Raw genomic sequence first — 86,127 nt, 5'->3', positions numbered from 1 at the left:
TCAATGCAAGCTTTTTTTATTTTTCTTTTTTTTTGCTTGCTTACATCTTGGTACTGCGTTGGCTTTCGAATGTGAACCGTTTTTAGCGGCGAGAGTTAATTTATCATAGAATCACAATCAAAGTCAAGCAATAAAATAAGAATAAAAAAAGAACCAGAATAATACCTGATTCTTCATGGGTTTTGTTCAATTATACACTCGTATATCTTAACTCGATTTCTGAATTGTCTTCATCAATAAGAAAGGCCACTTCTTTAATCAATCCTTTTTTGACAAGCTTATTTAACAGTAAGGGAAGCTCCGATCTAAGTTCAACTAACTGAGAATGCTGCTGCAGTTCATCCGTACTTAATGGTTGTTCATTTTCTCTTAGGATTTGAATAAACGCCTTACAACAACGCTCCATTTTCGACATAACCGAAAATTCACAGGCAAGCAGAACGAGCTGAACTCTCTGTTTCAACGTTTCCTTACTCATCGTCAGTTCCTCATATAGCTTATACACGCCAGGATTAATCGCACGGATCTGCCTCCATACGGTAATTTCCGGGTGATAGCCATCTTCGATAATAACAATGCGAGCCCAGTGATGAAGCGCTTCTAGAATGTTATTGTAAGCATCCAGCAAATGCTCATCTAAGATGTATTCCTTGCTTTGAAGATACTTACGCAGAAAGTGGGAGAATTCAACAAGTAGTTTGTGCTCACGTAAGTCCCCCGGAAACTCGAGTATTCGGTGACGCAAGCCTTCTAAATAAGTGTTCTGATCCAGAAGTATCTCCCCTTTTAGCAGCCAGTGAAGGATATTTCGGTTGATGCCTTGACGTATCCATTGCTCTATGGAAGACGGATCTACCCATCTTTCTTGTATCCTCGAATCGTCTCTTATATAATTAGTCGTATGATTGTTCAGGCTCAGGTCATTCGTTACTATAAGAAGTAGCGTATCAAAACCATCTGTCAGTGAAGGAAGTTGCTTAGGATTATCTACCGCCATGACACTAATGATTCTCGGGTCATTTCGGAACTTAAGCAAAAACTGCTCTTTATCGATTCCCATGGGTATCCGAAGCTCCTGTCTCCAAATTGTTTATATTTATTTCTACATCGTAGAAGGAGTTTCCTGCTGATTTCTGTGACAATTCATACAAATATGATAGCTATTGAATGGGGAGGAACAAAGCGTGCGTTTCGGATCAAGTAAAGTAAATGAATTCCGCTTATGGGGTCTTGCCATGACCATGGGCGGAATGCTGCTTATGATTATAGGACTTGCGGGCATCGTTTTTGACTGGGGGAAGGCTGGGCGAATCATTGCTGTGATCTTCATGATCATTGGTATGATAAGTATGATGGTTAGCATGGGGATATACTTCTGGGCAGGAATGCTTTCCACATCGGCGACTGTCATTGATTGCCCGGAGTGCGGAAGAAGAACGAAAATGCTGGGGAAAACGGATCGCTGTATGTTTTGTAAAACGATTTTAACCGTTGATCCACAATACGAACCAACGGCAGAGAACGAAACAGCGGTTGCGCAAACCGTTCAACTCGAAGTGGACAGAGCTCACGAACATAAGCCTCATTGATTGAAAAATAAAAGCCGCAACCCTCTTGGGTTCGGCTTTTTGTTTTGTTATGGCTTAGTTTGCTGCAAAGTATCCTGAATGACTTTCCACGTTGCCGGCTGTTCAAAGCCTCTTCTCCAAGAGGCCACTCCTGCCAAATCGTACTTTTTCACGAGTTCAAGCCTTGCTTTTATCGATGTTTCATCTTCTAACCAAATCCGGATAAGTTTTTCTCCCTCTTTGTACTCCACATAGTTCTGACCTGTTTCCTCTAAGAAAGTAGGGGTAAGTTTCTTATCTTTAATAATCGCCTGGGCGGCTTCCATCGTTAAGGTTTTGGAGGTAGTTGTCGTCTTACCATTTTTGGTCTCTTCGGTCCACTGACGCGTATAGAATGGCACTCCTAGGACAAGCTTAGATGGTGGCACCTTCTCGCTCCCCAGAAGCTGGGTAACAGAGCGCTCTGTCCATGGCAGCGATGAAACGGAGCCGGATTTTGGGCTAGACGCCCAGTATTCGTCATAAGCCATCAGCATCATGTAGTCAACAACTTCGGCAAGCGCAGGTCTGTCATAAAACATCGACCACATCTCATTCGTTGATTTCGGTGTAACATCGATGGAAACGGCAAGGCCTTGTTCATGCATAAAAGGCGTCAATTCGCGGACAAATTGGACCAGATTTTCTTTATCTTTGAGATTCACATTTTCAAAATCAATATTGATGCCCTGCAAATTGTACGTTTGTGCAAATCCGAGCAACTGTTTTATCATTTTCATACGACGATCATAAGTAGATAGCGCTTGAGACGTTCGGTCGGGTTCAAAGCCGTTGCTAAACAACGCCCAGACCTGATAATTACGCGTTTGCGCCCATTTCACATAGGAAGCGTCGGCTAAGTTCTTAATACGCCCCTCGCCGTCAGCCAGAGAGAACCAGGTAGGGCTAACAACATGTAAGCCAGGCATATCGCCAAGCTTGGAAGTGTCAGGATTCTTCGTAATAACGTGCTCCCAAGTCAGATTTAGTTTGCCGCTAAGCGGCTTCCAAGGTACATAGGCTGATGCCTGTTCCTGTAACGGAATTGTTTCCTCATGGTCCTCTAAGATATCAGCCTTACGAACGTATCCGATTGGACCACTTTGCTGCTGTACGCGATACCAGTCTCCCTCTACGGCTAGTATCATAACTTGCTCATTATTTGCGATCGTAGAAACTATCGGTGCTTTTATAGAAGCAAATGTCCGCAGCTGCGCATCTTCAGTAGCCATATGCTTCCCCCACTTGACGAGGTCACCTTTTTTGAATAAAAGAATGGCACCTGACTTTTCGGACTCTCTTATTTCAAAAGGATACAGCTGCCGAAGAGGCTCTATGGGCACGTAAATATCATTCCCTTTCTTTTCAACAGGAAAAGATAACGTGACTGGCTTCTCGTTCATTAACGCTGAAAGCTCCGTAGTCTTTAACCGCAATACTTTATCTTTCGTTGTGATAATAACGGAATCACTGCTTTTTTCATATATAATCGATGGGTCCATCCACTCCTGAATAAGCGTAAGCGGAAGCTTCAGTCCCTCTTTTTCCCCAATTGCGCTGGTCTTAAAAAAATTCCCTTGATAAAAAACCGGTTTACTTAACTCGTGATAATCTGGTTCTACTTGCGCTCGGTTTGGCGCTAACTGCTGCCATAAGAACGAAGCTGCACCCGCGGCAAACATTCCAATAAAAAGACCAAATAATAAGAGTATTCTTTTCGTTGATCTTCGGCGTTTCGGTTGCTGATCTGTAGGTGTTGAATGCAAGATTTCACTTCCTTTATGATATATATAAAGAAAAAAACGTGTTCTAACCTCTCTACTGCCGAAAGGTAGGATCACGTTTCATTATACATCATAGGTACAGCTAATGAGGAATTCTGCTTAAGTTAATGCTTGGTAATCCCTGTACAATCCGGGCAAACGCCATAAACCTCTAATCGATAACCGCCAACACGAAAGCCTGTTTGCTCAGCAGCGGTAGTCTCTATATCCGAAAGCGGCGGATACTCAAAATCCGAAATCTTCCCGCACAACTCACAAACAGCATGATAATGGTCCGTCATATCCGCATCAAAGCGACTCGAGCTGTCTCCATAAGTCAGTTCCCGAACGAGTCCCGATTCAATAAATACTTTGAGATTATTGTAAACAGTCGCAACGCTCATGTTAGGAAATTTCGATTCAAGAGACTTGTAAATGTCATCTGCTGTCGGATGAGTCATGGAGTCCAGCAAAAAGGATAGAATAGCATGCCGCTGCGGCGTCATCCGTACACCTGTTGTCTTCAACTTAGCTAAAGCCTGTTCTAATTGTGCTGCCATGGTACTCACCACCTGATGTTAGTCATTAAAACCTTACATTATATTGTACGTGTGTTAATTGACTTTTGTCAATGATGGTTGCGCATAAAGCACCATATGGGCTATTTATTTTTACGGGAATCTAGTACATACATAGCCAAACCAGCAAGGACAAGGATAACGGATCCAACATATGAGCCCATGAGATCAAAAAGCCCTGTAAACCATCGAGGTTTATTGCTGAGAAGAAAGAACAATACACCTGCAGCAATGAGAATAACACCAAGATTGGTACCTTTGATCAGCTTCTGTAAGGGATCTTCACTATCATAGAGACTTGCCGCAAACTCGCCAAGCTCATTGCGCCGATTCACATTGTCAGTGGTTTGTAGCGCGTCAAATAGATTGTAGAAGTAAATGACAGGAATAAACAATGCAAAAAGCGTTACCATGGGTACACTTGTGTCGGACCGAGTAGTGAAAGATGTGATAATAAAAATATCGAGAATAAGGAGCATCATAATAAATAGACCGCGCTGCATAAGGCCTAAGTAAAAGTGTCCAGTTCCCGGGACAATGAACGATAGTACGCCTGCGACCCATTTACGTTTTCTTGGCGCAGAATAATAAGGAGGATAGTGTTGAAAAGATGGATTAGGCGAATACTCCGGAATATGCGGATTGTCTTTCGGCAGATTCATGCGAATGCCTCCTGTCTATTTTTTATAAGTATTGAGATAATTGTTGGATGTACGCTGTGATCTGAGTGATCCCCGAATTAATATGCATAATTTTGTTGATAATCCCTGATTGCATGAGGAGCACAGTCGCTGCTATCGCCACAAAACTGTTCACCCATTGTTTTCTTCTGCCGACTTGAGGATTATTTGCAATCTCAGGAATTTCAGTAGATTGTACCCTGCGCATCACACGCTCCGTCAACATTGGACTTGGTTCGCTAAGCGGCATCTCGTCCAGCAGTTTATTTAGGTATTGCGTGAGCCGAGTGTCTTCCTGATGTTTGGGATTCATGTGCATTCACCTCCAACCATTTCTCTTTTAGCATCGCCTTTCCCCGATAGAGTCTAGTCTCCAGCGTTTTCATGGGCAGCCCGGTCACCTCAGACATTTCTTGGTACGATAGCTGCTTATAATGAAACAAATACATGATTAACCTATACTTGTCTGGAAGTTCGGAAAGAAGAGACTGCATACGCTCCTGATCATCCTTTAGCATAGCTATTTCCTCGGGCTGCTCACGGGCATCTGTAAACCAGCCCTTCATTTTATCGAGCAGTGCTTCATAGGGCTTACGCTTCTGAGAACGTCGAAAATCGGTCACGAGATTCATCGTCATGCGATACAGCCAAGTAGTGAACTTCGCATCGCCACGAAAATGAGTTAATGAACGAAACAGCTTAACGAACACTTCTTGGGTTAAGTCTTCAGCAGTTTCCTTATGCGGGACCATGCGGTATACCAATGTATAGATGTAGTTCTTATGCCTTTCTACCAATACACGGTAAGCATCGGAATGACCTTGACGGACCTGGTCGATCAGCTGCTCATCCGTCATTTTGTCCATACCTGACTTCCCCCCTTTCTGTTCGTCCAAAAGCTTAGACGCTTCTTACGGGCTGACCCCTTCAATTTTTACTTTTTTCGAGAGTAACAGCGGTAACCCCTTTCATTTGATTGATTTCTTCAAGAATCGTCCCGATAATGGACGGCTTAGGAATGGTGACGTGGAAGGTAATTTGAACATGATTCGGTTTATTCTCGTTTTCTTGTTCTTCCATTGCGATCTTACGGATGTCAACTTTCTGTTTACCAAGCAGTGTCGTAATAAGTCCTAGCGTCCCCGGTTGATCAACCGCCAGAATTTTGAGAATACGAATTTTCTTCCCATTAAAATATTTATGCTCCAATTTATTTAAAATCCATAAGGAAATGAGTACCATGAAACAAGCGAGCACTGCCGGATAGTAGAATCCAGCACCAATGGCAAGACCAATCCCTGCAACTACCCAAAGGGAAGCTGCTGTCGTGAGACCCGTAATGGATCTCCCGTTAAAAATAATCGTTCCAGCACCTAAGAATCCAATACCGCTAATCACTTGCGCAGCTAAACGCGAAGGATCAATACGGACATTTACTTCGTTCACAAAGGCACTAAACCCATACATAGAAAGCAACATCACAAGGGCAGAGCCCACACATACTAAAATATGTGTACGAAGGCCAGCTGCATGACTGCTAACTTCCCTCTCAAACCCGATTAAGCCGCCTAGAAAAAGCGCCAGAACTAACCGAATAGTAATATGGAGTTGATCAATAACCCAAGGATTGCTCATCGTGTAACCGCTCCCTTTTTTCAAACTGAAAGTGCCTTGTATCACACAAGATAGCGAGAACTACTGAAAAAATACTTAGGAGGTAATGGCAGGCCTTTCGAAAGTGGTTAAGCTTATTCCCGGTGGAACTGTGAATACTCGACGTACCGCGAAACCGAAACTCTCGTATAACTGAATAGCAGGGAGATTCTCTGTTCCGGTGGATACAATGAAGCGTGTCGCTCCATTCAACTGTTGATCCAATAGTATATGTTGTAAAAGTGACCTAGCAATCCCACGGCGAAAATAATTCGGATGCACCATCATGCGGCAAATCGTGACCATGCAGCCTTCTCGGGAGTAAGAGATGGCGCCAGCAAGTGTGCTCGCATTGTTCTCATCAACGAAAAAGCCATAAAATGTTTCCTCCGCTTCGCGTATAGATTGAATCCCATCCTTCAGCGGCGGGATGTCATCGAAGCCAATAAGATCAGCTTCCACACGATAGGAAGCGATTTGTAGAGATAGCAGGACCAAGATATCCTCGTTAGTTTCCAATAGAAGTCGTTGAATGGACAAGCAGAGTCCTCCCCTCTAAAACTTACATGCTAATTAACTGAAAAAAGTGGCTTCCATAACATCGGAACGCCACTTTAATCTTCATCATTTACTGTTCAGGCACTCCACAATTAATTTGTTGACGAGCCCTGGATTCGCTTTACCTTTGGTTTCTTTCATAACTTGCCCGACTAAGAAGCCCACGGCTTTTTCTTTGCCGGCTTTGAAATCCGCTACCGATTGCGGACTGTTCTCTACGACCTGCTCAACAATGGTCTTAATAGCACCTTCGTCGCTGATTTGTACAAGCCCTTGCTCTTCAACGATCTTTTGCGGCTCTTTGCCGGATTCGATCATTTCCTTGAACACTGTTTTGGCGATTTTGGTGGAGATTGTGCCTTTCTCAATCAGACCAATCATCTCGCCCAAGCCCTTACCCGTGATTTTCACATCGGCTAGTTCGAGGTTATTCGCGTTCAAATACCCAAGCAGATCACCCATGATCCAGTTCGAGACCGCTTTGGCATCTTTAGTATATTGCAAGCTCTCTTCGAAGAAATTTGCCAGCTTCATGGATGAAGTGATTACATCGGCATCATAGCTTGGCAGCCCATACTCACTGCTGTATCTCGCTTTACGCGCGTCAGGCAATTCAGGGATAGAGGCTTTGACACTAGCTTTCCAAGCATCGTCGATATGCAGGCTAACGAGATCCGGATCTGGGAAGTAGCGGTAATCATGAGCATCTTCTTTGCCGCGCATGGACAAAGTCTTGCCTTGCGCTTCATCCCAGCGGCGGGTTTCTTGCTCAACTTCGTCACCGCTGCGGAGAATTTCGGCTTGGCGATATTCCTCGTACTCGAGTCCTCTTTGGACACCGCGGAACGAGTTCATGTTCTTCAGCTCGGCTCTCGTGCCGAATTTCTCTTGCCCGAAAGGACGCAAGCTGATGTTGGCGTCACAGCGCAGCGAGCCTTCCTCCATTTTCACATCGGAAACGTCACAATAGATCATGATCGCTCTGAGCTTCTCCAGATAAGCCCGTGCCTCCTCTGGCGAACGCAGATCAGGCTCGGATACGATTTCAATCAGAGGCGTTCCCGCACGGTTCAAATCCACAAGTGAGGTGTAACCACCATCAACGTGTGTCAGCTTACCTGCATCTTCCTCTAGATGAACGCGAGTCACGCCAATACGCTTGCTTACTCCATTCACTTCAATATCGATCCAACCGTTCAAGCCGATCGGCTGATCATATTGCGAAGTTTGGTAGGCATCCGGTGAATCCGGGTAAAAGTAGTTTTTACGGTCAAATTTACTATGTGTGGAAATCGTACAATTGAGAGCCATAGCGGCTTTCATCGCATATTCAACTGCTTGACGGTTAAGTACCGGAAGTACACCTGGGTGACCTAAACAAACCGGACATGTATTCGTATTCGGAGGTGCTCCGAATGAGGTTGCACAACTACAAAATATTTTGGAAGCGGTATGAAGTTCTACGTGAACTTCAAGACCGACTACAGTTTCAAATTGGGTATCTGTTGCCGACAAAATGAATGCCTCCTTCGTTACTCATGAACTATTAACCTACAACTGCGGGCGCTGCTTATGATGATCTGTATGCTGCTCGAAAGCGTGGGCTACACGCAGAAGGGTAGCTTCATCCAACGCTTTGCCGATGACTTGCAGGCCAACGGGAAGTTCGTTCACGAATCCGCAAGGTACGCTAATCGCAGGAATGCCCGCCAAACTGACCGGAATGGTCATGATATCGTTCAAATACATCGTGAGTGGATCACTGCTTTGCTCACCGATTTTGAAAGCAGGTGTCGGAGCCGTTGGTCCGATGATGATGTCGTATTTCTCAAACACTTGATCGAAATCTTGCTTGATCAGGGTGCGGACTTGTTGTGCTTTCAAGTAGTAAGCATCATAGTAGCCTGAGCTTAATGCATAGGTTCCAAGCATAATGCGGCGTTTGACCTCGGGGCCAAAGCCTTCGCTGCGCGACATGTGGTACAAGTCCAGTAAGTTGCGAGCGTTGTCCGAACGTACACCGTAGCGCACGCCATCAAAGCGCGCAAGGTTCGAGGACGCTTCGGAAGAAGCGAGCAAGTAGTAAGTCGCTACGGCATACTCAGAATGAGGCAGCGTCACTTCTTCCCATACAGCGCCTAAGCCTTCAAGCACTTTGAGCGCTTCAAGCACTTTCTCTTTGACCGCAGGGTCGATACCATTGCCCATGTATTCTTTGGGTACACCGATGCGCAGGCCCTTGATATCACCGGTCAATGCGCTAAGGTAATCTGGGATATCCACTTTCGCAGATGTGGAATCCTTCGGGTCGTAGCCGGCGATGGCTTGCAGCAAGTAGGCGGAGTCTTCGACGTTCTTCGTCAGCGGCCCGATTTGGTCGAGTGAGGACGCGAACGCGACTAGACCATAGCGGGACACGAGACCGTACGTCGGCTTCAACCCGACGATACCGCAGTAAGCGGCAGGCTGGCGAATCGAGCCGCCTGTGTCTGAACCCAGCGCGAAGTACACTTCGCCTGCAGCTACTGCTGCAGCGGAGCCGCCGCTGGAGCCGCCCGGTACGTAATCCGTGTTCCACGGATTGTGGGACGGATGGAAAGCGGAGTTCTCATTGGAGCCGCCCATCGCGAATTCATCCATGTTGAGCTTGCCGATCGTAACAGTTTGAGCATCTTTGAGCTTGGTAACCACGGTTGCATCATAGATCGGCGTGAAATTGGATAAGATTTTGCTTGCACAGGTCGTTTTCAAACCCTCGGTGACCATGTTATCTTTGATCCCAATCGGAAGGCCGAATAAAGGGCCGCGTTCACTGATGCTCGCGAACTGCTCGTCCAACTTGGCGGCAGCTTGTCTGGCGTTCTCTTCATCTAATGTAAGAAAGGCGCGAACCTTGTTCTCCACTTGCTGAATTCTTGTATAGGATTGATCCACGAGATCGGCAACTTTAAGTTCTTTGCCTTGAAGCTTCGCGTGAATTTGTTGTAGGTTTAAATCAAACAAAGACAACGACAGGCACTTCCTTTCATAATGGTTCTTATTCTAAAACAGCTGGGACTTTGAATTGCCCGTCTTCGTGATCGGGTGCGTTCAGCATCACTTTCTCAATAGGCAGCGATGGCTTCGTGACATCTTCACGCATGACGTTGACTAACGGCATGGCATGACTTGTCGGAATAACACCTTCGGTATTCAGCTCATTCAGCTGCTCGGCATATTTTAAAATGGCATTTAGCTGTTCGGTAAATAGTTCTTTCTCGTTATCACTCAGGTCGAGTCTAGCCAACTTCGCAACGTGCTCGACATCTGTTTTCGTTATGCTCAAGTTTTCTACACCCCTTTAATTAATCAGCATTTAGTCATTCTTTTCATTATATCCCAGATATTTTACGAACTCAATCCAGAAAAAACCACAAATCAAAAACCACAGCTTTCTTCTCAGCTTGGCTTGAAGGCCGTTGCTAAAAAGAAGCTGCGGTTGAATTTATGGTCAAGAATTATTGGATAAATCCCGTATCCATCGCTTTCGCTTTTTCTTTTAACACGTAATATTTAAGCTTAGCAGCGGCTAAGGCTGTTTCATTCTGACGGACTTTGATCGCGAATTTATTCAGATCATGTTTGGAGATGACGCCAACGCTATATCGAAAATTCATTTTACTAAAATCGGCCTGCACATCATTCAAGTTCCGCTGTTCCGTGAGAACGGCTTGATACGCATTCTTGGCATCGTTGTACGTCGTTTGAATTTTCTTGGTCAGTTCAAGCTTGGTTTGCTCATTTTTCTGCCCGTTTATCGCCAGATTAACGCCTTGATACGTGTCACCATAGGTGTTTTGGGTAACCGTGTGACCCGTTTCCCATACGGCTTCGTCGATGTTATTACCGGCTGTTTTCATCTGATAGGAAGCCTTCAACAAGGTAGTCGTATCTGTCTCCGAAATGGGATCTACTGAAATAGACTCGATATCCTTGATTACTAGATTAGGGTCGTAGGAAATCCCAATGTCGGTCGAAAGCTGAACTAGCCCCAACCGGTAGTTATTAAGCAATGTTGCGATATCATCCTTTTGCTTATTGATGGCTTTTTGCACCGTCTCCACATCGTCAGGTGATGCTAACCCTTGCTGCGCGAAAAGCGTAGCTTTCAGCAGGTCTTTCTCTATCACACCTTCATATTCCTTCATGAAATCTAGCTGCTTCTTCTGTGCTAATAGCTGCACATATTGCGCAATGGTTTGCAGGCGGATGCCCGCCTTAGCTTCATCTGACTGCAGCAGCGAGTTCCGCTGGTCCGTCCCGAGCTGATGCGCTGCTGTGCTCATTTGCGCGCGTTGGGAGGATATGATTTTATTCATGCCGCCAGCCAGAGCCCCCATCCCCTGCATCATCTGGTTCATGGCATTATTTTGCATGACCGTCCAGGCGATATCGGTTGGGTTGGTTAGGTTAGGCAGCTGAGGATTTCCTGTATTGGTGACCTCCGCAGGCGTGCTCGGCAAATGACCAGGCGTCATCGAGGCCGAACCCATCTCGTTCATTTGCTGTTCCAGATCGCCCTTTTTACTGCCTTGAGCCGCGTATTTTAGCGTTAGCAGGGCAAGGTTATGGGAATCTTTCAGCGCTTTATCCAGCACGTATGTCAAATCCACGGAAGATACGGTTTCCAGAACGTCTACATTGACGTATACATTTTGATTTGGATCTTGGGCATTATCGGCGAATACGAGAGTTTGCGTTGTGCTTGAAAGGAGTAACAGGGCTGCTGATAAACTTATGAGCGTTTTTTTCAAAAAAATCGCTTCCTTTCTCATTGGTTATAGCGTGATATTCGAACCGGGTGGCAGCACAGTTCGCGTGCCCGCAGCGGCATCTTTTGACTTCTTTTTAGAGAAGATAACGAAACGAGTTAACAACATAGCAATGAAATAGGTCAGTGCACCGGTCAAAATCAATGAAACGCAATCATGCCAAATGACCGAAAAGTCATTCCCTTTCACAAATACGTTGCGCACGCCATCTAAAAAGTACGTAAGCGGAAGCATATGCCCGACCACCTGCAGTACTTTAGGCATGGCTTCGAATGGCCAAGTGAACCCCGATAGCATGAAGGAAGGCACCGCAATTAACATCGCAGTCTGCGTCGCTCCGAGCTGATTGCTCGAGAATAAGCTGATCAGATAACCGATACCGCTGACGGCAAAGGTAAAGCTGACAACGACGGCCAAGCCGACAAGCAAACTGCCGCTCATAGGTGCACCAAAGGCATACAAAGCGATAACGAAGGTAACCGATGTATTAAAGAAATTGATTAAGAAATATGGAGCTGTCTTCGCGTATGCGATGCGCCACGGATTTCTTCTCCATGCTTCGAACCGCTGCCATGTTCCTGCATCTTTCTCGCGAGTGATGGTTAAGGCAATGCCAAGAAACAGAACTTGCTGCAAAATCGCGCCAACTAGTCCGTAAAGCATAAAATCACTATAGTTGAAAGCTGAATTGTACATAATGCGATATCGAAAAGGAATTGGAGAGAGTGTATTCATTACTTCTTCATTCTGCAGTCCTTGTTTAAGTTGGAGCTTTTTTTGTGAGTAACCCATGCTGAAGGTTGTGATGACTTCGTTAGCCCCTTTAGTAGCGGAATTCGAAATCATCATGTTGCTGCCATCGATCAGTGTAAGCAGCGGCAGTGTCTCACCATGCTTCAGCTTCGCTTCGAAATTAGACGGAATAATAAGGCCAACCTTGGCCTCTCCCGTTGAAAGCGCCCGCTTCACATCTTCCTCCGAATGATATTCTTTCTTGATCTGGAACGTTTCACTTTGCTCGAAGGCTTGAATGATTTGACGACTGAGAGGACTTTGGTCTTCATCGATAACAACAGTGGCCATTTCGGTCACTTTATGGTGTAAGTAAATCGATCCGAACAGCACCGTATATAAAATCGGAACGAAGAACAAGATCAGAAAAAGACGTCGGTCCTTCAGAATGTGCTTCCATTCTTCTGTAATTAGCTTGCCAATCTGAAGATCCATCTCCTTCATCATCCTTCCGTTTTACCGTTCCATTGCAAGGTCATTCCCGTTGTTGCTGTGTCTGGCAATGTGTTCAGTTCAATTTTGATCCCAAACGAACGAATGTCCGTTTCGCCTGAGGTTTGTGTCGCTTTCTTGATTGCAAAATCCGGCGCAGCCGCTACGGTTTTTACTGTACCAACGACTTTCTCGCCCGTTGACAGCATGGTCATGCTGATGTTGTTGCCAACTTTCAGTCCAGCTATAGATGTCTCCGGCAAGTAAAACTTAGCCCAGCGTTTCTCCGTCGACTCGACCGAGAATACGGGGAATCCGGAGCCTACAAGCTCGCCCACCTGAGCAGATTGACTAAGAATGACCCCGTCGTTTGGTGCAACTAACTCTGTGTAGCTCAAGTAAGTCTCTGCTTCCAGCTGAGCCGCTTTCGCTTGCTGTTCACCAGATTGCGCCGATTGAATTGCACCTTGAGCTTGCTGTACAGCTGCTGTTGCTGCCGCTACATCGCCCTGTCTCACCTGCACGTTGCCGCGATTGGCTTCAGCTAGCTTCAAGGTCGCTTGCGCTTGGGCTAGCAAAGCTTCAGCTCCGCGAATTTCTTCCTCACGCGGTCCTTGATTCGCCATGTTTAACTGCTGCTGTGCCAGGTCGCGTTTCGTTTTCGCTTCTTCGAAGCTCACCTTCACTTTATCTACGTCAGCTTGTGCAACAAGCCCTTGCTCCAGCATCGCTTTCATCCGATTCAAGTTTTGCTCAGCAATGGTATATACTTCGGAAGCCGCTTGGAACTGAATCTCAGCTTGCTTCTTCTCTTCCGGACGCGCCCCATTATGCAGTCCATCCACTTTGGCTTGTGCAGCGCTAACAGCCGCTTTGGCCTGCTCCACTTGCTGCTCGGCTGTATCAGCCGTCACGTTGACACCGGCAATGCCCTGCTGCTTCTTCGCTTGAGCGGTCGCTGTTGCTCCTTGTGCCTCAGCGATCTTGCCTTGAGCGAGCGCGACGGCCGCTTTGGCCTGCTCGACTTTGGCTTCAATCTCGGTGCTTTGCAGACGTGCCAGCACTTGCCCTTTTTTCACGACATCCCCTTCTTTCACGAGGATTTCGGTGACTCTTCCGCCTACTTTGAAGCTGGCGCTTACTTCGTTCGTTTCAATATAAGCCGTAGGATGCAGTTGGTTAACGACATCTGTTTGGCTAGTTGCCTGTTTGGTTGTTAAAAGAAATGCACTCGTTCCGATGACAATCGCCATCGCGGAATAAACCATTGGTCTAATAAATCGCATAATTACCCCTCCATGAAATAAAAATAAAAAAAATAAAAATTACTTAATCAGAAAGTTATCAAAATACAACTGCAGCGTGTTCATAATCCGCTCGTCGGTTAATGGCACGTTCTGCTTTTGTTTCTCCCAATCAAAAACTAAAGCGACATACAGCTTGAATAAAATGAAAGCCGTCATTTTCGGGTCACAGCTCTTCATCGTGCCGTTATGTATCGCGCGTTCCATATGTTCACTCATGAACTGGATCACTTCTGTTTCGATACTGGCCATCGCTTCGATCGTTACCGGACTGCCAAATTGTTGAACCTCGTGAGCTAATTGGATGAGCAGCTCATGCTCTTTGCGAAAAACGAGAACCCCATAAATCGCACTATGAATTTTCTCGAAGGGTGTCGCTCCTTCTGCAATTGCTTTATCGGCGACTGCTTTCATTTCGGCAATTAACGATTGTACAATTTCATGCAAAAGATCTTCCTTATTGGCAAAAAACGTATAGATCGTCGCTTTGCCGACACCGGCTATTTTGGCGATTTGATCCATCGTTGTACCTTTGTACCCAAAAAGTGAAAATGATTTCTTCGCTGCTTCCATAATCAACAATTTTTTGGCATCCATATGCGCACCTCAGAACTAAAATACTAAAATAGTTTTGTGTTCGGTTATTAATGTACCATCATTTCATTATTTTAGCAACAAACAAAACCCGCACTAGTGAGCACTAGGCGGGTGTTTGATGAAACATGTATTAAATCCAGGCCTTCAGGCCGATCTGTTTAATGAAATCTTCGGTTGATTGAACATCTTTATCTCGTTCTGCTTCCTGTTGTCCACTTGGCTCACCGTTCATAATTTTGCGAAACAGCTCTTCGTTCTTCGTTGCAAGCGCGAAATCAATCAATGCTTCTCTCTCGACTTGGTCCGCCTGCTGATGGAGAAGAACTTCTTCAAGCTCGATATCTGACGCAGGTACGTAATAGTGTTTATTTTCCTTGGGGACGCGAACGACGTAGTCGAAAATGTTATCGTTATTCCGGTCGTAAGCAATAATATATCCATACCCGCCTATTGGCAGATTCTGTTCTAAACTATCGGCAATTACTATTATTTTCTCACCAAGACGAAGCATCTGAATTCCCCCCACCTATATAAACCCTCAATCTATAAGTCAACCAGACTTAACCTATACTCTACTAAAAAAAATAGATTGTGTCCAATTGATAGAGGGATCGTTGGTGAAATAACAAAAAATCAGAACAGCTGTTAATATGAGCTGATCTGATTTATTTAACCTTTAATCGGATAATTATCCTTTAACCGCCCCAGCAACCATACCTTTAATAATAAATTTCTGCATGAACAAGAAGAACAGGATCGGAGGAGTCGTTGTAAAGACTACCGCTGTCAACGCGTAGTTCCATTCACTTTTATATTGGCCAAAAAACTTATAGGAAGCTAGCTGCAATGTGGCTTCTTTGCCGTTTAACATGATGAGCGGCAGCAAGAAATCGTTCCAAATCCACATCACATTCAGTATCGCTACCGTGCTAATGACCGGCACCATGATCGGAAATACGATCTGATAGAATATCCGATATGATGAACAGCCATCTATGGCAGCGCACTCTTCAAGCTCCATTGGGATCTGTTTCACAAAGCCGTGAAACATGAAAATCGCAAGCGGACAACCAAGTCCCCAGTAAATGACATTCAGGCCACTTAAGCTGTTAATGAGATGCAGCTCCTTGGACAGCTTCGTCAGTGTAATCATGAACGATTGAAACGGCAGCATCATTGGTGAAATCGCAAGGAAGAAGAGGAATGCGCTTAGTCTAGTTTTGGTACGGGACAATTTGTAGCCGGCCATCGATCCGAAGACTAGAATACCGATGACACTGACTGCGGTAATAAACAAAGTATTCCAAAACAGTTTCGGATATTTCATCAAATCCCAGACTTGCACGTAATTCTCAAAGCTGAATGTACGCGGCAAGCTAACTACATTCGTAACGACTTCCTTATAATCCTTGAAGGTGTTGATTAAGACCAAGAAGAGCGGGTACATAAACGCACAAGTCAGCAAAATGACGACGATCTCCAATAGCAGTAAATTTCTTCGGCTTCGTCTTGTCATGCTTCCACTTCCTTACTCTTGAAAAATTTAACTTGAAGAATGGTAATAAGCAGGATTAGTACTACGAACAGCAGCGATTTTGCCGTTGCATATCCGAACCTGTTATTCACGAAAGCCTCGTTGTAAATATCCATCGTAATGCTTGTTGTAGCGCCACCGGGGCCACCGAAAGTTAACGTATAAATGATATCGAACACCTTAAGGGAGTTCGCAATTGTCAAAAAGAAGGCAACGGTCAGAGAAGGCATCAATAAAGGAAGCGTGATTTTGAAAAAGCGCTTCAATCCTTCCACACCATCAATAGATGCAGCTTCATTCAATTCCGAAGGGATCGATTGAAGACCCGTAATGTAAATCATCATGTAAAAGCCAACGGACTGCCATACACTTACCAGGACAATCGAGATAAAAGCCAGATGCTGATCTCCTAACCAGCTCCATTGAAACAAAGACCAATGTGTTGCTTCGTGCAAAGCTTCGAAAACCCGTGTAAAGACAAACTTCCAAATGAAACCGATAATGACCAAGCTAATAATGTTCGGGATGAAAAAAGCCGCTCTAAGCACAGCTTTCGATTTAAGCGCCTTCGTTAAAATAACAGCAAGCGTAATGGCAATCACGTTTGTCAGAATCACGTTCAAAATACCATATAACAACGTAAACAGAAGGGATTGCAACGATCCTGTATCGGTGGTGAAAAGCTCAATAAAATTATCGAGGCCGATAAATTTGATATTTTTCCCTACCCCATTCCATTTGGTTAGCGAGTAATATAGCGACATTAGGAAAGGAATGATGGCTGCAAGCAGAATGAAAATCATCGCCGGTGTAACAAAAACCAAAAATTCCGTGTAGCTTCTGGCTGTTTTATTATAAGCTTTCATTATTTTCACTCCGGTACTTATGAATTCGTAATAATCGAGCCAGAAGATCTATCCTTCCAGCTCGATTGGTGATTGTTTGAAAAAAGGTGGAGCTTACTGAGCGGCCTTGGCTAGTTTAGCCCACGTCTTATCTAGATCATCTTTGACTTGATCTCTTGTCGACGCACCGCCTACATATTTCTGTAAAATTTCACCTGCTTTTTGCTCGTAACCGTCAGGCCAGTAGCCTTTAACCCAAGGATACGTAACACCGTTTTTCACAAATTCTGATGTTGCTTTAGCCAGCTGCGCATCCGGGAACGGCGCATCTTTAATCGTAGAAATTTGTTTAGTTTCTACTGGAACGAATTTTTTACCGTAGTCGGAAGTGGTCAGCCAGTTAAAGAACTTCAACACTTCTTGAAGATTTTTGGAGTCTTTGTTAATGCGGTACACAATGTTGGAATCGACCATGAGTCCTGCTTTGGAAGCATCTTCACCTACAGGACCTGCCATGAAGCCGATGTCCAGATCTTTGCTGATTTTGCGAACCGAATCTTCAGACCAGGTTCCTTGGTGCATCATAGCGGCTTTGCCTTGTGCGAACAAGTTCACCTGCGCATTGAAATCTGTTTCAAGCGGCTTCGGATTCCCGTATTTGGTCGTAATATCAAGCAGATCGAAGATATTCATCGCTGCCGGAATATCGCTTAATTTTTTCTTGCCTGCACTGATGTCTGCAAACGTTGCCGCATAATCCCCACCCATAGCTGACATGACTTGCGTGAAGGTTTGCTCTAAAACCCACCATTCTTTGTAGCCGTTGGCAAAAGGAATAATGCCTTTGGCTTGTAGCTTTTTCGCTGCATCCTCTAGCTGGCTGAATGTTTTCGGCATTTCGGTAATCCCTGCATCAGCGAACAGCTTTTTATTGTAAATGAAGGAATGTGATTGAAGAATTAACGGATAGCCGAGAACTTTGCCGTCCAACGTTACGCCTGTTTTAGCGGAGTCGGCAATATTTTTCATAAAATCCTCTTTCGACAAGTCGTACGCAAAGTCTTTGTACGTTTTATTTTCGTTATAAGCGCCCGACATGAAAATATCTGGGATATCGCCGGAATTAATCCGTGTTTTCAACAATGTATTATAGTCGTCTTGATGAATGGTAATATCAATCGTGACATTCGGATTCTGTTTATGATACTCGTCCGCCAAATGATGCATAGCGTCTGTCATTTCTGGCGCATATTGAAGAATACTTAGCGTGACCGGTTTGGCGTTTGCAGGTGCAGCAGTTCCCACTGCTTTATCTGTGGAAGTTGCGTTCGTTGCTTCAGGCTTGGAGCCGCTTGCGCAGCCAGCCAGCAGCGACATTATAAGCACTGACGTGCTTAGTACGCTTAAGGATTTTTTATTCATGTAAGTGTGCCTCCCTTTTGTTTGTAAGCGTTTTGCTTATCTTCATTTAACTAAATTCCGAAGGTTGGGTCTATGTAAAATGGTGCCTTCATTAGGGTAAAAAAATGTCATGTGCGTATCTTTAGGTTTCCAACAAGTCAAACAAATAAACTTTACTGTCTGCCGACCAGCACTACGAACCTCGACCCGCAAATAGTACATCTTATTGATGATTTTGAAAACAAATAATTCCCTATACAGTGAAAAAGATTGCACAGGACCTTGGTCCAGATGCAATCTTTTTTCTAACGTTAGCGTTTAGCTGGCGCTGTACAGTCGGAACCAGCTGATCTGCACAGTTCCCTCGAAGCGCAGATAGACATCGCGGATTCCGGCAGCACCTGACAGTGCAGCCTTTACCGTCGTCCAAGCCTGCCAACCGCCCGTAGGCGGCACGGTACAAGTGCCCACAAGCAATCCATCCGGCTCGTCGAGAAGGATTTCGATCTTCGCGCCCGCTTCCGCTTGGGCAACGCGGGCTTCAAACGCTTCCACTCCGCTGCTCAAGTCGGCACCGTGAAAGGCAATCCAGCCTACCGCGCCTTGATTGCGCAAGCTCGTTCCTCCGCCTTCGCGACATGCGTCCAAGTAGACGGCTTCATAGTCGTCATAGTTCGCGGCACGAACAGGAGCATCCAGCTTACGCGGCGGAATCGTTTCTCCATACACGGAGAAAGTTGCTTCCGCGAGCAAACTGCCTGAAGATGAGCCGACCATGACCGTATAAACGCCGCTCTCTACGCAATACCGGTCACGCGTTACATCCCAGAAAGCAAGCTCCGCCGCTGGAAGCGTGAAAGTTACGCCTTCGCTTTGACCGGGCAGCAGATGTATGCGCTGGAATCCTTTCAATGTCTTAATCGGACGTTGAACACGAGACTCGTTTGCATGAACATATAGTTGGACGACTTCGTCTCCAGCAAGATTTCCGATGTTTTCAATACGGACAGAGACTTTCAGCTGTCCATCGGCATCGATCGCTGCATTACTAAGCTGCAGCTCGCTGTATTTAAATTCAGTGAAAGAACGTCCGTGGCCGAACGGGTAGAGAACTTCACCATCAAAGTACTGGTACGTTCGTTTCCCTTTGATAATGTCATAATCCATCAATTCCGGAAGCTGGTCCGTAGAGCGGTACCAGGTCATGTTGAGTCGACCCGCCGGATTATAATCGCCGAACAGCACATCTGCGACGGCGTGCCCTAGCTCTTGTCCGGCGTGAGAGCTGTAGAGCATAGCAGGGATATGCTCATCTTCCCAGACGACGGCAAACGGGTAGCTGCCGACGATGACCACGACCGTGTTCGGATTGGCTTCAAACACGGCGCGTATTAGCGCTTCCTGCGCAGGTGGAAGCGTCAGGTCTTGGCGATCAACACATTCCTTACCGTTGATGAATGGGTTGTTGCCGACGAAAACCACGGCGGCATCGGCGGATTTAGCGGCATCCACCGCTGCGCGGATGCCGTCCTTCACTACGTCGATCTCGAAGCGATCGACGTTTCTCGGCTGACCGGCTTCTCCGCTAACGGTCAGCAGCCCGCCCTCGCCGACCGTTATCGGATGGCCCGCCCACGACTTCATCTCGGCGTCGGCGCCATCCTGCGCCTCGAAGCCGAAGGCTTCTTTGACGAACCAGCCGCGGGCTTCGTCGGCAGTTGCCGCGAGACGGCCGTCGTCCGTCTCGGTAACGAACTTGCTGCTGTCAGCAGCGCGCAGCGTAGTACTTCCCCAGCCCCAGTCATCGCGGTCGAACAGCGTCGCGTCTGCTGCGTCTATGCGATCGGCAGTAAGCAGCTGCTGCGCTTCACTGCTAATCCCAACATAGGCGCCTGTAGCCTTGTTTCGGAGCCTTATTCGATCGCAGGCCTCTTCGAAGAGGACCATCTTCCCAGCCATTTTTTCCTGTATCCCTTGCAAAGGTGTGATTCGATACGCGGGCGTACCGCTGTACCAATCTGTATAAACGGTATTCGCCAACGGCCCTATAACAGCAATCCGCTCTAATCCGCTTTTCAAAGGAAGCACTCCGTCGTTCTTAAGCAAAACGATCGATTCGCGTGCAGCACGTAAAGATAACTCTGCATGCTCAGGTGCACACAGCTTGGACTCTGGTGTATTAGCATACGGGTTTCTTTCCTCCGGATCAAACTCCCCAAGTCTGAAACGGACACGGAACGTATTGCGCAGCGCCAGGTCCAAGTCCATTTCACTCAGTAATCCTTGTTCAAGCGCATCACGGATAGCGCGAATTGAAATCTCTTGATCGTCCGTAATGCTATCAATCCCGTTCTTGATCGATTCAGCAACCGCTTCGGCGTAAGAATGCATGTGCTTATGATCTCGTACAGTTCCTAGAACATCCCCGGCATCGCTGACGACAAACCCGTTCATCCCCCATTCACCCTTCACAATCTCGTTCACAGCGGGATTCAAATTGCAGAGCGTACCGTTGATCGCATTGTAAGCTGTCATCATGGATTTGGCGCCGCCCTCTGTGAAGGCTGCCTCATAAGCTTTCAGATAATATTCACGCATATTGCGCGGATCAATACTTACCGAACATTCGCCCCTATCGATTTCGTTATTATTACCTAGGAAATGTTTTAACGTTGCAACCGCCTTCAAATAGAACGGGTGCGGTCCCTGCATCCCTTTTACCAACTCCGTAGAAATCCGTCCTGTCAGATAAGGATCTTCTCCATAAGCCTCCTCGGTCCGTCCCCAACGAGGGTCACGCTCCATATCAACGGTCGGCGCCCAAATCGTAAGTCCATTTACTGCAGGATTCTTCTGAAAATATACCCTTGCTTCATCACCGATTACTGAGCCAATCTCACGAAGCAACTCTGGATTCCATGTGCACGCCAGTCCGATATTTTGCGGGAATACCGTCGCTTCGCCCAACCAAGCAATTCCATGTGCCCCTTCCGTCCCATGCTTATATGGCTTTACACCAAGACGAGGAATTTCCGCTTGATACTGGCACATTAAGTTTATTTTTTCTTCTAGAGTGAACCGGGAAACCAAATCAATAACACGCTCTTCGAGCGGTAATTCCGTATTTTGGAACAGAAAATCTGTATTTACGTTCATAGCTACCTTACCCCCTTTGTTTGTAATCGCTTACACTCAATATCTTGCCTACACCACTTATTGTATAAAGTGGGGGGCAAGAACCATACCCTGTAAATTGGTGCAGTTTTCATATCTTTTTTTCAATTACCGCTGCTGGAAGGATGTCTTCTGAATGCCAAAGGAGATATTCCGAAATGTTTTTTAAATGCTTTACTGAAATAATTGGTATCGTTATATCCTATCTTTTCGCTTACTGTCTGTATCTTGAGTTCTGGATCCATCAGCAGTTCTTTGGCCTTCTCCATACGTACCTGCAATGTATATTCATAAATGCCGCAGCTATATCTTTGCTTGAACAAGCGGAGCAAATGCTCTTTGGAAATAAAGTATTTTTCAGTAAATAAGGCAATCGATATGTCTTCAAAATAATGATGATCAATATATGACTTTATCAACTCGACATCCAACTTTTCCGTGGATTTATGACTTTGCAGCAGCGCGACGAACCATTCCTCCAGAAATGCGGTCATCGAAAGCGTGTAACGGTCGAAATCCATAACCTGTTTGTCAAAAAGAAGTTCAAAACGTTCGAGAAGCGAAGAGAGCTGCGATGACAAGGTACTTCCCTCACTAACAAGCCGCTGCGCAAGAATCTGAAATTCCGTACTGCATTGAAGCATCATCTCCACGCTGAAATAACCGGATCGTCTAACCTCTTCGAAGAAATCCCTGACGATATTTCCCGCATACATCACACTGCCCATTTCCAACGCATGAAGCAATACATCCTTCTTCGCTAAAATAGATGTTCGATTAGCGGTGCTCATGGTTCCGCTTGTATGAACGGCATGGGGGTCCAGCATGTTAGCCTGCTGCAAGAACGATTTGGCTGACTGATAGGAAGTGTCCAATTGATCCAGTCGATCTGTCCTCTCCCCCACAGATGCCATCAGTTCGATTCCAAAGGCTTCTCGCAAACGAAGCGCAGTTTCTACAACGGACATAGAAACCGAATGGGTTGCAGAGTCGGAGAGAGACAGCACAATAATGAATTCCTGCTCTTCTCTGCTGTTTTTAAAACTAAAAGGTCGCCCTGCCGTCGATAAAAGCTCATTCAGCGCATTCGTAATCGCATAATGGCTAGCATGAATGTCCCCGCGGAATTTCTGTTGACTGACAATGGCTAAATTCAATATGGTCATGATAATGACTTGAAATTGGTCATTAGGTTTGGCTTCGACAAGCTGCTCAAGCTCTTTGATTTTGTGAAATTTACCGTTCTGGTCAATAATCGACGCGAAAATTTTCTCTTTCACCAACGGCATTGAAATATTGTGTAAAATCGCCTCAGAAAGCTGGCTATTTCTCTTTGCCCACTCCTGATCAAGCTGCGAAACAGCCTTGGCAATCGCTTTATTCAGTTCTAACTTCTTGATTGGCTTCAACATATAATCCAGAGCTCCGGATGTGATCGCGCCGCGAGCAAACGCAAAGTCGTCATAGCCGCTCACAACAATAAATTTACCAGATGATATAGACTTCGCTTTTTGCAAAAATTCGACCCCGCCAATAAAGGGCATTCGCATATCTACAAATATCAAATCTGGTTGGATGTTGGCAAGCAGGTTTAACCCTTCCAATCCGTCTTTCGCTTCCACAATGGAAGTGATGCTATGCTCTTGCCATGCCCCAAGTGCTTGAATCGCACGTCTTGCAGGCTCTTCGTCATCGATGATCAGTGCTTTATACATGCGATCCTCCTAGGAATTTTTGACAGGCAGTCCGATTTCGATCTCGGTCCCTTGATTCTTTTGACTTCTTATCGTCATATGGGCTTCACTGCCGAACATCAGCTTGATGCGGGAATACAAATTTTTCAAGCCGATCTCCTCGTGCACCTCCATGTAATTCTCATTCAAGCTCGATGTCACTTGTTCAAGCCGACTCGCAGTCATCCCCGGACCGTCATCTGCTACGTATATAACGAGCCATTGTCCGTTAAAGTCCGCCCTGATTTCGATATAAATAGCTTCTGACATTTGCTCGAGCGCATGCTCTATAGCATTTTCGAGCAGGATTTGAAGCGTCATTTTCGGGATCAGAAAAGCCTTGGCTTCCTCAGGGATATCCACAGCGACCTGCAGCCGATCCCCGAATCTCGCTATTTGCAAAATCAAATAGTTCTCAATATGCTCCAATTCATGCCTTAAGCTGACCGTTTCCCCATCTTTGATGCAGTATCGCAGTGACGATGCCAATGCATCGACCATCTGTTGGATGGAGTCCACCTCATGGATAATGGCTTCCGTTGATATTGCTTGCAGTGAATTATAAAGGAAATGGGGATTGATCTGTGCTTCGAGCGCCTTCAACCGGGCATTCCGCTCATTCAATTTGATTTCGTACCGTTCAGCGATCAAATCATTGATTTTAAGTACCATTTGGTTAAATTTCCTCGATAAGTGAGCAATTTCATCCTGCCCTTTCAGCTCATAGTCCAATTCGAAATTGCCTTCTCCAAGCTGCTCGATTCGACGCGAAAAGTCTTTCAATCTTCCTGTAATGGCATTGGAAACGATAATAACAACCATAATAAAAAACACAACGAATAGACTACCTACAATTAAATTTATGGATCTTGCATTCGCAGCGGCTTGGTTAAGCTCCGTAATCGGTGTCAATTTAACTAACTTCCATTTATTTTGCGATGACATGTTGTAAATCGTCAGAAATGACTCGTGTCCAAGCCTCATCTTCGTATAGGCTGTATCCCCATTTTGTCCATCTACGAACTTCAGCAAATCTGACCATTGAAGATCTGAAATCTCATCTTTATTTATATAGAAAGGCTGGTTCACGTTGTTAAAAAGCCCGACCACTTCGCCTGATTTGTCCGACAGATCATCAAAAATGCGATTTAATTCGCGGTAATTAGTAGTAATCGAGATAACCGCTAAAGGTCTTTTATCAGCAATATTGATCAAAATCCGGTGGAAAACGAGAAACTGATGTGCCTTAGTCGCTGGTTCCATACTGCGGAAATTAGGACTTTCCGCTGCCTCTTTGTACCAAGTTTCCTGCTCGGTCTGGTAATCACTTTGCTGCGTTAAATTGACGGTTGATCGAGAAAGACGGTACTGGGTATGGTTAATCGGTGTGTAAATCGTCATTTCCTCAATATCTTCACGAGAGTAAAACATATTTTTCATCTGATTCTGAATATTAAATTGTGACAAATACTCACTAGAAATAATGGCGTCCATGAAAACTGGATCTTTCCGCGGAGTAAGGGAAAACTCATCAATTTTACTGATGTAATTATCAAAATTTTGATTGACTAGTTTCATAATCTTCTGATTGCTGACAATGAAATTATCCTCATTCATTAATGAGGATTGCCGGTAAGAGAGATAAGAGAGGAGGATCACGATCAAGACAACAATCAGCGAAAATACAACAATCAGTTTGCTGCGCAGCCGCCCGTTAAAAAGGCGAAAAATTCGTTCCATGGTGTACCTCATTTCCCTGCTTTCCATGTTTCCCACATCATCAACGAAAGGATAAAACTCCCCCCCCAAGTGTACAGGGAACTGCTGTCCGCCTGCTGTAGCGGAACGGGCAAATAAGGCAGCTTCGCCTTTGCCAAGCTTCTCTTCCAGCACTTCGAAGACGACTTTATTATACAACTGCGTATAGTAGTTGTGCATCTTAATTGGATCAGAACCGTCATGATAGACAACATCGGTCGGAATGCGCTCGCCGAAATCCGTCTTAAACGAGTCAACACCCATATCAACAAGCTTTCTCAGCTTGCCTGCGTACCATTCACATGCCACAGGATTCGTAAAGTCAACGATCCCCATGCCTGGCTGCCACATATCCCACTGCCACACATCGCCTTTCGGTCGTTTCAGTAAGTATCCACCCTGCATACCTTCCTCGAACATCGGGGAACGCTGCGCGATTTATGGGTTGATCCAGACACAAATTTTCAGTCCTTTGCTTTTGAGACGCTGAAGCATCTGCTCAGGCTCTGGGAAAATCCGCGTATCCCATTGGAAATCGCACCAATGGAACTCTCTCATCCAGAAGCAGTCGAAATGGAACACGTGCAGCGGCTTCGCATCACTAAATTTCAAAGCTGTCATCTTCTTGTAACCTAACAGTATAACTATATTGATAAATACCATTATTCCTCAATCAAATAGTATTAGATTTATGCTATATTTGTCTTGCATGATGCTGATATTGAGATATAATAATTTTGATTCGAAGGGAGTCCCCCACCTATGAAGTTGGAAACCTTGCGAGAAGGTCGAATTCACGGCGACCTCATGTTTCCTCTTAGTGTGTACCAAGTCGAGAAAGAAAATGATGCCTTCTTCAACTACCACTGGCATGAGGAAATTGAATTCATCTACATGACGCTAGGAAGTGCCCGCTTCCACATAGGCTCGTCTACGACAGAGCTGCAGCAAGGTGAAGCGCTGCTCATTCCAAGCGGGCAACTGCATGCCTGCTACCCTTCGGGTGATCCCCCCGCCTTTTTTCATGCCATCGTCTTCGATCCACATCTGCTCAGCAGCAGCGCATACGATGCTATTCAAAGCAAATACATCGAACCGTGGATGGAAAGACGCCTTGTGTTGCCCGATATTTTCCGTCCTACCAGCTCCTGGGAGGAACGTGTTCTTATTTTGCTCACAGATATTATCAAACAGTACGATAAGAAACCTCGCGGCTTCGAGATGAAGGTCAAAGCAAATTTGCTGTCGATATTCGCCGAGCTGCTCCCGTATAGCGAGCAATCCTCGGACATGCCCCGGATCTCCTTGGAATCGGGCAAAATTGAGCGAATTAAACCCGTTCTTCACTATATGCATGGGCATTATAAGGAACGGATTCTCATCCAGGATCTCGCCTCCATCATCCCAATGAGCGAAGGACATTTTTGCCGCTTCTTTAAATCCATCGTAAAAAAGACGCCTGTCGAATACCTCAACTTTCTTAGAGTCGAGAAAGCGATGAAGGTTCTGGAAGACCCTCAAATCAAAATCATTGATGTTGCCAGTGAAGTCGGCTTTGAGAGTCCCAGTTATTTTATAAAAACGTTTAAAGCTTTAAAGCAAATGACGCCGACGGACTATCGCAAAAGGTTTCTAATTTGAAAAAGAGCAAGTGAGACACTGACCCTTTCAATGATTATACAACGCCATACGTCTATCCGTTCCAGGGCTTCACTCAGTCTTTAACCATTAATGAACACAAAGCCGAACATAAATTCATTCCAAGCATTTACGAAAGCGAATAACGCGGTGGCAATTAAGCTAGGTATGGAAACTGGAAGGATGATCCGGAACAGGATGCCCACTCTCGAGCAGCCATCGATTTCGGCCGATTCCTTCATCTCGTATGGCAGGGTATCGAAGTAACCTTTTAACATAAAAGTCAAAGGGGTACCATAAATCCGGCGCACCATCGGGATGACAGCGCTTGCAAATATACATACACAATTAGTATAAGATAGCCAGGCTCAAAGCGGCATGTGACAATGTTCAGAGGCAGGTGTAAAATATTCAGTTAATAAAAAACTTTCCAAGACCTATGAGAGGTTGGGAAAGTTCAGTGGAACAGATTGGTTAAAGCTGCAAGAGATCTTTATGGATTTTAATAACAATCTTCTTGTTCGTCTTCTCCTCCGTTATGGAGCAATTCGGACGATGGATATCGGAAGGAAAGCAAACCGCAAACATACCGGGCTTCAAAAGAATTTCCGTTTCTTGTTGAGAGGAATCTGATTCATAAAAGGCAATATCATGGGATTCAAACTTATTATCGACCACTTTAGCACCCGAATGCAGCTTATAAAAACAAAGCTTTTCCTCGCCGCTGACTAGAAACTGAATATCCGTGTATATCATATGGGATTCAGGCATTTGCTCCCCAGATGGTCGGGTCACAACCTCCTGCACATTGGCGAACATCAGATGGCCGTTATCGCCTTCCAGGTCGTATCTGCCCGCTTCCGCTTCACCTAAATTGTGATTCAAAATGTAATCGATACCCCGTGATACGGCTGGCGGCCACAGATGACGTTCCTGCTCAAAATGCTCAACATCGCTAATAATCATGGTGATATGGCTCCTTTTATAAATCCGAATAAACTTACATTTACTATATCTTATGATGGGAAAAAAGGCTGTAATTGAATAAAAAAAGACCCGCTTCTTACAGCGAGTCTTCCTGCGCTTAAAACTTTTCTTGGTTTGCGCCTTCCCAATCTGCCAAAAATTTCTCGATCCCTGCATCTGTCAGCGGGTGCTTGCTCATGGACTCAATGACTTTGTAAGGCACTGTAGCAATATGTGACCCTGCAAGCGCGGCTTCAATCACGTGAGCGGAGTGACGAACGCTGGCGGAGATGATTTCTGATTTGATACCGTGTACTTGGAAAATTTGGCTGATTTCTTTGATAAGATTCATCCCCACTTGGTTGATATCATCCAAACGTCCGATAAAGGGAGACACATAAGTTGCCCCTGCGCGTGCAGCCAGTAAAGCTTGCGTCGAGCTGAAGATCAAGGTTACGTTCGTTGGGATGCCCAGTGATCTGAAAACGCTAGTCGCTTGAAGTCCATCCAATGTCATTGGAAGCTTAATAACCACATTCGGGCTTAGTTTAGCAAGCTTCTTACCCTGTTCAACCATTTCGTCTGCTTTCAATGAAACGACTTCCGCACTAATCGGTACATCGCCGACGATGGAGATGATTTCTTTCACAGTTTCGAAGAAATCTCTGCCTTCTTTAGCAATCAGTGAAGGGTTAGTCGTTACTCCTGCAACAACACCTAATGCGTGAGCTTTGCGAATTTCGTCTACATTGGCTGTGTCGATAAACAATTTCATCTGTATCCCTACCTTTTCTCCCTTTTGTGGGCTCTTATTGGAAATACTTCTGTTTGATTTGTTGAACGATTGCATCTGCCGTAAAGCCGTATTCACGAATGACTCGATCTGCCTTCGCTGATGCACCAAATTTACGGATGCCCACAACGAAGCCATCGCCTCCCGTAATCTCTTCCCATCCAGCAGGATAGGCCATCTCAAGGACAACATTTGCTTTTACTTGTGGTAAAAGGATGGCATTCCGCACCTCTTCAGGCTGCTGCTCGAACAATTCACGGCTTGGCATGGAAATTACACGAGCCCCAATACCATCTTGCGCCAACTGCTTCTTCACGTCAAGTGCTAAGCTCACTTCCGAGCCCGTTGCGATGAGTTGAATATGAGGAGTAGCTGATGCATCAACATCGGATAAAATATAAGCTCCTTGATGAATATGAGCATAAGCAAGATGATCCGTGCCCGGAAGCACCGGTAAATTCTGACGTGAAAGCGCGAATACGAACGGGCCTTCCTTCGCCCTCAGGACATACTCCCAAGCCGCTGCTGTTTCGTTTGCGTCCGCAGGGCGGAACAGTGTCAGATCCGGAATCATCCGCAGGGATGGGATCTGTTCGATCGGCTGATGCGTCGGACCGTCTTCGCCGACAGCGATGCTGTCGTGCGTGAACACGTACGCAACAGGGAGCTTCATGAGCGCGGACAAACGAATCGCCCCGCGCAAATAGTCGCTGAACACGAGGAACGTTCCGCCGAAAGCGCGCAATCCGCCGTGCAGCAGCATGCCGTTCAGCGCTGCGCCCATGGCGAACTCACGGACGCCGAACCAGAAGTTGCGGCCGCTGTAATCGACCGCGCTGAATGCCGCAGCGTCGTTAATCATGGTGAAGTTGGAGCTCGCTAGGTCGGCGGAGCCGCCTACAAGCTGAGGTACCCGCTTCGCCAAGCCGTTAATCACTTTGCCCGAAGCGGTGCGCGTCGAGATTGCGCCGCTTTCTGGGGTAAAGCGCGGCACGTCGGCGTTCCAGTCTGCTGGAAGGTCGCCGCGATTCACGAGCTCGAATTGCTGAGCGAGCTCGGGGTACGCAGCTTGGTAGCTGTTCCACAGCTGCTCCCAGCTGGTTTGGGATTGAGCGCCCAGCTCCTTGTGCTGGGCGAAGTGCTTGTAAACCTCGGCCGGGACATAGAAGTCCGGCTCGAGCGGCCAACCCAGAGCCTGCTTCGTCAGCAGCAGCTCTTCTTTGCCGAGCGGCGAGCCATGCGTGCCGCCGTGGCCGCCTATGCCGGCTTTGTTCGGACTGCCGAAGCCGATCGTGGTTTTGATCTCAATCAGGGTTGGACGACCCAGATCCGCCTTCCCTTCTTCGATCGCGGCGGAAATCGCCGCGACGTTGTTTTGCTCTTCCACACGTAAGTATTGCCAACCATAGGATTCAATACGCGTCCGGACATTTTCAGAGAACGACATGTTCAACTCGCCGTCGAGCGAAATATCATTTGAATCGTAGAGCACAATTAGCTTGCCCAATTTCAAATGTCCTGCCAATGAAGCAGCTTCGGAGGAAACACCTTCCATCAAGTCGCCATCTCCGCAAATAGCATACGTGAAGTGATCAACGATTGGGAAGTTCGGTTTATTATAAACGGAGGCCTGATGGGCTTCAGCCATTGCCATTCCGACAGCCATAGCAACTCCTTGACCTAGTGGACCCGTTGTCGCTTCAACGCCTGCCGTATGACCATACTCGGGATGCCCTGGTGTGCGGCTTCCCCATTGACGGAATTCCTTGATGTCGTCAAGGGTCACATCATAACCGCTTAGGTGCAGCAAACTATAAAGCAGCATTGAGCCGTGTCCTGCCGAAAGAACAAACCGATCACGATCAACCCATTTCGGATTCTTCGGATTGTGCTTCAAATGCTGTGTCCAAAGTGCATACGCCATAGGGGCAGCACCCATTGGCATACCCGGATGACCCATAGCCGCTTTCTCGACTGCATCGATTGTAAGCGTTCTAATTGTATTGATGCTTAACTCTTCAATGCCAACAGTTGTCTGATTCAAAAGAGATTCGCCTCCATCGATTTGGTTGAATTACTTCCGTCTACTCTTTATTATAAAGATAGATGAAGCATTCAAATAATTGATAGTTTTGATACTCGCTATAGAAGGTGTCTATATGGTGAATTTTGAGCTTTATAAAGTATTTTATCTGACTGCCAAATCCGGCAGCTTGTCTAAAGCAGCAAAAGAGCTGTACATTACCCAGCCCAGCGTCTCTCACTCCATCAAATTGTTAGAAGATACTCTCGGGCTGCAGCTGTTTGCCAGAACGTCCAAAGGTGTCGAGCTTACAAAGGAAGGCGCTGTGCTGTATTCCTACATCGAACAAGCGTACAATTTCATTTCACTCGCAGAAGAGAAATTAAGTGAGCTTCGAAATTTCTCTAGCGGAGAAATCAAAATTGGCGGCAGTGACTCCTTGTGCAAACACTATCTGATCCCTTTCTTGGAGTCATTTCACGTGCAGTATCCGCATGTGCAGATTAACTTAGTCCACGGAACGACACCGGAAATTGTCAAGCATCTGAAGGAGGGCAAGATTGATATTGGCATTGTTAGGACGCCTATTCTAGATGATCAATTACAGGTGCGAGAAGGCATTACCATTCAGGATTGCTTCGTAACGGGGCCCAAATACCGAGAGCTATCAGTAGGAAAAGTCTCCCTTGCTAAGCTGTTGACCTACCCGATTATCTTATTTTCGAGTAACAGTTCTTCACGGAAATTCGTCACCCGACTGTTCAGTGAAAATGGCTTGCTGCTTGAACCGGAAATTGAGCTCGGCAGCGTGGATTTACTCATTGAATTCGCCAAGATCGGCTTTGGCGTTTCCTTCGTAACCAAAGAATTTGTAGCGAAGGAGCTCGCTGACGGAAGCTTGTTTGAGGTGAATATAGACGCTACCATTCCGTCGACTAAGATCGGTATTATCACTTTGAAAAATATGCCGCTCTCGACTGCAGCATCGGCTTTCGTTGCCGAGCTGGAGAGCCCAGGGAGTTGAGCCAAGGTAAAAATAACTTGAGTTGGTACCTGAACAAACCTCAACGCCGCCTGAGAGCGCAAAAAAGCGCGCCCAGCCAAACTGAGCACGCCTTTTTCACAAAACCATCGTCTTGATGAGAAGGCTAACTGGCAAGGCGATCAGCTCTCTCATCCCCCCCATCGATATGTACGCCAAGCACAGCCTTTGTTGTCAATAAGAAACGATCCCGATCCAATTGGGCTATCGCTTTACCTTACGATACTTCATAATTTATAAAATTCCTTTGCATTTAGTCCGAATAAGCGAGCTTTATCTGCTTCCGTCCAATTTGCTGGCAAATCTTGAGTAAGCACATCAACAACGTCATCGTAATCGGCTGCGAGCAAACAAACCGGCCAATCACTGCCGAATAATACACGCTCCGTTCCGAATACACCCAGCACATGCTGGATATAAGCCGTAAAATCCTCACGCTTCCAATCCGTATGATTGGCTTCTGTCACCATACCGGATAGCTTACAATATAGTTTTGGATGCTGCGCAATAGCCGCCATTTGACTTTTCCAAGGCTCAAGAACGCCATCCGCAATTCGCGGCTTAGCTATATGATCGATAACCGCGCGTAAACCCGGAACCAAATTCAAAAGCTGAACTACTGGCTCCAACTGATGAGATACGACAAGCAAATCAACGGGTACATCTCTTTCTGCAAAATAACGTAACGCTTCTACAAAATGAGGCTCAAGTATAACACTCGCATCCGGCATTTCTTGAATCATGACCCTAAAGCCTACATATTTGGGATGTTGGCTAAACCTTTTATAATGGATATGGAAGTCAGGGGCATCCAGATTGAGCCAACCTACGACACCGGCAATTGTATCTGATTCCTCGCTTAGTGATAGTAGATAATCCGTTTCTTCTAATGTCGGCGCCGCTTGAACAACAATGGTTTGATCCAGTTTGTGCTGGTGCAGGTGAGGCAATAAGTCGTCCGGCAGAAAATCACGGTATAATACTGACAGTTCCGGTGTAAGCCATCCATAGTCACCCCGATCCAACTTCCAATAATGTTGATGTGCGTCGATCCGCATAGAGATTCTCCTCTTCATGATCCATATTTGGTACCGCTTTCTTCTATTGTATCACCAAATAAATCATATGAAATAACGATAACTAGCATCTTTATACTGTTTTTTGATATCATGGACACGAGCTAACTTGAAGGAGGGATCCTATGCATCCTGTACGTAAAGTTTTCGATTCAAACGATGCTTTCCCGTTTTCATTTGCCTATAAAAGTACGAAGAGCTCGCAAAGCGAGCTCCCTGAGCATTTCCACGATTGGTATGAAATTGTGTATGTGTATCAAGGTAAGGGAACCTTTTTTATCGATCATACTTTTTATGAAATGAAGCAAGGCGATCTCTTCCTCATCCCTGGCAATACGATTCACCGGGCAACGCCGGATAGAGAGATGCCTGTAACGTCCACAGCAATTTATTTCAGCCCCAGCATCGTACAAGCTCCTAACCTTGGTGACTCTTTCTCTTATTTGCATGCCTTCGAGCAAGCCGCAGAACACCACAATTACAAGTTTGAAACGCTGCTCCCGCAGCGTCAACACTTAGATGTGTGGTTGGAATCCATTCAATATGAATGCAAACATCCCCATTTGGGACACCGGCAAGCTATCTTGCTGCAGCTGCTTCAACTCCTGCTTTTTTTGAATCGTGATTTGGGTGCTGGCACGAAGCCTAACACAGGGGATTCCATTGCTCCCCCTATGTGGATGAGGGATATCTTGCTCTATATCGATCAACATTTCTGTGAGGACATCGGCCTTAAGACGCTTTCGAGGCAAGCCTCCGTTACACCTGCTCATTTCAGCCGGGTATTCAAACAGTTAGTTGGGATGAATATTACCGCCTATATCATGACCAAACGAATTATCCGAGCGAAGCAGCTGCTTAGCGAAAACGACCTCAACATTAGCAGCATCGCAGAAATGTGCGGCTTCGAGAGCTTACCCCATTTTCACGCCATGTTCAAAAGAGTACTGGGGATGACGCCCGCGGCTGCTAGAAAGTCGGCTAGATAGCCAAGCTGCAGTATTTATTTGGAACTGTTTTATCTTGACCACTAAACGCGATGCGGAACAATGAAAAAAACAACCTCTATAGTTGTCTATAGAAGTTGTTTATGCATACGCCGAAGCCTATTAATTTTACAATCGCCAGTAAGCTTTTTCACTTAAACGGGTGAACAATCCTCGTACTTCCTTGTAAATGATGCTTTGTGAAATAAAGGTATGAACCTCGATCCGCTTCAAGAATGTCAGCAATCGAAACCCGCTCCAGCTGTAAGCAGCAAGCCCTGCCATAAAGTAGCTAAACCCATAATAATCGAAGCCAAGAGGCAGCATTGCGAAGGTCAGTATCACATTGAAGGCAAAATAGATCCCCCCTGTGATGACCGCCCCTTTACGATCTTCGAAATACAGCATGATTAAGATATGAATGAGCATGATGGCATTCATCAGTGCTCCTAGCGCACACATCTTAAAAATGTCGATTACGATTTCTTGGAGGCCAAGCCTCTCTAGAAGCATATCACTGATAATAATGATAAATAGCGTCAATAGGCCTTGCAGCTTCGTCAGACGATATAATTCCCGCCAGAGCACATCAACCATTCGCTTCTTCGCCTTGGTGATCATCTCCAAGGTTCCGCCATGGGTTACATAGCCGTAGAACGTTTTGTATTTATCATAAAATTGCGTCTCCACGGAAACGACGAATAGAACGAGTGACGGAATGATCGTCAGATTGGCCAGAAAGACAGGGGTGTCATAGATGGGGCTATACATAAACGTCTCCTCGATCCGTACACCTGATGGTCCTAACCAAATGATAATGTTATGTGTCCAAACGCCTATGTTATAAAGAAATCCGATCCACAGGAGCGAAGGGTATTTATCGACATAATGTAAAAAACCATATGGATTAGACGCTTCTTTAGCCGGAAACGAGCGCAGCAGCACAAATACCAGCATGCTCATGGTAAGAAGAATACCACAGCTAAAACCTATTAAAATGTTGGTTGCCTGCTCATGTTGCTCGAAAGCAATAGGATACCTCAGCAGAACATTCACACCTATGATCGAGACCAGACCACCAGCCAAAAACGAATATGAAATAATCTTATAATCCTTAGCCGCGGTTAAAAAGACCATAGCCAGCCAAATTTGTCCAATCATGAAAAATAACAATACGCTCGTCACTTTATACACCATTGATAACGGAGACGACCAATAAAAAATCACAGCAATAAGGAGTGAAATGCCGAGTATGATCCTGCTTATACCCACATAGGTAGGGGTAACTACCTCAAGACGATTTTGAAAAAAATGATCGGCCAAATACCTTGTAACACTCAGCTGCCAGCCCCCGGAAAGTATTTGCGAGAAAATGAAACAATACGATACCGTAACAATGAACAATTGACGCTGAGCGTCATCGACATGACCGAATTGAACAAGCATAAAGTTAATCAGAGCAATGCTGCCGACAGATAGCATCCAAGGACCCGCAGCAATGAAAGAAGCATAAGCATATGCCCGAACTCTTAGTGTAAGATAGTCATCGCGGAACAACTTCTGCAGGGTAAATCCGATTCCCGCCATTAAGTAACCACCTCATCATATAACTGCCGATAAGCATCAATAAAATGATCAATCTGATAATAGGCTTCCACACGATTGCGTCCTACTTGTCCCATATAGGTTCGCTCTTCTGGGAGTGTATACATTTTCACCATAGCCTCAGACATCGCTTTTGGATTAACAGGAGGAACGATATAGCCGGCTATTCCGACATCGTGCTCATCCTTCCCCTCCAGCAGCTCGCGGCAGCTGCCTACCTCCGTACAGATCCATGGTATTCCTGCGGCCATTCCTTCCAGAACTGCGAGGGGCTGACCTTCACTAATCGAACTCAGTATGAGCGCATCAATCTTAGGTAAATATTCGTCAATCGCTACCTTTCCCATAAAGGTAACGATCTCCTCCAAATGGAGATTGCGGGTTAAGGCTATGCATTCTTGATAGTAATCAGGATCTTCGTCCGTAGGCCCCATAATCCAAAGCTGCATATCAGGAATGTCATGACTGGCGAGCCGAACTGCATAGAGCATCGTCTTGATATCCTTAATGGGTACGAGTCGCACTAAGGCCCCGAATACGATTCCTCCACCAGAGGTACTTGGATCTCTTGGAAGCACTGACAATCTGTGATAATCAATGCCATTGGGGATAATCATCGCTTTCTCAGCATGAAGTCCGAGCTCCAGTTGAATTTGATGCGTACCTTTATAAAGAGAAATGGTTCGGTCAGCCGTGTGATAAGTACCTTGAGACATATGGTAGAAATAGTCGATCCATCTTTTCTTGAATGGAGGATCTACCCAGGCTGATTTCAAAATCTCTTCTTCCCGTTCACGTGCATAAACGCCATGCTCCGTAAGCAGGAATGGCTTCTTATTCTTCATTCGCAAATAGGTGGCGATCAAGCCAGCATATCCGGTTGAAACAGCATGATACACATCGGCTATTGGATAGGACTGCTGCAGCAGATAGATGGCGGGGAGGTACATGGATCTCCACGTCCAGAAATAGCTATTAAACGAATGATTCGGCATTTCTTGCTCATAGGAAGCAACCAGGAAATCCCAAAACATTTCACTTTTCATAAAGGTAATCGGATTTCCCAACTTATTAGGATCAGCAATGCAGGGAATAGTTTGTTCGGAATTTTTTTGAAATGCAAACCACTCCAGACAGGATGCAGCCTCTTTCTTGGTTAACCGTGGAGACTTCCCCTCCTCTAGATTCAGGTAATCCATGATGAAAACATCATGAATGCCTGTAATGTTGGGCGGAAGCTTGTATTTATAGCTTGAGGCCTCTTTGCGCGATGAAGAAATCGCGATGATTTCAAATTCATGCTCCGGCATTGCCGAGACCAACATTTGAATCCAATTCGCTACCCCGCCTGACACATAAGGGTAACTTCCTTCCGCTATCAATGCGATTTTCATGGCTTCATTTCCTTCAATTGTAGGGTCACAGTAGGTTGATGAGCCTCCAAATGCCAAAGTCCGTCCGTATAGTCCATACGTGTCAGTACGCCAGCTTCCTTGGAAATCTCTGGTGTTCGGTTATCTGGTACGCGAACGGTGTAATGCATGGGGACCAGTTCATCCTTGGTCGTAATCGTAATTACATCTTGACTGTAATGAACGTAGACTTCCCCAGCCGAATAGATACTAAGTTTTTTCACGGCGTCCCTAACCGTTAATGGTTGAAGATACGCATAGCTTTTATTGAGCGAAGCCATCCATGCTTCGAATTGCGCACTCAAGAACTTCCAGCCTTTTCCTGAGGAACGTTTGATATCGAGCGCATCGTCCGGATGTACAAAGTGATTCACCAAACCAAAATTAGCAATAACATCATTTACGTAAAATTTCGTACTGTCGTCCAGCCAGTAACCGGAAGAAATACGGGGGAAATTCGTGAATTGCGGAAATTCACTGTCCACCCCGAATTCCTGCTCCAGAAAGCCTTCTTCTTCCCCCGCATAATAAAGGGAAGCGATGATATCAATGGAGGGTACGGCTTCAGCAATCGCTGCCTTCCCCGTCTTGTTCAACACATTGGACGGAGGCACATAGGTCTTCAGCTCATGCCCAGGAAACAAGTTGTTCGCAAGCTCTACCATACGCTGAAGACTTTGGACCATGGATGCTTTATCGGGCCAAGGAACATAGCCGAGATTACTGTTAATTGGTTCCTCTGGCGTAACGAGAGATTGATGATTATAGCCATGCAGACCAATCTCTCCACCCAGACCTAGCAGCTTACTGCCAAAATACGGCATGATCTTCGGATAGTTCCCCAAAAGCGTTGGAAGAGGAGAACTCGTCTGATTCTGATAATTCCCAATCATGAGGCCCGTATACTTCCACCCATAGAGCTTCGCGAAACGAGCCATATCTGCCCACCAAATCCGTTCATAAAAGGCAGGTGTGCTAAGTCCGTACTCCTGACGAATCAGCGGATTAACGACAAGTGGAACGGGGGATGGGAAATCATCAATATTCAGACTTCGTACTGCCACTTGTGAAGTAACCAGGCTGTCTAGAGCAAGACCAATAGATTGAACCATAAGCCCTCGACCTACCTTCTGGATACTGCTGGTTGAGTTCCAGAACACGACGCTTCCCTGCCCATAGTTATTTTTCCAGAGCATTGGCACTCCTTCGGCCGATAAATAAATTTTAACCTGCGGCTTAAGCTTAATATCCAACATACTGTTGGAAAATAACGCATTGCTTGCCGGAAGATTAGGATAGCCGGGAAATACGGTTTGGTTGACTTCTATGCCGTGTATCGTTCTTTCAATGAATCCGTTATTACTTTCTATCCCCAGCATGTCATTCCATTCAGGAGCATAAAACCGCGTATAGGCAAGGAGTCGACCGCCTTCATTCAAATAGGACTGGATAACGGTCTGATCCAACTCGCTTATATCTTCGCCAGTAAGTAAAATGACCGTCCACGGATTTGGTTTCATTGTCCTCAATTCGTCGGCCGTTATGGAATCCGCATGCAATTTGGCAAGCCCTAGCGCTGCCAATAGGTTGATTTTGACCTTATTGCCTTCTGAATCTTTCGGATTGGTATACATATACAGGCTCAGTTTATCACCTGTTATGGATGATTGTGCCGAGCTCTTCATCGAGAACTGCGCCTCTTGATACACATTTCTTGCTGAGGATAAAGGAAACAAGTCGACGGTTCGTAAGGTTTGAAGCCCCACACCGAGCAGCAGCACACTAACGATAACGCATGTAAAGATGATCAGCTTGCGGGACACCTTGTTCCTTCAGCTCCTTCCAAAATTGGATCGCAGGCAGATGCTCGTCCGGAACCTCAATGCTGCTGTCCAACCATTGCTGTGCAAATTGACTAAGTTCGGTTAATTTTCCTTCTGCATACATTTTTTCTGCTTTAGTTAAATAAACCATATAGCGATATTCACCCACATTGGAAAGCTGCTCAGCGTGGCGGATGGCCGCCTGGTAATCCTTTTCCATTCGTGCCAGATTGCATAACTCTAATATAAATCGGGGCTCACCCGGGAATTGCGAAAGTCCTCGTCCTATCCATTGTTTGAACGTCTGTCTAACTTCCATAGCGAGTTCTTCCGTCAATAAATGGCTTCCCAAATAAAGTCGGTAGGCTTCCAATAATTCCTTCCATGTCTCCCAGCTTCTATCGTCTTGCTGCACAAGTAAGGTCCATTTCTTGATGCTTCGTATATATTGCTCATTTAAATAGTTCAAACTTGTCGCTGCATAATGAACCACTTCGGGATCTTCATTACGCAGTGCCTCGTTAAATAACTGCACTTTATTATTGCCTTCATATTGAAGCAGAGAAAATAAAGCCTCCTTCTTGCCCACAGGCTCGCCTGACATCAGGATTTCACGAAATGGCAGACGGTTCGATTCCGCTTCCACATTAATATGATAGCTTTCCATCGATTGCGGGGAATAATGGACGTAGTTCTCATATTCCTCGTAAAAGTCGTGCCGAAAGCGAAAAAGCAACAATCCAAAGAAGACCAATGATCCAACCAAAAATCCAACACCGGGAAAGAAAAGGATGATGGTTTGCACCCATCCGCCACTCAATCTATCTTCGATTCTGAAGGTGATGATATGGAGCAGTCTATTATAAATGAGCACAAGGACGAGATGGAGCAGCAAGCTAGTCCAATGAAAAGAAAGCCCTATGATCTGCAGTCCATCTAACACTGCAAATAGTAGACTGACGGCCACGACAAGCCAAGCGTGAGGAGAAACATCAAAATGCCGAACATTCCGAGAGACTCTCATTCTGAGCCCCCCCTATTGAAACGATTCCTAATCCTGTCTTCAATACGTGATGCCAGTTCAGGTGACGTGGCGGGAAGTAAAAATAACAGTTCTCCGCGGAATGAATCGTAGGCCATCGCATCTTCATCACGCAGCATTTGCTGTGTCAAGCCATTGATTTCTATCAGTGCATCTGACTCTTCCATCTCACTAAACTCAATTGGAATCTGCAATAGTAGGAATTTTTGGGCAAAATCGGTTGCGCGTATCGTTTCTTCATTCAATTTGGCGTAGAAATGATCCGGTTTCATTACCCGGGTATTCGGGAAATAACGCTGTTCATTCAACTTCTGTTCCTTCTGGAACGCTTTCACACAGCTCTCACCCATCCAAGTGAGAATAAGTCGAAACAGATCCATCGTATGCTTGTTCAAGGCAACAAAATCAAGTCCATTCAATCCTATAATGCCTATAATTTGCTTGTTCTCATCCAGAAGAGGTCCTGCAAGTATAGGAATATCAACCGACTCTCCTTCCGGTCGTACTTGAACCGTTTTCTCTTTACATACTTGGGTGTACAAGGATGGTTGATCTAGGAATACTGTGGCCGGATAATGTGTTTCTCCCCCGTAATAGACTTTCAGCCTCAGTACATCACCGCCTGGACTCATTCGATAGATGACGATGGAACCCGCCTGAATTAAATCTTTGCATAAGCGTACAGCATCCGTGAAAATAATTTCCGAGTCTTCGGAATCTAATGCCTTGGCAATTTTATAGAGGGTATACATGCTTTCTTGAGCACCGACGACCTTCGTTTCCAAGGCTTTCTTTACAAAGAGAAGATCATGATAGCTGGTATCCATTTTCGCTAGCTGCTGCTTATTGTCCTCAAATTCATCCGCCAGAATGGCGTATCGAAAACGTAAATCGGAGGAAACGTGACCTACAAATAAAGCGATCCCCCAATAACACACGAACCATTTCGCTTGATCCCATTGGTCAAAGAGCCCATATAAATCACCGTTCATCTGGAGGTACGTTAAGATATGCAGCAGGCTGGCTCCAACCGCCGTGGCTGCGCCTATCCTTGTTCCATAGCGGAGCGAAAAGTAAAGAACAACAAATAAAAATGGATTGGGTGACCAACTCAACCAATCAATGTTGTACACCATATGGATAATAAATAGAATGGCCAGAAAAAAAGCCAGCTCACACCAAGCTAACCAGCTTCGATTTTGTCGAAAAATCAATCGCGTTTCCTCCAAACTTTAACTATCCAAGGGTTTGATAATAATTGGGTTGTTTTTTTTCCTATAAAACTGTTTCAATTGCTCATAGATATCATCCGTTTGAAAAGGTTTAATAATATACTCATCGGCTCCAGCCATCATAGACTTCGATAATTCGCCTATAGAATGCTTCGCACTCATCAGAAAAATCGGTGTTTTGGCAAAGGATTTATCCGAGCGAAGCTCGCGGCATAGTTCAAATCCCGATAAATTCGGCATAAGTACATCGGACAGCACAGCATCCGGTTTCAATGCCTTTATTGATTTTAACGCAGCAACAGGGTCATTGAAGGCAGAGACCTGAAGACCTCTCACTTCGAATAAATCCTGTAAAATGTGTAGTAGAACAATATCGTCATCCACGATAGCTAGGTGATTCATGGCTGTCAACTCCTTACATTTATCTAGCTGCAGATTTCATAAATTTTACATATGTTAAAGGATAAGTTTGAATGTTGATAGGTTATATTTTATCATATAATGAAGCTAATCCAAATTTCAGGGAGGTCCGTGAAAAGCGATGAAGACATCTCAGGTAACAGCAGCCATTATCGTCTCCATGGTCTTTTTTTCTTTCCCCTTCAAGAAGCAAGTCCAAGCTTCTAAACCTTTTCAAAACGTGAAAGATTACTCCCTCTACTATGGTACACCTACAGAACAAGCAATCATTCACTTAAAGACCAAAGATCTTATCATTATCGAACCTCAACTGTTCTCAAAGGTACAGATACAAGACATTCAATCCAAGGGCACTATCGTTATAGGTTATATAAGCGTTATGGAAACCCCTTCCTGGAACAGCTTTCGTGTGAAGGAACTTCTGTCTTCTGATTATTTATTGAAGCATGGCGAGCGCATCCATTTCAAGCAATGGGACTCTTATTTGATGGACTTGCGGCAATCCCATTACCGTCAGCTGCTGTTATCAGAAATCAAAACATCTATCTCAGACAAGGGTTTGGACGGTATATTCCTAGATACGGTTGGGGATATCGATGACTGGATTAAAGATGGAGCTACTCAAAACCAAACAAGGGAAGCTTACCGTTCTTTCCTTCAAGACGTGAGAAATCAATATCCCGGGCTTTCCCTTATTCAGAATCGCGGCTTTGATACAATCGACTATGCGCTGCCTCATATTGATGGTTTGTTATGGGAGGACTGGAGGGCGAATTGGAAAAAGGATGCGTGGATGAAAACAAGAGTGGACAGATTGCGAAAGGAACAAAAGAAGGGCTTGACCGTATTTTCCATCCATTTAAATAACGAGAGCTCCCCTGGTAGAGAAGCCCGTAAATTAAAGTTTTTACATATAGACGCACCAAATGGTTATACGGAAATAGTCAATTAGTTATACCGGATATTGATCTTTGTAATAGTCAAAGGTTTCCTGTAAGCCATTCCTTAATGTATATACCGGACTCCAATCCAAACCGGCAAGCGCTGCACGATTATCCAATCGGCTGTGAACGATATCTCCAGCACGAGAAGGTGCATAGGAGGGATTGAAGCTCATCCCGCTGATATCGCACATTTCCTTAAGAAGAGCGTTGACACTCGTCTGCTCGTTCCAACTGATATTGTATAACCCACGGCTGCCCTTACTCAGTGCGGCCATATTGGCGCGAACGATATCTTTCACATAAATAAAATCTCTCGTTTGCTCCCCATCGCCAAAAATCAATGGTTGTTTACCCGCAAGAAGCTTATCTACGAAAATAGAGACTACGCCTCCCTCTCCTTTTGGATCCTGTCTAATCCCATATACATTCGCATAACGCAAAATCGTATAATCCAGCTCGTAAAGAGAAGAAAAACTCTCAATATAATGTTCCGGTGTATGTTTAGAAATACCATAGAAGGATAGCGGCTTTATCGGATGCTTCTCATCAACGCCCAAATATTGCGGGGTTCCATACACAGCTGCAGATGAAGCGTAAATCAGCTTCTGAACACCATGCTCCCTGCATTGTTCCAAGACGGCAAGGGTGCCGAGAATGTTTATTTTAGCGTCTAATAAAGGATTAGTAAGCGAGGTCTGAACATCGATTTGAGCAGCATGATGAATCACGACTTCTGGGCGTGCAGCGGTGAATGCCTCTGCTAAACCATTATCTAACAGATCTCCTTGATGAAAGACAGCAAGGGGATTCAAATTTTCATTACGACCTGTAGATAAATTATCAAAAATATGTACGTGATGCCCAGAAATGATCAATTGATCGACAATATGTGAAGCGATAAAACCGGCTCCCCCGGTAACTAAAATATTCATCAGTATTCGCCTCCATCACGTTAACGTAAATAAGTTATAACAAAGATCACTCAACTTGAGTTCTATTATATTATAGATCTCCTATTTGTAGTTAGAATGAAAAAATAACAATTAAAAAAGAGCCATTATCTTGATCTAGTTGAACTAGTTTAAGATAATGGCTTTATTTTTTACTTGACTAAGATTAATTCTTCACGACTCTATCGTATAAAAAGTCGGCAATATGAACAGCTTCCATGCGATCTTTTTGCCCGTGCTTCTCAATACCCAGCTTCATTTGCAGCAAGCAGCCGGGGTTGCTTGTAACCAGATACTGAGCGGCAGTAGCGTTCACATTTTCCATTTTATGCTCAAGAATTTGGTTTGCCATAACGGGCTGTGTGACATTATAAATGCCGGCCGAACCACAGCAGGAGCCTGCATCTTTCATTTCTATAAAGGCAACATTGCCTACCTCTTTCAGGAGCTGTCTGGAAGAATTGCTGCCTTTCATGACGTTGCGTAGATGACAAGAGTCCTGGTACGTAACGCGAGTGGAGGCTCCACCATCAACTGTCTCTGCGAACTGGAGTGGACGTCCTTGCTCTACAAGAATCGTACTGATATCCTTCACTCGCGCAGCGAACCAAGCCGCGTCTTCCTTCCATTCCGGCTCCTCATGAAGCAAATGATCATACTCCACTAGAATGGCGCCGCAGCCACCCGCATTGGACACAATATAATCGACACCGGACTCTTGGAAAGCGCGAATGTTATTTTTGGCCAAAGCTTTCGCCTGATCACTCTCACCGCTGTGTGCATGAAGAGCCCCACAGCAATTCTGCGTCTCTGGAATGACTACGTCAAATCCCGCTTCAGAAAGCAGTTTTACCGTTTTGATATTCGTTTCGGTAAACAAAACATCCATTAAACAGCCGCGGAACATGCCGACCGTAGCCAACTTTTCCCCTTTTGCCGGAATGTAGGTACCCAATTGCTCTACGATCCCTTTGCTGGAAGCATCGGGGAGTATGGTTTCCATATCGGATAAGTGCTTGGAAAATACCTTTACAGCGCCTGTTTTCCTAACGACGGTTTGCAGCCCTGATTTTTTATAGAAATGAAGGCCTGATCCCAACAAACTCATCCTTTTTTGATGAGGAAAAAGCTCCTTGAACACCAGCTTACGTACACCGCTAACCCACCATCTGTGCTGCTTCGTGTGCGTCTCAATCGCATCGCGTGCCTGCTCAATTAACTGTCCATATTTCACATCAGCCGGACAGGCTGGTTCACAAGCGCGGCATCCCAGGCAATGGTTCATTTGGTCTTCGAAGCTGATACCTGGCTCCATAATGCCATCTACAGCTGCTTTCATAAGTGAAATTCGTCCGCGAGGGGATTCGGCTTCCACACCAGTCTCCTTGAATGTCGGACAAGCTGGCAGACAGAAACCGCAGCGCATACAATTGGTTAACTGCTCGTAATCCAGTTTCTGTACCAGTGTTTCTTGAAGTGTTGCTGCTGCGAGCTTAGCCACGATCAATCACCACCCTGCGTCTGGACTCTTTGGCAAACATTTTACCGGGATTTAAAAGATGGTGAGGATCGAAGACTTCCTTAATCCCTTTCATCATAGCGATTCCGGCACTACCCACTTTCCATTCCAAGAAAGGTGCTTTGACTAAACCAACGCCATGTTCGCCGGTAATCGTACCTCCCATCCCGATAGCCGCTTCAAATATTTCTTCGAAGGCTAGTTCAACTCGATGTATTTCTTCCTGATCCCTTGCATCTGTCGTCGCCGTTGGATGAAGGTTGCCATCTCCGGCATGTCCAAAGGTACAAATTTGCACACGATGCTTCTCGGCTATGCGATTAATCTCAAGGACCATATCAGCAATCTTAGAGCGTGGAACCGTCGCATCCTCTAATATCGTTGTTGGGCGTAGACGGGCGAGTGCGGTAAAGGCGCTTCTTCTTGCCGTTAACAGCTTCAGAGCTTCCTCTTGATTGCTCGCAATGCTGACTTCATCCGCCAGCTCCTCGCGGCAGATTTCCGATATCCGTTCGATATCCCGCTCGACGGTTTCCATATCTCCATCCTGCTCGATTAACAAAATAGCTGCCATATCGAGCGGAAGTCCCAATTTCGCAAAATCGTCTACAACTCGGATCGTTGGATTATCCATGAATTCTAGGGTAGCCGGAATGATGCGATTTTCAATGATTTTGGATACCGTGCGAGCAGCTCCGTATAAATCTTTGTACATAGCCAGCATCGTTTTCTTATATTTGGGAGGCGGCACAAGCTTGAGCGTTGCTTCCGTAATGACGGCTAACGTACCCTCCGAGCCAATGAGCAGCTTCGTTAAATCATAACCGGCCACGTCCTTCATCAACTTCCCGCCTGTACGCATAATTTCGCCTGAAGCTAGGACACATTCTAATCCGATCACATAATCTTTGGTGGTACCGTATTTTAAGCCGCGAAGACCTCCGGAGCATTCCGCTATATTTCCGCCTATTGTCGAGATCGCCATACTGCTTGGATCTGGTGGATAAAATAAGCCAAGATTTTCAATATGCTCTATGAATTGCTTCGTAATGATACCCGGCTGGACGGTTGCCGTTAAATTTTGCATATCAATATCGAGTATCGCATTCATCCGATGCATGACCATCACGATGCCCCCTTGAACGGGGACTGTTCCGCCGCAAAGATTCGTGCCTGAACCTCGGCTGACCAGCGGAATGCGATGCTCATTTAACACTTTCATAATCGCAGATACCTGCGCCGTATCTTTGGGATAGATCACACCTTCAGGCAGCGCTTGGAGCATGGGTGTTCCATCATAAGAATGCGTAACAAGAGTTTCCATATCATCTTTGAAAAATGCTTCGCCTACAATATCCTGCAGTTTTTGTCTTACTCGACTTTCAAGCATAAAATACCTCCCATGGGACAACTCATCTATTTCAACACAATTGATCATGTGATCAGATGACTTTTTTTCTATTTTATCTTATGATTGAATAGATGTATAGATACTTCATGGGGGAATTATATGACATTTCAGCAGATTCGACCGCAAAAGGGCTCCGAAATCGTGCTTCAGCAAATTAAAATGCAAATCGAGACGGGGACTTATGCGCCAGGTTCGAAACTTCCAACCGTCGTGGAACTTGCAGCTAGTTTTCAGGTTGGCCGTTCTACGGTTAGAGAAGCGCTTAGCGGATTAAAGGCAATGGGCTGGGTAGATATTCGACATGGCGGAGGCACCTTCGTTACGAACCCTTTGCCTATAGAGAGCAGCAGCCTCTTTGACCAAGGCCAAACGCTGCAAGAAGTGCAGGAGGTGCGAAGATTCATAGAGGCGGGTTGTGCTTCGTTAGCCGCTAGTCGCCGTACGGAAGAAAATTTGACAGCACTCAGGCAGATCCTTGGCACGATGGAAGCAACACTTGAAAACGAAGAAGAAAGCGAGCAAGCCGACATTCGCTTTCACCTAGAAATCGCCAAAGCCTCCCACAATACCCTTATGATCGGGATGATGGAGTCATTAACGGAGCGATTGCAGCTAAGTATGAAGGCTTCTCGCCGTCTATGGTTTTTTGCTGAACGTGCTTCCGCTGAGAAGCTCCTTCAGGAGCATCGTGACATCGTCGATGCCATTGAGACGAAAGATGAGCAGCTTGCAGCGGAAAAGATGTCGCAGCATATTCATAAAGTAGACCAAGTTATTCAAAAGCTTGCCAAAAAATCTACGGATACATACTGAGAGAAACTTCACAATCCCCGTCGATTGGCGGGTGTTAATGCTCCGGGCATGTTTGACCCGGGAACAAAACCAATTAATATCTGTCAGTTCTATAACAAAAGAATCTAAGGAAGAGCTAACTTGCCCATAATCGTTGGCCGCCCAGCTCCAGTAGCAGATGGCAGATTATTAGGCACGCCATGAATCCAATCGTTGCCTAACAAAGCAAAGAGGACAGCTTCTTTGGCATCACTCGATAAGCCAAGTTCATCCGATGTAAGAATGGATTGCTTCGGAAGCAGCTCTCGGAGTATCCGGAGCAGCGTCTGATTATGCGCCCCGCCCCCGCTAACAATCACTTCTGCAATGTTATACTCCGGAAGAACAAAGTCGTTGTAAGCACGAGCGATGGAATGAGCGGTAAATGAAGTCGCTGTCGCCACGATGTCTTCAGGAGATAATCCTCGCTCAAGAGCAGTTGCCAAATAAGAGGAGGCATACGTTTTACCAAAGAGCTCCCGCCCCGTCGTTTTGGGCGGAGGGAGCTTGAAGTAGGGATGTGCCAGCATGCTATTAAGCAGCTCTACATCTACAAAGCCGATAGAGGCCCATGCGCCATTCGCATCATAAGTCAACCTGCCCTGTGAAAGCTCGAAGACAACTTGGTCCATGATCATATTACCGGGTCCAGTATCAAAGGCGATAAGACGATTAGCTTCTGTCGATGCGGAAGCCGGAATCGCGGTGCAATTGCCAATACCGCCGATATTTTGGAGAATACGCCCCTTTTCCTCATGTCGGAACATAATAAAGTCACCGTAAGGCGCAAGAGGTGCACCTTGACCGCCAACCGCCATATCCGCTGTACGGAAATCGCCCACAACAGGTCTTCCCGTGCGCTTTGCTAGGACGGATAAATCGCCGATTTGCAGGGTTGATTTCGGCAGAAATGATTTCGTTTCATCCGCGACTGGAATGTGCCATACCGTTTGACCATGAGAGCTGATGAGATCAATTTGCTCCATGGGAATGTTTGCCGCTGCCGCCGCACGCAGCACTGCATCGGCAAAGCGTTCCGCTATCGCGAAGTTCATCCCGCATAGTAGAGACACATCGGAATGTTCGATGGAACATAATTCTTTGAGCTTTTCCCGTAATTCATCTTCATAGGCAAAGCTCTCAAAGTGAAGCACCTCGACCTTCGCGTGGGCGCCGCAGCCATCAATCCGGACTAGCGCTACGTCAATCCCGTCGAGGGAAGTTCCTGACATAATGCCAGCCACCGTCAGAGACGTTTGATTCAATAAGGAGCGCAGCATCACAAACCACTCTCCCATTTCCATCCTGCCGGATAGTCTTGACCGAGCGAAACCGGCAGCCGGCCTTGCGGCATTAGCTGGCCTAGCAAGCACTTGGCCGCGCTATGCAGAGCAAGCGGCCGGCTTTCGTAAGCCGCGACGAAGGTTGAAATCTCCGGCAGCTCAAGCAAATCGTACGGCACTCGCAGTGCGACAACGACAAGCGGCTTGCCGAGCGCCTGCAGGGCACGCACCAGCTCGACCTGCGCGGGATGGAATCGGGCGTTGTACGTCCCGATGACGATCTGCTCCGCCTGCTGCGCCTCGGCGAGCAGCCCAGCGCTGCTCGCTGCCACCTCAGGCAGCGGCAGCACGCGATCGAGCACGTCTAGGCCGTGCTCGGCCAGCGCTGCCCCCAAGCTCGCGGGGCCCGCGTACGTTTCGTCGACACCCGACGAAACGGCTGCGGCCACAGTGACCGTGAGCGTCTTCACCCGCTTCAGCGGGAGCAGCTTCTGCTCGTCTTTGACGAGCGTGATGCTCGCTTCGCTGAGGCGCTGAGCGACCGCGCGGTGCGCCGCGGTCCCGACCTCTTGCGCGGCCCCTGCACTTGGCCGCGCTTCAAACAAGCCGCGCCGCTCCTTGAGCGCGAGCAAACGGGCGACCGAAGCGTCAATACGCGCTTCGGTAACGCGCTCTTCGCGCACCGCGCGCTCCAGCGCGGTGATGGCCGCGAGTTGGCGGTCGCGGCTGTGGCTGATCAGCACGAGATCAGCTCCTGCTTCGACCGCCATAACAGCCGCCGACGCTGTGCCGTAATGCTCGGAGATCGCGTTCATTTCCATGCAGTCAGTCATGATAACTCCCTCAAAGCCGAGCTCCTCGCGAAGAAGTCCTGTAAGTACCGACTTCGAGAGAGTAACAGGCAACTTAGCCGATTCTAAGGCAGGGAAATAAATATGTGCTGACATTATTGCATCCACGCCGTTCTTGATCGATTCAACGAAAGGCACCAATTCAACCGTACGAATACGCGCTTCAGCATGCTCGATCGTTGGTAAATCCAGGTGCGAATCCACGTTCGTATCACCATGTCCCGGGAAATGCTTGGCCGTTGCAACGACCCCTGCATCCTGATAGCCTTGCATCGACTGACGTCCAAATTCAGCCACAAGTTCCGGAGATTCCCCGAATGACCGAACACCGATAACGGGATTATCCGGATTATTATTCACATCCAGAACGGGTGCGAAGTTCATGTTAACACCAAGCGTTCGCAATTCCTGCCCTGAAATGAAGGACGCCTCATAAGCAGACTTTGAACCGTCAGTCGCATTAAGAGCTCCCGCTGCCAGTGCCATCTGCCCTGGCATTAACGCCACGCCTTCCGTCAAGCGAGCCACCATGCCGCCCTCTTGATCGATAGATATCCATAACGGCAGATTCTGAGACCGTTTTGCGACTTGTTGGAGCTGCTCGGACAAAAGAGCAACTTGCTGTGTATCCTGCACATTACGAGCAAAGTAAATGACCCCGCCAATGTGGTTTAGTTCAATAAAGTTCTCCAGATCTTCGCTCATGCTCGTGCCTTCAAATCCACAAAGGATCATCTGTCCGATTTTTTGCCGAAGCGTCCATTCAGTGAGGTCTGTATGACTCCTGCTCATACGATTCTTACTCATATCGTTTACTAACTCCCCTCGCAAAGCCAAAAATAATTTCCGCAGCTCCATCCTGTCATGTAAGTGTTTACAAAGTGAAGCGAATACCTATTATTATAGGAACAACAAAATAATATTTCAATATTAAAATAAAATATGAAATTTTGTTTTAAAATAGAGTGTGAATCGAGAGGAGTGAAAAAACAGGCAAGGTTTCATACGAACCAGTTCACTCTCTCGTTTGACGTTTGCCAATGACAGGAAACTCTCCGATTCGCAATCTTGCACTGCCATACGGTACTAAATCCAATTCTACAACAGGCTGTTTATCCACTTTCGGATGCATGGGAGGAGTTCCCGCGTTGTTGCCTTCCATGCGCCAGTCATGGATAAGTTTGCCGCTGACTTTCAAGCGTACCGGTGCTTTGGAAGCCTCGAAAGGTTGATAGGGAACTTCTATTTCTTTTACTTCAAAAGCTGTGTTTTCCATTAATCCATACTTCCACGGAGATGCCGGATACACTTCCCAATCGTGGAACATCGGACGTTCCACTATACGCTGCCAGTTTTCTGCCACCGGAAGCGCATAAACAAGCGGTCCTCGCTCTACGCTTACCGCGTGCAAATTACGGGAAAGCGTGCGGACTTCCATCGGCAGATGAAGAAGAATGCTATCCCCATTGCTCCATTCGCGCTCTACTTTGGCGTAGCCATCCGCGACTTGCAATGATACGTCTTCCCCGTTAATGGTGAGCCTTGGAGCCGTGCACCACTGCGGAACACGCAGTGAGACAACAAAACGTTCCGATCTCTCCAACGTTAGCTCCATCTTGACGAGGTCGCGAAATGGATATTCTCCGCTAACCTGAAGCTGAGCTTTAACTCCTGTTCCTACTAGTGTCTTTACGGAGCAAGGCGCGTAAGAAACAGCCACAAGTCCGCCATGCTTATCTGTCATCCATAAATGAGAGACGAGCTTTGGCCAGCCTTGGTGCATATTCGACGTGCAGCATCCGAAGTTGGGCTCTAGGCCGAACAAATTAGCATCTGGTCCGTTACTCCAATTTCGTGCAGCAACATTGCATACTACTTGATTCACTTGCTGATCGTACTGATGGGATGTCCAATCCGGTGAGATTGTTGCAGGCAATGCATTGAAAGCAACTTTCTCCAGAATATCACCGAATCGTCCTTCACCAAAAATACGCACTAAATTCTCCATCGTGAACATGTATTCCACAACAGCGCATACTTCCACCCCCTGACTCGGATGAGTGCCAGACAACCATTCGTCCCCTGAGAACATGCCATGTGCCTGTCCATGATAGTTCATCAGGCTATCAATCCCTCGATGGACAGCAGCATGCTCCCTGGCATCACCGCTCAGCAGATAGCGGATGCCCGGTGTTTTCAGTCCCATCGCTACATTAACAACATGTGTCGTCCAGTCCCAATGCTCCACCTTCCTCCAAAAAGGGAAATCGTGAAAAACACTTGTCCAATCCGTTGTTTGCTTCGCAACGATTTGTGCGATTTCAAGCAGCGAACTAGCGGATGTTCGTCGGTATAACCATAGAAGGCATAACAGCATCTCTGAGCCGCGTGTTTCCGCCCAACCCTTAAGCGGCTGCTCTTCGATTGTACGATGGACGTATTCAAAATAACATGACAGGAATGGAACGACTCGTTCATCACCTGTCGCTTCCTCATATTGCATGAGCACCTTCAACATGATCATGTAATGCCACCAGTCTTGATTCTTATCAACGTCCGAATTAACCGTTTTTATACGCTCGGGTCCAAAAAGTCCATTTTCCCTCTGACTACTTAGCGTCCATTCCACCCAACGCTTAGCTTTCTTTATTAAGGCCTCATCTTCGAGCAAATAAGCCAGTGGCACCAAACCGTCAAGATAGTATGGTCCACGCTCCCAACTTTCGCCATCTCCTCCGATCCAACCGTTATTGGGGCCGACATCCGCCCAGTGCTCTTCTAAGTGCCCCGTCAATCCATTGGCTTGAATGAGAAGTTGATTCCGAATCCAACCTGTTGGTTTAATGCTGCCAAGCGGCAACGCTTCGAATACAGACTGCTGTAGATTCATAGTGAACACTCCTATTCTAATGATTTTCTGACTTAACTATAAGCTTCACTCACCAAAAATCAGATATCTAATCGCAACTAGTTTTTATCCAATCACAACATCATTGCGACAAATAAATTCAATGTAATTCACGCTGAAGTGAAATTTTTTTGCCTATTCACATTGTTTACCCTATGATAAGTTCATAAGAATGCTGAAAGGAGCGGAAGGGTTCATGTTCCAACTCATTTCTCCGCCTATGCCCCATTACATTACCAGCGGTGAAGATACCTACACTGTAGGCGGCAAGCATCCGGCTCGCATAAATATAGGTGTATTCGATCTCCTTATCGTGACCAAAGGCTGTCTGTACATGGAAGAAGAATCAACGCCTTATACCATTCCCGAGAATCATTACGCTATCCTCCGCCCTGATCGTTCCCACCGTACGGCAACAGCTTGCCGGGAAGAGACCCACTTCTACTGGCTGCATTTCCAGACGTTAGGTAGCTGGAATGAGGTCGACGAACAATCATCACTTACCTTCCCGCGTACACAGAACCCTTACGAGCAGATCGCATATTTCTCTTTCTATTTGCCGAGAACCGGAAGCCTACTAACACCTGAACAGACATATACCCAAATGCGGCAGCTGCTGCTTTTAAAAAGTAATCCTTCTTTATTGTCTCAATGGAAACAACAGCAATGTTTTCATAACTTGCTCCTGAGCCTTCAAGAGGAGGGTGGTTTCGCCGGAAACAATCCTTACTTACAGATCGCAGAGGATGCCGCGACTTTCTTAAGGAAACATTATCAAGAACCAGTTAAGTATAAAGAATTAGCAGAAGCGCTCCATTTTCACATCAACTATATTGCCTTATGTATGAAAAAAACGTTTGGCTGCACGCCTCTCGAATATGTCACTAGCTATCGTTTGGAACAAGCAAAGCTTTTGCTCATCCACACGGATGAGACCATTAGTAAGATAGCTGAAGAATCGGGCTTTGGCTCCTTTCCCTACTTCATCCGCTGTTTTACCAAACATACGGGTACTAAGCCAAAACAATTCAGAATGCAGTACCGAATCAAGTGATGCCTGCAGAAATAGGGCTGTCACCTTAGGCCTTATGACCAAAGGGGCAGCCCTTGTCGAAATCCTATTCGAGGAACGACAAAAAAAGTGGTTGATCAGGAAAGCTTCCTGTTCAACCACTTTACTTGTCATGAGATACCGGCAAGAGGACTCGAACCTCCACCCTTTCGGACTCGATTTTGAGTCGAGCGCGTCTGCCATTCCGCCATGCCGGCTTATGTGGCGCGCCTTGATTGTTAAGGCACGCAAGCAGTTATGATAATGCCGAAGACCGGACTTGAACCGGTACGGTAGTCACCTACCGCAGGATTTTAAGTCCTGTGCGTCTGCCGATTCCGCCACTCCGGCTTAATTGAAAGCTCCGAACTGGAAGCCACTAAGCAACAATCCAGTTCATCACTTTGGGATGCGCGTAGAGGGACTTGAACCCCCACGGTCGCCCGCTAGATCCTAAGTCTAGTGCGTCTGCCAATTCCGCCATACGCGCATGCTGTAAATAAGGCAATAAATAAATGGTGAGTCATGTAGGATTCGAACCTACGACACCCTGATTAAAAGTCAGGTGCTCTACCAACTGAGCTAATGACTCATATAAGATTTGAAAAAATGGGCGGACGACGGGACTTGAACCCGCGAATGCTGGATCCACAAACCAGTGCGTTAACCCCTTCGCCACGACCGCCATATGAATAAGTCTTGCTAAGCCCCGAAAAAGTAGTCGGCGTTATAACGCTTTTTCTTTTTTGAGTATTGTGGTGCCGTCGAGAGGACTTGAACCCCCAACCTACTGATTACAAGTCAGTTGCTCTACCAGTTGAGCTACAACGGCTCATTTAGTTATGGGGTCCCCGAAAAGTAATCGGAAACTACACCATAGACTCTACTTCACTTTTTGGGGTGAAGTGGTGGCTTTGGACGGAATCGAACCGCCGACACGAGGATTTTCAGTCCTCTGCTCTACCGACTGAGCTACAAAGCCATGCTTGATGTTCTTACAAGTGTATCCGGAAAGTAATAATGGCGGAGCTGACGGGATTCGAACCCGCGGTCTCCTGCGTGACAGGCAGGCATGTTAGGCCACTACACCACAGCTCCAAAGGTATATGGTGAACGCTGACGGGATCGAACCGCCGACCCCTACCCTGTCAAGGTAGTGCTCTCCCAGCTGAGCTAAGCGTTCATGAAATTGTTAAAGGGTTATTGGTGACCCGTAGGGGACTCGAACCCCTGTTACCTCCGTGAAAGGGAGGTGTCTTAACCACTTGACCAACGGGCCTTATTTCCCCGTGAAAGGGGCGGCAAAAAAAATACCCAACTAGTGGGCACTGCTTGGCAACGTTCTACTCTCCCAGAACCCTGCGGTTCAAGTACCATCGACGCTGGAGGGCTTAACGGTCGTGTTCGAGATGGGAACGCGTGGGTCCCCTCCGCCATCATCACCAAACAGTCAAAGCGTGGTTTGCGCCTTGAAAACTAGATACGAAACTTGCGTAAAGTAACACTCAGGGTTTGTGGTTAAGCCCTCGACCGATTAGTATTCGTCAGCTGCATGCATTGCTGCACTTCCACCTCGAACCTATCAACCTCGTCGTCTACAAGGGGTCTTACATACTGGGAAATCTCATCTTGAGGGGGGCTTCGCGCTTAGATGCTTTCAGCGCTTATCCCCTCCGTACATAGCTACCCAGCGATGCCTCTGGCGAGACAACTGGTACACCAGCGGTACGTCCATCCCGGTCCTCTCGTACTAAGGACAGCTCCTCTCAAATTTCCTACGCCCGCGACAGATAGGGACCGAACTGTCTCACGACGTTCTGAACCCAGCTCGCGTACCGCTTTAATGGGCGAACAGCCCAACCCTTGGGACCTACTTCAGCCCCAGGATGCGATGAGCCGACATCGAGGTGCCAAACCTCCCCGTCGATGTGGACTCTTGGGGGAGATAAGCCTGTTATCCCCAGGGTAGCTTTTATCCGTTGAGCGATGGCCCTTCCATTCGGTACCACCGGATCACTAAGTCCGACTTTCGTCCCTGCTCGACTTGTAGGTCTCGCAGTCAAGCTCCCTTATGCCTTTGCACTCTGCGAATGATTTCCAACCATTCTGAGGGAACCTTTAAACGCCTCCGTTACATTTTAGGAGGCGACCGCCCCAGTCAAACTGCCCACCTGACACTGTCCCCATACCGGATTACGGTACCAGGTTAGAACTCCGATACGATCAGGGTGGTATCCCAACGGCGCCTCCACCCAAGCTGGCGCTCAGGCTTCAAAGGCTCCCACCTATCCTGTACAGATCGTACCAAAGTCCAATATCAAGCTGCAGTAAAGCTCCATGGGGTCTTTCCGTCTTGTCGCGGGTAACCTGCATCTTCACAGGTATTAAAATTTCACCGGATCTCTCGTTGAGACAGCGCCCAAGTCGTTACGCCATTCGTGCGGGTCAGAATTTACCTGACAAGGAATTTCGCTACCTTAGGACCGTTATAGTTACGGCCGCCGTTTACTGGGGCTTCAATTCATAGCTTCGGGTTGCCCCTAACCACTCCTCTTAACCTTCCAGCACCGGGCAGGCGTCAGCCCGTATACTTCGCCTTGCGGCTTCGCACAGACCTGTGTTTTTGCTAAACAGTCGCTTGGGCCTTTTCACTGCGGCCCCCTCGGGCTATTCACCCTACCGAGGCACCCCTTCTCCCGAAGTTACGGGGTCATTTTGCCGAGTTCCTTAACGAGAGTTCTTCCGCGCGCCTTAGAATTCTCTTCTCACCCACCTGTGTCGGTTTGCGGTACGGGCACCTTCGCCTGGCTAGAAGCTTTTCTTGGCAGTGTGAACTCATGACCTTCGGTACTTAAAGTTTCCCTCCCCATCACAGCCCAGCCTTACGGTTAGCGGATTTGCCTACTAACCAGCCTCACTGCTTGGACGAGCATCCATCAGCTCGCGTCACTATCCTTCTGCGTCACTCCATCGCTCATAACGGCTACGGTGGTACAGGAATTTCCACCTGTTGTCCATCGACTACGCCTTTCGGCCTCGCCTTAGGTCCCGACTTACCCTGAGCGGACGAGCCTTCCTCAGGAACCCTTAGGTTTTCGGCGGATCAGATTCTCACTGATCTTTTCGTTACTTATACCGGCATTCTCACTTGTATGCGCTCCACCTGTCCTTACGGTCAGAATTCAACGTACATACAACGCTCCCCTACCCATGCACATACGTGCAAGCCATAGCTTCGGTGGCGTGTTTAGCCCCGTTACATTTTCGGCGCAGAGTCACTCGACCAGTGAGCTATTACGCACTCTTTCAATGGTGGCTGCTTCTAAGCCAACATCCTGGTTGTCTGTGCAACTCCACATCCTTTCCCACTTAACACACACTTGGGGACCTTAGCTGATGGTCTGGGCTGTTTCCCTTTTGACAATGGATCTTAGCACTCACTGTCTGACTCCCGGATTTAAGTTTGTGGCATTCAGAGTTTGACTGGACTTGGTAACCCTTGGCGGGCCCCGCACCCAATCAGTGCTTTACCTCCACAACTCCACATCCGAGGCTAGCCCTAAAGCTATTTCGGGGAGAACCAGCTATCTCCGAGTTCGATTGGAATTTCTCCGCTACCCCCACCTCATCCCCGCATTTTTCAACATGCGTGGGTTCGGGCCTCCAGTGAGTGTTACCTCACCTTCACCCTGGACAGGGGTAGATCACACGGTTTCGGGTCTACGTCCACGTACTCAAGCGCCCTATTCAGACTCGCTTTCGCTGCGGCTCCGCCTTTTCAGCTTAACCTCGCACGGGAACGTAACTCGCCGGTTCATTCTACAAAAGGCACGCCATCACCCATATAGAGGGCTCTGACTTCTTGTAAGCACACGGTTTCAGGTTCTTTTTCACTCCGCTTCCGCGGTGCTTTTCACCTTTCCCTCACGGTACTGCTTCACTATCGGTCACTAGGGAGTATTTAGCCTTGGCAGATGGTCCTGCCGGATTCCGACGGGGTTTCACGTGACCCGCCGTACTCAGGATACCTCTAGGGGTTTCGTTCGATTTTGGCTACAGGGCTTTTACCTTCTATGCCGGACCTTTCCAGATCACTTCGCCTACCGAACTAACCCCACATCGAGGTCCTACAACCCCAAGGAGCAAGCTCCTTGGTTTGGGCTATTCCGCTTTCGCTCGCCGCTACTGACGGAATCACTTTTGTTTTCTTTTCCTCCAGGTACTTAGATGTTTCAGTTCCCTGGGTATGCCTCTACTATTGCTATGTATTCACAATAGAGTAACTGCGCATTACCACAGCTGGGTTCCCCCATTCGGACATCCCCGGATCAAAGCCTGCTTACGGCTCCCCGAGGCATTTCGTCGTTCGCCACGTCCTTCTTCGGCTCCTAGTGCCTAGGCATCCTCCGTGTGCTCTTTCTAGCTTAACCTAGAAAAAAACATTTGAAAATTTCGCAAGATCATAAGATCAAGCAACCTAAGTTCTTACTTTACGTTTTGTTTCGTTATCTAGTTTTCAAGGAACAAGTAGTTGAAGGTAAATTCATCCTTCAAAACTGAACACGAGTGAGTAAACGTTTTGTGCTTTCGCACTTGACTGGATCTATCAGATCCGAGTCTCCATAGAAAGGAGGTGATCCAGCCGCACCTTCCGATACGGCTACCTTGTTACGACTTCACCCCAATCATCTACCCCACCTTCGGCGGCTGGCTCCCTTGCGGGTTACCCCACCGACTTCGGGTGTTGTAAACTCTCGTGGTGTGACGGGCGGTGTGTACAAGACCCGGGAACGTATTCACCGCGGCATGCTGATCCGCGATTACTAGCAATTCCGACTTCATGCAGGCGAGTTGCAGCCTGCAATCCGAACTGAGATCGGCTTATAAGGATTGGCTCCACCTCGCGGCTTCGCTTCCCGTTGTACCGACCATTGTAGTACGTGTGTAGCCCAGGTCATAAGGGGCATGATGATTTGACGTCATCCCCACCTTCCTCCGGTTTGTCACCGGCAGTCATCTTAGAGTGCCCACCCAAAGTGCTGGCAACTAAGATCAAGGGTTGCGCTCGTTGCGGGACTTAACCCAACATCTCACGACACGAGCTGACGACAACCATGCACCACCTGTCTCCTCTGTCCCGAAGGCCTACGATATCTCTACCGTATTCAGAGGGATGTCAAGACCTGGTAAGGTTCTTCGCGTTGCTTCGAATTAAACCACATACTCCACTGCTTGTGCGGGTCCCCGTCAATTCCTTTGAGTTTCACTCTTGCGAGCGTACTCCCCAGGCGGCATACTTACTGTGTTAACTTCGGCACCGAGGAATCGAATCCCCAACACCTAGTATGCATCGTTTACGGCGTGGACTACCAGGGTATCTAATCCTGTTTGCTCCCCACGCTTTCGCGCCTCAGCGTCAGTTATAGGCCAGAAAGTCGCCTTCGCCACTGGTGTTCCTCCACATCTCTACGCATTTCACCGCTACACGTGGAATTCCACTTTCCTCTCCTACACTCAAGTCAACCAGTTTTGGATGCGAACCGGGGTTGAGCCCCGGGCTTAAACACCCAACTTAATTAACCGCCTGCGCGCGCTTTACGCCCAATAATTCCGGACAACGCTTGCCCCCTACGTATTACCGCGGCTGCTGGCACGTAGTTAGCCGGGGCTTTCTTCTCCTATACCGTCACACAAAGCGCAGTTACTCGCCTTGCTGTTCGTCTAGGGCAACAGAGCTTTACGATCCGAAAACCTTCATCACTCACGCGGCGTTGCTCCGTCAGACTTGCGTCCATTGCGGAAGATTCCCTACTGCTGCCTCCCGTAGGAGTCTGGGCCGTGTCTCAGTCCCAGTGTGGCCGTTCACCCTCTCAGGTCGGCTACGCATCGTCGCCTTGGTGAGCCGTTACCTCACCAACTAGCTAATGCGCCGCAGGCCCATCTATAAGCCACAGATTGCTCCGTGTTTCATAATTCTCTCATGCGAGAAAACCAGTTATCCGGTCTTAGCTATCGTTTCCGATAGTTATCCCGGTCTTATAGGCAGGTTACCTACGTGTTACTCACCCGTCCGCCGCTAACTTATCCCGAAGGATAAATCCGCTCGACTTGCATGTATTAGGCACGCCGCCAGCGTTCGTCCTGAGCCAGGATCAAACTCTCCATAATAGTAAACCTATTTGAAAGCTTAATTGCTCATTTTCGTAGCTAGCGAGATTTTACAATCTCTTTTTTGAACGATTTCTCGTTCGTGCTTACTCACTCGTTGTTCAGTTTTCAAAGATCAATTTCTTTCGTTCACTGCCGTGTTACCGAAGCAGCGAGAAGTAATATACCATACTGATTTTTCTTTTGCAACTACTTTTTTTCGAGTTAGTTACTTTCGCCAGCCTGTCTTGCGGCCGGAGTGATAATATACCACGGTTCTTAAATATATTGCAATGTTTTATTTTTCCAATTCGAAAGTTTTTTTAAATATATATGAAAAAGGCAGATTCCAATTAGGAACTGCCCTTTTATCGTCTTCTTATCGTCTTCTTAATGGAGCTTCTTTATAGAACCTACATGATCCTAGGTTTTGTGGGATCACAATTGTGCGGGGGAACAACTCCGTTTTGAGACAACTTTAATAAATAGTAGCATTCTTCGCGATACATATGATCCGGCACGAGAGGGTTAATCCGCGATAACAGCTCTGCACTTAACCCAAGCTCCTCAACTTCTTTCAAGAAAGCCATGAATATAGACATTTCCATATTAACATCAGAATGGAATTTGTGAATTGATGGGTAACTAGCTCGCAACGTACGTAAATAACCTGTAAGTTCAATCGCTTTTAAATAAAACTCGTTGAAATTCTTTTCAAATTGCTTGCTCTTCTTGATTAATCTCTTCTCTACCAGATCCAAGTCCATCGCAATAATAGCCGCATGGCCAGCAGCATCCGTCAGCCAAAGCAAATCATGATGCAAAGGAGCATACTTCGGAACCGGCTTACCCTCCAGAAGCACGATGAGTATTTTGAAGTACTCCTCCAGCTCATTCACCATATGATTGATAAATGTCGGTGTTAATCCAAGCTTTATTTGCCCGAGTAAAAGACGATCTAAAAGATTCAGTTTGTATTCGCGTAAATTAGACGTTAAATCGTAAGCTTGTTTGTTTAATTGAGCCAAATTGCTATCTTCCTTCGTTCGCGCTTGATCAAGGAGTTGATCATATTGGTTTATGAAGGAATGGGCGATAGCAATATCTTTGAGCTCCATAGGAGCAAGCGCATTATAAATAAACCTCGCATGATCCCCTAAAATTTGCAGCCAAAATCGATGCTCAAACAACGTTTGTTCCATCAGCTTGTGCCCCTTCCCGCTAATACTTTACCTAATTGTATGTAACGATTTAGATATAAAAAACTATTCCCTGCCACTTTTAGAGAAAACGAAAAAAGACGCCTCGTGGCGTCATAGTGGGCAGCAACTACGGGGCATAATAACATAACTGCAATTCCCCTATCTTCCATTCACTCGTTTCCCTTTTACACGATCAACTTCAACTTTTGGCAATGCCACTTTATATCGTCCTAAATATTGCGTCCCGATCACCCCGGCTAGAATCATCACAGAGCCAATCAAGTGATACACAGTCACTTTTTCCCCAAGAAAAAGGGCCCCTGCTGCAATGGAGACGATCGTTGATAAATTAGTGAACACGCTCATTTTGGAGGCTTCTATCCTAGATAAGACATAGTTACCAGTCAAAGCTGTCACCAGTGAGGATATCAAGCCTAGGAAGAGAATGGCCACAATAAAAGACGGTTTAGACAGCGGTGAAAGAAAGGCCTCGAATGTCCCCTCACTAGCATGATTAGTAAGCGAAATAACAAGAAAGGTAGCAAATCCGATACCGAGCATAAAATAACTGATCTCCACTGGGCTAAACTGTTTCGAAAGCGATCGGGCCAGAACACTGTATCCAGCAAAAGCCACACAAGTAAGAAACAAAAGGATGATCCCTGTCATGTTTGACCAATCTAGCGTACTCCCCTTCATGATGAAAATGAATAGAACTCCGAATACAGAGAGGAAAATCGATATTTTTTGCAAGACGTTTGTTCCTTCTTTTAGAAACATTGAAGCAAACAACATCGTTACGATCGGCGTGAATGCGTACAAGATGCCTCCCTCTGCCGAAGAGGTATGCTGCAGTCCATACGCTTGAAGTGTGAAGAATCCTAGTGGATATGTCGTTGCCAACAGCAGCACTTTGGCGAGCGGCTTGCCGCGGTAATTCAGTTTAACCAAACCAAGCATAACCGGGATGGATAAAACGGCGAACGAAACGGCAAAACGGTAGGTGAGCGTATCGAGTGGGTGAGCTTGGTCAAGAGCTATTTTGGCAAACAAGAAAGAAAATCCAATGATTACCGCGTTTAGTACGGCAAATATATAGGCAAGTTTGATTCCTTTTCGGTTATTCATATTCCCCCCCACTTCCTAACGGATTTATGGTACTTTATTGGTAATGGTGCCGGCTGTTCGTTATAAGCATAGAACGAATACTGTAGCACTACAATCATTTTACCAACCAACTGTACCGGTACAATTAAAGGGCGGGGGAATTATTTTTGCATAAATACTCTCATATTTTCAATGATATTGAACGGCAAATTGAGGATGGACATATACGATCCGGCCAAAAGCTCCCCTCAATAAGGGAGTTGTCCATCATCTATTCTTGCAATAAAAGCACAGTCATTCGTGCCTATACGGAGCTTGAGAAGCGTCATCTCATTTACTCCATCCCCCAAAGCGGGTATTATGCGGTACAAAAGAGAACAGATGCCTTCCATCCATCGGAACACTTGGTTTATGATTTCTCTTCAGGTGCTCCAGACCCGGAGCTGTTTCCTTATCTGGATTTTAAACATTGTATAAATAAAGCGATTGATACCTATAAAAATGAACTGTTCGTGTACGGAACTCCGCAAGGATTGCCTTCGTTATTAAAGGTGCTAACCAAGCATTTGGCCAACTATCAGGTATTCACGAATCCAAACAACATACATGTTACATCAGGCGTGCAGCAAGCCTTATCCGTCTTGGCTTTGATGCCTTTTCCAAATGGAAAACGAGGCGTATTGCTTGAACAACCGAGTTATTATTTGTTTATACGCCTTTTAGAAATTTATCAAATCCCTACTTTTGGCATCACAAGAACAGCCAGCGGCATCGACCTAGATGAATTAGAGCGCCTGTTCCGTACTGAAGATATTAAATTCTTCTATACCATGCCCCGCTTCCATAATCCACTTGGTAGTTCTTATACGGAACAAACGAAGAAAGCAATTGCCCGATTAGCCAAACGCTATGACGTCTACATTATTGAAGATGATTATTTGGCTGACTTGGAGAACGATACGAAATCTGACCCTATCTTCGCTTACGCTTCAACCCATGTTGTTTATTTAAAAAGTTACTCTAAGATCTTGTTTCCAGGATTACGAGTGGGCGCAGCCGTCCTCCCTACAGACCTCACGCCCACATTCAGCAACTACAAGAAATTGTCGGACATCGACAGTTCCATGCTCTCACAAGCAGCTTTAGAAATTTATATTCAGAGTGGTATGTTTGAACGGCGCAAGCGTAAAATCAGAGATTCCTATTCGCGTAGATTAATGCATCTGAATAAAGCTTTACTTGCAAACAGTGACAACGCATATCAAACTCCATCTGAGGTAATTTCGGGTGTGTACACCCATATCATCGTCCCGGCTCATCTGCACATCCCAACCCTGTTGGACAGATTGCGTAAGAAGCGTGTTATTGTGCAGAACCTCGAACCTTATTTTTTACCTGCATTTGATTCTGAACATTTGTTAAGTCTTAGCGTAACGCAAGTATCTGAGGAGCGGATCGAAATCGGCGTACGACTTATTGCGGATGAGATCAAACGGATGCTAGGGTAAAATGGAGCTCCTTCGATTCTAGAGACTATCAACTTCCTATTCAAAAGCAAAAAGCCCTTCTGATTACTTTCATCAGATGGGCTTTATTTGTCCATTCATCTACTTAGAGATTCCGAAAAGAAGCAGATCCCAAACCGAAGCAAATTCCTGTTCAATCGTGTCTGAAGACCACTCTTTTGCATGTACAGGATGATGAAAACGCGAAGTAGCATTAAAAATAGCTCTCGCCGTAACCATTGGTTCATCAGCTTTGAACTCTTCGGACTTTATTCCCTCTTCGATAATGCGGGCAATCTGATCGATTAATTGATTGACATGAGTATTTATGATTTCGACTGCATCTAATGTAACAGCCGCGTACATGGCAAACATTTCGGAATCATTGATTGCATAGGCCTTCTTCGTATGGATCAGGGTTTCAAACCATGTACGCAAACGCTCTGCAGCGCTGCCACCAGACTGGACCGCAATAATCTCCAAGGGATCTATAATGATTGTGTGCAGCCACCGCTCGGTTACAGCCTCTCGTAATGAAGCTTTACTTGCAAAGTGTCGATAAAGCGTGCCGTGGCTAACTTGAAGCGCTCGAGCCACATCGACAACGGAAGTTTTGTCAGGTCCATAACGCCGCAACACTTGTTCCGCCGCGTCTAATATGGCTTCCTTCGTTAGTGGAAGATCACCAGACATGTTGCTCCCCCCTCTCTAATCCTTCCATGATATCACATCAAGTATCAAAAACAAAATGACAATATCGTTATTTTGTATTATGTTTTCGCTCTTATGGGAAGCTTCCATACCACCGACATGTTTTTTCATACAGGAGGGGTTTTTTAGCATTTTTTTGATCAAATGGCTAGGTCATCATTCGTTTGACTAGTTCTCGATTGCGCTTTTTAAAGACTTCATTATGCGAAGACACCATAGCAACCTTATTCGCATCCGGCTGGATATATTGCTTTGCTTTATTTACAGCGTTTGCAGCGTCTTGGAATGCACCGGCAATTAAATGCAGCTTCCCATCATGATGTAAAATATCACCAGCTGTGATACCTCACCTGTTTCATGGTTGGTCAATTCAACATGTTCAATGACTTCATGATTACTACTAGCAACTAGTTTGGTAATGGACGTATGGAAGAAACAAACAACGGAGCTCTCCATAAGCTGCTTTACTTGCGCTTCATGGCCTGTTAAAGTCTCTTTTCGATAGGTTAAATAAACGTTTTTGGCGATAGGCTCTAGTTCATTTGCCCAATCAATGGCAGAATTGCCTCCACACGAAATGATCACCGTTTTGTTTCTAAAATGCTGCAAAGACTTCACGGTATAGTTCAAATTAGACACTTCGTATCTCTCTGCGCCTTCGATCTCCAGCCTTTGCGGATTCAATATCCCTCCTCCAACAGCCACAATCACTGTTTTCGAGTAATGCTTTTGACCAGAAGCAGCTTGTAAGACAAAAATACCCTCTTCATCACGCGTGATCGACTCTACCTTTTCATTCAACACAACTTCACACTGATTGCCCTGTTCCTCTCCAGGCAGCTTACCATTCTAAGTTTAAGTGAAGAAGTAGCCGTTGGATTAGGACAGAAGACGATACAAATCAAAACCTTTCTTTTTATCATCATCATCCTACTCGCGGGTGCCTCTGTTGCGCTTGTTGGGAATATGGCGTTCATTGGTTTAATGATTCCCCATATTGTTCGCGCCATTGTTGGAACCGATTATCGTTTTATTGTGCCAATGTCGGCAATTATAGGAGCAGTCTTTATGCTTTTTGCGGATACCCTTGGACGTACGATCAATTCTCCCTATGAAACACCTGTGGCAGCCATTGTGGTGATGATGGGTTTGCCCTTCTTCTTGTTCATCATACGTAATGGAGGAAAGGCATTCTCATGATTCATCCTCCCACTTTAATTAAAAAACAACGGATGCTCTTTTATGGTTCGCTTGCACTTATTACGATAACGATCATTCTCGGGATGGGAATGGGCTACTCCTCTATCTCTTATGATAGGCTGATTCCCACCCTTCTCGGTCAAGGTACATTCAAAGAAGAGTTTGTTTTATTTTCGATCCGACTGCCACACATGGTGATTACCCTGCTAGCAGGAATGGCACTTGCCTTATCGGGGGCTATTTTACAAGGAATTACACGAAATGACTTAGCTGATCCTGGAATTATAGGTATTAACTCTGGGGCTGGTGTTGCTATTGCCGTATTCTTTTTGTTTTTCCCTATCAAGGCGGGATCGTTTATTTATCTGCTTCCACTTGTCGCTTTTATAGGTGCATTAATCACGGCTTGCTTCATCTATCTACTTTCGTATAACCGCACCGTTGGCCTTCAACCAGTTAGATTAGTGCTAATTGGAGTCGGATTTTCAATGGCCCTATCCGGGGTCATGATTGTCATTATTTCATCTGCTGAACGGACTAAAGTTGATTTTATCGCAAAATGGTTAGCCGGAAGTATCTGGGGTGCAGACTGGCCTTTTATTTGGGCAATTATTCCTTGGTTAGCCCTGCTCATTCCATTCACCTTATACAAAGCAAATCGTTTGAATCTGCTGGGACTGGGCGAACCTGTAGCCATCGGCGTAGGTGTATCCGTTGAAAAGGAACGAATTGTCTTACTATTAACCGCGGTTGCCCTTGCCGCTTCGGCCGTTTCGGTCACTGGAGGAATTGCCTTCATTGGACTCATGGCTCCACACATTGCGAAAGCATTGGTAGGACCTAGAAATCAATTGTTTATTCCAGTCGCCATTCTGATTGGTGGTTGGCTGTTATTAATGGCCGACACCGTTGGACGTAATGTGGTTGAACCTGATGGTATTCCCGCCGGCATTATGGTCGCTTTAATTGGAGCGCCGTATTTTATGTATTTATTATTGAAAAAATAACTTTGTATAAAACAAAAAAACTGAGCTCCATGGCATTATGGGTTCAGTTCTTTTCTGTATGTTTATTATCGGATTACGTTGCTCGATATTTCGCTGATTGTTTGGATTTCATTAGCAGTAAGCTTAAATTGCATGGCTTTTACATTTTCTTGAGCATGATGAATTTTAGAAGCACCGGGAATGGCAAATACTGTTTCTCCGTGAGCGTTAATCATCCAATTCAATGCGATTTGTGTTGGAGAAGCATCGTAATGAACAGCTAGCTCTTCCAAGTGATCGATGAGAGGCTTTGATTTCTGAAGTCCTGATTGTTTAAAAGAAGACGTCCATTTCCTAGGACCCATTATCTCTTTCACGAGATCAGGATTCTTATGGAATTTACCGCTCAGAATTCCTTGCTCTAATGGAGAGTAAGCAATAATTGCAATCCCTAACTCTTTAGCTGTCTCCATAATCCCATTCTGTTCAATACGCCGATCTAACAAGCTGTACTTCACTTGATTGGATGCTAAAGGAAGTCCATGCTCCTTCAGTACTCGGTGAGCCTCCCGCATTTGCTTTGCCGAATAATTACTCACGCCCACGTTTTGAATTTTACCGGTTTTGACCAGTTGAGCCATGGCTTTCATTTCACTTGCTACAGAGGAGAATGAGTAAGGCTGATGTACTTGATGCAGATGGATCGTGCGATTATCTAAGTATCGAATGCGCTCATCGATTGTACTTACAATGCTTCCGGCTGTGCGAAAAATCGGCCACCATTTCGTAGCAATTCGAGTGTCATCCGCCAAAGACCCTGAATCTCGGAGAGCTTTCGAAAGCATTTGCTCCGATTGTCCTTTACCATACACTTCCGCTGTATCAAACCAATTGATGCCGCCTTCAAGGCTAATCTTAACGATCTTCAGCACATCATCGGCACCCAGCACAGGCCAAAACTTGCCTACTACCCCTTGCCCATTGCTAAATTGCCAGCAGCCAAGTCCAAGTGGTGAAAGTTCTAAATTCGTGCTTCCCAGTTTACGGAGTAACCTTGTTTTCTCCATGACACTCACCTTTTTTTCAAATTGAATGAGGGATATCATTTTTCGCACAATTTAGTACAACTTAACACTACTTTGCTTACTACAAAAAAGCAACCTGGACGTGAAATTTAAGTGTTGAATCGATCCACCAACTGCTTCCGGTACCATTCTAATTCAATTAATATAAACTAAAAAACGGTCTATTTTCGACCTCTCAAGTCGCGACCAGCTTTTATTCGCTTCACTTGCTGCTGAGAGGTTCTTTTCGGGCCTCTCTTATTGATTCATCAGATCATGACCGTGAAACTTGTGGCAAAAGCGATATCTTAGTTTGAAGGGGACTCTCCATCCTCAAGCGGCACTCCCACAAGTTATGGAAATGACCCCTCCTCTTTATATTTAGACATCTTGTCCCGCAGCGTACGCTCGCCGATATCCAGCATGTCGGCTGTTTTGCGGCGGTTTCCGCCAAGCTCCCGAAGCGTTGCCAATATGAGCTTTCTCTCCGCCTCTAAAGCGGTATCGCCTACATAAACGGGAACGAGCCGACCGTCTGTCGTTTGTTCACGCTGGGGCTGAAGGTCCATCGGCATATCTCGGATCGTCAAATGTTCGCCGTCGGCGAGTGCGATAGAACGCTCGATAATGTTTTGAAGCTCCCGCACATTGCCGGGAAAAGGATAGTCGTTCAGCAGATTGAGCGCTTCCTGCGAGATGCCCTTTATTTGCTTGGACATCTTTCCACCGATTTTGTCCATAAAATGTCGGATTAGCAGCGGGATATCTTCCTTGCGCTCACGGAGTGGGGGAACTTGGATCGGAATGACGTTCAACCGGTAATACAAATCTTCCCTGAATTTGCCCTGCTGCACTTCTTTCTTCAAATCCCGGTTCGTTGCGGCAATGATCCGAACATCGATCCGCTTCTCTTTATGCCCTCCGATTGGCGTCACCGTCTTCTCTTGCAGCACCCGCAGCAGCTTGCTTTGCAACCCGATGTCGAGCTCACCGATTTCGTCGAGAAACAAAGTACCACCGTCTGCTGTCTCGAAAATGCCAGCTTTGCGTACATTCGCGCCTGTAAACGCGCCTTTTTCATAGCCGAACAGCTCGGACTCCATCAAATTGGCGGGAATGGCGGCGCAATTAGTCGTGGAAAATACCTGCTCCCGCCGCTCCCCTGCAAAATGGACGGCACGGGCGACCAGTTCTTTTCCCGTCCCGCTTTCCCCCAAGATCAGTACGCCAGAATCGATGTTCTTCACTTTATCGATAAGCGCAAACACGTGCTTCATCCGATCGCTTTCCCCGATCAGACCGTGCACGTCGTACGCTTTGCGGATTTCTCCGTCGAGCCATTCCACCCTTGATTGAAGGTGATACTGCTCCTGCGCTCTGCCGCAGAGCACCTTGAGCTCCTCCATATCGATTGGCTTCTGCACATAATAGAATGCGCCGAGCTTCATCGCCTCAACGGCGGAAGCGATGCTGCCGTACGCGGTCATCATGATGACGACCGTCTTAGGTGACATTTGTTTGACCATCCGCAGCACCTCGATGCCGTCCCTCATGCCGATTCGCAGATCTAAGAGAACGATCGCAAACGAAAGATGCGCGAACAAAGCGACCGCCTCGTCAGGATCAACGGACGTATACACTTGATAATCGTCTTCCAAAATAAACGACAACGATTTGCAAATCGAGATTTCGTCATCAATAATAAGCAAATTCGGTTTATGCATGTTCGCTCTCCCCCAGCTCGCCCGGTAATTTCAGCGTCACCTTAGTTCCGGTTCCCTTCTTGCTTTCCACTTCGATCCCCCCGTTGTTCTCGGCCATCAGTCGGTAGCAAATCGACAGCCCAAGTCCGACCCCTCCGGCTTTTCGCGTAAAAAAAGGTTCATAAATATTCGCCAAATCCCTGGGATCGATGCCTTCTCCAGTATCTTCAATCGTCATTATGACATGGGGACCATCGCTGTAAGCCATTATCTGCAGCTCTCCGCCGTCCTCCATCGCATCGATCGCATTTTTGAACAAATTGATCAGCACCTGCTTGATTTGCTGGGCATCTGCCCAGACAACGCAAGACTCCGGCACTTCAAGCCGGACGACGATCCGTTGGTTCTCGAACAGCTGATGGAAAAGCAGTACGACGGCTTGAACGGTTTCAGCGATGCAGAAAGTTGTTTTCTCTGGCGGCTTGTCACGCGCAAAGTCCAGCAGTTCGCCGACGATCCGGTTCAACCGCATCACTTCCCCAGTCACGTGCTGCGCAAAAAACTCGCGGTATTCCTTGTTTTCGTATTTGGTTGGCAGGAGCTGGGCATAGGATAAAATGGACGTAATCGGATTGCGGATTTCGTGGGCAATCCCTGCGACTAATTGGCCTAACGATTGCATCCTATCTTTACGCGCAAGCTCGTCCAGCGTTTTTTTGTACGTGTCGACGCGCTTCTTCAACTCTTTCTTCAGCGTAAAATTCCACCACAAAATAATGAGCAGCACGCAAGTTATGGCGACCAGACCGATGATAAAATAAGTAAGCAGGCCGCGGATATTGCGAGGCGACGGATAGATATATTCACCGAACCATTTGCGTTCGATTTTCGGGTAAATACCGTTTGTTTTAATTTTCCGCAGCCCTGTATTGATCGGCTCAAGCAGCTGTTCGTTCCGCTTCAGGACGACCATGCCATAGTTGGTAGGCGAAATCGGATCGCCGACGAGCTTCACCTTGTCCTGTTGACCATCCGATTGCAGCAAATATTGACCGGTAATTTGATTGCCGATAAAAGCGTCCACTTTGTGCTCCAGCAGCATCTGGATTGCCTCTTCCTGATTTTCCCCAGCAAGTACGACGGCATTAGGAAGCCGTTGCAACGCTTCCCCGCTAATATCGCCTTCCTGTACGGCTATTTTCCGGTGCTGCAAGTCATCCAGCGAAAACACGGAATAATTGTCCTTCAACACGAAGATCGCCTGCGTACTTGTAAAATACGGTTCAGAGTACGCATATAGTGATGCACGCTCCTTGCTGTATTTCATCCCTTGGATGGCGTCCACCCGACCTGCTTCTAGCGCCTTCAACGCTTCGCTCCACGGCATCGGATAGAACTCGAACGTAATCCCTGTTTCTATGGAAAGCGCGTTCATCATATCGACATTAAAACCTTGAAATGTACCGTTGACATCGAATTCGAACGGAGGAAACCAGTTATCGCCGGCAATGCGAATCACTTGCCTCGGCTCGGATGGCGTTTCATCGGCGGCGCCCGTGACAACCGGGAAGCAGAAGGTAGCCGCAAACATGGCAAGCGCTATACAGAGAAGTGGAATGCCAGTAACAAGACCATCTCTGCGCATTATCCTTACATCCCCTCTCTATCATGGATAGTCAGTATTATATCTCAATTCGGGAAATTTCACGATTCACCCGTTACTTCCTGTGTTCCTACCTTGCTCAGTTGTATATGAATCGAGACTAGCAAAGAATTATTACCTACATTCATGCAGGGAGTCCGGGTGCATACAAATTCGGGTTCAAGATTCATGCGCTGATCCGATCGGACATATGGATAGGATATGATGTCGACTCTGTATAATGATCGGACGGGAATTACCGCTTGTAATCGGACATATCGAGGATTACGTGCCACCTGCATCGATAGATTTGGCATTCGAGTCGAATCAAGCAAATATTCAAAATGTAAAGGGGGAATAGTTCTTGCCTTGTAACCAAAATCAAACAGGTACTTGTTCTACGGCAGAAGGGTTTAATACGACATCGAGCGGACCTTCTTCCCACGCGGAAGGAACCAACTCTGTGGCCAGCGGAAATGCCTCTCATGCGGAAGGCGGCAACACTCATGCCGACGGTGAGGCTTCCCACTCTGAAGGCATCGGTTCCATCGCCAGCAGTCCGGCTGCGCACGCGGAAGGGTATCAAACCAAGGCCAGCGGGAATGCCTCTCATGCAGAAGGCGGCAACACCATTGCCAGCGGGTCGGCCGCTCACGCAGAAGGCCAGGATACTAAAGCGATCGCTAATGCCGCTCATGCCGAAGGGTATCAAACCGCGGCAACTAAGGATTCCGCACATGCCGAAGGGGCGCTGACCCAGGCGACCGCCGAGTCGGCCCATGCTGAAGGCGTCAGTACTATCGCCAGCGGCAATGGGTCGCATGCCGAGGGATACGCGACTATCGCTAATAAAGATGCTGCTCATGCCGAGGGAACCACAACAACGGCCAGCGGTGTCGCAGCGCATGCGGAAGGATCACAGACCACTGCAAGCGGAAATGCCTCCCACGCTGAAGGTATCGGGACACTTGCCAATGGCGAATCTTCTCATGCTGAAGGCTTGAATACTAGCGCAGGCGGATTCGCAGGCGCCCACATCATGGGCCGCAACGGCACCGCGCAGGAAGCTTATTCCTGGTTCATAGGTAACGGAACTAGCTCTAATGCTCATGGCCTTGGCGCGAAATGGCTCGCTTCTACAGGTAACATGCATGTGGACGGCGCGTTTGTACCAGGTGGAGCGGATTATGCAGAATTATTCGAAACCATTGACGGCAAGCCGATTGAGCCAGGTTACTTTGTGTCTGTCGTTAGAAAGAAAATTCGGTACTCTTCCTCCGATGACGACTATATCGTGGGCATCACAAGCGCAACCCCGGGAATTATTGGAGATAGTGGAGAAATGCACTGGCAAAAGAAATATCTTACTGATAAATGGGGAAGAGTTCAATACCGGGAAGTCACTCTATCTGTACATACGGACGATTCCGAAAGAGGTCTGATTCCAGGACGAACTGAGCTTCATCCTGTTCTCAATCCGAATTGGGATCCACAGCAGGAGTACGTTCCGCGCTTAAAGCGGCCGGAATGGGTTGCAGTAGGACTTTTAGGCAAACTTCTCGTTCGGGATGACGGAACCTGTGAACCCAACAGTTACTGCAGACCTAATCATGCTGGGATTGCCACAAGAGCCAGTTCAGGTTACCGTGTTCTGGAACGAACGGATGAAGACCAAATCTTAGTTTTGTTCCGGTAGAAGTGAAGAGATGACTAGAGTTTCGATCATATGCCAGAATTATGTCGCGTAAGTCTAGTAAATGTATCACTTTTGATATAAGCAGGTGGGTTTTTCAGTTCATAGGGATATAAAATTACTGCCCAATAGCAAGGCTGCCGATCGATCCTGCGGCAGCCTCTTGGTGTTGGTTATTCAGCTCTTTTTGTCGTTAGCTGGAGCATTGTGGCGAATCAAAGGGCGGCAAAATCTACCGCTGCGGCAAAAACTGCCGCTTTTGTCTCACCTAGCGAATTCTCTCGTAATCGCCAGGTGTATTTGAAACCCCTTATAAACACTCCTATTTTTCTCTCTATCAAATGCTTGGCATGATATTTGCTAAATAAGAGATATGCAATAACTATCAAATCAAAATGGGGGAAAAAACAATGACTTACCAAACGAAAAAAGTAATGCTTCTCACGATCCTGTGCTTACTAACGATTATTGCAACCGCTTGCGGTGGCGGGAAATCGAATCCGGCCCCGAGCGAACAGGCCAAAACGGCGAATGCATCAGCGAAAGTCAGCACGGACGAAGTGCTGCAAAAAATCGCAAAGAACAAAACGTTGACAGTCGGTACCGATGCGACTTTCAAGCCGTTCGAATTCAAATCGGGCGACAAATACGATGGTTTTGACATCGAGCTCATTCAAGCGGTTGCCAAAGAACTGGGTGCGGATAAAGTGGAATTCGTTGACACGGAGTTCAAGGGCCTGATTCCAGGCTTGCAGGCCAAGAAATTCGACTTGATCGTTTCCGCCATGTACATTACCGACGAACGCAAACAGACAATCGATTTCTCCGACACCTACTTCCCGGGCGGTCTGACGATCATGCTCAAAAAGGACAATGACAAGATCAAAGGCATCGAAGATTTGAAAGGCAAGAAAGTAGCTGTGCAAATCGGCACCAAATCCGTCAAATTTTTAGAAGAGAACTACAAGGACATCCCGCTGGTAAAGGTCGAGAAGAACACCGAGATGTTCCTAGAGCTCGAAACTGGCAAAGTCGAAGCTGTCGTAACTGGTGGACCTGCTGCCATGACGTACGCGAAAGAAAAAGGCACAGTGAAAGTGCTGCCTAAAGGACTGACGCAAGAATTTTATGGGTACGGTATCCGTAAAGATAATCCGGAATTCCAGAAAGCCGTTAACGAAGCGCTCGTGAAAATAAAAGCGAACGGCAAATACAACGAAATCTTCAAAAAGTGGTTTGAATAACTGGAAATGAGGGTTGACCATGCAGCATCTTGATTTTAGCATCCTAGCGGAATGGCAAAACATTCGTCTCCTTCTGAAGTCGTTATGGTATACGGTTGCTTACACGCTAGCGGGGTTTACGCTTAGCATCGTGGTCGGAACGATCATTTCGTTTGGGCAAATGGCCAAAAACAGACCGATCAGGTACTTGTCCCTCGCCTATCTTTCCTGGTTCCGGGGAACGCCGCTGCTCGTCCAGCTTTTCCTCTTATACTATGGCTTGCCGATCCTGTTCGGTATCGATACGGTCCCGTGGGTGTCCGGCATCATAGCCTTGGCAATGTACGGCGGCGCCTACTCGTCGCAAATCATCCGCAGCACCATCCAATCGATTGACCGGGGACAAATGGAAGCCGGCCGATCGATCGGCTTCTCCTATGCGCAAACGATGCGGAAGATCATCATTCCGCAAGCGGTTATCCGGATGTTGGCGCCGATGACCAACGAGCTGATTTCGTTGACCAAAAACTCGTCACTGCTGTCCACGATCACGGTGGTGGAGCTGTTCCGGCAGGCGAATATCCTGATCGCTGATACGTACAAGACGCTGGAATTTTTGATTGCTGTCGCCATTCTTTATTACGTGGTCAACAACATTATCGGATTCATCGGGATGAAGTTGGAGAAACGTCTGAGCACAGGAGATGACATGCGATGATACGAATTAACGGCTTACACAAAACGTTCGGCAGCAACCGCGTGCTGCGAGGTGTGGATCTTCAGGTGAATCGCGGGGAAGTCGTGGTCATCCTCGGACCTTCCGGTTCGGGAAAAAGCACGCTGCTGCGCTGCATCAACTATTTGGAGACGTTCGAAGAAGGGAACGTGTTCATCGAAGGAAAGGCAATCGGCCGCATTTCGGCTGGCGGAGAGTCCCGGGAGATGCCGCAAAGCGAATTGAATACGATGAGGCAGGAAGTAGGAATGGTTTTTCAATCATTCAACCTTTACCCGCACATGTCGGTGCTGCAGAACATCACGCTGGCTCCAATTTCATTGCGCGGCATACGCAAAGAGGAAGCGGAACTTCTGGCACTCGAACTGCTCCGCAAGGTCGGTTTGGAGGAAAAGGCGAATGCCCGTCCATCGAGTCTGTCCGGCGGTCAGAAGCAGCGCGTCGCGATTGCCCGCGCACTTGCCATGAAGCCGAAGGTAATGCTGTTCGACGAACCTACATCCGCTCTTGATCCAGAAACGGTGGGAGAAGTGCTTCAGGTGATGCGCAATCTGGCGCAAGAAGGGATGACGATGATCATCGTGACGCACGAGATGGGATTCGCCCGCGACGTGGCCGATCGGGTTGTCGTCATGGATGGCGGCGTTATTCTCGAAGAAGGAGCGCCCTCGGTCATTTTTACGAACCCGTCGCATCCGCGCACGCAAACATTTTTGAGCCAGGTGCTGCAAAACAACTGATATGAAGAAAGTAGCGGCTTCGATTCCAGATAGGAGGCATTCATGATGAACCAAATCCCTTATGTACAGCGGCCAAGTCTCGTATATACGCCCGGTCAAGGAGATCCTAACGTGACCCGGCTCAGTGATTGGATCACCGAATGGGACGGCGCCGAATTGTTTCACGCGGCCCTTATCGGTGCGCCGCTGTCGAAGAGCTCGATCAGCTTCTCCGGCGCCCATATGCATCCGACCGTATTCCGCCAGTTATTCAGCGCGTTCACAACTTATAACTTCGAAGACGATCTGGATCTGCTGCCGCTGCGCGTCCGCGACCTCGGCGACATCGTCATGCATACGACCGATATTCCACAATGCCACCATAATATCGAACAAGCATTCCAAGAAGTCGCTAGACGGTTCCCGACCGTCGTTCCTTGTTTAATCGGCGGCGACCATTCGATCACGTATCCAGCACTGACAGGTCTGCAACGCACTCGCGGTGAACGGATCGGGTTGATCCAATTCGACGCCCATCTCGATGTGCGGGACACCGCTTCCGGGGGAAGATCGAACGGGACTCCTGTTCGCAGTCTTATGGAAACCGGCGTCTTGCGGGGCGAGGACGTCGTGACCATCGGCCTCCGCAGCTTCGCCAATTCCAAACAGTACCGCACCTACGCCGAACAACAAGGTGTTACTCTATACACGGCGAAGCAGGTTCGAGAACGCGGCATTCAGACGATTCTAGAAGAAGCGATTGCCAGGCTTAAGATGAACGTCGATGTGGTATACGCCACGTTCGACATCGATGTTCTCGATCAGTCGGATGTGCCTGGAGTGCCAGCAATCGGACCGGGCGGCCTCTCCCCGCTTGACTTGTTTTATTGCGCGGAAGTGCTCGGGGCTTGGGATCGCGTCGTGGCTATGGACATGGTTTGCGTGGACCCGAACCGAGATACACGAGACCGGACGACACGGATTAGCATGCACGTACTTTTATACTTTTTAACCGGATTAGTCAAGCGGCTCAAGCTTACACCGGGCCATGTTTGACGGAACCAAAAGCCTTACTCACCCTCTGCCGGAAGGGATCTGGCGATTTTCCATGTAATACATGCAAAAAGACACCTTTACGGTGTCTTTTTGTTTATCCTTCTTATTTGCTAATACTCGCTAAAGCCCCGCGCTTATGGGTTCAAAAATTCGCATAGGCCAAAAAGCCCAGCAAGGGCACGATCCAGAGCAGCGGAAGACAGTTCCAGATCAGCGAAGCCTTATACCTCCGGCGGGAAAAAAGAATCCATCCCGCAATTAGCGCGGCCAGAAGTCCTAACGGGTAAATGACAATATAAGAAAAAATCAGCCAAGTCTTCACATCACTTACCGCATCAGGATGGTCGAACATCATGACCGACATTCCTGCTACAAATAGCCAAACCAATACAAACAAGACGTACACGATTTGTGACACGATCAATGTCCAAAGCGTTTTTTTGCGATTCATTCGTTTTACCCCCAAAAATTAGCGATACCTGTAAGTAGATATATTTCGACATCATTTTCAAAAACTCCTACTTGAAGTGCAGCATTGTATCTTCACCTATTTCGACCGTTACTTAGGATAATAAGAAAACCCCGGATATTTGACGACGGGCCATTCCTCTTTGCGCAGCGCATCCAATAGTTCGGGTCCAACATGCAAATTGTTTCTAACCAGATTACGAGGAGTAAGAGCCATCCATTGATTCAACGACACGTCAACAAATCGGTCGCTCTTGAACATTTCCAAAAACCATAACGTTTGATTACCGGTATTTTGAATATAGTGCCCAGTAGCAAATGGTACATAGCCGACATCACCTGCTCTATAATCAAATGTACGGGCTGTACCATTACCAGCAAATACCGTCATGCGTCCCTGTCCGGTAAGGTAATACTGCCACTCGTCGTTATTCGGATGCCAATGCAGTTCTCTCATTGCACCCGGTTCAATCTCAACTAGCGCCGCTGCGATATTTTTAGATATAGGAAAATTAGAAGAGTCTACGATTCGTACACTGCCGCCAGATGTTTTGATTGGTGTTTGCGCTAGTAGCTGATGCTTGAAGCTCAGGGGGATAGTTCCGTAAGGGGACTGTACCTTCTCATTTTCCAGCGGACCAGGAATCTTGTCTTGATAGATATAAACCTGCCCGGAAGGAATATGATTAAAGGCACTCGTAGGGACTCCGAAATTGGCCGATAGTACATCTTTGGGTGTGTGTGCAAACCAATCGGAGATCGATAAGGTGTTAAGGTCTGAAAAGTTCCCGTCATCAAAAACGAGCAAGAATTCGCAGTGCTCCAACCCTTGAATGGAGTGTGGCAGTCCTGGAGGAAAGTACCACAGGTCGCCGGGGCCTACGTCGGCTATGAAATTTCGCCCTTCTGAATCGATGGAAGTAATTCGCGCCCGTCCCAAAATCATATAGGACCATTCAGCTTGTTGATGCCAATGCAATTCCCGGACGCCACCGGGGGTCAAGCTCATATTTACACCTGCAAGCGTGGTCGCAATGGGTAGTTCCCTGACGGTGATTTCCCGTGACCATCCCCCGTGATTTAACGTCATCGAAGTGTCAGAGAATGAAAACTTCATGTTAGGAAGTAAGCCTGAATCCGTTACAGGCGGAACCAGCATGTCAGGGTTTTCCATATCCCTCATCACATCCCGGGGGCCGGCATCCATCCCTCCTGCGCCGTCATTTCGAATGGGCTGAGGCACATTTCCGAACGTACCTTGATTCCGTCTCGGAGTTTCCATTTCATTGACTCCTCTCATTGCTGGCGTTCTTTGTATACTCATTCTAAAAGATATATGATACAGAATCTGTGTAAATGACTTTCGTACCTCTAGCTGCTCTGTATCTTCCATAGCCCCTCTAGCGGAGGAGAATTATTTATATATACTGGTTGTAAGATGGTCGTGAAGCACACGCCGCTCTTAATCTCATGAAAAGCCAAGTAAATTTGTTACTTTGCGTTCGTGGATTGGGGCGGCGTTTTTATTTAGGGCCGGTACGATGGAGGATAATATGGCTTGAAATTTGAACAAGCATTTGAGCAGTTTTTGCAGCAGCAGGTGGAAGCAGAATCGAACGGGAGAAGACGGGAACATCTGGAAAAAGGGCTAGGCCACGCGGAGATGGAATTTTTGCGCACGATTTGGTACCCCGTCGTCGGGAACTTTAATCATCTTTACCCCGAATGGGAGGTGCGCGACTTCTCCAATGGATATCGATATTTAGATCTTGCCTACATGCCCGGTGATGCTAAAGGTGTCATTGAAGTGCAAGGCTTTGGCACTCATGCTCGCGATATCGAAGCGTGGAGATTCAAGGACCTATGCCTAAGGCACAGTCACCTAGCATTAGACGGATGGGTAGTTATACCAATCGCCTATTCATCGATAACCGATACACCGAAACAATGCCAGCAGCTAGTGCTTTCCTTAGTCGGAAAATTCGTATCGACAGGCGTACCGAAGGATTTGTCGTGGCTGGAAAGCGAAGCTTTGCGGTTTGCTCGGAGGCTGCTTCGCCCCCTTACCCCAGCTGATTTGGCGGATCACCTTAAAGTCACCACGAGACATGCGAGAACGCTCCTTCGTCATCTAGTAGACAAGCAGATGCTGGTTGTCACAAGTGGTCAGGAGCGAATTCGAACATATAAACTGCTAATCTAGTTTGGCGGGGAACGAGGTGCCGCTATTTCGGCGATTATGCCAATATGGGGCTGGTACGCGGAACGTAGTGGCGTTATATTGGTGTTTTTCGGCTTTTATAGCGCGAAAACGGGAGAATAACGGCTCCTCGTTCCGCGAAAACGGGAAATAAGCCGTTTCGAGCAAAATAAGGTATCTACGTTCCGCGAGCATAATCACCTTAAAGTCACCACGAGACATGCCAGAACGCTCCTTCGTCATCTAGTAGACAAGCAGATGCTGGTTGTCACAAGTGGTCAGGAGCGAATTCGAACATAATAAGCTGCTAATCTAGTTTGGCGGGGAACGAGGTGCCGCTATTTCGGCGATTATGCCAATACGGGGCTGGTACGCGGAACGTAGGGGCGTTATTTTGGTGTTTTTCGGCTTTTACAGCGCAAAAACGGGAGAATAACGGCTCCTCGTTCCGCGAAAACGGGAAATAAGCGGTTTCGAGCAAAATAAGGTATCTACGTTCCGCGAGCTAAATGGTCGTGCCTGGTATAACTGAGTACGGGGCCCTAGAGCTGAGCCACACAAACCCGAATCGATTTTTCCTTATTCTAATCAGCAATGATAACCGGCAAAACTCCGTATCAGAGCTTTGTCCACGCTAGCCGTAACTCGAAGCCGCAGCTGCTTGGTACGTACCGAATCAAACCGATCGATTTTCTTGTGGCCGATGGCACTTCCTTTCAGCAGTTCCCCCCATTGCCCTTGCTGCTCTGCTTCGATCACATAAGAACGGATGCGTTCGCCGTGGGCAATATCCTCCATCAAAATCACGTGATTGACATCGGTTTCTGCCTCAAACGACAACACTACAGAATCTCCCTCTCCATCTGTCGCAGCAATGGGGTCAGAGAATCTTCTCTTGATTTCGTCAGTGAATTCAAGCAGTCGGTTAACGTCCGCCTCTGGCAAGAGTCCCCGATTATCGGGAGCCAAGTTTAGCAAAAGCGTGCAGCCATGTCCGACTGAGCGATAGTAAATATCGAGTAAGTTGTCCAACGAGCGAAGCGTGTGCTCGTCATTCGGATGCCAGAACCAGCGATCCTTGCGGATCGGCACATCGCACTCGGCGGGCACCCATGCCGGTGTTTCCGGCAGCCATGCCGACATATCTTGCGTGTACATACTTAGCTTCGCGGATTCTGCCGTGTTCCAGCACGGATATGGCGCAACGCCGTCTTCATTGCCTACCCAGCGGATCGTGGGCGCCCCCATGTTGAAGACCATCGCATCCGGCTGATGCTGCTTCACTAATCCCATGATGCGTCGCCAGTCGTATTCCCTGCCATGAGAGCCGGCCCCATCGAACCAAAGCTCGACTAGTGGTCCATATTGCGTTAGCAATTCCGTAAGCTGAGCGGCATAGAAATCGTCATAAGCCTCCTTGTCCGAGTAACACGGTTCATGTCGGTCCCACGGAGATAAATAGATACCGAAACGGATGCCCTCCTGCTTACACGCATCCGCAACCTCTCGAACGACATCGCCTTGTCCATTTCGCCAAGGGCTCGATTTAACGGAATAATCGGTCGTTTCCGTCGGCCATAAACAGAAGCCATCATGGTGCTTGGCCGTTAAAACAAAGTAAGCAAACCCCGCTTGTTTGGCTGTTCGCACCCACTGCAGAGCATCAAGCTGCGTCGGGTTAAACAACTCCGGCGAATCCGTACCTTCCCCCCACTCCTGATCGCAAAACGTATTCATGCCAAAGTGACAAAACATTCCGAATTCCATATCCTGCCACTTAAGCTGCTGCTCCGTTGGCTTGGCTAGTATAGTGTGATTCATTATCGTAATCCCCTTTCAAACAATGTGATTGATATCATTGTAAGATGCGGAAACGGGGAAATGAATATATAATAATAGGAAGTTTTTGCACAATAGTAAGCTATCTTTATGAAAAAGGTGAACAGCAGAATGAATTTGGCTCGTACGTATTTATCAAATACACAGATCCACATGTCGACGGGTGCTCTTACGAGAGTGAGGCCAGACTGGGGCGGTACCAACATCATCCAAGGAGAAAACGTGCTCTATTTTTTTCTGGAAGGAGAAGGTTGGCTGAAAATCAATCATATCGAATACTACCCTGTTCCAGGGGAGCTGTTTCTGGTGCCAGCCGGAACGCGTATCTCTTGTTCAACCAATGAGAGCAATCCTTTTTTAACATATTGGTGTCACTTTACTGCAACAGTTGGGGAAAATAATTTGTTTGATTTGTTGATCACACCTCATTGCATCGCCATGAGAAATGACGATACGATAAAAAATCAATTCCAAGAACTGATTACCCAGCATGAGAGCGATGGGCTAGCTGCGCCTTTCATTGTCAAATCGTTATTATTTCATATGATATCACGATTCATTGAACGATCAACGGTAGATCCGCTCCAAACGACATCGATTCCATCCGTCCATAAACTGTATATTGTGCTGCAATATATCGAAAAGCACCTGACCGAACAAATGACAGTGGACATGTTATCCCAACTCGTCCATTTTCACCCGAAGTATTTTTTACACTATTTCAAATCGATGCTCGGCGTCTCACCTATCGTCTACATCAATAAAAAGAGAATGCAAAAGGCCAACCTACTACTCCTCCATTCAGATATGACCATCGCCGAAATAGCCGAACAACTGGGCATGCAAACGCCTTATTTATCCCGAATGTTCAAAAGGTTTACGGGCTTCTCGCCGAATGAATTTAGGCAGCAGCATAGGATGAGTCAGCGTTTATAACGCAAAAATCAGCAAACTTAAAGGTTTGTTGGTTCTTCTCTAAACGCGCCTATTTCTGTAAAAGCTCAATACGGACATGGTGAAACCCTTTAACATCATGAGGTTTCACCTCGGTTATTGACCAATATTTCGAGACAATCTCCCGCAATTTATTCAAGTCCTCCGTACGAAGCTCAACATCTGCCAGATAATCGCCTTCATCTCGCGTTAGTCGTGTTACTCAGCGCCATACGATTCGTGTGGGTAGTTGCCATGGAACAGCCTCCAAATGTGAAAATGCAAAAAAGACAACAAGAAACAAACTGAATCAGTTTGCTTCTCGTTGTCGAGTTAGCTGTATTTATTATCCGAAGGTTAAATAATTATCATTCTACTTCATCCTGCTATGAGGATGCGTTGACGGGCGATATATATGTCCAGTATATCTGGAACATCAAGCGCTTTTAATCCCTAGTTATTTGGTATGAATTACTACCCTTGATTAATTCTATTAATAACATCTGCAACAGTCAACAGTTAATTTGCGAAACCCGTATTTATAATTCCTTCTCATACAAGCTTCCTCGCCAGCTAACCTTCCCATTACTCAAGTCAAAGGTGCCTTTATAAGAAAATCATGGCTGCAATAAAATGTGTTCAACACCTCATTGGCAGCCATGCAATCGAGTCTCAAGAATTTTTTGTCTTTGGATTTCACATAGTCTTCGATCCATGCCAGAAAATAGCCGCCAAATCCGCGTCCTGCCTGAGTTCTACGGACCGCAAACCGATGCAAATATCCGGATTCCTCGTTATGTAGATCCCCCCATACGCTAGGATCGGACCATTGGAGGGCAAAGCTTCCCACATATTCATTGTTATATTTCGCTAGAAAGATATGCCGATTGGTAAAATAGTCCAAAACAACATCTCGGTTAAAATGTTCAGGCCGCCATTGGTCTATGCCTTTGGACTGCATCCAATAAGCGGCTTCTAGCCATATCGCTAACACCTCTTCTACTTGAGCTGGCGAGGCTTCAAATATTTCTAAATCCTTTAACATGCTCTTCCTCCTTGTAAGGGGATCGTTACTTATTGGATGCCGACTGTGTTAAGCTATACCGATTTTGGGGCACCGGCAAATTCAAATGATCACGAAGCGTGTCACCTTCGTATTCAGTCCTGAATAAACCTCTCTCCTGCAAAAGTGGGACGACCAGATTTACAAAATCCTCCAAACTGCTCGGCAAAAGCGGTGACATCAGCATAAAGCCGTCTACTGCTCTTTCAACAAACCATTTTTCTAAATTATTGGCTATTTTTTCAGGTGTTCCTACAAAGTCGTTGACGGTATAAGACCCGGTTAACAAAGAGTATAGTTCTCTAAGGGTAGGATTTTCTTTGATAACGAAAGGACGAAATTTCTCATATTCGAATCGTACACCCGTTAGTTCGCCAAATCCAATATCAAGCGATCGGGTTTGGAGCGTATGCTCACTCAAATCCAAGCCTCCGAAATAATCGGTCAGAAACTTTAAGCCTGTTTCATCGGTTATTAAAGATTCCAAGTAGTCAAGCTTCTGCTGCGCGATCTCCTCGGTTTCCCCAATAATCGGCGAAATGCCTTGTAGAATATGAACTTCATCCGCGGAGCGGCCGAATGAGACGACCTTACTTTTGAATGAACGGTAAAATTCTTGAGAGTCCTCGAGGCTATTTTTATGTGAAAAAATAACCTCTGCGCTCCTGGCGGCAAACAGTTGTCCAGGCTCCGAAGATCCGGCTTGCACCAGAACAGGATGGCCTTGTTTGGAGCGATGAATATTTAACGGCCCCTGCACCGAGAAAAACTCGCCTACATGGTCCAGCTTATGAAGCTTGCTGCGATCAAAAAACTGCCCGCTTTCTTTGTCACGGATAAAGGCGTCATCCTCCCATGAATCCCATAAGCCTTTGATCACATCAATAAATTCTTCGGCCCTTTTATATCGATAGCTATGCTCAAAATGCTCACTGCCATTGAAATTCAATGCTGTATTCCCAGACAAATCTCTAGTCGTTACAATATTCCAACCGGCTCTGCCCTTGCTGATATGATCGACGGACATGAATTGACGCGCTAAATTAAAGGGCTCCACGTATGAGGTGGAGGCTGTCGCGACAACGCCGATCTTTGAGGTTGCCCCTGCTAACGCTGTAATTAAGGTGATAGGTTCATAGCGGGTCAAAATGTTCGGGTGCGATTCCTCATTGATAGCCAAGCTATCCGCAATAAAGGCAATATCGAACTTCCCTCTCTCCGCAATTTGAGCCAAATGTTTGTAATAATCAATATCAATGCTGGCATCCGCCTGAGCTTCAGGATGTCTCCAAGATGCTACATGCATACCGGTTCCCACCAAATAGGCGGACAGTTTTATTTGTCTTTTACGAGACATGGGTCTTCCTCCTTTAATTCCAAGTAATACAATAAATTTAATTTGTTTTAATTTACCACCCTCCCCAATAACCGTCAATCCCAGAATGAAAAGCCTGAACAAACGGCAAAAGAAATATTCTTGACAGAATTTGAGACATGATTTAAATTAAACTAAATCACTCGGATTAATCGGTTTTAAGGAGGATCACAATGATTGTCATCAAAAATCTTAATAAAACATATCGAACATCCCAGTCAGTTTTCACTGCCTTAGAGAATGTCAACCTTGAGATCGAAAAAGGGGATATCTTTGGCATTATAGGCTTTAGCGGTGCAGGCAAATCAACACTAATCCGATGTCTGAACCGGTTGGAGGAGCCTGACTCCGGGAGCATTGAGATCGAAGGCAAGGTCATTACAGATCTGTCTGAGAAAAACCTGCGCCAAGCTAGGCTGAAAATCGGCATGATTTTCCAACAATTTAACCTCCTTGATTCCAAGACTGTATTTGAAAATGTGGCCTTCCCGTTGAAAGTTGCCGGTCATCCCAAATCGTACATTCGCCAGCGTGTTAGAGAAATACTGGAGCTTGTAGAACTAAGTGACAAAGAGAATGCCCATCCATCCCAGTTGAGCGGAGGTCAGAAGCAGCGGGTTGGCATAGCCAGAGCTCTCGCGAATGAGCCAGACGTACTGCTCAGCGATGAAGCGACATCAGCGCTTGATCCTCAAACGACTTACTCGATTCTAGAACTGCTAAAAGACATCAACCGTAAGCTTAATTTGACCATTGTGCTGATCACCCATGAACTCGATGTGCTGCAGCACATTTGCAAAAACTTTGCGGTTATTGAGAAAGGTAAAATCGTTGAACAAGGAACCGTGGACCAATTTTTCCTACATCCAGAAAGCGACACTGCCAAGAAATTCGTAAAAATCATTGATTTCTACCGCAGTAAGCATCACGTCGAAGAAAGGGTGAGAGTTAGCATATGATTCAAGAATTGATCGAATTACTCTGGCCTGCTCTTTTAGAAACACTCTATATGCTGTTTTGGTCTTCCATTTTCGCATTGATTATGGGTATTGCACTCGGCGTCACTCTGGTGGTAACGGAGAAAGGCGGTATTCTTGAAGCTACGGGGCTCCATAAAGTCATTAGTATGGTCATTAACTGCATTCGCTCCATTCCTTCTATCATCTTAATCGTCCTGCTGCTGCCTTTATCTCGTTTGATTGTCGGAACCACCTTAGGTCCTACGGCCGCTATTGTCTCACTTTCGATCGGTATCGCACCTTTCTTAGGAAGGATTATCGAAACATCGTTGAAGGAAGTTAGCATTGGGAAAATAGAAGCGGCAAAGGCCGTTGGCGCCTCCCCTTTTACGGTAATATTTAGAGTGCTTATTCCCGAAGCTCTGCCAGCGCTTGTGCGCGGAGTCACGATTGCCATCATCGCCATCACGGAGTTTACGGCCATTGCCGGAGCCATCGGTGCAGGAGGACTCGGCAGTTTGGCCATCCGTTTCGGATATCAGAGATTTCGTGAAGACGTCCTCATCGCAACGGTCATTATCATTATTCTTCTTGTGCAAATTTTTCAGTGGTCAGGAGACTACATCTCTAGATCCATAAATAAAAAACGGTTCAAGCTTGATTAATGCTAGAGCATTTTGTTTCTATTGGGTTTCATTGCATGACCAAATATACATAAAAGAAATAGGAGTGAGTTATTCATGGCTAAAAAGGGATTCTATTCTATCGTTTCATTATTCGCAGTTCTTAGTGTTATCCTTGCTGGGTGCGGTGCCAAGAGCAGCACGGAGGCATCAAGCAGCCCCAAAGCAGCTGCAACAGCCGCAACTACGGCAGCACCAACCAGCGCTCCAACAGAAGCACCAAAAAAAGAAGTTACTTTAACCATCGGATCCGCAGAAATTCCGCACTCTGAAATCCTTAATTTCGTTAAACCGAAGCTAAAAGAACAAGGAATTAACCTCGTCGTTAAAGTCACCGATGAAGGTCTGTTGAATCAGCTGCTTAAAGATAAGCAAATCGACGCGAACTACTTCCAACATGTGCCTTACTTCGATTCGGTTAAAACTGAAAAAGGCTTCGACTTTGTGAATCCGATCAAAGTTCACGTTGAGCCAATCGGTTTCTACTCCACCAAGCTTAAATCGAAGGATGATATTAAAGATGGCGCGAAAATTGGTATTCCGAACAACCCCTCCAACGAATATAGAGCGCTTGTACTCCTTCAGCAGCAAGGATTAATCAAGTTGAAAGACGGTTTGACTACCTACCAAGCAACGCCTAAAGACATTGTCAGCAATCCGAAAAACCTAAAATTCGTGGAAGCTGAAGCCCCTACATTAGCTAGATCCTTACAAGATCTTGATGGCGCGGTTATCAACACGAACATTATTATTGAGGCGAAAATCGATCCAAAAACAGCCTTGTTCAGAGAAGATGCAAACTCTCCTTACGCCAACGTAATTACCGTTCGCAAAGGCGACGAAAACCGCGATGAAATCAAAAAACTGGGAGCTGCTTTGACCTCTCC

70 protein-coding genes, 10 tRNA genes, 3 rRNA genes and 3 pseudogenes (1 of these 86 only partly in view) are annotated in these 86,127 nt (G+C 46.6%); 20 read left to right on the top strand and 66 right to left on the bottom strand.

Going from position 1 to position 86,127, the window contains the following annotated elements; translation table 11 throughout:
• Positions 1-190: 190 nt before the first annotated feature.
• On the bottom strand, positions 191-1,060 hold the full coding sequence (locus tag NYR53_RS06830; protein ID WP_261304492.1) for a nucleotidyltransferase-like protein: 870 nt from the start codon (positions 1,058-1,060) through the stop codon (positions 191-193).
• Between the two features lie 124 nt (positions 1,061-1,184).
• On the opposite strand from NYR53_RS06830, the gene NYR53_RS06825 reads away from it, so the two are divergent.
• The gene (locus NYR53_RS06825) at positions 1,185-1,589 is read left to right on the top strand and encodes a DUF2614 family zinc ribbon-containing protein (protein WP_261304491.1); all 405 of its coding nucleotides are present in this window, start codon (positions 1,185-1,187) and stop codon (positions 1,587-1,589) included.
• Positions 1,590-1,636: 47 nt separating this feature from the next.
• On the opposite strand, the gene NYR53_RS06820 is transcribed toward NYR53_RS06825, so the two are convergent.
• The 22 genes and pseudogenes from NYR53_RS06820 to NYR53_RS06715 form a co-directional block, all read right to left on the bottom strand.
• Positions 1,637-3,373 carry a glycosyl hydrolase family 18 protein gene (locus NYR53_RS06820; RefSeq protein ID WP_261304490.1) on the bottom strand — a complete coding sequence of 579 codons (1,737 nt, stop codon included), beginning with the start codon at positions 3,371-3,373 and terminating at the stop codon, positions 1,637-1,639.
• Positions 3,374-3,495: 122 nt separating this feature from the next.
• On the bottom strand, positions 3,496-3,930 hold the full coding sequence (gene perR, locus NYR53_RS06815; protein WP_057305131.1) for a peroxide-responsive transcriptional repressor PerR: 435 nt from the start codon (positions 3,928-3,930) through the stop codon (positions 3,496-3,498).
• A gap of 101 nt (positions 3,931-4,031) precedes the next feature.
• On the bottom strand, positions 4,032-4,610 hold the full coding sequence (locus NYR53_RS06810; protein WP_261304489.1) for a DUF6677 family protein: 579 nt from the start codon (positions 4,608-4,610) through the stop codon (positions 4,032-4,034).
• 22 nt (positions 4,611-4,632) lie between these two features.
• Positions 4,633-4,941, bottom strand: coding sequence for a hypothetical protein (locus NYR53_RS06805; RefSeq protein WP_261304488.1), 309 nt, complete (start codon positions 4,939-4,941; stop codon positions 4,633-4,635).
• Positions 4,892-5,494, bottom strand: a complete 603-nt coding sequence (locus NYR53_RS06800) for an RNA polymerase sigma factor (RefSeq protein WP_261304487.1) — start codon at positions 5,492-5,494, stop codon at positions 4,892-4,894. Before NYR53_RS06800 ends, NYR53_RS06805 begins: the two co-directional genes overlap by 50 nt.
• Before the next feature lie 61 nt (positions 5,495-5,555).
• Entirely contained in the window at positions 5,556-6,263 is a 708-nt protein-coding gene (locus NYR53_RS06795) for an MgtC/SapB family protein (RefSeq protein WP_261304486.1), read from the bottom strand.
• A gap of 75 nt (positions 6,264-6,338) precedes the next feature.
• Positions 6,339-6,821: a GNAT family N-acetyltransferase gene (locus tag NYR53_RS06790; protein ID WP_261304485.1), complete on the bottom strand. Its 483-nt coding sequence runs from the start codon at positions 6,819-6,821 to the stop codon at positions 6,339-6,341.
• 84 nt (positions 6,822-6,905) lie between these two features.
• Positions 6,906-8,357, bottom strand: coding sequence for an Asp-tRNA(Asn)/Glu-tRNA(Gln) amidotransferase subunit GatB (gatB, locus tag NYR53_RS06785; protein WP_437180166.1), 1,452 nt, complete (start codon positions 8,355-8,357; stop codon positions 6,906-6,908).
• A 33-nt stretch (positions 8,358-8,390) separates the two neighbouring features.
• Entirely contained in the window at positions 8,391-9,848 is a 1,458-nt protein-coding gene (gatA, locus tag NYR53_RS06780; RefSeq protein WP_261304483.1) for an Asp-tRNA(Asn)/Glu-tRNA(Gln) amidotransferase subunit GatA, read from the bottom strand.
• A 28-nt stretch (positions 9,849-9,876) separates the two neighbouring features.
• Positions 9,877-10,164 carry an Asp-tRNA(Asn)/Glu-tRNA(Gln) amidotransferase subunit GatC gene (gene gatC / locus NYR53_RS06775; RefSeq protein ID WP_057305138.1) on the bottom strand — a complete coding sequence of 96 codons (288 nt, stop codon included), beginning with the start codon at positions 10,162-10,164 and terminating at the stop codon, positions 9,877-9,879.
• 172 nt (positions 10,165-10,336) lie between these two features.
• Positions 10,337-11,632, bottom strand: coding sequence for a TolC family protein (locus tag NYR53_RS06770; RefSeq protein WP_261304482.1), 1,296 nt, complete (start codon positions 11,630-11,632; stop codon positions 10,337-10,339).
• Between the two features lie 24 nt (positions 11,633-11,656).
• Complete coding sequence (locus NYR53_RS06765) at positions 11,657-12,877, bottom strand: ABC transporter permease (RefSeq protein WP_261304481.1); 1,221 nt, start codon at positions 12,875-12,877, stop codon at positions 11,657-11,659.
• Positions 12,878-12,885: 8 nt separating this feature from the next.
• Positions 12,886-14,160: an HlyD family secretion protein gene (locus tag NYR53_RS06760; RefSeq protein ID WP_261304480.1), complete on the bottom strand. Its 1,275-nt coding sequence runs from the start codon at positions 14,158-14,160 to the stop codon at positions 12,886-12,888.
• A 39-nt stretch (positions 14,161-14,199) separates the two neighbouring features.
• Entirely contained in the window at positions 14,200-14,775 is a 576-nt protein-coding gene (locus tag NYR53_RS06755; RefSeq protein ID WP_261304479.1) for a TetR/AcrR family transcriptional regulator, read from the bottom strand.
• 130 nt (positions 14,776-14,905) lie between these two features.
• Positions 14,906-15,286 (bottom strand): ATPase, encoded by a 381-nt coding sequence (locus NYR53_RS06750; protein WP_261304478.1) that lies wholly within the window; start codon positions 15,284-15,286, stop codon positions 14,906-14,908.
• A gap of 177 nt (positions 15,287-15,463) precedes the next feature.
• Positions 15,464-16,291, bottom strand: coding sequence for a carbohydrate ABC transporter permease (locus NYR53_RS06745; protein WP_261304477.1), 828 nt, complete (start codon positions 16,289-16,291; stop codon positions 15,464-15,466).
• Positions 16,288-17,175: a carbohydrate ABC transporter permease gene (locus tag NYR53_RS06740; RefSeq protein WP_261304476.1), complete on the bottom strand. Its 888-nt coding sequence runs from the start codon at positions 17,173-17,175 to the stop codon at positions 16,288-16,290. Before NYR53_RS06740 ends, NYR53_RS06745 begins: the two co-directional genes overlap by 4 nt.
• 93 nt (positions 17,176-17,268) lie before the next feature.
• On the bottom strand, positions 17,269-18,576 hold the full coding sequence (locus NYR53_RS06735; RefSeq protein ID WP_261304475.1) for an ABC transporter substrate-binding protein: 1,308 nt from the start codon (positions 18,574-18,576) through the stop codon (positions 17,269-17,271).
• Positions 18,577-18,873: 297 nt separating this feature from the next.
• Positions 18,874-21,711: a glycoside hydrolase family 3 protein gene (locus NYR53_RS06730; protein WP_261304474.1), complete on the bottom strand. Its 2,838-nt coding sequence runs from the start codon at positions 21,709-21,711 to the stop codon at positions 18,874-18,876.
• Positions 21,712-21,833: 122 nt separating this feature from the next.
• Positions 21,834-23,444: a helix-turn-helix domain-containing protein gene (locus tag NYR53_RS06725; protein WP_261304473.1), complete on the bottom strand. Its 1,611-nt coding sequence runs from the start codon at positions 23,442-23,444 to the stop codon at positions 21,834-21,836.
• Positions 23,445-23,453: 9 nt separating this feature from the next.
• Positions 23,454-24,284 carry a sensor histidine kinase gene (locus NYR53_RS06720; protein ID WP_261306295.1) on the bottom strand — a complete coding sequence of 277 codons (831 nt, stop codon included), beginning with the start codon at positions 24,282-24,284 and terminating at the stop codon, positions 23,454-23,456.
• Positions 24,285-25,259: 975 nt separating this feature from the next.
• Positions 25,260-25,811: pseudogene (locus tag NYR53_RS06715) on the bottom strand (TIM-barrel domain-containing protein); the annotation flags it as partial.
• Between the two features lie 171 nt (positions 25,812-25,982).
• Here NYR53_RS06715 and NYR53_RS06710 point away from each other — a divergent pair.
• Positions 25,983-26,861 carry an AraC family transcriptional regulator gene (locus NYR53_RS06710; protein ID WP_261304472.1) on the top strand — a complete coding sequence of 293 codons (879 nt, stop codon included), beginning with the start codon at positions 25,983-25,985 and terminating at the stop codon, positions 26,859-26,861.
• Between the two features lie 80 nt (positions 26,862-26,941).
• On the opposite strand, the gene NYR53_RS06705 is transcribed toward NYR53_RS06710, so the two are convergent.
• From NYR53_RS06705 to tkt, 4 genes are all read right to left on the bottom strand, one after another.
• A complete protein-coding gene (locus NYR53_RS06705) occupies positions 26,942-27,172 on the bottom strand; it encodes an ABC transporter permease subunit (RefSeq protein WP_261304471.1) in 231 nt (76 codons plus the stop codon).
• Between the two features lie 160 nt (positions 27,173-27,332).
• Entirely contained in the window at positions 27,333-27,824 is a 492-nt protein-coding gene (locus NYR53_RS06700) for a NanQ anomerase/TabA/YiaL family protein (RefSeq protein ID WP_261304470.1), read from the bottom strand.
• 118 nt (positions 27,825-27,942) lie between these two features.
• Positions 27,943-28,599 carry a fructose-6-phosphate aldolase gene (gene fsa, locus NYR53_RS06695; RefSeq protein ID WP_029197441.1) on the bottom strand — a complete coding sequence of 219 codons (657 nt, stop codon included), beginning with the start codon at positions 28,597-28,599 and terminating at the stop codon, positions 27,943-27,945.
• A 34-nt stretch (positions 28,600-28,633) separates the two neighbouring features.
• Positions 28,634-30,661, bottom strand: coding sequence for a transketolase (tkt, locus tag NYR53_RS06690; RefSeq protein WP_261304469.1), 2,028 nt, complete (start codon positions 30,659-30,661; stop codon positions 28,634-28,636).
• Between the two features lie 115 nt (positions 30,662-30,776).
• Between tkt and NYR53_RS06685 the strand changes: the two genes are divergently transcribed.
• Positions 30,777-31,664, top strand: a complete 888-nt coding sequence (locus NYR53_RS06685; RefSeq protein WP_261304468.1) for a LysR family transcriptional regulator — start codon at positions 30,777-30,779, stop codon at positions 31,662-31,664.
• 245 nt (positions 31,665-31,909) lie between these two features.
• Here the strand turns inward: NYR53_RS06685 and NYR53_RS06680 are convergent, their stop codons facing one another.
• Positions 31,910-32,740, bottom strand: coding sequence for an amidohydrolase family protein (locus NYR53_RS06680; protein ID WP_261304467.1), 831 nt, complete (start codon positions 32,738-32,740; stop codon positions 31,910-31,912).
• A gap of 143 nt (positions 32,741-32,883) precedes the next feature.
• Between NYR53_RS06680 and NYR53_RS06675 the strand changes: the two genes are divergently transcribed.
• A complete protein-coding gene (locus NYR53_RS06675) occupies positions 32,884-33,747 on the top strand; it encodes an AraC family transcriptional regulator (RefSeq protein WP_261304466.1) in 864 nt (287 codons plus the stop codon).
• Positions 33,748-33,873: 126 nt separating this feature from the next.
• On the opposite strand, the gene pelG is transcribed toward NYR53_RS06675, so the two are convergent.
• Genes pelG through NYR53_RS06645 form a run of 6 tightly spaced genes read right to left on the bottom strand, consistent with a single transcriptional unit; the run spans position 33,874 to position 41,260 of the window.
• Positions 33,874-35,331, bottom strand: coding sequence for an exopolysaccharide Pel transporter PelG (pelG, locus tag NYR53_RS06670; RefSeq protein WP_261304465.1), 1,458 nt, complete (start codon positions 35,329-35,331; stop codon positions 33,874-33,876).
• A complete protein-coding gene (pelF, locus tag NYR53_RS06665; RefSeq protein WP_261304464.1) occupies positions 35,331-36,743 on the bottom strand; it encodes a GT4 family glycosyltransferase PelF in 1,413 nt (470 codons plus the stop codon). The genes pelG and pelF overlap by 1 nt, the downstream gene beginning before the upstream one ends.
• Positions 36,740-38,584: a DUF2194 domain-containing protein gene (locus NYR53_RS06660; protein ID WP_261304463.1), complete on the bottom strand. Its 1,845-nt coding sequence runs from the start codon at positions 38,582-38,584 to the stop codon at positions 36,740-36,742. Before NYR53_RS06660 ends, pelF begins: the two co-directional genes overlap by 4 nt.
• On the bottom strand, positions 38,544-39,608 hold the full coding sequence (locus NYR53_RS06655) for a tetratricopeptide repeat protein (protein WP_261304462.1): 1,065 nt from the start codon (positions 39,606-39,608) through the stop codon (positions 38,544-38,546). Before NYR53_RS06655 ends, NYR53_RS06660 begins: the two co-directional genes overlap by 41 nt.
• Positions 39,605-40,840: a hypothetical protein gene (locus NYR53_RS06650; protein WP_261304461.1), complete on the bottom strand. Its 1,236-nt coding sequence runs from the start codon at positions 40,838-40,840 to the stop codon at positions 39,605-39,607. Before NYR53_RS06650 ends, NYR53_RS06655 begins: the two co-directional genes overlap by 4 nt.
• An 18-nt stretch (positions 40,841-40,858) precedes the next feature.
• Positions 40,859-41,260: a response regulator gene (locus NYR53_RS06645; protein ID WP_261304460.1), complete on the bottom strand. Its 402-nt coding sequence runs from the start codon at positions 41,258-41,260 to the stop codon at positions 40,859-40,861.
• A 139-nt stretch (positions 41,261-41,399) separates the two neighbouring features.
• Here NYR53_RS06645 and NYR53_RS06640 point away from each other — a divergent pair, with 139 nt between their 5' ends.
• A complete protein-coding gene (locus NYR53_RS06640) occupies positions 41,400-42,230 on the top strand; it encodes a glycoside hydrolase family 191 protein (RefSeq protein WP_261304459.1) in 831 nt (276 codons plus the stop codon).
• On the opposite strand, the gene NYR53_RS06635 is transcribed toward NYR53_RS06640, so the two are convergent.
• The 3 genes from NYR53_RS06635 to NYR53_RS06625 all read right to left on the bottom strand — a co-directional run bounded on the left by NYR53_RS06635 (position 42,231) and on the right by NYR53_RS06625 (position 46,081).
• Positions 42,231-43,154: an NAD-dependent epimerase/dehydratase family protein gene (locus tag NYR53_RS06635; protein ID WP_261304458.1), complete on the bottom strand. Its 924-nt coding sequence runs from the start codon at positions 43,152-43,154 to the stop codon at positions 42,231-42,233.
• 184 nt (positions 43,155-43,338) lie between these two features.
• Positions 43,339-44,673, bottom strand: coding sequence for a (Fe-S)-binding protein (locus NYR53_RS06630; protein ID WP_367618626.1), 1,335 nt, complete (start codon positions 44,671-44,673; stop codon positions 43,339-43,341).
• Positions 44,666-46,081: an FAD-linked oxidase C-terminal domain-containing protein gene (locus tag NYR53_RS06625; protein WP_261304457.1), complete on the bottom strand. Its 1,416-nt coding sequence runs from the start codon at positions 46,079-46,081 to the stop codon at positions 44,666-44,668. The genes NYR53_RS06630 and NYR53_RS06625 overlap by 8 nt, the downstream gene beginning before the upstream one ends.
• 120 nt (positions 46,082-46,201) lie before the next feature.
• On the opposite strand from NYR53_RS06625, the gene NYR53_RS06620 reads away from it, so the two are divergent.
• A complete protein-coding gene (locus NYR53_RS06620; protein WP_261304456.1) occupies positions 46,202-46,915 on the top strand; it encodes a FadR/GntR family transcriptional regulator in 714 nt (237 codons plus the stop codon).
• A gap of 104 nt (positions 46,916-47,019) precedes the next feature.
• Here NYR53_RS06620 and NYR53_RS06615 read toward each other — a convergent pair whose 3' ends face one another.
• From NYR53_RS06615 to NYR53_RS06605, 3 genes are all read right to left on the bottom strand, one after another.
• Entirely contained in the window at positions 47,020-48,231 is a 1,212-nt protein-coding gene (locus tag NYR53_RS06615) for an anhydro-N-acetylmuramic acid kinase (protein WP_261304455.1), read from the bottom strand.
• The gene (gene nagZ, locus NYR53_RS06610) at positions 48,213-49,874 is read right to left on the bottom strand and encodes a beta-N-acetylhexosaminidase (RefSeq protein WP_261304454.1); all 1,662 of its coding nucleotides are present in this window, start codon (positions 49,872-49,874) and stop codon (positions 48,213-48,215) included. Before nagZ ends, NYR53_RS06615 begins: the two co-directional genes overlap by 19 nt.
• 208 nt (positions 49,875-50,082) lie before the next feature.
• Positions 50,083-51,957 carry a beta-L-arabinofuranosidase domain-containing protein gene (locus NYR53_RS06605; protein WP_261304453.1) on the bottom strand — a complete coding sequence of 625 codons (1,875 nt, stop codon included), beginning with the start codon at positions 51,955-51,957 and terminating at the stop codon, positions 50,083-50,085.
• Between the two features lie 214 nt (positions 51,958-52,171).
• Here NYR53_RS06605 and NYR53_RS06600 point away from each other — a divergent pair, with 214 nt between their 5' ends.
• Entirely contained in the window at positions 52,172-53,029 is an 858-nt protein-coding gene (locus NYR53_RS06600) for a helix-turn-helix transcriptional regulator (RefSeq protein ID WP_261304452.1), read from the top strand.
• A gap of 136 nt (positions 53,030-53,165) precedes the next feature.
• Here the strand turns inward: NYR53_RS06600 and NYR53_RS06595 are convergent.
• The 15 genes from NYR53_RS06595 to NYR53_RS06525 form a co-directional block, all read right to left on the bottom strand.
• Positions 53,166-53,244: transfer RNA gene (locus NYR53_RS06595), tRNA-Leu, on the bottom strand.
• 47 nt (positions 53,245-53,291) lie between these two features.
• Positions 53,292-53,377: transfer RNA gene (locus tag NYR53_RS06590), tRNA-Leu, on the bottom strand.
• A 59-nt stretch (positions 53,378-53,436) separates the two neighbouring features.
• Positions 53,437-53,516: transfer RNA gene (locus NYR53_RS06585), tRNA-Leu, on the bottom strand.
• A gap of 26 nt (positions 53,517-53,542) precedes the next feature.
• Positions 53,543-53,618 (bottom strand) — tRNA-Lys (locus tag NYR53_RS06580).
• A gap of 20 nt (positions 53,619-53,638) precedes the next feature.
• Positions 53,639-53,711: transfer RNA gene (locus NYR53_RS06575), tRNA-His, on the bottom strand.
• Positions 53,712-53,782: 71 nt separating this feature from the next.
• Positions 53,783-53,858 (bottom strand) — tRNA-Thr (locus NYR53_RS06570).
• 74 nt (positions 53,859-53,932) lie between these two features.
• Positions 53,933-54,008 (bottom strand) — tRNA-Phe (locus NYR53_RS06565).
• A gap of 39 nt (positions 54,009-54,047) precedes the next feature.
• Positions 54,048-54,124, bottom strand: a tRNA-Asp gene (locus tag NYR53_RS06560).
• A gap of 9 nt (positions 54,125-54,133) precedes the next feature.
• Positions 54,134-54,209: transfer RNA gene (locus tag NYR53_RS06555), tRNA-Val, on the bottom strand.
• Positions 54,210-54,230: 21 nt separating this feature from the next.
• Positions 54,231-54,305: transfer RNA gene (locus NYR53_RS06550), tRNA-Glu, on the bottom strand.
• 51 nt (positions 54,306-54,356) lie between these two features.
• Positions 54,357-54,473, bottom strand: a 5S ribosomal RNA gene (gene rrf, locus NYR53_RS06545).
• A gap of 67 nt (positions 54,474-54,540) precedes the next feature.
• Positions 54,541-57,456: ribosomal RNA gene (locus tag NYR53_RS06540) — 23S ribosomal RNA — on the bottom strand.
• Positions 57,457-57,652: 196 nt separating this feature from the next.
• Positions 57,653-59,194, bottom strand: a 16S ribosomal RNA gene (locus NYR53_RS06535).
• Together the 16S, 23S and 5S rRNA genes with 10 tRNA genes alongside form the textbook arrangement of a ribosomal RNA operon.
• 392 nt (positions 59,195-59,586) lie before the next feature.
• Positions 59,587-60,375 carry a DUF2935 domain-containing protein gene (locus tag NYR53_RS06530; protein WP_261304451.1) on the bottom strand — a complete coding sequence of 263 codons (789 nt, stop codon included), beginning with the start codon at positions 60,373-60,375 and terminating at the stop codon, positions 59,587-59,589.
• Positions 60,376-60,534: 159 nt separating this feature from the next.
• Positions 60,535-61,503: a DMT family transporter gene (locus NYR53_RS06525; RefSeq protein ID WP_261304450.1), complete on the bottom strand. Its 969-nt coding sequence runs from the start codon at positions 61,501-61,503 to the stop codon at positions 60,535-60,537.
• A 146-nt stretch (positions 61,504-61,649) separates the two neighbouring features.
• Between NYR53_RS06525 and NYR53_RS06520 the strand changes: the two genes are divergently transcribed.
• Positions 61,650-62,990, top strand: coding sequence for an aminotransferase-like domain-containing protein (locus tag NYR53_RS06520; protein ID WP_261304449.1), 1,341 nt, complete (start codon positions 61,650-61,652; stop codon positions 62,988-62,990).
• Between the two features lie 99 nt (positions 62,991-63,089).
• Here NYR53_RS06520 and NYR53_RS06515 read toward each other — a convergent pair whose 3' ends face one another.
• Complete coding sequence (locus tag NYR53_RS06515; protein ID WP_261304448.1) at positions 63,090-63,680, bottom strand: TetR/AcrR family transcriptional regulator; 591 nt, start codon at positions 63,678-63,680, stop codon at positions 63,090-63,092.
• 166 nt (positions 63,681-63,846) lie between these two features.
• Positions 63,847-64,508 (bottom strand): annotated as a pseudogene (locus NYR53_RS06510) (NAD(P)/FAD-dependent oxidoreductase); the annotation flags it as partial.
• Positions 64,509-64,511: 3 nt separating this feature from the next.
• Here NYR53_RS06510 and NYR53_RS06505 point away from each other — a divergent pair.
• Together NYR53_RS06505 and NYR53_RS06500 are read left to right on the top strand one after the other, a co-directional pair.
• Positions 64,512-64,898 (top strand): annotated as a pseudogene (locus tag NYR53_RS06505) (FecCD family ABC transporter permease); the annotation flags it as partial.
• Positions 64,895-65,905: a FecCD family ABC transporter permease gene (locus tag NYR53_RS06500; RefSeq protein WP_261304447.1), complete on the top strand. Its 1,011-nt coding sequence runs from the start codon at positions 64,895-64,897 to the stop codon at positions 65,903-65,905. The pseudogene NYR53_RS06505 and the gene NYR53_RS06500, both read left to right, overlap by 4 nt.
• A gap of 65 nt (positions 65,906-65,970) precedes the next feature.
• On the opposite strand, the gene NYR53_RS06495 is transcribed toward NYR53_RS06500, so the two are convergent.
• From NYR53_RS06495 to NYR53_RS06485, 3 genes are all read right to left on the bottom strand, one after another.
• A complete protein-coding gene (locus NYR53_RS06495; RefSeq protein ID WP_261304446.1) occupies positions 65,971-66,951 on the bottom strand; it encodes an aldo/keto reductase in 981 nt (326 codons plus the stop codon).
• Positions 66,952-67,301: 350 nt separating this feature from the next.
• The gene (locus tag NYR53_RS06490) at positions 67,302-68,672 is read right to left on the bottom strand and encodes a sigma-54-dependent transcriptional regulator (protein WP_261304445.1); all 1,371 of its coding nucleotides are present in this window, start codon (positions 68,670-68,672) and stop codon (positions 67,302-67,304) included.
• Complete coding sequence (locus NYR53_RS06485) at positions 68,665-70,296, bottom strand: transporter substrate-binding domain-containing protein (protein WP_261304444.1); 1,632 nt, start codon at positions 70,294-70,296, stop codon at positions 68,665-68,667. Before NYR53_RS06485 ends, NYR53_RS06490 begins: the two co-directional genes overlap by 8 nt.
• A 361-nt stretch (positions 70,297-70,657) precedes the next feature.
• Between NYR53_RS06485 and NYR53_RS06480 the strand changes: the two genes are divergently transcribed.
• The 5 genes from NYR53_RS06480 (at position 70,658) to NYR53_RS06460 (ending at position 75,720) form a co-directional block, all read left to right on the top strand.
• Positions 70,658-71,989: a peptidase G2 autoproteolytic cleavage domain-containing protein gene (locus NYR53_RS06480; protein ID WP_261304443.1), complete on the top strand. Its 1,332-nt coding sequence runs from the start codon at positions 70,658-70,660 to the stop codon at positions 71,987-71,989.
• 392 nt (positions 71,990-72,381) lie between these two features.
• Positions 72,382-73,230, top strand: a complete 849-nt coding sequence (locus NYR53_RS06475) for a transporter substrate-binding domain-containing protein (RefSeq protein ID WP_261304442.1) — start codon at positions 72,382-72,384, stop codon at positions 73,228-73,230.
• 19 nt (positions 73,231-73,249) lie between these two features.
• Entirely contained in the window at positions 73,250-73,927 is a 678-nt protein-coding gene (locus NYR53_RS06470; RefSeq protein ID WP_261304441.1) for an amino acid ABC transporter permease, read from the top strand.
• A complete protein-coding gene (locus tag NYR53_RS06465; RefSeq protein ID WP_261304440.1) occupies positions 73,924-74,685 on the top strand; it encodes an amino acid ABC transporter ATP-binding protein in 762 nt (253 codons plus the stop codon). Before NYR53_RS06470 ends, NYR53_RS06465 begins: the two co-directional genes overlap by 4 nt.
• Positions 74,686-74,727: 42 nt before the next feature.
• Positions 74,728-75,720 (top strand): agmatinase family protein, encoded by a 993-nt coding sequence (locus NYR53_RS06460; protein WP_261304439.1) that lies wholly within the window; start codon positions 74,728-74,730, stop codon positions 75,718-75,720.
• A gap of 142 nt (positions 75,721-75,862) precedes the next feature.
• Here the strand turns inward: NYR53_RS06460 and NYR53_RS06455 are convergent, their stop codons facing one another.
• Together NYR53_RS06455 and NYR53_RS06450 are read right to left on the bottom strand one after the other, a co-directional pair.
• The gene (locus NYR53_RS06455) at positions 75,863-76,171 is read right to left on the bottom strand and encodes a hypothetical protein (RefSeq protein WP_261304438.1); all 309 of its coding nucleotides are present in this window, start codon (positions 76,169-76,171) and stop codon (positions 75,863-75,865) included.
• A 108-nt stretch (positions 76,172-76,279) separates the two neighbouring features.
• Positions 76,280-77,470 (bottom strand): oxalate decarboxylase family bicupin, encoded by a 1,191-nt coding sequence (locus tag NYR53_RS06450; RefSeq protein ID WP_261304437.1) that lies wholly within the window; start codon positions 77,468-77,470, stop codon positions 76,280-76,282.
• Between the two features lie 276 nt (positions 77,471-77,746).
• Between NYR53_RS06450 and NYR53_RS06445 the strand changes: the two genes are divergently transcribed.
• On the top strand, positions 77,747-78,391 hold the full coding sequence (locus tag NYR53_RS06445; protein WP_261304436.1) for a transcriptional regulator: 645 nt from the start codon (positions 77,747-77,749) through the stop codon (positions 78,389-78,391).
• Here the strand turns inward: NYR53_RS06445 and NYR53_RS06440 are convergent.
• Complete coding sequence (locus NYR53_RS06440) at positions 78,383-78,610, bottom strand: hypothetical protein (protein WP_261304435.1); 228 nt, start codon at positions 78,608-78,610, stop codon at positions 78,383-78,385. The two genes, NYR53_RS06445 and NYR53_RS06440, sit on opposite strands and share 9 nt — an antisense overlap.
• A gap of 366 nt (positions 78,611-78,976) precedes the next feature.
• The gene (locus tag NYR53_RS06435; RefSeq protein ID WP_261304434.1) at positions 78,977-80,209 is read right to left on the bottom strand and encodes an alpha-L-fucosidase; all 1,233 of its coding nucleotides are present in this window, start codon (positions 80,207-80,209) and stop codon (positions 78,977-78,979) included.
• A gap of 108 nt (positions 80,210-80,317) precedes the next feature.
• Here NYR53_RS06435 and NYR53_RS06430 point away from each other — a divergent pair, with 108 nt between their 5' ends.
• Positions 80,318-81,163 carry an AraC family transcriptional regulator gene (locus NYR53_RS06430; protein ID WP_261304433.1) on the top strand — a complete coding sequence of 282 codons (846 nt, stop codon included), beginning with the start codon at positions 80,318-80,320 and terminating at the stop codon, positions 81,161-81,163.
• A gap of 586 nt (positions 81,164-81,749) precedes the next feature.
• On the opposite strand, the gene NYR53_RS06425 is transcribed toward NYR53_RS06430, so the two are convergent.
• Together NYR53_RS06425 and NYR53_RS06420 are read right to left on the bottom strand one after the other, a co-directional pair.
• Positions 81,750-82,205, bottom strand: a complete 456-nt coding sequence (locus NYR53_RS06425) for a GNAT family N-acetyltransferase (RefSeq protein WP_261304432.1) — start codon at positions 82,203-82,205, stop codon at positions 81,750-81,752.
• Between the two features lie 25 nt (positions 82,206-82,230).
• Complete coding sequence (locus NYR53_RS06420) at positions 82,231-83,580, bottom strand: LLM class flavin-dependent oxidoreductase (protein ID WP_261304431.1); 1,350 nt, start codon at positions 83,578-83,580, stop codon at positions 82,231-82,233.
• Positions 83,581-83,771: 191 nt separating this feature from the next.
• Between NYR53_RS06420 and NYR53_RS06415 the strand changes: the two genes are divergently transcribed.
• The 3 genes from NYR53_RS06415 to NYR53_RS06405 form a co-directional block, all read left to right on the top strand.
• Positions 83,772-84,557: a methionine ABC transporter ATP-binding protein gene (locus NYR53_RS06415; protein ID WP_261304430.1), complete on the top strand. Its 786-nt coding sequence runs from the start codon at positions 83,772-83,774 to the stop codon at positions 84,555-84,557.
• On the top strand, positions 84,554-85,222 hold the full coding sequence (locus tag NYR53_RS06410) for a methionine ABC transporter permease (protein ID WP_261304429.1): 669 nt from the start codon (positions 84,554-84,556) through the stop codon (positions 85,220-85,222). The genes NYR53_RS06415 and NYR53_RS06410 overlap by 4 nt, the downstream gene beginning before the upstream one ends.
• Positions 85,223-85,297: 75 nt before the next feature.
• On the top strand, positions 85,298-86,127 hold the 5' portion of the coding sequence (locus tag NYR53_RS06405; RefSeq protein WP_261304428.1) for a MetQ/NlpA family ABC transporter substrate-binding protein. Its footprint extends 58 nt past the window's final position; 830 of the gene's 888 nt are visible here — the first part of the coding sequence; the start codon lies at positions 85,298-85,300; its stop codon lies off the right edge, out of view.

This window comes from Paenibacillus andongensis (assembly GCF_025369935.1).
GTDB classification, from domain to species: Bacteria; Bacillota; Bacilli; order Paenibacillales; family NBRC-103111; genus Paenibacillus_E; species Paenibacillus_E andongensis.
This window is presented reverse-complemented; position numbering and strand designations above follow the sequence as displayed.

What these genes read in the sequence shown, in the direction of transcription:
- NYR53_RS06485 (WP_261304444.1), bottom strand. Translation starts at nt 70,296, where the DNA reads ATGCGCAGAGATGGTCTTGTTACTGGCATTCCACTTCTCTGTATAGCG.
- NYR53_RS06620 (WP_261304456.1), top strand. Translation starts at nt 46,202, where the DNA reads ATGACATTTCAGCAGATTCGACCGCAAAAGGGCTCCGAAATCGTGCTT.
- NYR53_RS06470 (WP_261304441.1), top strand. Translation starts at nt 73,250, where the DNA reads ATGCAGCATCTTGATTTTAGCATCCTAGCGGAATGGCAAAACATTCGT.
- NYR53_RS06600 (WP_261304452.1), top strand. Translation starts at nt 52,172, where the DNA reads ATGTTCCAACTCATTTCTCCGCCTATGCCCCATTACATTACCAGCGGT.
- NYR53_RS06460 (WP_261304439.1), top strand. Translation starts at nt 74,728, where the DNA reads ATGATGAACCAAATCCCTTATGTACAGCGGCCAAGTCTCGTATATACG.
- fsa (WP_029197441.1), bottom strand. Translation starts at nt 28,599, where the DNA reads ATGAAATTGTTTATCGACACAGCCAATGTAGACGAAATTCGCAAAGCT.
- NYR53_RS06705 (WP_261304471.1), bottom strand. Translation starts at nt 27,172, where the DNA reads ATGGTGCGCCGGATTTATGGTACCCCTTTGACTTTTATGTTAAAAGGT.
- NYR53_RS06685 (WP_261304468.1), top strand. Translation starts at nt 30,777, where the DNA reads ATGGTGAATTTTGAGCTTTATAAAGTATTTTATCTGACTGCCAAATCC.
- NYR53_RS06745 (WP_261304477.1), bottom strand. Translation starts at nt 16,291, where the DNA reads ATGACAAGACGAAGCCGAAGAAATTTACTGCTATTGGAGATCGTCGTC.
- NYR53_RS06410 (WP_261304429.1), top strand. Translation starts at nt 84,554, where the DNA reads ATGATTCAAGAATTGATCGAATTACTCTGGCCTGCTCTTTTAGAAACA.
- NYR53_RS06465 (WP_261304440.1), top strand. Translation starts at nt 73,924, where the DNA reads ATGATACGAATTAACGGCTTACACAAAACGTTCGGCAGCAACCGCGTG.
- NYR53_RS06730 (WP_261304474.1), bottom strand. Translation starts at nt 21,711, where the DNA reads ATGAACGTAAATACAGATTTTCTGTTCCAAAATACGGAATTACCGCTC.
- NYR53_RS06500 (WP_261304447.1), top strand. Translation starts at nt 64,895, where the DNA reads ATGATTCATCCTCCCACTTTAATTAAAAAACAACGGATGCTCTTTTAT.
- NYR53_RS06530 (WP_261304451.1), bottom strand. Translation starts at nt 60,375, where the DNA reads ATGGAACAAACGTTGTTTGAGCATCGATTTTGGCTGCAAATTTTAGGG.
- NYR53_RS06455 (WP_261304438.1), bottom strand. Translation starts at nt 76,171, where the DNA reads ATGAATCGCAAAAAAACGCTTTGGACATTGATCGTGTCACAAATCGTG.
- NYR53_RS06725 (WP_261304473.1), bottom strand. Translation starts at nt 23,444, where the DNA reads ATGTATAAAGCACTGATCATCGATGACGAAGAGCCTGCAAGACGTGCG.
- NYR53_RS06675 (WP_261304466.1), top strand. Translation starts at nt 32,884, where the DNA reads ATGCATCCTGTACGTAAAGTTTTCGATTCAAACGATGCTTTCCCGTTT.
- NYR53_RS06645 (WP_261304460.1), bottom strand. Translation starts at nt 41,260, where the DNA reads ATGAATCACCTAGCTATCGTGGATGACGATATTGTTCTACTACACATT.
- NYR53_RS06700 (WP_261304470.1), bottom strand. Translation starts at nt 27,824, where the DNA reads ATGATTATTAGCGATGTTGAGCATTTTGAGCAGGAACGTCATCTGTGG.
- NYR53_RS06525 (WP_261304450.1), bottom strand. Translation starts at nt 61,503, where the DNA reads ATGAATAACCGAAAAGGAATCAAACTTGCCTATATATTTGCCGTACTA.
- NYR53_RS06475 (WP_261304442.1), top strand. Translation starts at nt 72,382, where the DNA reads ATGGGGGAAAAAACAATGACTTACCAAACGAAAAAAGTAATGCTTCTC.
- NYR53_RS06615 (WP_261304455.1), bottom strand. Translation starts at nt 48,231, where the DNA reads ATGGGAGAGTGGTTTGTGATGCTGCGCTCCTTATTGAATCAAACGTCT.
- pelG (WP_261304465.1), bottom strand. Translation starts at nt 35,331, where the DNA reads ATGGCGGGAATCGGATTTACCCTGCAGAAGTTGTTCCGCGATGACTAT.
- NYR53_RS06430 (WP_261304433.1), top strand. Translation starts at nt 80,318, where the DNA reads ATGAAAAAGGTGAACAGCAGAATGAATTTGGCTCGTACGTATTTATCA.
- NYR53_RS06750 (WP_261304478.1), bottom strand. Translation starts at nt 15,286, where the DNA reads ATGCTTCGTCTTGGTGAGAAAATAATAGTAATTGCCGATAGTTTAGAA.
- NYR53_RS06450 (WP_261304437.1), bottom strand. Translation starts at nt 77,470, where the DNA reads ATGGAAACTCCGAGACGGAATCAAGGTACGTTCGGAAATGTGCCTCAG.
- NYR53_RS06605 (WP_261304453.1), bottom strand. Translation starts at nt 51,957, where the DNA reads ATGAATCTACAGCAGTCTGTATTCGAAGCGTTGCCGCTTGGCAGCATT.
- NYR53_RS06635 (WP_261304458.1), bottom strand. Translation starts at nt 43,154, where the DNA reads ATGAATATTTTAGTTACCGGGGGAGCCGGTTTTATCGCTTCACATATT.
- pelF (WP_261304464.1), bottom strand. Translation starts at nt 36,743, where the DNA reads ATGAAAATCGCATTGATAGCGGAAGGAAGTTACCCTTATGTGTCAGGC.
- NYR53_RS06515 (WP_261304448.1), bottom strand. Translation starts at nt 63,680, where the DNA reads ATGTCTGGTGATCTTCCACTAACGAAGGAAGCCATATTAGACGCGGCG.
- NYR53_RS06795 (WP_261304486.1), bottom strand. Translation starts at nt 6,263, where the DNA reads ATGAGCAATCCTTGGGTTATTGATCAACTCCATATTACTATTCGGTTA.
- NYR53_RS06420 (WP_261304431.1), bottom strand. Translation starts at nt 83,580, where the DNA reads ATGTCTCGTAAAAGACAAATAAAACTGTCCGCCTATTTGGTGGGAACC.
- NYR53_RS06425 (WP_261304432.1), bottom strand. Translation starts at nt 82,205, where the DNA reads ATGTTAAAGGATTTAGAAATATTTGAAGCCTCGCCAGCTCAAGTAGAA.
- NYR53_RS06800 (WP_261304487.1), bottom strand. Translation starts at nt 5,494, where the DNA reads ATGGACAAAATGACGGATGAGCAGCTGATCGACCAGGTCCGTCAAGGT.
- NYR53_RS06810 (WP_261304489.1), bottom strand. Translation starts at nt 4,610, where the DNA reads ATGAATCTGCCGAAAGACAATCCGCATATTCCGGAGTATTCGCCTAAT.
- NYR53_RS06495 (WP_261304446.1), bottom strand. Translation starts at nt 66,951, where the DNA reads ATGGAGAAAACAAGGTTACTCCGTAAACTGGGAAGCACGAATTTAGAA.
- NYR53_RS06435 (WP_261304434.1), bottom strand. Translation starts at nt 80,209, where the DNA reads ATGAATCACACTATACTAGCCAAGCCAACGGAGCAGCAGCTTAAGTGG.
- NYR53_RS06720 (WP_261306295.1), bottom strand. Translation starts at nt 24,284, where the DNA reads ATGGTTGTTATTATCGTTTCCAATGCCATTACAGGAAGATTGAAAGAC.
- NYR53_RS06440 (WP_261304435.1), bottom strand. Translation starts at nt 78,610, where the DNA reads ATGTCTCGTGGTGACTTTAAGGTGATTATGCTCGCGGAACGTAGATAC.
- NYR53_RS06710 (WP_261304472.1), top strand. Translation starts at nt 25,983, where the DNA reads ATGAAGTTGGAAACCTTGCGAGAAGGTCGAATTCACGGCGACCTCATG.
- perR (WP_057305131.1), bottom strand. Translation starts at nt 3,930, where the DNA reads ATGGCAGCACAATTAGAACAGGCTTTAGCTAAGTTGAAGACAACAGGT.
- NYR53_RS06680 (WP_261304467.1), bottom strand. Translation starts at nt 32,740, where the DNA reads ATGCGGATCGACGCACATCAACATTATTGGAAGTTGGATCGGGGTGAC.
- NYR53_RS06765 (WP_261304481.1), bottom strand. Translation starts at nt 12,877, where the DNA reads ATGGATCTTCAGATTGGCAAGCTAATTACAGAAGAATGGAAGCACATT.
- NYR53_RS06735 (WP_261304475.1), bottom strand. Translation starts at nt 18,576, where the DNA reads ATGAATAAAAAATCCTTAAGCGTACTAAGCACGTCAGTGCTTATAATG.
- NYR53_RS06625 (WP_261304457.1), bottom strand. Translation starts at nt 46,081, where the DNA reads ATGCTTGAAAGTCGAGTAAGACAAAAACTGCAGGATATTGTAGGCGAA.
- NYR53_RS06490 (WP_261304445.1), bottom strand. Translation starts at nt 68,672, where the DNA reads ATGCATAAACCGAATTTGCTTATTATTGATGACGAAATCTCGATTTGC.
- NYR53_RS06755 (WP_261304479.1), bottom strand. Translation starts at nt 14,775, where the DNA reads ATGGATGCCAAAAAATTGTTGATTATGGAAGCAGCGAAGAAATCATTT.
- NYR53_RS06830 (WP_261304492.1), bottom strand. Translation starts at nt 1,060, where the DNA reads ATGGGAATCGATAAAGAGCAGTTTTTGCTTAAGTTCCGAAATGACCCG.
- nagZ (WP_261304454.1), bottom strand. Translation starts at nt 49,874, where the DNA reads ATGAGTAAGAATCGTATGAGCAGGAGTCATACAGACCTCACTGAATGG.
- NYR53_RS06655 (WP_261304462.1), bottom strand. Translation starts at nt 39,608, where the DNA reads ATGAGAGTCTCTCGGAATGTTCGGCATTTTGATGTTTCTCCTCACGCT.
- NYR53_RS06640 (WP_261304459.1), top strand. Translation starts at nt 41,400, where the DNA reads ATGAAGACATCTCAGGTAACAGCAGCCATTATCGTCTCCATGGTCTTT.
- NYR53_RS06805 (WP_261304488.1), bottom strand. Translation starts at nt 4,941, where the DNA reads ATGAATCCCAAACATCAGGAAGACACTCGGCTCACGCAATACCTAAAT.
- NYR53_RS06760 (WP_261304480.1), bottom strand. Translation starts at nt 14,160, where the DNA reads ATGCGATTTATTAGACCAATGGTTTATTCCGCGATGGCGATTGTCATC.
- NYR53_RS06740 (WP_261304476.1), bottom strand. Translation starts at nt 17,175, where the DNA reads ATGAAAGCTTATAATAAAACAGCCAGAAGCTACACGGAATTTTTGGTT.
- NYR53_RS06415 (WP_261304430.1), top strand. Translation starts at nt 83,772, where the DNA reads ATGATTGTCATCAAAAATCTTAATAAAACATATCGAACATCCCAGTCA.